General features: G+C 61.4%; 80 protein-coding genes and 2 tRNA genes (1 of these 82 only partly in view). 34 read left to right on the top strand and 48 right to left on the bottom strand.

Translation table 11 applies throughout. The features are described 5' to 3' along the window. Positions 1-62: 62 nt before the first annotated feature. The 6 genes from A4R35_RS22535 to ptsP all read right to left on the bottom strand — a co-directional run bounded on the left by A4R35_RS22535 (position 63) and on the right by ptsP (position 7,710). Positions 63-926 carry an RNase H family protein gene (locus tag A4R35_RS22535; RefSeq protein ID WP_112433478.1) on the bottom strand — a complete coding sequence of 288 codons (864 nt, stop codon included), beginning with the start codon at positions 924-926 and terminating at the stop codon, positions 63-65. Between the two features lie 302 nt (positions 927-1,228). Next, positions 1,229-1,819, bottom strand: coding sequence for a hypothetical protein (locus tag A4R35_RS22530; protein WP_112433476.1), 591 nt, complete (start codon positions 1,817-1,819; stop codon positions 1,229-1,231). A 127-nt stretch (positions 1,820-1,946) separates the two neighbouring features. Further along, a complete protein-coding gene (locus tag A4R35_RS22525) occupies positions 1,947-3,809 on the bottom strand; it encodes a transketolase (protein WP_112433474.1) in 1,863 nt (620 codons plus the stop codon). A 265-nt stretch (positions 3,810-4,074) separates the two neighbouring features. Next, complete coding sequence (locus A4R35_RS22520; RefSeq protein WP_189362196.1) at positions 4,075-5,175, bottom strand: zinc-dependent dehydrogenase; 1,101 nt, start codon at positions 5,173-5,175, stop codon at positions 4,075-4,077. 23 nt (positions 5,176-5,198) lie between these two features. After that, positions 5,199-5,579 (bottom strand): cupin domain-containing protein, encoded by a 381-nt coding sequence (locus A4R35_RS22515; protein WP_112433469.1) that lies wholly within the window; start codon positions 5,577-5,579, stop codon positions 5,199-5,201. A gap of 271 nt (positions 5,580-5,850) precedes the next feature. Next, a complete protein-coding gene (ptsP, locus tag A4R35_RS22510) occupies positions 5,851-7,710 on the bottom strand; it encodes a phosphoenolpyruvate--protein phosphotransferase (RefSeq protein WP_112433467.1) in 1,860 nt (619 codons plus the stop codon). Positions 7,711-8,031: 321 nt separating this feature from the next. Between ptsP and A4R35_RS22505 the strand changes: the two genes are divergently transcribed. Both A4R35_RS22505 and A4R35_RS22500 read left to right on the top strand, forming a co-directional pair. Next, positions 8,032-9,111, top strand: a complete 1,080-nt coding sequence (locus A4R35_RS22505) for a diacylglycerol/lipid kinase family protein (RefSeq protein ID WP_112433465.1) — start codon at positions 8,032-8,034, stop codon at positions 9,109-9,111. 254 nt (positions 9,112-9,365) lie between these two features. Next, a complete protein-coding gene (locus A4R35_RS22500; protein WP_112433463.1) occupies positions 9,366-10,322 on the top strand; it encodes a cobalamin-binding protein in 957 nt (318 codons plus the stop codon). Positions 10,323-10,584: 262 nt separating this feature from the next. On the opposite strand, the gene A4R35_RS22495 is transcribed toward A4R35_RS22500, so the two are convergent. From A4R35_RS22495 to A4R35_RS22460, 8 genes are all read right to left on the bottom strand, one after another. Beyond that, on the bottom strand, positions 10,585-10,845 hold the full coding sequence (locus A4R35_RS22495) for a hypothetical protein (RefSeq protein ID WP_112433461.1): 261 nt from the start codon (positions 10,843-10,845) through the stop codon (positions 10,585-10,587). Positions 10,846-11,135: 290 nt separating this feature from the next. Next, positions 11,136-11,342 (bottom strand): hypothetical protein, encoded by a 207-nt coding sequence (locus A4R35_RS22490; protein ID WP_112433459.1) that lies wholly within the window; start codon positions 11,340-11,342, stop codon positions 11,136-11,138. Between the two features lie 554 nt (positions 11,343-11,896). Continuing rightward, positions 11,897-13,576, bottom strand: coding sequence for a sensor histidine kinase (locus tag A4R35_RS22485; protein WP_112433457.1), 1,680 nt, complete (start codon positions 13,574-13,576; stop codon positions 11,897-11,899). After that, positions 13,573-14,301: a response regulator transcription factor gene (locus tag A4R35_RS22480; RefSeq protein ID WP_223258452.1), complete on the bottom strand. Its 729-nt coding sequence runs from the start codon at positions 14,299-14,301 to the stop codon at positions 13,573-13,575. The genes A4R35_RS22485 and A4R35_RS22480 overlap by 4 nt, the downstream gene beginning before the upstream one ends. A gap of 7 nt (positions 14,302-14,308) precedes the next feature. Beyond that, positions 14,309-14,890, bottom strand: coding sequence for a DUF4870 domain-containing protein (locus A4R35_RS22475; RefSeq protein WP_112433455.1), 582 nt, complete (start codon positions 14,888-14,890; stop codon positions 14,309-14,311). Between the two features lie 311 nt (positions 14,891-15,201). Next, positions 15,202-16,071, bottom strand: coding sequence for an LLM class flavin-dependent oxidoreductase (locus A4R35_RS22470; protein ID WP_112433453.1), 870 nt, complete (start codon positions 16,069-16,071; stop codon positions 15,202-15,204). An 87-nt stretch (positions 16,072-16,158) separates the two neighbouring features. Next, positions 16,159-16,231 (bottom strand) — tRNA-His (locus tag A4R35_RS22465). A gap of 201 nt (positions 16,232-16,432) precedes the next feature. Next, positions 16,433-17,902: an MFS transporter gene (locus A4R35_RS22460; protein ID WP_112433451.1), complete on the bottom strand. Its 1,470-nt coding sequence runs from the start codon at positions 17,900-17,902 to the stop codon at positions 16,433-16,435. Positions 17,903-18,282: 380 nt separating this feature from the next. On the opposite strand from A4R35_RS22460, the gene epsC reads away from it, so the two are divergent. Further along, positions 18,283-18,999, top strand: coding sequence for a serine O-acetyltransferase EpsC (epsC, locus tag A4R35_RS22455; RefSeq protein WP_223258451.1), 717 nt, complete (start codon positions 18,283-18,285; stop codon positions 18,997-18,999). 275 nt (positions 19,000-19,274) lie between these two features. Here epsC and A4R35_RS22450 read toward each other — a convergent pair whose 3' ends face one another. After that, positions 19,275-20,231, bottom strand: coding sequence for a nucleoside hydrolase (locus A4R35_RS22450; protein WP_112433449.1), 957 nt, complete (start codon positions 20,229-20,231; stop codon positions 19,275-19,277). A gap of 342 nt (positions 20,232-20,573) precedes the next feature. On the opposite strand from A4R35_RS22450, the gene A4R35_RS22445 reads away from it, so the two are divergent. From A4R35_RS22445 to manB, 4 genes are read left to right on the top strand one after another with little or no spacing between them, the layout of a single operon-like run. Further along, complete coding sequence (locus A4R35_RS22445) at positions 20,574-21,770, top strand: 6-phosphofructokinase (protein ID WP_112433447.1); 1,197 nt, start codon at positions 20,574-20,576, stop codon at positions 21,768-21,770. A gap of 10 nt (positions 21,771-21,780) precedes the next feature. Continuing rightward, a complete protein-coding gene (locus tag A4R35_RS22440; RefSeq protein ID WP_112433445.1) occupies positions 21,781-22,962 on the top strand; it encodes a phosphopentomutase in 1,182 nt (393 codons plus the stop codon). After that, positions 22,959-23,522 carry a GNAT family N-acetyltransferase gene (locus A4R35_RS22435; protein WP_112433443.1) on the top strand — a complete coding sequence of 188 codons (564 nt, stop codon included), beginning with the start codon at positions 22,959-22,961 and terminating at the stop codon, positions 23,520-23,522. Before A4R35_RS22440 ends, A4R35_RS22435 begins: the two co-directional genes overlap by 4 nt. After that, the gene (manB, locus tag A4R35_RS22430) at positions 23,519-24,889 is read left to right on the top strand and encodes a phosphohexomutase domain-containing protein (protein WP_112433441.1); all 1,371 of its coding nucleotides are present in this window, start codon (positions 23,519-23,521) and stop codon (positions 24,887-24,889) included. Before A4R35_RS22435 ends, manB begins: the two co-directional genes overlap by 4 nt. A gap of 207 nt (positions 24,890-25,096) precedes the next feature. Here the strand turns inward: manB and A4R35_RS22425 are convergent, their stop codons facing one another. Then, positions 25,097-26,158: a hypothetical protein gene (locus A4R35_RS22425; protein WP_112433439.1), complete on the bottom strand. Its 1,062-nt coding sequence runs from the start codon at positions 26,156-26,158 to the stop codon at positions 25,097-25,099. 567 nt (positions 26,159-26,725) lie between these two features. Here A4R35_RS22425 and sucC point away from each other — a divergent pair. The 4 genes from sucC (at position 26,726) to A4R35_RS22405 (ending at position 31,370) form a co-directional block, all read left to right on the top strand. Further along, positions 26,726-27,880 (top strand): ADP-forming succinate--CoA ligase subunit beta, encoded by a 1,155-nt coding sequence (gene sucC, locus A4R35_RS22420; protein ID WP_112433437.1) that lies wholly within the window; start codon positions 26,726-26,728, stop codon positions 27,878-27,880. Then, complete coding sequence (gene sucD, locus A4R35_RS22415) at positions 27,877-28,752, top strand: succinate--CoA ligase subunit alpha (RefSeq protein ID WP_112433435.1); 876 nt, start codon at positions 27,877-27,879, stop codon at positions 28,750-28,752. Before sucC ends, sucD begins: the two co-directional genes overlap by 4 nt. A gap of 270 nt (positions 28,753-29,022) precedes the next feature. Beyond that, positions 29,023-30,225, top strand: coding sequence for a histone deacetylase family protein (locus tag A4R35_RS22410; protein ID WP_112433433.1), 1,203 nt, complete (start codon positions 29,023-29,025; stop codon positions 30,223-30,225). A 263-nt stretch (positions 30,226-30,488) separates the two neighbouring features. Next, the gene (locus tag A4R35_RS22405; protein ID WP_112433431.1) at positions 30,489-31,370 is read left to right on the top strand and encodes a GNAT family N-acetyltransferase; all 882 of its coding nucleotides are present in this window, start codon (positions 30,489-30,491) and stop codon (positions 31,368-31,370) included. 173 nt (positions 31,371-31,543) lie between these two features. Here the strand turns inward: A4R35_RS22405 and A4R35_RS22400 are convergent, their stop codons facing one another. The 6 genes from A4R35_RS22400 to A4R35_RS22375 all read right to left on the bottom strand — a co-directional run bounded on the left by A4R35_RS22400 (position 31,544) and on the right by A4R35_RS22375 (position 40,339). Further along, positions 31,544-33,412, bottom strand: a complete 1,869-nt coding sequence (locus A4R35_RS22400) for an adenylate/guanylate cyclase domain-containing protein (protein WP_112433429.1) — start codon at positions 33,410-33,412, stop codon at positions 31,544-31,546. Positions 33,413-33,689: 277 nt separating this feature from the next. Continuing rightward, a complete protein-coding gene (locus tag A4R35_RS22395) occupies positions 33,690-34,598 on the bottom strand; it encodes a complex I NDUFA9 subunit family protein (RefSeq protein ID WP_112433427.1) in 909 nt (302 codons plus the stop codon). Positions 34,599-35,197: 599 nt separating this feature from the next. Beyond that, a complete protein-coding gene (locus A4R35_RS22390) occupies positions 35,198-35,410 on the bottom strand; it encodes a helix-turn-helix domain-containing protein (RefSeq protein ID WP_170293138.1) in 213 nt (70 codons plus the stop codon). A 329-nt stretch (positions 35,411-35,739) separates the two neighbouring features. Continuing rightward, entirely contained in the window at positions 35,740-38,139 is a 2,400-nt protein-coding gene (locus tag A4R35_RS22385; protein ID WP_112433423.1) for a sensor histidine kinase, read from the bottom strand. A 36-nt stretch (positions 38,140-38,175) separates the two neighbouring features. Then, positions 38,176-38,964, bottom strand: coding sequence for a response regulator transcription factor (locus tag A4R35_RS22380; RefSeq protein ID WP_112433421.1), 789 nt, complete (start codon positions 38,962-38,964; stop codon positions 38,176-38,178). Positions 38,965-39,499: 535 nt separating this feature from the next. Then, positions 39,500-40,339: an SGNH/GDSL hydrolase family protein gene (locus A4R35_RS22375; protein WP_112433419.1), complete on the bottom strand. Its 840-nt coding sequence runs from the start codon at positions 40,337-40,339 to the stop codon at positions 39,500-39,502. Between the two features lie 343 nt (positions 40,340-40,682). Between A4R35_RS22375 and A4R35_RS22370 the strand changes: the two genes are divergently transcribed. Then, positions 40,683-41,444 (top strand): type 1 glutamine amidotransferase, encoded by a 762-nt coding sequence (locus A4R35_RS22370; protein WP_112433417.1) that lies wholly within the window; start codon positions 40,683-40,685, stop codon positions 41,442-41,444. Positions 41,445-41,667: 223 nt separating this feature from the next. Here A4R35_RS22370 and A4R35_RS25060 read toward each other — a convergent pair whose 3' ends face one another. Next, positions 41,668-41,802, bottom strand: a complete 135-nt coding sequence (locus A4R35_RS25060; protein ID WP_262982350.1) for a hypothetical protein — start codon at positions 41,800-41,802, stop codon at positions 41,668-41,670. 86 nt (positions 41,803-41,888) lie between these two features. On the opposite strand from A4R35_RS25060, the gene A4R35_RS22365 reads away from it, so the two are divergent. Then, positions 41,889-42,818 carry a PP2C family protein-serine/threonine phosphatase gene (locus tag A4R35_RS22365; RefSeq protein ID WP_189362195.1) on the top strand — a complete coding sequence of 310 codons (930 nt, stop codon included), beginning with the start codon at positions 41,889-41,891 and terminating at the stop codon, positions 42,816-42,818. 162 nt (positions 42,819-42,980) lie between these two features. Further along, positions 42,981-43,700 (top strand): CAP domain-containing protein, encoded by a 720-nt coding sequence (locus tag A4R35_RS22360; protein ID WP_112433413.1) that lies wholly within the window; start codon positions 42,981-42,983, stop codon positions 43,698-43,700. A gap of 208 nt (positions 43,701-43,908) precedes the next feature. On the opposite strand, the gene A4R35_RS22355 is transcribed toward A4R35_RS22360, so the two are convergent. Next, positions 43,909-44,481 carry a YceI family protein gene (locus A4R35_RS22355; protein ID WP_112433411.1) on the bottom strand — a complete coding sequence of 191 codons (573 nt, stop codon included), beginning with the start codon at positions 44,479-44,481 and terminating at the stop codon, positions 43,909-43,911. A gap of 266 nt (positions 44,482-44,747) precedes the next feature. Here A4R35_RS22355 and A4R35_RS22350 point away from each other — a divergent pair, with 266 nt between their 5' ends. Continuing rightward, a complete protein-coding gene (locus tag A4R35_RS22350; RefSeq protein WP_112433409.1) occupies positions 44,748-47,069 on the top strand; it encodes an MGH1-like glycoside hydrolase domain-containing protein in 2,322 nt (773 codons plus the stop codon). A gap of 136 nt (positions 47,070-47,205) precedes the next feature. Here the strand turns inward: A4R35_RS22350 and ftsH are convergent, their stop codons facing one another. Continuing rightward, positions 47,206-49,554: an ATP-dependent zinc metalloprotease FtsH gene (gene ftsH / locus A4R35_RS25120; RefSeq protein ID WP_189362193.1), complete on the bottom strand. Its 2,349-nt coding sequence runs from the start codon at positions 49,552-49,554 to the stop codon at positions 47,206-47,208. A 774-nt stretch (positions 49,555-50,328) separates the two neighbouring features. Between ftsH and A4R35_RS22340 the strand changes: the two genes are divergently transcribed. Then, complete coding sequence (locus A4R35_RS22340) at positions 50,329-51,309, top strand: quinone oxidoreductase family protein (protein ID WP_112433407.1); 981 nt, start codon at positions 50,329-50,331, stop codon at positions 51,307-51,309. Between the two features lie 349 nt (positions 51,310-51,658). After that, a complete protein-coding gene (locus A4R35_RS22335) occupies positions 51,659-54,202 on the top strand; it encodes an AAA family ATPase (RefSeq protein ID WP_112433405.1) in 2,544 nt (847 codons plus the stop codon). 313 nt (positions 54,203-54,515) lie between these two features. Here A4R35_RS22335 and A4R35_RS22330 read toward each other — a convergent pair whose 3' ends face one another. Continuing rightward, the gene (locus A4R35_RS22330) at positions 54,516-56,828 is read right to left on the bottom strand and encodes a Tex family protein (RefSeq protein ID WP_112434387.1); all 2,313 of its coding nucleotides are present in this window, start codon (positions 56,826-56,828) and stop codon (positions 54,516-54,518) included. A 195-nt stretch (positions 56,829-57,023) separates the two neighbouring features. After that, complete coding sequence (locus A4R35_RS22325; protein ID WP_112433403.1) at positions 57,024-58,598, bottom strand: serine/threonine protein kinase; 1,575 nt, start codon at positions 58,596-58,598, stop codon at positions 57,024-57,026. A gap of 778 nt (positions 58,599-59,376) precedes the next feature. Here A4R35_RS22325 and A4R35_RS22320 point away from each other — a divergent pair. The 3 genes from A4R35_RS22320 (at position 59,377) to A4R35_RS22310 (ending at position 63,181) form a co-directional block, all read left to right on the top strand. Further along, positions 59,377-60,330, top strand: coding sequence for a sigma-70 family RNA polymerase sigma factor (locus A4R35_RS22320; RefSeq protein ID WP_223258449.1), 954 nt, complete (start codon positions 59,377-59,379; stop codon positions 60,328-60,330). A 696-nt stretch (positions 60,331-61,026) separates the two neighbouring features. After that, on the top strand, positions 61,027-62,292 hold the full coding sequence (locus A4R35_RS22315; protein ID WP_189362191.1) for a serine/threonine-protein kinase: 1,266 nt from the start codon (positions 61,027-61,029) through the stop codon (positions 62,290-62,292). Between the two features lie 166 nt (positions 62,293-62,458). After that, positions 62,459-63,181 (top strand): cytochrome c biogenesis CcdA family protein, encoded by a 723-nt coding sequence (locus A4R35_RS22310; RefSeq protein ID WP_112433397.1) that lies wholly within the window; start codon positions 62,459-62,461, stop codon positions 63,179-63,181. 390 nt (positions 63,182-63,571) lie between these two features. On the opposite strand, the gene rsrA is transcribed toward A4R35_RS22310, so the two are convergent. Next, entirely contained in the window at positions 63,572-63,874 is a 303-nt protein-coding gene (rsrA, locus tag A4R35_RS22305) for a mycothiol system anti-sigma-R factor (RefSeq protein ID WP_112433395.1), read from the bottom strand. A 791-nt stretch (positions 63,875-64,665) separates the two neighbouring features. On the opposite strand from rsrA, the gene A4R35_RS22295 reads away from it, so the two are divergent. After that, positions 64,666-65,457: a sigma-70 family RNA polymerase sigma factor gene (locus tag A4R35_RS22295; RefSeq protein ID WP_112433391.1), complete on the top strand. Its 792-nt coding sequence runs from the start codon at positions 64,666-64,668 to the stop codon at positions 65,455-65,457. Here the strand turns inward: A4R35_RS22295 and A4R35_RS22290 are convergent. The 4 genes from A4R35_RS22290 to A4R35_RS22275 all read right to left on the bottom strand — a co-directional run bounded on the left by A4R35_RS22290 (position 65,438) and on the right by A4R35_RS22275 (position 70,255). Further along, on the bottom strand, positions 65,438-65,713 hold the full coding sequence (locus A4R35_RS22290) for a MarR family transcriptional regulator (protein ID WP_189362189.1): 276 nt from the start codon (positions 65,711-65,713) through the stop codon (positions 65,438-65,440). The genes A4R35_RS22295 and A4R35_RS22290 overlap by 20 nt on opposite strands. Before the next feature lie 263 nt (positions 65,714-65,976). Then, positions 65,977-68,901: a sensor histidine kinase gene (locus A4R35_RS22285; RefSeq protein WP_112433387.1), complete on the bottom strand. Its 2,925-nt coding sequence runs from the start codon at positions 68,899-68,901 to the stop codon at positions 65,977-65,979. A 33-nt stretch (positions 68,902-68,934) separates the two neighbouring features. Continuing rightward, positions 68,935-69,978 carry a polyprenyl synthetase family protein gene (locus tag A4R35_RS22280; RefSeq protein WP_189362187.1) on the bottom strand — a complete coding sequence of 348 codons (1,044 nt, stop codon included), beginning with the start codon at positions 69,976-69,978 and terminating at the stop codon, positions 68,935-68,937. A gap of 76 nt (positions 69,979-70,054) precedes the next feature. Continuing rightward, positions 70,055-70,255, bottom strand: a complete 201-nt coding sequence (locus A4R35_RS22275; protein ID WP_112433383.1) for a hypothetical protein — start codon at positions 70,253-70,255, stop codon at positions 70,055-70,057. Between the two features lie 317 nt (positions 70,256-70,572). Between A4R35_RS22275 and A4R35_RS22270 the strand changes: the two genes are divergently transcribed. From A4R35_RS22270 to A4R35_RS22260, 3 genes are all read left to right on the top strand, one after another. Continuing rightward, positions 70,573-71,583: a queuosine 5'-phosphate N-glycosylase/hydrolase gene (locus tag A4R35_RS22270; RefSeq protein ID WP_112433381.1), complete on the top strand. Its 1,011-nt coding sequence runs from the start codon at positions 70,573-70,575 to the stop codon at positions 71,581-71,583. A 51-nt stretch (positions 71,584-71,634) separates the two neighbouring features. After that, on the top strand, positions 71,635-73,206 hold the full coding sequence (locus tag A4R35_RS22265; RefSeq protein WP_112433379.1) for a UDP-N-acetylmuramoyl-L-alanyl-D-glutamate--2,6-diaminopimelate ligase: 1,572 nt from the start codon (positions 71,635-71,637) through the stop codon (positions 73,204-73,206). A 221-nt stretch (positions 73,207-73,427) separates the two neighbouring features. Next, positions 73,428-75,527 (top strand): MraY family glycosyltransferase, encoded by a 2,100-nt coding sequence (locus A4R35_RS22260; protein WP_112433377.1) that lies wholly within the window; start codon positions 73,428-73,430, stop codon positions 75,525-75,527. 152 nt (positions 75,528-75,679) lie between these two features. On the opposite strand, the gene A4R35_RS22255 is transcribed toward A4R35_RS22260, so the two are convergent. From A4R35_RS22255 to A4R35_RS22230, 6 genes are all read right to left on the bottom strand, one after another. Next, positions 75,680-79,663 (bottom strand): tetratricopeptide repeat protein, encoded by a 3,984-nt coding sequence (locus A4R35_RS22255; RefSeq protein WP_112433375.1) that lies wholly within the window; start codon positions 79,661-79,663, stop codon positions 75,680-75,682. A gap of 415 nt (positions 79,664-80,078) precedes the next feature. Then, positions 80,079-81,377, bottom strand: coding sequence for a GTPase ObgE (obgE, locus tag A4R35_RS22250; protein WP_112433373.1), 1,299 nt, complete (start codon positions 81,375-81,377; stop codon positions 80,079-80,081). Between the two features lie 280 nt (positions 81,378-81,657). Continuing rightward, positions 81,658-82,260, bottom strand: a complete 603-nt coding sequence (locus A4R35_RS22245; protein WP_112433371.1) for a Dps family protein — start codon at positions 82,258-82,260, stop codon at positions 81,658-81,660. 308 nt (positions 82,261-82,568) lie between these two features. After that, a complete protein-coding gene (locus A4R35_RS22240; protein WP_112433369.1) occupies positions 82,569-83,945 on the bottom strand; it encodes an NAD(P)/FAD-dependent oxidoreductase in 1,377 nt (458 codons plus the stop codon). A gap of 298 nt (positions 83,946-84,243) precedes the next feature. After that, the gene (locus tag A4R35_RS22235) at positions 84,244-85,935 is read right to left on the bottom strand and encodes a family 20 glycosylhydrolase (protein ID WP_146747304.1); all 1,692 of its coding nucleotides are present in this window, start codon (positions 85,933-85,935) and stop codon (positions 84,244-84,246) included. A 252-nt stretch (positions 85,936-86,187) separates the two neighbouring features. Next, complete coding sequence (locus A4R35_RS22230; protein ID WP_112433365.1) at positions 86,188-86,820, bottom strand: mycothiol-dependent nitroreductase Rv2466c family protein; 633 nt, start codon at positions 86,818-86,820, stop codon at positions 86,188-86,190. Between the two features lie 306 nt (positions 86,821-87,126). Here A4R35_RS22230 and A4R35_RS22225 point away from each other — a divergent pair, with 306 nt between their 5' ends. Next, positions 87,127-88,341: a 6-phosphofructokinase gene (locus tag A4R35_RS22225; RefSeq protein ID WP_112433363.1), complete on the top strand. Its 1,215-nt coding sequence runs from the start codon at positions 87,127-87,129 to the stop codon at positions 88,339-88,341. An 826-nt stretch (positions 88,342-89,167) separates the two neighbouring features. Then, on the top strand, positions 89,168-91,420 hold the full coding sequence (locus tag A4R35_RS22220) for a sodium-translocating pyrophosphatase (RefSeq protein ID WP_112433361.1): 2,253 nt from the start codon (positions 89,168-89,170) through the stop codon (positions 91,418-91,420). Between the two features lie 424 nt (positions 91,421-91,844). Here the strand turns inward: A4R35_RS22220 and A4R35_RS22215 are convergent, their stop codons facing one another. Then, a complete protein-coding gene (locus tag A4R35_RS22215) occupies positions 91,845-95,201 on the bottom strand; it encodes a ribonucleotide reductase N-terminal alpha domain-containing protein (RefSeq protein WP_112433358.1) in 3,357 nt (1,118 codons plus the stop codon). Positions 95,202-95,694: 493 nt separating this feature from the next. On the opposite strand from A4R35_RS22215, the gene A4R35_RS22210 reads away from it, so the two are divergent. From A4R35_RS22210 to A4R35_RS22200, 3 genes are all read left to right on the top strand, one after another. Further along, on the top strand, positions 95,695-96,936 hold the full coding sequence (locus A4R35_RS22210) for a competence/damage-inducible protein A (protein ID WP_189362184.1): 1,242 nt from the start codon (positions 95,695-95,697) through the stop codon (positions 96,934-96,936). A 253-nt stretch (positions 96,937-97,189) separates the two neighbouring features. Next, on the top strand, positions 97,190-98,524 hold the full coding sequence (locus A4R35_RS22205; protein ID WP_112433354.1) for an Nramp family divalent metal transporter: 1,335 nt from the start codon (positions 97,190-97,192) through the stop codon (positions 98,522-98,524). 208 nt (positions 98,525-98,732) lie between these two features. After that, a complete protein-coding gene (locus A4R35_RS22200) occupies positions 98,733-99,791 on the top strand; it encodes a site-2 protease family protein (RefSeq protein WP_112433352.1) in 1,059 nt (352 codons plus the stop codon). Positions 99,792-99,851: 60 nt separating this feature from the next. Here A4R35_RS22200 and A4R35_RS22195 read toward each other — a convergent pair whose 3' ends face one another. From A4R35_RS22195 to A4R35_RS22160, 8 genes are all read right to left on the bottom strand, one after another. Next, complete coding sequence (locus tag A4R35_RS22195; RefSeq protein WP_146747303.1) at positions 99,852-100,067, bottom strand: hypothetical protein; 216 nt, start codon at positions 100,065-100,067, stop codon at positions 99,852-99,854. Positions 100,068-100,295: 228 nt separating this feature from the next. Continuing rightward, positions 100,296-101,237: an NAD(P)-dependent oxidoreductase gene (locus tag A4R35_RS22190; protein ID WP_189362181.1), complete on the bottom strand. Its 942-nt coding sequence runs from the start codon at positions 101,235-101,237 to the stop codon at positions 100,296-100,298. Positions 101,238-101,362: 125 nt separating this feature from the next. Beyond that, entirely contained in the window at positions 101,363-103,390 is a 2,028-nt protein-coding gene (locus A4R35_RS22185; RefSeq protein ID WP_112433346.1) for an acetyl/propionyl/methylcrotonyl-CoA carboxylase subunit alpha, read from the bottom strand. Position 103,391: 1 nt separating this feature from the next. Beyond that, positions 103,392-104,183, bottom strand: coding sequence for an enoyl-CoA hydratase-related protein (locus tag A4R35_RS22180; RefSeq protein ID WP_112433344.1), 792 nt, complete (start codon positions 104,181-104,183; stop codon positions 103,392-103,394). A 205-nt stretch (positions 104,184-104,388) separates the two neighbouring features. Next, a complete protein-coding gene (corA, locus tag A4R35_RS22175; RefSeq protein WP_112433342.1) occupies positions 104,389-105,360 on the bottom strand; it encodes a magnesium/cobalt transporter CorA in 972 nt (323 codons plus the stop codon). Between the two features lie 112 nt (positions 105,361-105,472). Continuing rightward, positions 105,473-107,080, bottom strand: coding sequence for a carboxyl transferase domain-containing protein (locus A4R35_RS22170; RefSeq protein WP_112433340.1), 1,608 nt, complete (start codon positions 107,078-107,080; stop codon positions 105,473-105,475). Between the two features lie 158 nt (positions 107,081-107,238). Beyond that, positions 107,239-107,718 (bottom strand): thioredoxin family protein, encoded by a 480-nt coding sequence (locus A4R35_RS22165; protein ID WP_112433338.1) that lies wholly within the window; start codon positions 107,716-107,718, stop codon positions 107,239-107,241. 31 nt (positions 107,719-107,749) lie between these two features. Further along, positions 107,750-108,235 carry a DUF4395 domain-containing protein gene (locus tag A4R35_RS22160; protein WP_112433336.1) on the bottom strand — a complete coding sequence of 162 codons (486 nt, stop codon included), beginning with the start codon at positions 108,233-108,235 and terminating at the stop codon, positions 107,750-107,752. Between the two features lie 406 nt (positions 108,236-108,641). Between A4R35_RS22160 and A4R35_RS22155 the strand changes: the two genes are divergently transcribed. The 5 genes from A4R35_RS22155 (at position 108,642) to A4R35_RS22135 (ending at position 113,704) form a co-directional block, all read left to right on the top strand. Beyond that, a tRNA-Gln gene (locus A4R35_RS22155) sits at positions 108,642-108,715 on the top strand. A gap of 246 nt (positions 108,716-108,961) precedes the next feature. After that, positions 108,962-110,428, top strand: coding sequence for a bifunctional UDP-N-acetylglucosamine diphosphorylase/glucosamine-1-phosphate N-acetyltransferase GlmU (glmU, locus tag A4R35_RS22150; RefSeq protein ID WP_223258448.1), 1,467 nt, complete (start codon positions 108,962-108,964; stop codon positions 110,426-110,428). 8 nt (positions 110,429-110,436) lie between these two features. Further along, positions 110,437-111,936, top strand: a complete 1,500-nt coding sequence (locus A4R35_RS22145) for a hemolysin family protein (RefSeq protein ID WP_112433331.1) — start codon at positions 110,437-110,439, stop codon at positions 111,934-111,936. Between the two features lie 203 nt (positions 111,937-112,139). Then, positions 112,140-113,081, top strand: coding sequence for a hydroxymethylglutaryl-CoA lyase (locus A4R35_RS22140; protein WP_112433329.1), 942 nt, complete (start codon positions 112,140-112,142; stop codon positions 113,079-113,081). A 95-nt stretch (positions 113,082-113,176) separates the two neighbouring features. After that, a complete protein-coding gene (locus A4R35_RS22135; RefSeq protein WP_112433327.1) occupies positions 113,177-113,704 on the top strand; it encodes a hypothetical protein in 528 nt (175 codons plus the stop codon). A gap of 623 nt (positions 113,705-114,327) precedes the next feature. Here A4R35_RS22135 and A4R35_RS22130 read toward each other — a convergent pair. After that, positions 114,328-115,343, bottom strand: partial view of a S41 family peptidase gene (locus A4R35_RS22130; RefSeq protein WP_112433325.1) — the 3' portion only. The gene runs 391 nt beyond the window's last position; the window shows 1,016 of its 1,407 coding nt (coding positions 392-1,407); its start codon lies off the right edge, out of view; the stop codon is at positions 114,328-114,330.

Raw genomic sequence — 115,343 nt, 5'->3', positions numbered from 1 at the left:
CCTGAGCTGCTCTGCTCATGCTCAGTGATCAGCGAACAGCCAGCCCCACCCAGGTCTTTCCCTCAAAGCGTTCGACGGGCACGGGCCGAGAGACCCTTGAGCCAATTGCGCTGGCCCGCCGTCGGCACAAAGTCCGGGTAGCGCAGGCGCTGGGCCATGTTGTAGAGAAACTGACGCTCGTTGTCTTTGAGCGCGATGCGTCCGCTCTCCAATAGCGTCAGCAGCTCCTGAACCTGATCGCGCATGAGGGCCAGCTCCGAGGCCGAGGGTCGCACCCCATCGTCCGCTGCTTGCCGTCCGCTCCTGCTCTGATCGGCTTCGCTCCTGGTAACGGCACCTGAACGGGCCTCCGGCTGCTGCGAGCGCAGCCACTGCTCATAGGCGGCACGATCATCCTGCCAGGCACCCAGGCCAGCCAGCTCATCGGCGCGCTCATTAAGAGCCTGCCCGGCATGGCCGCGTACCCAGCCAAAGGACAAAGGCGCTGTACGATGATTGACCAGCCAATGGAACAATTGCCAGAGGTCGGGGTTCATGCGCGCCTTGTAGTCACCCGTCGCCACCTTGATGGTGTACTGACTGTCGCTCCAGATTTTGAGCGGGCGATCCGGCGGGGCCAGGCTCAGGGCCGCCAGCAAGGCCGCAATCTCAGCCCGATTGTTGGTTGTTGTGGCCGCAGGCGGAATATGCCCGTGGGCCTCGATACGTTCAGCCGGGATCTCGCTCAGCGGCACATCAAGCCGCTCGACCGGCACCAGGATAGCACTCCAACCAGCGGGACCACCCGGGTTCTTGATGCAGGCTCCATCGGTATAGGCGACGACCGCCGGCCTTCGTCTGAGAGTCGAGCGAACCGCCTCAGCCGAAAAGCCAGCCAGTGCCTCTTTGACCGAACGCCACTCCAGCGATTCTGTCTCCTGACTCACTCACTGCACCATTCAACCTGATAATCAACAAGGCCGCGCCCACTCCATTTATCTCACTCTCAGGTCAGTCGCTCACCATCCAGGCCGGGCAGAAATCCAACCCTCCAAGTCCAGAGAGAGGAAGGGGCAACGGCTGCCACCAGACGATGGCTAACAGTATGGCCCCATGATACGGCCCCAGATGGTCCGTCGTCAAGCAGAGAGTCGCCGTAGAGAGCAAGCGAGCAGATCGATCGGCTGGCGCGCATCGCGACCGGACCAGGCAGGGCTGTCAAGCGATTGGCGATTCTTTCTCTCTGCGCTCAGCGATGAAGGGCCGCCAGAGCTTCCAGGAGGCCCAGTAGCAGCGCGGCGCCCAGCAAGGGCCAGGAGGGCGGCAGGCTGGCCCGACGCTGTCTCAGTCCTGGCGCCAGCTCCAGCGGCGGATGAAACCAGCGGCGCGTCACTGGCCGCTGCAAGCCCCAGGCAATTAAGGGCGACAGTCCGCCCAGCGTTAGCAGGGTCACCAGGGACCAGTAGTTTCCTACGCGTGCATCGAGCCAGAGCGTATAGATACTGGCCAGGCCCGCCAGGGCGAGCAGCGTATTGAGCGCCACCTGCACGGAGCGCGCCCAGGGAAGGCCACGGCGCACCCCCTCGCCGCACAGCACCAGCAGCAAGGCAAAGGGGAGAGCGGCGAGCAGGGAGAGCAGCGCATTGAGGGCAGGCGAGAGCCAGGGCAAGCGCAGCGAAGGAGAAAGCCCTAGCCAGCGCCCCAATAGCGGCATCGCCAGCAGTTGTACCAGCAGGCTCCAGTCGAAGAGCAGCGCCAGCGTTACCACGCGCGGAGGTCGCAGCGGCTCCTCTGGTCGACGGGAAACGGATTGCTGCGGGCCAGGAGATATCTCCTTCACCGGGTTTCCTCCTTCACCTCAGATCGATGCACTACTCGTCGATCTTATGCCCCAGCCCGGCGCAGGCAGTCCAGGCATGCTCGTCCTGCTCCAGGCAGGACGAGCATGCCAAAGCGGGCGGAGAGAGCTAGCGGTGAATCAGGGCCTTGACTGCCTGGGCAATATGGTGGGCATCGATGCCGGCCTCCTCCAGCTGCTCCATAGGCTTGGCGGAGCCGGGCATCTCCTGGACAGCCAGCTTGACCACACGCGGCAGCGGTCCAGCGCGCTGCGTAAAGGCCTCCAGCACCGCCTCACCCAGACCACCTTCCGGCCAGTGATCCTCGACTGTTACAATGCACTGCTTCGTCTCATCGGCAGCCTGGAAAAGCGTCTCCTCATCGATCGGCTTGATCGAATAGGCATCGATCACTCGCACCAGGATGCCCTCGGACTTCAGGTACTCATAGGCCTTGAGGGCCTCGTGAACCGTGATGCCAGCTGCCACGATCGTCGCCTGGTCGTTCTCCGAGCGGCGCAGCACCTTGCTGCCGCCGATGGGGAACTCCTCATCGGGGCTGTAGATCACGGGCGTCTTCTCGCGCGTTGTGCGCAGATAGACGATTCCGCCATGCTCCGCCATCTGAGCCACCAGCTTGGCTGTTTGATTGGCATCGCAGGGATAGAGTACCGTGCTGCCGAAGACGGCCCGCATCATGGCCAGGTCCTCCAGGCCCATCTGAGACGGTCCATCCTCGCCGATCGAGACCCCAGCATGCGAGCCACACAGACGGATATTGGCACGCGAGATGGCTCCCATGCGGATAAAGTCGTAGGCACGTGTCAGAAAGGCGGCGAAGGTCGACGCAAAGGGGATGCGCTGGCGAACACTCATAGCGATGGCTGCCGCGACCATCTGCTGCTCCGCAATGTACTGCTCAAAGTAGCGCTCGGGGTAAGCCTTGGCGAATTCCTCAGCGTAAGTCGAGTTGCTGACCTCACCATCGAGGGCTACCACCTCGGGATAGGCAGCGCCCAAAGCCTTGAGCGCATCGCCATAGGCCTTGCGTGTGGGTACTTCCTGGCCACTGGCGTAGCGCGGCAACTCTAGAGGCTTGCGCTCCGCGGCAGGCGGCTGCAGATTCTCAGGCTTCTGCACTGTAAAGATCTGGCTGCGCACATGGGGCAGCTCGGCCAGAGCCTTCTCCTCCTGTTCCTTGCTGAGGGCCTTGCCATGCCAGCCCTCGGCATTCTCCAGGAACGAAACCCCTTTGCCCTTCATGGTGCGGGCAATGATCAGCGTCGGCGCCCCTTCCGCCTTCATAGCCTGGGCATAGGCGCGATCGATCTCCTCGTAGTTATGCCCATCAATGACCAGAGCTCGCCAGCCGAAGGCTTCAGCCCGCTCAGCATAGGCCGCTGTATTCCAGCCCAGCATCGTTTCGCCGCGCTGGCCCAGGCGATTGCAGTCGAGGATACCAATCAGATTATCCAGCTTATAGTGAGCGGCGTGCTCGATGGCTTCCCAGATAGAGCCTTCGGCCATCTCGCTATCTCCCAGCAGCACCCAGACGCGATACGGCAGCTTATCCAGATACTTGCCGGCCAGCGCAACTCCTACACCGATCGGGAGACCCTGACCCAGGGAGCCAGTCGCCACCTCCACCCAGGGCAACACTGGCGTCGGATGTCCCTCCAGCCGGCTACCACGCTTGCGCAGAGTCAGCAACTCCTCGTCGGTAATGGCGCCCGCCGCCTTGTACATAGCGTAGAGCAGCGGCGCCGCATGGCCCTTGGAGAAAATCAGGTGGTCGTTGTTCGGATGGTGTGGATTGTCAAAGTCATAGCGCAGATAGCTGACCAGCAGGACTGCCATCAAATCGGCGGCAGAGAGCGAGGAGGTCGGATGCCCCGAACCCGCCGCGGTCGTACAGCGAATACTATCCACGCGCAATTGCTGAGCAAGGTTGGTCCATTGCTCAACCTGAGTCTGAGCCTGAGTTGTCGTCATCAGCCAATCCTCTTGCCTTCCTTATGTGTGTTTATCATTCTCTTCTTGCTACTCGACAGATACGGTTCTATTGTAGGACAACTGCCCCCCTCGGGCAAGCTGATGTTCCTTCGTTCGCTCACACTGCCGTGCCGCAGGAGACGCCCAGCCAGCTTTCGACGCCCTTGAGCTAAGCGCCCGCCTGGGCCTGCACTCTCTCCTGTGAAGAATTATAGTGCTTCCTTGCACTAGATCGCCTCACTGAGATGGGAGCCAGCCTGCTCGCTCAAGCCAGGCCCGCGCCCTCCCTCTCTGCCTGGTTGTCTGACCGGGCCATTGCTCTGGTCAGATCAGCGTCAGGAGCGGCGGCCATGATCACGACCTTGAGCGCCTCGCCTGGTTGGGCCACGAGACGGAAGGCCTGCGCCGCCTCATGCAGGGGGAAACGATGGGTGATCACGCTTTCGGCACGGATTCGACCAGTGGCCAGTAAATCAAGAGCCTGCCGCGTCTCATAGGGTCCAGCCGAGTAACTGGTACGCAGCGTGATCTCGCGGAAGAACAGTTCATTGGGCGTTACAGGGAGCTGCTCCTCCGGTGGAGGCGGAGCAAAGAGCAGCACCGTTCCGCCCGGTCCCACTAGCTCCAATCCCTGACGCATGGCCTGCACCTTCGACGGCGTCACGATGACCACATCGGGCTTGCGTCCGTCGTTGGCAGCAAGCACGCGTGGCAGCAGCGGCTCCCCTTCTGGATCAAAGGCCAGATCAGCCCCTGCCTCTAAGGCCCGCTCGCGCCGATAGGCAATCGGGTCGACAACCATTACACGGACAGCCCCCCGCAATCGCGCCAGCTGGGCAAGCATGATGCCGTTGCTGCCTGCCCCCAGAATCAGGACCCGATCACCGGCACGCATCATGGCGCGCTCAATGCCGCGAATACAGCAGGCCAGCGGCTCAATCAAAGTAGCCGCCTCGAACGAGAGCGACGCGGGCAACGGCAGAACATCACGCTCAACGTTGGCAGCGGGGACTCGAATGTATTCGGCCAGGCCACCGGGATCGAGACGCGTGGCGCGGAAGGTCGGACACTGCGAGAAGGCACCACGTTGACAATAGTGGCAGACCATGCATGGCACGTGATGATGCACAAAGACACGATCGCCAATCTTGAACTGCTCCACCCCCTCCCCCACAGCCTCGACTACGCCCACCGGCTCGTGACCAGGATAGAGCGGGGCCCGCGGGCGCATATACCACTCCATGACATCGCTGGCGCAGATGCCACAGGCCACAAGCCGCACCAGCAGCTCGCCGGGGCCGATGATCGGCTGCGGCAGCTCCACGACCCGCACATCCTGATTGCTGTGATATTCAACGGCACGCATAACGCTCGTTCGCCCCCGCCCGCTCATCTTTTGGCCGGGACGACACACAGGAAGCCGAAGGCTTCGTCGCCCAGAGCAAAGAATTGATGAACCTCGTTGCCCGGAATGTAGATGGCATCGCCCGCGCGCACCTCGTGCTCTTCATCGCCCAGGCGCAGACGTGCCCGCCCATGCAGCACATAGACGCCATGATCATGGGCATGCTGGTCCAGCGAGGTATGCCCGCCCGGCTGCACAGCAAAATAGCGCAGATGGAAGTTCTGCGCTCCTTCATCGTTACCGATCAGAATCTGGCGCGTCGCATCTTTGGCCCGGCTATTCTCTGGCCCATAGGCGCGCACCGGCACGCCTTCCCAGCGTAGCTCTCCATGCTCCTGAGACTGGAGACGATGGATCACACCCATGCAAATCTACTCCTCTTGCACAGCTTAACAGCTCATCACATGACCAGCAGCTCGCGGCTCTCATAGCACGACTCGCCCCCTACTCATGGGAGCAAGCCATCAGTCAGTCTGGCAGTCAGACAGCCAGACGGCCAGACCGAGGAAGAGGGCAGGCGGACCGCCCCGCCTGGCCCGGGCCTGCTTCATCGTCGGCGCCGGCGGGCACGAGACTCTGCTTATCTGTCTGCCCGCCTATCGGCTCGCCTTGCTCCGGTGCTGCCGCCTGCCCGGCCTACGCTATAGATTCTAGCATATGCTGCAGCTCGGCGGCGGTCTCAGCCTGCAGGAGGCGCTGAGCCTGCTCCTGCCAGTAGGCCAGGGGTTGACGCGCGAGCCGCTCCTTGACAGCCAGCAGCGCCGGCGGGTTCATGCTCAGCTCACGTACACCAAGGCCGACCAGGAGCGGACCGATCAGGGGATCGCCCGCCAGTTCGCCGCAGACGGCTACCAGGCGCCCGTGTTGCTGGCCAGCCCGCGCCACCTGGGCAATGGCACGCCAGACCGCTGGCTCTAAACGTCCGAAGAGCGAGGCCACGCGCCCATTGGTGCGATCGACCGCCATGACGTATTGATAGAGATCATTGGTGCCGATGCTAAAGAAATCCACCGCGCGCGCCAGCACATCAGCCATCAGCGCGGCAGCGGGTGTCTCCACCATGATGCCGACCGCCGGCCTCGGCGTGAGCCGTAGCCCCCGCCCCTCCAGCTCGGCGAGTACCTCCTCAGTGAGAGCACGCAGGCGTCGCACCTCTTCCAGAGTGGCAATCATAGGAAACATAATCTGCAGGGTAATGCCCGTAGCCTGAGCGGCACGCAGCAAGGCCCGCAGCTGCTGGCGCAGCAGCTCCTCATGACAGAGATGGATACGCGCCCCCCGCAGACCAAGGGCCGGATTGGCCTCTTGCAGAGAGCCAATGAGGGCCTCCAGCGCCGGGAAGGGCTTGTCGGCGCCAGCGTCCAGCGTACGGGCAATAATAGTCTTGCCCTGCGGCTGCCCGGCAGCGAAGGCGCGGAAGAGACGTCGATAGGCCGCTTCCTGCTCCTGCTCATCGGGGAACTGCTCCCGACCTCCAAAGAGAAACTCGGTGCGCAGCAGGCCGATGCCCTCAGCACCCTGTTCGGCTGCTTGCTTCGCCCCTTCCTCATCGCCAACGTTAGCAAAGATGGCCACTGGTACGCCATCAGCGGTAGCCCCTGGGCGCCCGCGCCAGCGCTCGCGTTGCTGCTGTTGCTCTGCTCGTTCTTTTTGTTGCAGTTGAATCCTTTGCAGTAGTTCCCGCTCCTGCTCAGGTGTCAGGTTGAGATAGAGCAGGCCACGCCCGCCATCCAGGGCAATACGCTGGCCGGGTGTCAGCCGGGCGAAGAGATCGGGGGATAGGCCGCTGACGGCGGGAATTTCCAGAGAGCGGGCGATAATGGCGGCGTGGGTTGTCGGGCCGCCGAACACCGTACAAATACCGGCCACAAGCCTGGGATCGAGCGTAGCAGTATCAGATGGTGTCAGATCATCGGCAACCAGGATCACTGGCTCGTGCACACTCTCGGCCTGGGGAAGCAGGGGAGTAGTAGAGGTGCCCGAGAGCAGGCGTAGCACTCGCCCGGTGGCGTCGCGCACATCGCTGGCGCGCGCCGCCAGCAGTTCATCATCGAGGGCAGCCAGGATCTGGGCATTCTCTTCAGCGACCTCGCGCAGAGCCTGCTCCGCTGGCAGGCCTTGCTGACTGATGCGTTCAATGGCGGCATCCAGGATTTCAGGGTCCTGCAGAATCAGCTGATGGGCCTCAAAAATAGCGGCCTCTTCCTTGCCCACCGTGCGCGCAACCTGAGCGGTCAAAGCCTGCAATTCGGCCACAGCCTGCTCGACTGCTACGCGCAGGCGCTGCTGCTCCTCGGCTACCTGCTCCGGCGTCAGCCTGCGGCCTTTGTCTGCAGCCGTCGGCTGAGATTGGGACTGCTGTTGCAGGGCCGGAGAGCGGTAGAGCCAGACCGGCCCAAGAGCAAGGCCGGGCGAGAGCGGAACAAGGCGAAGCGGAAGCGGGGCCGAAGATGGGGAAGGAGTGGGCGCCTGGAATGTCCGTTCATGCTCAGACACAGTGACTCAACCTCCTGAGAATCGCAGCCGCGGATGATGCTAACCCTACGGCGGGTAGGCGATGGGCGCGCCTGGCGCTGCGCGTGGGCATCGGTGCCAAACTGAAATGATGTTCCTATTATCCGGCAAAAATGCGGGGGCTGCAAGAGCAACGGCTGCCCCGCCTTCCCAATGGGGAAGAGCCGGCCCCAGGCAGGCCGGCGTCGCTGGCTCCAGAGTGCCTAACAGCTTTTCCGTCTGTTTACAGAACAGGCAGCAACGATATATACTCCTCAGCGAAGCCACCAGGAGGCGACTTCATACGAGAGTCGGGAGGAACCAATGCCGGGCAAACGCCGCGCCATCGTTATCCACAGTCCCCATTCGGGACGGGCACCGCAGCTTGAAGAAGCCCTGAAGCTGTTGCAAGAGGCGGACATCGAGCTAGTGAGAGTTGAGCCGATTACGAATTTAAATGAGTTACCATCGCAGGGGAGCACCTGGCTTGCTCAGGGGATCGACCTGGCCATTGCAGCAGGAGGTGACGGCCTGGTTGGAGGAATGATCAGGCATGTTATCAAAGAAGGGCCGCCGCTGGCCATTCTGCCACTGGGTACGGCCAACGACACAGCCCGTTCGCTAGCCATCCCCCAGGATCTGCCTGGTGCCGTCGAGGTAATCGTAGGCGGCCAGGAGGCGGCGATCGACGTCGGCATGGCCCTCCCGGCAGAGGCCTCCTCCCCGGCCTCTGGTCCCGGAGACGAGGAGGCCGCGAGCGACTACTTCTGTCACACTCTCACTATTGGGCTGAATGTCGAATTCGCGCGCCTTGCAACCAGCAGCGAGATGCGCGAGCGTTTCGGCGCCATGACCTACCCGCTGGCGGCGCTGGAGGCTCTGCGCGCGCACGAACCGCTAGAGGTGGTTCTCGACTTTGAGGAGCCTTCTGGATCTCTTGCTGCTCAACAGCAGTGCCAGGGTCAAGCTCAGGCGGTGGCGGAGCTGCGCTATCAGGTGCTGCAGGTCGCGGTGATCAATGCCCCCGTCTTTGGCGGCCCGCTCCAGTTGAGCATTCCAGGCGCCAGCGTTACCGATCACTTACTCGATATCGTCGTGGTCCAGGGACTGGACTGGAAGGAAATTGCGTCGGCCATCGGCCAGCTCTTCGCTGGCGGCGAGAGCGAGCAGAGCGAGGCGGGCGAAGGAGCGACTGGCCATCCTGCAGAGCTGACGGCCTTGCCGGGCTTGCATCACTGGCGGGCCTCCGGTGTCACTATCAGCACGCCGGCGGGACCCTGTGAGGCGACGCTGGATGGCGAGGTCAAAGGGAAAACCCCCATTACTGTACGCATCGCCCCCGAGCGGCTGCGGGTCCTGGTGCCCACAACCTGGCAGGCTCAGACTGCCGAGACCGGCACATGAGCGGGACGGACAGGCCGGGCAGGGCAGACGCGACGGTGAGGAAGGGCCGGTACACTGCCTGGCGATACCATGAAAAGAGCCCAGTACCTAGACTGGACAACGGAGGCTCTGGCACAGTTGACCAGATGGTAGCCGTGACCTGTTGTTGGTTGTGTCCGGCGGCGCCGGCTGCTCCCATCCACAAGGAAGACAACCGTCCAGGCGCAGGCAGGAGCAGAGAGGAGGCTGCCGGCAGAAGAAGGGAGTGAGCAACGATGCGTATCGTTTCCTTGCTTGCCAGCGCCACGGAAATGGTGGCCGCCCTTGGTTGCACCGAGCAACTGGTGGGGCGCTCCCACGAGTGCGATTATCCACCCGAAGTCCAGCACCTGCCAGCCCTGAGCCGTCCGGTGATTGACATCAATACCAACAGCGCCGGCATCGATGCCCAGGTCCGCCAGCTTGCCGGCACGCGTCGGACCGGCGACGAGGCGGCCCTCCAGGCGCTCAGCATTTATCAGATCGACATCGCCCGCCTCCAGGAGCTGCAACCAGACGTCATTTTGACACAAACTCAGTGCGAGGTCTGCGCCGTCAGCGAGCGCGATGTCAGCGAGGCCGTGCGGCAGCTTACCGGACTGCAGCCACGCATCGTCTCGCTGGCTCCTTATCGCCTCAGCGATGTCTGGGAGGATCTGCGGCGTGTCGGGGCCGCCCTCGGACGCCTGGCAGAGGCTGAAGCTCTGATCGCCAGCTATCAGCAACGCCTGGAGGAGCTGCGCCAGCGCTGCGCCCGCCTGAGCGCCGGGCGCGGCCAGGCTCCCCGCGTGGCTGTCCTGGAATGGCTCGACCCTCTGATGGGAGCCGGCAACTGGACCCCCGAGCTGATCGCTTATGCTGGCGGCGAGCCAGTCTTGAGCGCCAGCGGGCAACATGCACCCTGGATTAGCTGGGACGAGCTGCGCCAGGCCGATCCAGAGGTGCTGATCCTCTCACCGTGTGGCTTCGATGTGGAGCGCACGCGGCAAGACGCCGCTCTGCTTGAACAGCATTCCGCCTGGTCGGAGCTGCAGGCCGTGCGCGAGGGACGCGTGTATCTCATCGATGGGAACCATTACTTGAACCGCTCCGGGCCTCGCCTGGTCGAGTCGGCGGAACTGATTGCCCGAGCGCTATGGGGGGAGGACGCGGGAATACCGCTGCCGGCAGAGGGCTGGCAGCCTTTGCGTTAAGCGTCGCCCGTCAGCCGCCAGTGGAGCAAAGACACACAATTCAGGGCCGTCCTCCAGAGCTTGCCAGCCGTCCCAACAGAGCCTTCTTGATCGGGAAGCGGGTAACGTCCTCACCCGAGTGGCTTTGGATCAGCCCGCGCAGGGCAAGACAGAAGGCGACAAGCACCAGAGACGGCCCTTTGCTGTGTTCTCTTACCTCCTGTCGCTGGCGAGCGCACCAGAGGCAGGCGCAAGAGCCAGAGCGCCAGTTGACTGGCACGCGCTACGACTGCTCGCCCCGCCTGGGCGCGGAGGCCCAGAAGATAACGACGACAAAGAGGGCGAACAGCAGCACCAGGAACCCCATCAGACCGTCAACGATGGGGGCCAGGCTGAACTGGAAGAGGCCGGCGGCGGCAAAGAGCAGGACGACACAAATCCCCACAATGGGGAAGAGGAAGAGCCAATTGTAGCGCCGCGCCGGATCGGCAGCCCGCCGGCGCCGGCTCGGTAGCGGTGTATAATCAGACTCCAGTGGCTCCATGAAACGCCTTTCTACGGCTGCGAGCGCAGGCCGTACCACCAGGGACCGGCATCTTGTCCAGCCCGCGCCGTCGACTTGCGCCCGCAGCGGATGATTTCATCACTCAGCTCAGTTCCTGGTGAACCAGCGGCGCCAAATGGGCAGCCTCGTGCTGAGGCCTCGTCTCGTTCGGTTCACCGGCCCTTATTATAGTGTCTCCTGAGCAGGAAAGCAACTCTGCTGGCAGTCACCTGGCAGCAGGTGCAAAGGATTAATTCAGCATGACGCCTGTGACCCACCCCCAGCCCGGGCTAAGAAGAGGTACGGCCACGACCGGACTCGGGGGCGCAGCGAAGCGAATGCCTGACCGAAATAAAAGGCAGCGGGCGCAAACGGTTCAGATAGCGACGCAGATCCAAGGCATTGACATGATAGGTGGAATCTTTGACCGTAGCAGGGATTTGGCCTTCAGCAATGGCAGTACAGAGGTCGGCAATGGTCAGGACACGCTCTGGCATGAGGTACCTCCATAAAGACGTGTCGCCGGGGACCCCTGGATTCATCCAGGGGGAAAACGGCTCTCTGCTCGCGCCGTTGATATTTCAGTCTCCCCGTGGGAGAACACTCCTCGTGAGACCAAAGGCACTGACATGCGGTCAGCAACGGCTTCGTCTCACATGGCAGGGGGGCAGGTCAACCCAGCCGCAGTGCTTTCCTGTCCTGCGGGGCAGTGGGCTGCCGTCAACCAGCCCTGAAGCCCGGGCCGCTGCGGCTGCGGGCAAGCCCCTGGCCTGGCTGGAGCCGGGGCCGTTGACGAAAACTGTGCACTCGCAGCCGGCCAGTCCCACCCACTCCGTGCGCTGCTCATCCCCCCGACAGGCCCTCTTTCCTCCTCCTTCTTCGCGCGCGTCAGCGAGCCGGGCATAACCTACTCTCATCTAGCCACACGCACCATTACCGGCGTCGGTTTCAGTGCATTCACTCCATCTATTAAGAAAAACACGGCAAACGCACACTTTATTTCCATAACAAGGCGTTACATTGCAAAAGCAGGCTACAAGAAAAGCAGTAGCTACTGCTGCTCCACCCGCCCATGAAGAACAAGCTGGTCCTCACGCTCGCTCGTCTCCCCTATCTGTGTCCTCAGCCCATCCATCCGGGGCGGCTCCGGCTCAAGGGGGGCTGTTTCGCTTCGCTGGGAGGCGAGGCTGGCATCAACGGGAGCAGCGGGAAGATAGAGAGCGAAGCAACTACCTTCCGAGAGCACGCTGGTCGCCGCCACTCTGCCCTGCATGGCCTCTACCCACTCCTTCACCAGCGCCAGCCCCAGGCCGCTGCCGCTGCCATCGCGGCGCAGCTTGCTGGACGCCTGATAAAAGCGCTCCCAGATCCGCGGCAACTCCTCGGGGGGGATACCCTCGCCCGTATCGCGCACCTGGATCACCACCTCATGCTCCTCCTGAGAGACTGCCACGGCCACAATGCCCCCCGGCGGCGTATGGCGGATACCGTTGTGCAGCAGATTCTGCAGGGCCTGAGCGAGACGCTCGGGATCCACCAGAGCCAGTGGCCCCGCTGGCGGAGTCTCCGCCACCACCTGCACTCGTCCGCTCTGCCAGGCCAGTGGCGCGCGCGCCTCTACCAGGCGACGTACCAGCTCTCCCACATCGGTCGGCACGCAGCGCAAGGTCAGACGCCCAACCTCGGCGCAGGCCAACGCAAAGAGGTCCTCCACCAGCCGTTGCAGGCGCAGCACCTCAGCCTCCATCACCTCCAGATCTCGTGGCAGGGATTCCGGCAGCTCGCCGCGGTCCAGGCGCCGCAGCGCCGCCTCCAGATAGCCCCGCACGGTAGCGACGGGTGTACGCAGCTCATGAGAGACCGCGGCCACCAGCTCGCGCTGAGTCTTCAGCAGCCCGGCTACCGTGTCGCGCTCCTGCTTCAGCTCGCGCAGGGCCCGCTCGAGCTCGGCGGCCATTGCATTAAAATCGGCCTGGAGCTGGGCGACCTCGTCCTCGCCCTCGACAGGCACGCGCACCCCATAGTTGCCCAGGCGCAAGGCATGGGCGGCCTCGGCCAGCGCGCGCAGACGGGCCGTAGTCCGGCGGACCACCAGGTAGGAAAAGAAAGCTGTCGGAGGAATTACCGCCAGTAAGGCGATGAACGACACCAGCCCGAGCATCATCGTGACCGAGATGAGCAGGGCCAGATCTTTCACGTTGGAGAGGGCCAGCAGATCGAAGAGGAGAATGAGCAGCCCCGCCGCCAGCAGGACCATCACGGCGTGAGCGTGAGTCAAGGCCCACAAGAGTTGTTTGCGCCGCAGGCGGCTCCACAGAGAGAGCAGGCACAGGAAGCCACGCCAGACAATATAACCAACCAGAGCGACCAGCGCTATTCCCAACAAGAGCATAGGGAACGCGGCCAGTCTGGGGAAGAAGAACGTGGCCCCCAGCCGATGCTCCAGACTCAGCAGGAGAAAGGGCAGTCCACAGAGCAACAAGAGAAGCAGCAGCCCCCAGGCCAAATCGCGCGCCCAGCGCCGCCACCAGGGTGGGGGTCCGACCTCGGCGCGCAGGGCAAAGTAGCCCAGCCCGAAAGGCGCCAATAGCAGCAGGCTAAACTCACGTCCCGTCTCCGTAGCAGACGTCAGATGGATGAAGCCGCTCAGCAGCAAAGCAAACAAGACAGCTTCGAGCAGAGCGCGTCTGCGCCTGGTCCTCAACCAGAGGCTCGTCCATCTTTCTTTCATCGCTCTCCTCCCGCCCCCGAGGGGCTATGCGGACGCCAGCGATAGCCTACGCCCCAGACCGTTTCGATGGCTTCCCCCAACGCCCCCAGCTTCTTGCGCAGGCGCAAGACGGTATTATCCACCGAGCGATCGCCACCGACATAGCTCTCACCCCAGACCGTATCAAGGAGGTAAGCGCGGCTGAAGGCCCGTCCGGGACTGCGCAGGAAGAGATGAAGAAGTTCAAACTCAGTCGGACTGAGATCAAGCGGCTGACCGTCCAGGGTCACTAAATGGGCCTGGGCATCGAGGCAGAGTGGCCCATCGATAAGGGGTCGCTCTGCCCGCGCCAGGTCGCGTTGCAGCATCTGCTGAATCAGCTCGGCACGGCGCAGGAGCGCATGCACCCGCGCTAACAGCTCACGCATGCTAAAAGGCTTGGTCAGGTAATCGTCGGCCCCCAGCTCCAGACCTACCACGCGATCGGTCTCCTCACTCCGTGCCGTCAACATGAGCACGGGGGTGGGCGCTTGCTGGCGCAGGCGACGCAGCACCTCCAGACCATCCATGCGCGGCAGCATCCAGTCCAGAATGACCAGCGCAGGGCGTTGCTCCTCATGCAAGCGCAAAGCCTCGACTCCATCGGGAGCATAGAGGACCTCGTAGCCGTCCGCTTTCAGTTCGCGAATAATAAGCTGCGCCAGATCCTGCGCATCCTCAACAAGCAAGAGCTTCTTCATGGCCATTCTTCAATCACTTCAGTATGATCTCCTGCTTCTGGCCAACCAGGGCCAGAGCCAGACGGCCTACCACTGGTAGCAGGTAGAAGCGTCGGCGTGTTGCCTGAATCAGGCCAACGAGCCAGCCCGTGAGGGTCACCACCTGCAGCGTTCCAAACAGCAGCAGCCAGCAGCACACAGCAAGAGCATCCATCTCGGATGGGAGCCACCACAAGGAGAGGCGACTTACATAGATAGGCGTCATCATCATAAATATATCGATGATGGTCACCAGTCCAAAGAAGAACAAGGATTGGAGGGCATGGAAGCGCACCAGGCGACTCCTACCCCCGAAGAGCAGGACCAGCAGACCAGAGAGCCAGCCCCCCAGGCAACAGAGCAGGCCCAAGACGGAATCGGCGTTCGTCGAGGGTGATAGCTCGTCTGAAGCTTGCTCAGTCCCAGGATGGTAGCTTGTGAGAGGCAACCACTCAGCAACGGCGGCGTGCATGAGCAGCTCCTGCTGCTGAAGGCTTCCCTTTTCTTCATACAGGCCCTCGAAAGGAGGCCTGGTCTGCCAAACAGTGGCATAATCTTTTCTTTCGTCATCCAACACGAGAACGATGCTCCTTTCTCCTCTCTGCGTCACAGCGACATGGCCCCAGCCCGGTGGCTCAAAGCAATGAGCACACTCAGGCTGCTAGCTATTATCAGGAGAAAAGCTTAATCTTGAGTTGTCATCGCCATATCCGATCTTTGTCGCAATTCTGTCGCAACCGTCTGCCAGCCTGGCGACCAAAGCCAGGCGGCGCGCACCACGATGGCGCAGTGAGGGAGACAGGAGCTGAGCGTCAGCCAGCCCGGTCGGAGAGCGGACGAGAAAAGCACAGCAGGGAGTGCCGGGGGGAGACGAACAGCCGAGAGGCCCTAGCGGGGCGGCCCCTGGCGAATGCGGCGGCGCATTGCCTCCAGCGGCCACTGCTGCCAGGTGCCCCAGCGCTCTGGCACGATATTCTCGACCCACCATGTCACCCCGACGCGGGCGTAGGCGGCCACCAGTGCGCGATCGGCCTCGGGGTCCTCGCCGGAGCTAATCCCGAAATGCACCACCTCAAAGGGACCCGGCTGCGAGCGCCGCTGCTGCAGAGCGACCCCAATCTCGGCCATCGTCTCGGCTGAGAGCATCTCCGTCAGCCCTAGATCGCGCCCAATAGGAATGAAACCATCCCAGCGGACCGCCCGGCGTAGCGGGGCACGATTGGGCCACATCCCGGCCACCCAGATCGGAATACGCGGCTGCTGACGAGGTGGAGGGAGAAAGTGCGCCTCCTGGATGCGGTAGTAGCGCCCCTCGAAATGGAAAGGCTGACCACTCCACAGCCCGGTGAGAATCGCCAGGCCCTCGTCGAGCATGGCCCCCAGTACCTTCAGGTCCGATGGCTCCCCCAGGGCAGCGAAATCGAAATAGCCACCACCCAGGCCCACACCCAGCACCAGACGTCCGTCCGAAAGATGATCGAGCGTCACCGTCTGACGGGCCAGCTCCCAGGGACGGCGTCGCGGCAGCGGCGTCACCAGAGGGCCAAAGCGCAGACGCTGCGTATGCAGAGCAATCGCTGTCAGCGCTACCCAGACCTCCGCCAGGGGATCGTTGGTCGGCGCCAGGGTTGTGCGCGCAATCTGATCCCAGAGAAAAAAGCCGTCCCAGCCGGCAGCCTCCGCCTCCTGGGCCAACTCACACAGCAAACGCACATCAGCGAGGGGGCCAAAATTGGGGAGATGCAGACCGTAGAGCATCGTTCGTCAGGTAGAAGCGTTGTCTGAGGCGGCGCAGGCACGGGTCGCGCCCACGCCTGACAGCCAGCGCCAAGCCAATAAAAAAGGGGTGACCGATGGGGCTCGAACCCACAACCGCTGGAGCCACAATCCAGAGCTCTACCGATTGAGCTACGGCCACCGTGTTGCTTCTTTGATTACGTGCACAGCCAGTATAGCGGAGAGTTTGTCGGCTGTCAATAGGGCAGCGGCCAAAATCAGGCGCTGACCTGCAAATACTTATCCTTACAGGCCAGCGCAGCGTCGACCTATCTGCTTGTTTGCCAAGGAGAGCTTGACCCGAATAGAGCCAGGAGAGCAGCCCGGCCAGGCCACCAACGAGCTAAGGGGATACCTCATCAAGGCGGCGCAGACGCGTGGCCGTCCCGAACTGAGCGATCACCGCCGCCACAATCAGACAGCCCGCGATGATCAGAAAGGTACTCAGGGGACCCAATGTCGGAATCAACGGAGGGATGACCAGGAGACCAACACTCCCCCCGAGATGGCCAACGCCATCGACCAGCGCGAAGCCCGTGGCGCGCGCTCGCGTTGGATAGTGCTCGGTTGACCAGGTGTAGGTCATGGGCACCCAGAGATTGAAGCCGAAAAAGAGCACGATCGAGCCGAGCACCGCCACGGCGAAATTGCCAGCTCCGCCCAGGGCAATCAGCAGGCAGCCAATCAGGGTGAGCAGGGCCGCCACCGGTAGCCAGTACTTGCGCTCCAATAGCTCACCAAAGGCATAGTCGAAGATGGCCACCAGCACGAAGCCCACTGAGCCAATGGCCACGATCAGACCGGCCTCGGGCGGCGGAAATTTCAGGGCTGCCAGTAGCGAGGTCAGACCCGCCGCGATGGCATAGACCGTAATGTAGCCAATGAACCAGACGACGAAGAGAAAGAGCGTGCGCAGCAGATAGAGGCGATTGCCAAAGATCTCGACATAGGGTATCCGGCCCGGCTGCGTTTCGACCGGAATCTCGGAAGGCGTGGGTAGCTCGCCAACGCGGGCCCGCGCCTGCGCCTCCATTTGCGCGACCACGCCTTCCGCCGCCTCGACCCGCCCTTGCGAGATCAGCCAGCGCGGCGACTCATGAAGCTGGAAGCGCATCAGGATGCCAATCAGCGCCAGTAAGGCCCCGATACCGTACATCAGGCGCCAGCCGAAGGTGAAGCCAGGGCCTGCGAGAGCAAAGGGCAGTCCCAGCGGGAAAGCTTCCGGCTGAGTGGTGAGCAGCAGGCCCAGCCAGACCCCTAGAAAGGCGCCCAACGAGGACATGATAAAGATCAGCGAGGTATAGCGCGCCCGTCCCCCGCTCGGCGCCACCTCGTTAATATAGGTGTTCACAAGGGCCAGGTCCGCGCCAACGCCAATGCCCGTGATGGTGCGGGCAATAATAAAGTTCACATAATCACCGACAAGGGCATTGTAGAGCGAGCCTAGCCCGGTGATGACCATCGTGACCAGCAGCATATCGCGCCGTCCGAGGCGGTCCGCCAGGGGACTGAGGATGAGGGTGCCGATCACGTAGCCCACCAGGTTGAGCAGCACCGGCAGGCCCAGGTAGCTGGCCGCCGACTCGGGGCTACAGCCCGGCACGATCTGGACACAGGTCTGGATGAAGGAGACGTTGATGTCGAAAATGTCGAAGAAGGTGAAGAGGAAGCCAGCTCCGATGATACCAATGTACAGATAGGGCAAGGCCCAGATGGGGATACGGTCCAGGCGCGCTACCACAGCAGCGGCTGTGCTGCTCGGGCCACTCGCACCACTCACGGGCCGCGAGGGATTGCCCGCTTCGGAAGCCATACCTGCCTCCCTCCCTGGCGCAGGCGCGGCTGTCATTGTCAGCCAGCCCATCAGCCAGAATACATTGAGCAACGCTGCTATAATTCGTACATTCTGGCCCGATGAGGTATGTTCCGCCGGCCCGATGATCTATGAGCAAGCAGCCTGTTTTAGACAATTGTACCTGTGCTTCTCCCTCGCTGTCAAGGGAGGAAGCGACGAGCAGAGAGACAAGAGGCAGGCTGGTTGTCTTTTCCCCCCTTCCTGGGCATGCCTGGACACAGGCACCACTGGCAACAGGAGAAGACTTGACATCGGCCTGGTCGTGCCATACACTCCAAACAAAGGCGCTAGTAGAGCAAACAGGCCGGTTCTTTGTAGCAGAAAGGGCACGTGGCTACATGGTTCACCACACGTCAGAGGAGATCAAGAGCAACCAGGTCAGGGAGGGGGAAGCCGATCTCTCTCAGTTGCCGGAGGTTCCGCCTGGCATGCTGATTCCGGCGCCCAGCAGCACGCCGCGCAAGCGCACGCGCTGGCCGGACGCCATCGATGTGATCTTTGAGAAAGATCCTGCCTGTAACAATATTTTTGAGGCGTTGCTCTACCAGGGGCTGTGGGCCATCTTCTTTCACCGCATCGCGCATTTCCTCTATAATCTGCATATCCCCGTCATTCCTCGCCTGATCTCGCAGTTCGCACGCCTCGTCACCGGCGGCATCGAGATACATCCAGGCGCCAAGATCGGGAAGCGCTTCTTCATCGATCACGGCGCTGGCGTAGTGATCGGCGAGACTGCCGAGATCGGCAACAATGTCATGCTCTATCACCAGGTGACGCTCGGCGCCACCGGCTGGTGGCGTCCAGGTCCTGGGCGCAAGCAGAAGCGCCATCCAACCATCGAGGATGATGTAACGATCGGCGTGGGGGCCGCTATTCTGGGGCCAATTACGATCGGGCGTGGAAGCAAGATCGGCGCAATGGCCCTGGTACTCGAATCGGTGCCGCCCAATTCCGTGGTGGCAGCCAAGCCAGCTGAGCTGCTGGTGAAGAGTGGCGAGCCTCTGGCCAAGCACGAGGAACTGACCCAGGGTTGGGAGATGGATTATCAGATTTAAGTTCGACCGCGAGCAGTGCGCCTGGTCAGGTCTGGTCTGCCGCCTATTCGACCAATCGGCTGACCGTCCTGGCTCACTTGGCCAGACCGGCCAGGCAATCTCGCTACGAAAACAGGCTCTCTCTCCCTGTTGAAGCGGGCGGGCCTGGCCTGGCACCCACCGCCCGCCCGCGTTCTTTCTTTCTTCCTTCCTCCCTCTGCCACTTCCCGGGCCGGGTCGCTGCGACTGCCGAGCCTGGCACGCCGACCAGCCGTGGCCTCAACCACGCAGATCGTTCACCCTTCGCTGGCACTTTCCTCCCCATAGCTCGCCAGGGTTTCAATCAGCAGCTCCCAGAAACGGGGCGCATCGAGTCCGTAGCCAACGCAGGCGTTGGCCCGCCGGCCCAGCACCCCATAGACATCGCAGACGGTTCGCCCCAGGGTGTACTCGCCGCGCGTCTCGATCGCAACGTACATGCTGTGTTGGTTGACGAGGGTCGGATCGATCAGAGCCGCTACTGCACAGGGATCATGCACCGGCGGAGCCGTGAAACCAAAGACCTGACGATAGGTAGCGCCAAAGAATTCGAGCAACTGGCAGACGAAGGACGGCACAGGACGCCCAAGGCTGCGTAGGCGCTCAAGGATCGCCGGCGTGGCCAGAGCCTGATGGGTGACCTCCAGCGGGATCATAGTGATCGGGCAGCCGCTGTTAAAGACGATGGCCGCCGCCTCGGGATCGAAGTAGATGTTGAATTCGGCGGCAGGGGTGACATTTCCCAGGCCAATGGCGCCGCCCATCAAATAGAGACCTTTGAGGCGCGAGAGAATGGCAGGCTCGCGCGTGATGGCGCTGGCCACATTGGTGAGCGGTCCCGTGGCCACCAGCACCACATCGTCCGTGCTGCGCACGAGATCGATGATGAGATCGACGGCATGCTCGGGCACCGCTTCCCGCTCGGGCTGTGGCAGGGCCGGCCCATCAAGACCTGACTCGCCGTGAATATCTGAGGCATAACGCGCCTCCCGCACGAGCGGTTGCGCCATGCCCCTGGCTACCGGTACATCGCGAATGTGCGCCAGAGTGCAGACGCTGAGCGCGTTGCGCGTGGTCTTTTCCAGCGTCTGATTGCCAGCCACCGTGGTGACGGCCAGCAACTCCAGCCCCGGGTGACGCGCCGCCAGCAGCAAGGCGATCGCGTCGTCGTGCCCCGGGTCGCAGTCGAGTATGATCTTCTGCTTCTTCTCCATCGCAGTTCCCCTCTCTGTCCTATCGCAAGGGCGCGCTCTTCTTCGTCGACCGAGCACAGGAGAGTGGAAGAGTTCGGCCCGCTCAGCGCCACTCTCACCCAGAGGAGCGGCTCCAGGGCGTTGAGCGACTGCCGCTTCCTTCCTTCTTCCTGCTGCGGCAGACAGAACGATTGTACCACTTCCTCCAACAAAGGAGCGGAGTTAGACGGGAGCGAGTGGGGGCGGTCGCCGCGGCCTGCCTGTGCTCCAGCTCGTCGCCCACCTGGGGAGAGTATCTTTCGCGCGCTCCTCTTGCTATAATGGCCGCAGAACAACTCGTTTTGGGGGGTTTGCTTGACGAAGATGGCCCGCGCCAACCTGCTCATCGGCCAGTCGGGAGGCGCCACCGCTGTGATCAACGCCAGCCTGGTTGGAGCTGTGGAGGCCGCACTGGCGAGTGAGCGGGTGACCAATGTCTACGGCATGCTCCACGGCATCGAGGGTTTCCTCAAAGAGGAGCTGATCGACCTGAGCCGCCAACCGGCAGAGCTGTGGCCACGCCTGCGCGAGACGCCTTCTGCGGCCTTGGGAACCTGCCGCTATCGGCTGCGCGCTGAGGACCTGGAGCATGCTTTAGCGCTGCTGCGCCGCTATGAGATCCGCTATCTGCTCTACATCGGCGGCAACGATTCAGCCGACACGCTCCATCGCCTGGCTCTCGCCGCCCAAGATTGCGGCTACGAGCTGCAGGCGATCAGCATTCCCAAAACCATCGACAACGATTTGCCACTGACCGATCACTGTCCCGGCTACGGCAGCGCTGCCCGCTTCATTGCCCTGGCGACACTCGATTCCAGCCTCAACACGTCCTCTATCCCCTGGCACTATCCTGTCAAGATCATCGAGACAATGGGGCGCGATGCTGGCTGGCTGGCCGCAGCTTCGGCGCTGCTCAAGGAGGACGAGAGCGATCCGCCGCATCTGATCCTGGTGCCCGAGCGTCCTTTCCGTCAGAGCGAGTTTCTGGCTCGTGTCGAGGCCATCCAGCGCCGCCTGGGCTACGTCGTCATCGTGGTGGCCGAAACGGTCCGCGACGAGAGTGGGCGTCCGCTGGGTAGCCTGGGCGCTCTGGGAGTCGACGCCTTTGGCCATCCCTTGCTGAGCGGCGCAGCCCAATATCTGGTAGAATCAGTCAGAAGCCAGCTCGGTCTGCGGGCACGCTTCGATAAGCCCGGCGATTTGCAGCGCATGGCCAGCGCCTACGTCTCGCCGGTCGATCGCGCGGAGGCGCTGCTGGTCGGGCGCCAGGGCGTCCTGGCCGCGCTTGCCGGCTACAGCGATCAGATGGTAACCTTGCAGCGCGAGGAGGGACCTGTCTATCGCTGCACGACCAGCCTGGCCCCGCTGGCCTCTATCGCCAATGAGAAGCGCTGTCTGCCAGCCGAATATCTCGACGAAAGCGGTACGATGATCACAGAAGCATTTCGAGACTATGCGCTGCCATTGCTGGGTGAGCTTCCACCGCGCTATGCGCAGCTTGCGCCCATAAAGGTCAGGTGAAGGAAAGACAATGGGGTCACTGAAACGCGCAATTCTGGTCGTACTGGACGGCGTTGGAGCCGGCGCCAATCCCGATGCCGCGGCCTACGGCGATGAGGGCGCCAGTTCGTTAGAACACTGCGCCCAGGCCGTCGGCGGGCTGGAGCTACCCAACCTGGGTCGGGCCGGCCTCGGCAACATCACGCCGATCCTGGGCACGCCGCCACGGGCCGACGCTGATGGCTCGTGGGGCCGCATGAGCGAGCAGGGAGCCGGCAAGGACAGCACAACCGGCCACTGGGAAATCGCCGGGCTGATCCTGCGCCAGCCCTTCCCAACCTATCCACATGGTTTCCCGCCCGAGCTGATCGCTCGCTTCGAGTCAGCTATTGGGCGCAAGGTCCTGGGCAACAAGCCGGCCTCGGGCACCGAGATCATCAAGGAGCTGGGCGAGGAACATCTGCGCACCGGCTACCCAATCGTCTATACCTCAGCCGACAGCGTCTTCCAGATCGCCGCTCACCAGGATGTCATTCCCCTGGAAGAGCTGTATCGCCTCTGCCAGATTGCCCGCTCGTTGCTGGTAGGCGAGCACGCGGTGGGGCGCGTCATCGCTCGCCCCTTCACCGGTACGCCCGGCCACTTCGTGCGCACCGAGCACCGGCGCGACTTCTCGCTGCCTCCCACCGGCCCTACACTCCTCGACCATCTGCAGGCCCACGGCTATGCTGTCATTGGCCTCGGCAAGATCGAGGATCTCTTCGCCGGACAGGGTCTGACCGTCAGCGAGCACACCGAGACCAATCGCGCTGGCATGGAGGCCGCGCTGCGCTGGCTAGAGCGCGATTTTACTGGCCTGCTCTTTGTCAACCTGGTCGAATTCGACCAGCTCTGGGGCCACCGGCGCGATAGTCAGGGCTACGCCCAGGCGCTGCGCGAGGTCGACCGCTGGTTCGGCATCGTGCGCCAGCGCCTCCAGCCGGGCGACGCCATCTTCTTCACCGGTGACCACGGCGTTGATCCGACCTATCGCGGTACCGACCATACGCGCGAACAGGTACCGCTGCTGGCCTATGGACCAGCCGTGCGCCCCGGTCTCGACCTGGGGGTGCGCGCCACCTTCGCCGATTTAGGACAGACCATCGCTCAGGCCTTCGGCGTTGAGCCGCTGGCCGCTGGCACCAGCTTTGCACAGGAACTGGGACTGCTATGACCGACCGACAACTGCGTAACGATTCCTATCCGCTACTGCATGGGGAGCGCGTTTATCTGCGCCGCCCACAGCAGAGCGACGCTCCCCTGGTCTTCGCCTGGGAGCGCGATGACGAGGTGTGGCGCTACGACCCCCATCGGCCCTACTCGGAGACCCTGGAGGAGTTTCTGCCGATCTTCGAGCGCAATTACGTGATAGGCAATGGACGCCAGTTCTGGTTTATCATAGAGGACGAGCATCACGTTCCTATCGGCACCATCACCTACTTCAATCTGGACTATCGCCTGCGTCAGGCCGAGGTCGGTCTCGGCCTCGGCGAGAAGAGTCGCTGGGGCCAGGGCTACGGTCCGGAGGCTATTCGTACGCTGGTTCACTATCTCTTTGAGACACTCGGCCTGGTGCGCGTCTACGCCGAAACAGCCCAGGCCAATCAACCGGCCAGACGGGCCTTTGCTAAGGCTGGCTTCACGGAAGTCGGCCAGATCTTCGATCCGCGCAGCACCGGAGCCCCTTGGGTGCTGCTGGAAATTGTTAAAACAGAGGAAACCGCTGCCTCATGAGTACAACACCGACTTCTCAGAGACCAATAGATCCGGGCATCTTTAAAGCTTACGACGTGCGCGGGATCTATGGCCGCGACCTGACCGACGAGGCGGCCTACATCATCGGGCGAGCTGCCGCCCTCTATCTGGCGGTGCCGGAGATCGCCGTCGGTCGTGATATGCGCCTCTCGTCTCCGGCTCTGGCCGCGGCGCTGATCCGTGGCATTACCGACCAGGGCGTCAACGCCATCGAGCTGGGACTGACCACTACCGATGAACTCTACTTCGCCGTCGGAAAGTTCAACTATCCAGCGGGCGTGATGATCACGGCCTCTCATAACCCAGGCGAGTACAATGGCATGAAATTCTGTCGGGCCCAGGCGGCCCCGATCAGCCTGGATACCGGTCTGGCCGAGATCCGCGATCTGGCGCTGCGTGGCCAGTTCCCCGAGCCGGAGCGCAAGGGCCAGGTTATCCAGCGCGACGTGACCGATGACTACGTGGCGCATGCCCTCTCTTTCATCGACGTGAGCAAGATCAGGCCGCTGAAGGTGGTCATCGACGCTGGCAATGGCATGGCCGGTCTAATCATGCCGCGCGTCTTCCGGCATCTGCCCTGCGAGCTGATCCCGCTCTACTTCGAGCTGGATGGTCATTTCCCGAATCACCCGGCCAGCCCGATCGAGCCAGAGAATATGGTCGATGTGCAGCGCACGGTCCGCGAGGTAGGGGCCGATCTGGGCGCGGCCTTCGATGGCGATGCCGATCGCATGTTTCCCGTCGACGAGCAGGGTAACGTCATCGACGGCTCCATGGTGACTGCCCTGGTAGCTCAAAGTCTCCTGCGCAAGCATCCCGGGTCGACCATTCTCTACAACCTGATTGTCTCGCGCAGCGTGCCCGAGTTGATCGAACGCCTGGGAGGAAAAGCGGTGCGCACGCGCGTGGGGCATTCCTACATCAAGGCCCAGATGCGTGAGCTGAACGCCATCTTCGGCGGTGAGCACTCGGGCCATTTCTACTTCCGCGACAACTGGTTCGCCGATTCCGGCCTGATCGCCTTCCTGCTGCTGCTCGAACTGGTCTCAATCGAGAATAAGCCGCTCTCGGAGCTGATCCGGCCACTCAATACGCGCGTGCGCAGTGGGGAGATCAACAGCCGCGTCAGCGATGTCCAGGGGAAGCTAGAGGCCCTGGTCGAGCGCTATGGTCCACAAGCGCGCTCGGTCGATCGGCTCGACGGCATCACACTCGATTTCGGCGACTGGTGGTTCAATGTGCGTCCTTCAAATACGGAGCCGCTCCTGCGCTTGAATGTGGAGGCCAATACGCGCGAGCTGATGGAGGCCAAGCGCGATGAGCTGCTGACCTTTATCCGTTCCTAAAGGCTGCTGACGAGCCAGGGCCAGCCTGACAGAACAGTGGCAAAGAGGTCGGCGCGAACCGCTCCTTTCGGGCCAGAGCGAAGGGCCAGCTCAGGCAAGCCGCCCCCGCTTGATAGGGCGGCTTGCTCTTTAGCTGCAAACTCGGGCCGGGCCGGGCCGAACCGGGCCGGACGGGGGCGGGCGACGACTCTCGTTGAGCAGTTCCTGTCAGAGCTGCACGGTGTAATCGTTGCCGCCCTGGCCGTACTGGTAGAGAAAACGCAAGGTGAGGCTGTGCAGGCCCGCCGGGGCACTGAACATGACCCGGCCCCCTACCTGATGCGCACCCGGCTTGAAGCCTGTGGGCAAGGTGCTATCAAGCGGGGCCCGCACATTCCCAGCGAGGACCAGGCGCAAGTAGTCGAAGCCCGGCCCCGGATTGACAGCCACCCCATTGGGGTTGTCAACGCGGAAGTTAAAGACATAGTACTGCTGACCGGCTTTGACCTGGCCCCAGCCGCCATAAGCAAACTGGCGCTCCACGCTGACCAGGTGATAGGTCAGATAGAGACCAGGTTGGGCATTGTAGGTGTAGAAGATGGAGAGGTTTTGAGGATAGACCTTGCCACTATAGTTGGCCGGATCAAAGGGGCCGCTGAAAGGGATGACGACCAGCGACTCGTTGAGCGTGGTTGAGCCAAGCTGGAGTTTGAGTTGCTCCAGCCGTGTCCCCTGGGGCACAGGAAAATCCAGCCAGCCATCGGTGCTCTTGCCGGGCGCCAGCGCCACCGCTAGATTGACGTTGCTCGGTGCGATCGGCTTCTGGCCAGGGACCAGGAGACGAGCGGCCTCATAGTAGATGACGGAGACCTGGGTACTTCCCCCATTGACTACATGCAGGTGAAGGCGCACCAGGGCTGGCCCAGAGCGGATCAGGTCATCGCTAAAGGCGCTGGCATACTGGGCATCAACCACCTGGAAGGAGAGGCCAGCATAAGGCGCCCCCCGCGACACGCGCAGGGTGGTAATGGCCGAGGTTGGCGTCGCGCTGCCCGGCGAAAGTTCGAGACTGCGCAGCCAGCCCCAGACGAAGAGGCCCGTGCCGCCCAGGGCGAGGAGAGCCACAATTAAGACCAGAGCGAGCCAGAGACGCTGCCACGACGGTTTCTCTTCGCCAGGTCCCGGGCGCCGTTTGCTGCCCGGGCTGGCCTGCGAGCGCGCGGGACGCTCCGGCGCTGGCCAGCGGCCAGACTGTCCAGTCGGAGAAGCCAGAGAATGCAGATCAGACATAAGAAATTACTTTGCCCCCTTTTTGCTCCCTATAGAAAACGTCCTCATACTCTTTTTTTAGCTCCTGGGAGAGCCTTTCAGGTATTTCTACTATAGAAAAGTAGCCGAACCACTGGCATTGTAGCAGGTTTCCTCAGCGTTGACAGCTCTTTCGGGCGGTGATAGCATTGGAGTTGCTCCTCTCTTCACTGCCACGCCAGACAGCCCACAGTGAAAAGAGCGAGCCGAGCGCACCGCGCGCAAGAGAGGCTGGCCTTCTGTCACGTCAAGACACCTTCGAGCGCGGTGCCCAGCCATCTGATCCGCTCTGCCCTGCCGGCACGCTCCGTTCGCGCCGCGCGGCTTCCGCATGCATCCGCCTCCAGCCTGGCAGTCGCCAGCGGCGGGTCCGGGCAGGGTCCGGGCCAGGTCGGGCGCGACTGACCAGTACGGTTGCTGCGGCCACCACTCCGCGTAGCGCGATCACCATCCAGAGCGCCTGCTACTTATTAGAAGGGGGAGAGAGCAAGAAGGCAGAGGGACACCGCGCGCACGACGCAAAGGACAGACAGACAAAGGAGTACGTATTTGAAGATCCACGAGTATCAGGCCAAAGAGATCCTGGCGCGCTACGGCATCCCCATCCAGCCGGGGCGCGTAGCCTATACGCCAGAAGAAGCGGAAGCGATTGCCCGCGACCTTGGCGGACCAGTGGTCATCAAGGCTCAGGTCTATGTCGGCGGACGCGGCAAGGCAGGAGGCATTCAGTTTGGCAACACGCCCGAAGAGGCGCGCGCCGCCGCCGCCCGGGTCCTGGGCATGAATATCAAGGGGCTGACGGTCCAGAAAGTGCTGGTGGTCTCCAAGCTGGAGATTCAAGAGGAATACTATCTTGGCATCGTCCTGGACCGCAAGACTCAGGCTCCGGTCGTGATGGTCTCGACCGCCGGCGGCGTCGATATCGAAGAGGTCGCCGCCACCACCCCCGAGAAGATTATCAAGCAAGCAATCGACCTGCGCTGGGGGCTGCGCCCCTTTGAGGCACGCAACATTCTGGCACGTGCCGGTTTTCCCTCGGCGGTCATTGCCCGCGGCGGGGCGATTCTGACGGCGCTAGCGCAGGCTTTCATCGAGAGCGATGCCAACCTGGCCGAGATCAATCCGCTGGTCCTGACCCGCGATGGCCAGGTGCAGGCCGCCGATGCCAAGATTGTGCTCGACGATAATGCGCTCTACCGGCATCGCGACTACGCTGCCTGGGAGGAGCCGGAGGAGGCCAATCCGCTGGAATTCGAGGCCCACAAGGAGGGCCTGACCTATGTCAAGCTCAACGGCAACGTGGGCATCATCGGCAATGGGGCGGGCCTGGTCATGACAACCCTGGACATGGTCGCCGCCTGCGGTGGCAAGCCCGCCAATTTCCTCGATATCGGCGGCGGGGCCCGCGCCGAGGTGATGGCCAAGGCCCTGACCTTCGTCGCACGCGATCCCGACGTTAAGGGCATCCTGGTCAATATCTTCGGCGGCATCACGCGCGGTGAGGAGGTAGCCAGGGGCGTCATCATGGCCCAGCAACAGCTGCCCGCCGGCCTGCCAATTGTGGTGCGCCTGTCGGGCACCGGTGCCGAGGAGGGCCGCGCCATGCTCAAGGATGCGGGCCTCGATTGGGGCAAGGATATGCGCGATGCGGCGCAGAAGATCGTCGCCGCCATCCAGGCAAAGGAGAAGGGACAGCAGGCATGAGCATTCTACTCGATGAGCATACCCGTGTGATTGTCCAGGGCATTACCGGGCGCGAGGGAAGCTATCACACGACTCGCATGCTGGAGGCCGGCACAAAGGTAGTGGCCGGCGTGACGCCCGGCAAGGGCGGCCAGAGCGCTTGCGGCCTGCCGGTCTTCGATACGGTGGCCGAGGCCAAGGCGGCCACCGACGCCAACGCCAGCTGTATCTTTGTCCCGCCCGCCGGGGCCGCCGATGCCATCATGGAGGCAGCCAGCGCCGGCATCAAGCTGATTGTCTGCATTACGGAGTTTATTCCCGTACTGGACACCGCCCGCGCCATGCTGGTGGTGCGCGAGCACGGGGCGACCCTCATCGGCCCGAATTGCCCCGGCCTGTGCACTCCCGGCCAGGGGAAAATTGGGATCATGCCCTATCAGATCTTTACCCCCGGCCCCGTCGGCTTCATTTCGCGTTCAGGAACACTGACCTACGAGGTCGTGGCTCTGCTCACAGAGGCCGGTATCGGCCAGTCAACCTGCATCGGCATCGGCGGCGATCCGATCATCGGCTCGACCTTTGTCGATCACCTGAAGCTGTTCGAGCAGGACCCGCAAACACAGGCCGTGGTGCTCTGCGGTGAGATCGGAGGCAGCGATGAGGAGGATGCTGCCGAGTTTATTAAGACGATGAAGAAACCGGTGGTGGCCTTTATCTCGGGCCGTACCGCTCCGCCGGGCAAGCGCATGGGCCACGCGGGCGCCATTATCTCGGGCAATACGGGAACCGCTCAGGGCAAGGTGGCCGCTCTGCAGGCTGCCGGCGTGCCAGTGGCCGAGACCATCTTCGATATTCCTGACCTGGTCAAAGCAGCCCTGGCCAGGCAGGTCTAGTCCCGCCCCGGCTGAGTCAGGTTCTGCATTGTCCAGGAGGAACTGGATGGATCGCTCCTAACCAGCGCCGGGTCCGTAAGGTAAGTAAGACCGCACCGATCTCAGACCACGCTTCGCGGCCTGGTCCTGCCTGGGCTATGAGTGAGCCATCCAGAAGAAGCCAAGCCCAGAGACAAAGGCGCCGATGCGAGGAGTGGCTCCGGCTCCCGAATAGTCCCTTCGCCCAGGGCGAGGGGAGCCGGGCCAGTCCCCGCCTGGCGAAGAGGAGAGATGACAACAGCACTCGTCTACGATCCGATCTTTTTAGAGCATATTACACCACGACGGCATCCTGAACGTCCCGAGCGTCTGCAGCGGGCGATGGCCGTGCTGGAGGCCCTCGGCTGGCTCCAGCGCGAGGGGCTGGTTCTGCTTTCGCCACGCGAGGCCAGTGAGGACGAGCTGGCCCTGGCCCATGACCGCTTCTATATCCGCTCGGTGCGGGCCGCGGCAGAGCGCGCCGCCCGCGAGGCTGCCGCCGGCGGACGGGTCTCCCATTTCTTTGCCCCAGAGACCTTCATCTCCGCTCGCTCCTATGAGGCTGCGGCTAAGGCCGCCGGCGCCGGGCTAACTGCCATCGACGCCTTGTTCAAAGGCGAAATCGATAACGCCTACTGCCTGGTCCGCCCACCCGGCCACCACGCCGAGTACGACGAGGCCCTGGGCTTCTGCCTCTTCAATAACGTGGCCATCGCCGCCCGCTATGCTATCGAGCGCTACGGCCTCGAACGAGTGATGATCATCGATTTCGATGTACATCACGGCAATGGGACCCAGAACATCTTTTATCGCGATCCGCGCGTCCTTTACTTCTCAACCCATCAGGCCCCGTTTTATCCCGGCACAGGACGCTCGGACGAGCGCGGCGAGGGGGAAGGCCTGGGTACAACGATCAATGTGCCGCTGCCAGCCACAACCGGCTTCGAGACCTACGAGCCGGTCTTTCGCCAGGTGATGGCCCCCGCCGCTGACCGCTTTCAGCCGCAGCTGATTCTGGTATCGGCGGGCTTCGACGCCCACTGGAAAGATCCGCTGGCCAACATGTATCTCTCGACCGCCGGCTTCGCCCAGCTGATCATGATCATTATCAAGCTGGCGAAAGACCTCTGCGACGGTCGGCTGATCATGGTCCAGGAGGGTGGCTACGATCTGCAGGCTAACGCGGCCTGCGTCGCCACCAGCATCAACCTGCTGCTGGGCGACGACGCCGCTGTCGATAGCCTTGGGCCGCCACCGGAGAAGCCTTTTCGCATCAATACGGACGTGCTCATTGCCGAGCTGCGGCGTATCCATAAGCTGACAGGCTATCGTATGCGCAATGCCCCGCGGCCAGATATCGCGAAGCTGCGTCGCGAGGTCAAAGGACCGGAGACGGAGATCTCCAGCAGCGACCCCGCCAACAGCAACGGCAAGGGAACGGATGGCAGCCCCTGATAGCGCCAGACGCAGGCCTCGCCTGACCGGGCTGGGCTGCCTCCAGTTCGTCACTTCATACGTGCTCTCAAAGAGAAGGCTGTCAATAGTAGGAAGGAAACAGGAAGCAAGAAAGGCCCCCAAGGTGCACTGTTATCGGTCAAGCGGACCGCAGCGACGAGAGTGGCCAGGTAGCTACAGCCAGAGCCACCCAGACGAGACGAGGCAAAAAAACCAGAAGGAGCGAGCCAGGGCAATGATGCCCCTACTACCAAGGAGGCCCCATGCAGACAGGTTCGCAGCTCGTGCGTCCTCTGACCTCCTGTGATCTAGCCCACGTTCAGAAGCTCCTGCTGTTCTCAGATTACGTCTACCAGCGCTTCACTGCTCAGGAGCTGTCGCGCCTCCTGGAGCACTATCCCGCCTGTGGTCTCTTCCACGCTGAGCAGCTGCAGAGCTTTTTGCTCTCTCAGGCCCTCAATCCACCAGTGGCCTGGATCGGCGGCTTCGGCGTGAGCTGGGGCGAGCATCGACGCGCTTTTGAACATCTCGACCGCCTGCTGGCTTATCTGCAACCCAGCCTGCAGGCACGCGGCGTTACCCACCTCTATTACTCGGGCAACGACCTGGAACAAGACTGGCTGCGCACCCCACTGCTCAGGCGCGGCTTTGAGCCGCATGCTCTTCTCTACGCCTACGACAAGTTCGACTACCGCGTTCCCACGCACGGCAACCAGGAGGTCAGCGTACGCAGCGTGCGCAACAGCGACTTCGAGGCTCTCTGCGAGATCGAGCGGCTCTGCTTCGCGCCGCTGTGGCGCTACGATGCCCTGGCTTTCGCTGACATTGCCGCCACTCATCCCTACTTTGTGGTGGCGGAGCTGGCGGGACAGCTCGTCGGCTACCAGTTCAACACCGTCGACGAGGGCTACGGCTACCTGATCCGCATCGCCGTCCATCCGGCCTTCAGCGGGCAGGGAATCGGCGCCCGTCTGATGGCTGAGGCCATCAGCTTCTTTGCTCGTGCGGGCGTGCGCCGCATCATGCTTAATACCCAGGAGGATAACCAGCGGGCTCACCGCCTCTACGAGTGGTTCGGCTTCGTGCGGATGCCTCAGCGCGGCTTCATCCTACGCAAGGAGCTACCTACCGTGAGCACCGCCTGATCCCTCGCCCCACAAGCGAGGAGGGAGGAGTGAAAGAGCGGCAGCGGACGGAGAGGGAGTCAGCGGCACGCTGGCAGGGCATGAGGCAGGCCACTGGCTCCCTCTCCCGCTCTCCAGGCCAGCAAGGAAGGAAGGAATGGCCCGAACCTGACTGGCCTGGTCAGCTCAGTTGGTTAGAGACTATAGATCCCCGTCAGGCGCATGACCTCCAGCGGCTCGGAGCGATTCTTGACGGAAACCGTCCCAACGTGGTCGATCTGGACATGCTGGCGCACGCGGTAGAAGGTCGGAGCATTCAGGTAAATATTATTGTCGTCGGCCCGGGACTGGAGACGGGCCGCTACGTTGACGGTATCGCCAATGGCCGTATAATTCTGAATGCGACCGCGTGAGCCGATATTGCCTACGATCGCCAGGCCAGTATTGACCCCGATGCCGAACTTGACTGGCACCTCGTCGGGATGGCGACGACCGTAGTCGAGAATTGCCTGACGCATCTTCCAGGCCGCCCGCACCGCCCGCAAGGGATGATCATCTTGCTCCAAGGGGGCATTGAAAATAGCCATGAGTTCATCGCCCCAGAAGGCCGTTAGCGTCCCTCCCTCATCCCAGATGGCTTCTACCATCAGATCCAGATAGTTATTGAGCAGATTCATCATCTGCTCTGGCGGAAGACGCTCAGCCAGGCTGGTATACCCGCGGAGATCGGCGGAAATGACCGAGATTTCGCGTGTCTCGCCACCAAGCTTGAGCGAGCGGGGATCTTCAATCAGACGCTTGACCACGCTGGGATGGACATAGCGCCCGAAGAGCGATTTGATCTCACGCGCCTCGGCCTGCGCACGCTTCAGGTCGGTGCGATCGTCGATGACGAGGGCCGTGCCAATATGCTGACCGCGCTCATCGCGCAGGGCGGTCACATAGAAATTCATATTGACCCAGCCCAGCCCCGCAACCTCGCCCTCGAAGGCCACCGGCACACGTGTGCCATGTTCATGATGCAATAACGCCTCCTGTAGCAGATCAACCAGGCCCAGCTCCGGGAGCGCCCCCAACACCTCGCGGTAGTGCCTGCCCAACACCGCCCGCTGATCCAGCTTCAGGATCGTGCCCGCTGCCCGATTGAAGGTAGTGATCACCCCTTGAGGATCGGTGGTGATCACGCCGTTGGCAATCGAGGCAAAGATATTGTCCATGTACTGCTTATCTTCGTTGACCTGGCGCAGGGTGCGCTGCAGATCAGCGAAGAGGCGGGCGTTGTCAATAGCAATGGCCGCCTGATGGCAGAAGGCAAAGAGGAGGTCACGCTGCTGAGGGCCAAAAAGATTGGCGTTGATGCGACTGTCGACATAGACAGCCCCTATGCAGCGGTCGCGCACCACGAGCGGTGCACACATAATAGAGCGAATGCGGTTTTCAATGATACTGCGCTGATCTTTGAGATTCTGATCTTCCTGAGCATTGCTGGTCAGGATCGGCTGACGCGTCTGAATGACGCGATTGACCGTGCTCTGGCTGATGCCCAAATTAAAGGCATCGCGCTCCAGGCTGCGGGCGTCCTTGGTGCGCGCAATCTTAAACTCCAGCTCGCCCTGCTCGTTAAGCAAGACCAGAAAGCCGCGTTCGGCACCGACAAAGCTGATCACCTGATCCATGACCAGGCGCAGCACCTCGTTGAATTCCAGCGTCGAGTTCAAGGTACGCGCAATCTCATAGAGCGTTTCCAGCTCATGACGCTCGCGTTTGAGGACCGTGATACTACTGCGCAGCTTCTCCTGCTCGCGCTCGAGCGCCGCCGTCTCGTGGTGCTCCAGGCGCCGCTGCAGATTCAGTATGAGCTGGCTCAGGCGCGACAGTTCCAGATCGGCACGGCGACTGACCGCCAGCGTCTTACTGAGGAGCTGGACACGCGGATCACTCAGATGACTGGCATAGGTCCCCTCAACAGCGCGCTCCAGCTCACGTGTGTGCTCGTGCAACTGGCCAGAAATACGCTTCAGGGCCTCGCTCAGCGAGTGCAACTCCCCCAGGTCCGTCAACACTGTGCGTCCCTCCCTCCGAAGCAGCCAGAAGATGATGAAGATGAAGATGCCTCTCTTCGCAACGCTGCCTTATTATAGCACAGGGGCAGAGCAGACAAAGAGAGACTATCAACCTGCTGCGTGAGAGATACAGGGTAGACGGGATAGACCAGTCAGAGCGAGACTCAGCACGGCAACAGCGCCGCTAAGCCTCGCTCCAGACCCAGAGACCGCCCCGCCGGGGCGTGTGTACAGGAAGATCAACGGCGCGCTTCCTCAATGGCGCCATCAGTCATGACTAGAGGCCGTCCTTGCCCTTTTGAGCCAGGTAGCTGCGCAGCGAGAGGGGCTGAAAACCAAACTGGCGCTCGACCGCATCGAGGGCGGTGATGTTGTCGAAGGTAAAGAGAGTCAGGGCCGCCCGCGTAATCGGCGGTTTGGGCAGGACCAGCTCCATAGCTGTGGCCCCGATCCGTGCCAGGAAGAGGGGCAGAGGTAAGGCGGGACGTCGTACGTGCAGCGTCTCCATCAGCAGGTTGATAATTTGGGCAAACGTATAATACTCTGGGCCGCCGAGCACAAAGGTACGGTTGCGGCTGCCCACCGGATCGTCTAGCAGGTGCAGAACGACGCTGACCACATCCTCAACGTAGATCGGCTGGAAGCGCAGCGAGCCACCGCTGATCAGGGGCACGACCGGCGCGCTGCGGATCAGATCCGCCAGCCCTTTGAAGAAGGGGGCACCTCTCCCAAAGAGGACGGAGGGCTGCACAATGCTCCATTCAAGGGCGCTCTTTTTGAGGACCTCCTCGGCCAGATAGCGCCCTTGCATGTAGCTGCCGGGCCGGTCTGGCCTGGTTCCCAGGCCGCTAATCTCGATCATGCGCCGGACGCCGGCGGCCAGCGCCGCATTCACCAGATTGGTGGTGCCGGCAACATTGGTCCCCTCATAGGTATTACCTGCCGACTGCTTGCGATCGGCAGTCATAAAGGCCGCATGGATGACCGTGTCGACACCGTGCAGGGCCGGCTCCAGCGAGACCGGGCGCGTTGTCGCCCCTTCTACCAGCTCGACATGCTCCACTGGCAGGAGCTGAGCGGCGCGATGGCGGTCGCGTACCAGGCAGCGCGGTCGCTCGCCGCGCTCGACAAGCCGCTGCACCAGGTGTCTTCCGATAAAGCCAGTTGCACCCGTAATCAGGATCATAGCTTCTCTCCTCACTGCTGCCACCCCTGCGCTCTTTAAGCTGGCTGCCAGCCGGCGCCGTGTGGCAGACAGACATGCTTTCTTCGCCAGCGATGGCGAGATCCCCCAGAGAAGAAGACGTCACAGGAGCCTTTAATAGAGACCACCTTCTCCCGCCCGAGTAAGACCGAGCTTGCTTGCTGGCTCTCCAACGCAAAGCAGGAGAGCAGCAGGCCCAACCCTAGGGGGAACCAACCCGGCGCAAGCCGGGCGGGACGGATAGCCAGAATAAACCTCGCCTGCCACGGGCGGGACAGATAGCCAGAATAAACCTCGCCTGCCACGGGCGGGACAGATAGCCAGAATAAACCTCGCCTGCCAGGGACAGGCGAGGTGAAATAGCTGACCCACTCGTCGGTTGGCTGGCCCGTCCCGGCTCGCCCGCAGGGCCGCCCAACCAGGACAGCCGCCCCCGATCAGGGGGAGAAGTCAACTACCTGCTCCCCCCTAACCCGGCCCCCACCACTCAGGTCTCGCGAACAGCAATCTATCGACAGGTAACGCTACCCACGACAGCCGGTACAACATCAGGTACACCTCTCCTTGGACAAGCCTGGCCGCTATTTCGTGATATTGAGACCGTCCACATGTTCGATCTCGATGCGCCGGCCCAAATGACGTTCCAGGACTTTGAGAATCTTATTCACAGTGACGCGCGTTGTCGGGCCACCGTGGCTAATGCGGGTGATTGTGGCTGGCGCAATGCCCGTCTCGCGGGCCAGCTCCGTCTTGCGGAGGGCTGCTTCAGCGATCAGGTCGTCCAGTGTTGGCATCTCACTCTCTCCTTCGCTCTCTTTATAGAGCAATATTGTAATTATAGTATATAACACGGATAACATATTTTCTGGAGAAAGTCAATAAAGAGAAGCAGAGAGAGGTTTCATTATGGATATCTTTTGGCAGCAAAAGGAAAGCTTGTCTTCACATTATATAGAACCGCCTGGCCTGAAGATTTAGAGGAAGGTAGAAGAGGAAAGCCTGGGCGAATAAGAACAATGTCGGTGAACATAAGCACAGCCATAAAAAGGAGAGCAGCAGCGGGTTCGCGGGCAAGAACGGCCTCCAGGGGAGGCCAGGGCGCGCCATCGTTAAGTGAAGGCCCTCAGAGCAGGGCCTCAGCCGGCAGATAGATGCGCACCGTCACGCCCTCATCTGGGGCGCTCTTAATCGTCAGGCTGCCGCCGGCAATAGCCAGGAGGGCACTGTGGGTCAGCAGGCCGCCGCCGGTACCACTCGTAGCTGCGTCGGCAGCTGCGATTCCCACGCCATCGTCGGCCACCACCACCTCCAGATCGGGGTCACAGCGCGCCTGCAGCGTCAGGCGCAGACGGCGATGGACATCGCTGCCGCGGGCATGGCGAGCCGCATTACGCAATGCCTCCTGCACAGCGGCAAAGATCAGCTCAGCAATTGCCGGTGGGGTTACCTCATCGATATGGGCGGCAGTCTCGTCATCCACCTGCCAGCAGATCTCATCGAAGGCATCACGAAAATCCTGCTCCAGCATCGTCCGAATGGCCTGCACCAGCCCCTCGCGCTCCAGGCGATAGGGCGCTCCGGGCGTCGTCGCGCGCATCAGGGCCGCTAACTGACGATGAGCGGTGCTCACCAGCTCGACCGCCTCCTCAAGCGCCATGCGAGCCGCTTCCTGGCCCTCCTGGCGCGTTACCGTACGCAGCGTCTCCAGGTGCAGCAGCGCCAGATGCATCTGGGGCAGAATCTCATCGTGCAAAATCCGCCGTTGCTGAGCGCCCAGCAACTTGACATCGACGATGCGGCGGCGTAGCAAAGCGGCGACGGCCTGCATTGCCTCATGATCGCCGATGGTATCGAGAATGCGCTGCCCACAGGCCTGGGCCAGATTCATATCCTCCTTCGTGAAGGTCCCACCATCCTCACGCGGCCCCAGAAAGAGGGTTGCCACCAGTCCGCGCTCATCGTAGAGAGGCATCACCCAGCAGACCAGCGGCTCACCGCTCGCCAGGCGCAGGCGCAAGCGATAGGCCAGCGGCGTCCCGGCGCCGCGTCCTCCAGGCGGGCGCCGCGGCACCAATCTCACCAGAGCATCCGTCTCACCGGAGACCATCCCTTCGCCGCGGCGCGGTAGCTCTGTCCCATTGAAGCGGGCGTCAGCCGGCCAGCGATAGCTAAAGGTGCGTCGCATCGGGCCGGCCAGAATCACCAGGCGAGCACAGCGCACCGCCAGCACACTCTGGCAGAGGGAGAAAAAGAGATCCTCCAGCTCGCGCTCGCTCTTCTCCGCGCTCGTATTCAGCCAGTGGCGCAGACTGGTACTACTCAAAAAGCGGCCCAGCAAGGCAATGTAGCGATCATGGGCCCGATAGCTGCTCCAGGTAAAGAGGGCATAGGCCACCGTCGCCAGGCAGGTAATGCAGAGTAGCCCGCCCAGACTACTATGTGTCAGCGAGACCAGGAGGGCGATGAAGAGCGCCACCGCCGTCGCCACAATGACGATGCCACGCCACTGCTCAAAGAAGCCCCGCCGCGCCAGCGGGCGCTCAATCAGGATGCCATGACGGACAATCGAGTAGCCGATGACCAGAATAATCAAGGCTACTACCAGGTTGGCAATCAGATCAAGCAAGAGCAAGCCCGAGGGAATGCTGTCTAAAGGTGGCAGGGCCAGCAGCGGCGCCCCACGTCCCAGCCAGCGCAGCATCGACCACAGCCCGGCCAGGCCCAGGCCAATGGTCAGGGCCACCATCAGGAGGGCAGCCAGCAGCAAGGCCGGGCGCGCCAGGTGCCAGGAGAGCTGTGGCTCCTCTAGCAATTCTACCTCCGTGGGATCATCCCAGAAGGCTTCCAACAGCACCCGCCGCAACGCAGGCCGGCTTCCTCCTCTGTTCCTTGCCCGCAGGCTCATCCCCAAAGCCCGCCAGCCGGCCACCACCACCTGCTGAATGCGACTGGAAGTAAACCAGGGACCAATGGCACAGAAGGCCACATAGACCAGGAAAAGCAGCGGCAACAGGAAGAGGGGAGAAATCCAGGCGCGGCCTGCGCTGGGCGGTGGCGTGCTATAGGCCAGCAGCTGCAACGTCTCAACAAAGGTGAAGGTCCGGCGATTGAGCAACAGCAACAAAAGCAACGCCGTACCGAGCACGGCCCCCAGAGCCAGCAGCCAGGGAATGCGCCGTCGCCAGCCGGCGTTGATCAGCGAGGCATAGTGCAGGCCGATGGCGAACCAGATGTAGGGGACCCAGAGCGCTGGAAACCAGGCCGCCTGCCAGAGAATGTTGAGCAGAGGACGCAGAGCCGGCTGATCCAGCGGCAACGTAATCAGCAGCGCATGCACAAAGAAAAAGAGGGCACTCAGCGCCAGACCCACCACCCCCCAGAGCGTGATGCGCGCCCGGTGGTCGCCGTTCAGCCAGACCGTACTCGCCAGCCAGAGAAAGGTCACCAGGTTAAAGATCGAGACCGCCAGCGTCAGCGTGCGCAACAAGGTGACCGGAGCAAGCAGTGTCTCAAGAGCCATCATTTCCCTCAATACAGGCAGACAGGCCGGCCAGCCCGGCTAAGAAGAGGCTTCCTCTCCCTCACTGGTATAGAAGGGCACCCACTCGCCCTTGCGATTCTGCACGTAGGCCACCCCCTGCTCATCCCAGACAATCATGCGATTGAGCGTATAGATCAGCGTCGCCCGCGCGCGCGCCACCTTCTCATCGACCGCCGATTCGCTCAAGCCCCAGGCGGCATAAATGCGACCATTCGTGCGGCTCACCGCGCGCTTATCGTGCAGATTCAGGCGAACAGCAATTTGCTCATTGGTCATGCCCTGAGCCAGCAGCTCGGCCACTCGCAATTCGTTCGGCTCCAGCAAGGCACGCGGGGACTGCTCATCCAGACTGCGCACCTCCTGCACGCGATCCTCAATCTCGGGGTCAACAAAGCTGCGGCCACTGATAGCATCACGCAATAACGGTATCAGCATACCTGGCAACAGATAGTTACTTTTGCGGACATAAGCGTAGTGCGTCAGAATGCCAGAAGCTCGGAACTCGCGATAATACTCGTCGTCATCCTGAATCGAATAGAAGACCACCGGCATCCGGGGACGCTCGCGGCGAATAGCGACCGCCGCAGCCACCCCACTCATGGCCTTGCGTCCCAGGGTAGGATCACGCAGCTGGACGTCCATGAGGATCACATCCATATCCAGCTCGAAGGCGCGCGCCACGGCCTCACGTCCCGTGGCTGCCTCGCCAACCACCTGGACAGCACCCGTCGCCTCCAGGCCCTCACGCAGGGCCTTGCGCAAGGGGCCGTGATCATCGACCAGCAGCAACTTCATCGGAGCATCCATAGCCGGAACGGGAACAGCCCTCCTTTTGATCCGATCCGATCCGTTGGGAGCGCCAGAGCAAGAACACCTTGCAGATCAGCTCAGGCGCCAGGTAAGGGCAGCGTCTTGACAGCCTTCCTGCAGACTAGAACGTCCCTGTGCGACGCCAGGGAACAGTGCGCGCCTTTATTATACATCGCTGCCAGCCCAAGAGGATGGGCCAGGGTTTAGACCAACCAGGTCAGACCTCGCCCGGCCCGAGAGTGCATCAATCCAGGGAGGCACCAGAGAAGAGGGAAAGAGGCGAGCGCCAACGGAGGAGAAAACGGGGGGCCGACAGCCGGGGGTGCCTTTCCTCGCAGGGAACGTCAACAGGCTGCCGACCCACTCGCCAGCGAGGCGCGGAGAGCGTAAACTCTACCGCGATCCCGCCAGGCTTCTCCTCAGCAGATCAACAGCGGAGAAGCCAACGGAGATAGGAGAACAGAGTTGAGGCCGCATTGCCTCACCGCCTGGCTCATTTTCACTCGACTGACCAGCGAGCGCCCCGCCAGCTCTAGTAGCCAGCGGTCTGCTCAAAGGCCTGGGCAATCACCTGGTAGCCCTTGTCCGTTGCATGGATATCGTGGAACACGCTACACATCCAGGTATAGCTGCAAATGTTGTTATTGGGAACGGCAGCCCCTCCAAAGGCAGAAAAAACATCGACGAGCACCCCAAATCCCTGAACATCGCTCGCCAGATGTTCATTGATCTGCTGGCTATAGGGCACCGTATTGGGACAGATGTTCTGGTAGGGATCGTAATAGTTCATCACGAGCAGATCGCCCGTCACCTGCCCGTTCACAGTAAGGGCCGCCCGCAACTGGGGCAGAATCACCTGGCGCAGATTGTAGTCCAGCGTCTGCAGGGCGCTGGCGCTGCCAGTAGTATCGATGGCACAGGTCTGGGAGTTGAGATAGGGGAGGACATCATTAGCCCCGATATCAAGCGTCACAGGACTGACCTGGCCCGGATGGGCACGCAGGAAATTGAGCGCGGCATTCAGCTGCGAACCAAGGTAGGGATACTTGCGCAGGAAGGGGTAGGGACACTTGCCGTTGAGGAAGGTTACGCTGGTCTCGCCCGGACAGGCCAGGTTGACCATGTTGGTAGTGCCGTGAGCCTTCAGGTCCTGGAAAAAGTAGTCGCTGTAGCCGTGCGTGAAGTCAAGGTCGGGCTGGAAGCCAAAAGCGAGGGAGTTTCCCAGGACAAGGTAGTACTTCTTTGGACCGACCAGCTTCAAGCCCTGGGCATGAGCTACACGCACATCAGGGGCAAGAACAAGGAGGAGGAGTAGCAAAGTCAGGACGAAGGGTAGCACCAGGCGACAGCAGGAAGGTATGCGTTTACCCATACATGACCCCCTTTGGTGTCAGGGCTAACGTTGCAGCAAGCAGTGAGGAAAAGCACACACCCCTGTTACATAGTATACATTCTGAAACAAAATAATACAAGACATTACATAGCAAAACAACCGTTTGCCCCCTCGCAGGCAGCGACGGCGACAGCCGGGGGGTGAGGCACGGGCGGCCCGGCCAAGCCTTGACCCCGGGCCTCCTTCTCAGCTATAGTCTTCAGAGAAGCAACCGACTGGTTACGGCGAGGCCCACCTGGGTCGGAGCCAGGCAGACGGTCGCTCTGTTTTTCTTCCCCGGTCGATCGGGAGAGCTTGAGGTAATGAGGCAGGTCAAGCGGGTATGGAGCAGACAGCACAGTCAGACCAGCAGCGGCGCCGCCCGCGGCGCATTTTAGCTATTCAACAGATCGCGGATGATCCCCCCGGCTACCTTGGTGAGATCCTCACGGAGTACGGCATCGCCTGCGATACTGTGCAAGCCGGGCAGAGACCCCTGCCGGATCACCTGGACAACTACGGCGCTTTGCTGGTGTTGGGCGGCCCCCAGCACGTGGGCGAGGAGGAGCGCTATCCCTACCTCCGCCAGGAGCAGGCCCTGATTCGCCAGGCAGTCGAGCAGGACATTCCGTACCTCGGTATTTGTCTGGGAGGACAATTGCTCGCAAATGTTCTGGGAGCGGATGTCAAACGACACGATTTTGTGGAACTGGGTTTCTACCAGGTACAATTGACCGAGGCCGGGCAGCGCGACCCGCTCTTTGAGGGGTTGCCAGGCTATCAGCAGGTAATTCACTGGCATGAGGATGTCTTCGGGTTGCCCGCCGGCGCCGTTTTGCTGGCCACCAGCCCAAGCACACCTCATCAGGCTTTCCGCTATGGGCGCTGTGCCTATGGGCTGCAATATCACATCGAGCTGACGCCCGCGATGCTGGACATGTGGCTCTATACTCCCGACTACCGCGAGGAGATTATCTCGCTCCTGGGACCTGACGCTATCGGGCGCCTGGAAGAGGAACGGGCTCGCTTCTATCCACTCTATCGCCAGCACGCCCGTCTGGTTTTCGAAAACTTCCTGCGCCTGGCCGGACTCCTGGCGGGGTGATCCCAGCCGTGAACCTGGCTGGACTGGTAGCGAGCGTGCAAGCCGGGTTTGCTCATTGCTCTCCTGCCGGCATGCCTGTCAGCAGGTTGGGGAGTTGTCGCCTGGCATGCGCTGGTGGCCGTGTCCTCACCACGCTTCTGTCTCGTATTTGCGTAAGCAGTTGACCAGACAGGGATGGCATACTATAATTAGCGTAAGCGCGATCAAGGGACAATTTCCCTCGCTATCCCTCGCCTGGCGAGGTCTGACGCTTTCCTCGCCCACTGCGAGGGATCGGTCTCCGGCCATCGGCACGGTGCTCCAGGTCCAGAGTATGTGCCAGGCGGCGACGCAAGCGCCCGGCCAAACGCGCTACCATATCTGCACCAGACTCGTCTTGTCCTGATCTATATCGCTATGTCGAGACCAAGCCGTGGAGTGGAGCTGAAGGAGTCATTGATTACGATGCCGCATGCAAGAGGCCGCCGGCGTCAGGCCAGCGTCGCCTCTGAGTCGTCTCGCTTTGTTTTCTCTGCTTGTAGCATCCCCTGTGAGAGGCACCCCGAACATAACGAGGACAGTTTTATCTCTGATGCCTCAACCGGCCTGGCCGCTGTCTTCGATGGCGTCGGCGGCAGCGCCGCCGGAGAAATTGCCGCTCGCATCGCCGCTCGCTGCACACACCAGGGCTGGAAAACAGTAATGCGCCGCCTGCAGCAGCACTATCCCAGCGGTCTCTTGCTGGATCAGCAGGGAGACCACCATCAGGAACTTGGCCGCTACTTGCGCGAGGTGCTGGAGGAGGCCGACGAGCTGATCCGCACAGAAGGCGCGCAGCTCGCCGGGACCGACGATCTGGCCACCACGGTCGCGCTCGGCGTCTTCTGCCCTCTCTCTAACGCCCCCGGGGCCTTGCTCCTCTATGCCCACGTCGGCGATAGCCGCATCTATTTGCTCCGACCCGGCGAGCCGCTGCGCCGTCTGACCACCGACGATGGCCTGCTGGGAAAGCTGGTGGAAAATAAGGTGCTCAAGGATAGCGATGCCCTGCGCATCGATCAGGCCATGCGTTTCGAGGACCTCTCGGACCTGGAGCTGAACTACTTCCGCTGGCGCGGCGGCATTACCCAGGCTCTCGGTGGCCCCTTGGCCCCGACGATTCATGTGGACCAGACAACGATCGCCCCCGGCGACCGCGTGCTCTTTTGCACCGACGGCATCCACGATAATTTGACCGATGAGGAGATCGCGGCTTTGCTGAAAGCTGGCCCGCGCTCTTCGGTGGCCCGCCTCCTGGTTGAACGCTCGCTACAGCGCTCGCGCGAGGAGCGCCATATGACGATTCGCGCCAAGCCCGATGATATCACCGCCGTCGTTGTGACCTGCCGCTTCTAAATCTTCTCCTGAAAGGACAGCCACCTCTCCTCTCGCTGTGCACGCATAGCCTTCCCCCAAAAGTACCAGACACAGTTGTCGATATGTCTATGGTCCGTGACGGTATGTTACACTGTTTCCTGCTTAAAGGCTTTCCAGTAAGGTAGAGAGCTGCTGCTCAGCATGAGAAGAGATCGGCTGGCTTTCACGGTGATCAGCCTCTTTGTGCTGCTGTTGTTGCTGCCCGCCTGCGCAAGCGGAGGGAGCGGCAGCGGTCGCTCGCAGCCCGGACGCGATGCGGCCCACGCCCCCCTCGGCAGCGGGGCCTTAACCAACCTGGAGCGGCTGGCAACGCCTACTCCTACGGTGCTGATCCCCAGTCAGCATACCACTCCCACGCCTTCCCCCCAGGCCAAGGCGACGAGCGGCGCACAGGCGACCCCTGCGGCGAATGCCGCCGCCCCTTATGGCCCTCCGCCCCCGCTGACAGCCCTGGAGCAATACCTGACCCAGAAGCTCTTTGAGCAGATCAACAGCGATCGAGCAGCTCAGGGCCTCTATCCCTATGTCTGGAACGCTACCTTAGCCGCCGGTGCTCGCCTGCATAGCTGGAATATGTACCATTGCGGCTTTAGCCATACCTGCCCCGACGGCCTGCCCCAGTGCACGCGCATCGCCAATGAGGGCTTCAGCTTCAGCGATTGCGGCGAGAATATTGGTCTGGCCGGCCCCTCCAGTCCCGCCTGGACCAATGTCTATCAGGTCCAGGAAAGCATGGCCAATGAGCCGGCTACAGGCTGGCACCATATCCATCTCTTCAGTACAACGCTGCACCGCGTGGGCATCGGGGTCTATGTCGATCCTTCAGGTTGGGTCTGGTTCACGGAGGATTTTATCAGCTAGGCCGGCCCGGGCCAGCTCTGCAGGGCTGGCAGCCAGCGTTGCGTAGGACTGACCGAACCGCGCCGGGACCGCGGTCTGGGTCTGTCTCCTTTTCACTTCTGCCCCCGATGACTGAGGAGAAGCAGACTGAGAAGCGGCCTCTTGCCAGTTGCTGGCCATTGCGCACTTGAGGGCACGCTTTGCTGTCCGCTCTTTGAGGCGCACGCCTCTATCCCTGTGTGCCAGCAGCCTGAGTCTGGCTTTCCTGACTGGCCGCGCTCTCTTCTTCGATCAGTTGGGCCTCTATATGGACGTCGATGCGTTCGCTGACCAACCAGCCACCAGCTTCGAGAGCCACATTCCAGTTCAGTCCCCAGTCTTTGCGGTTGAGCGAGGTGGTGGCAGTGAAGCCCAGGCGCCTCTTGCCTTGCCAGTCACGCGAGCGGCCTTCCAGGGAGACATCGAGGACAACAGGCCGGGTGACTCCACGAATGGTGAGGTCCCCGTAGAGCTTGCCCGTGGTGGCACTGAGCGGTTCAGCGCGCGTGCTGCTAAAGGTGATGGTGGGGTAATGTTCAATATCGAGGAAATCGGCAGATTTGAGATGGGCGTCGCGTTGCGGCTGGTCACTATCAAGGCTGGCAGCATCAATTTCGACGGCGACCCGCGTTGCTTCAGGATGGGCCTCGTCGAACTCGATGGTTCCCGACCATTGCTTGAAGCGCCCCCGCACGGTGGTGATCATCATGTGCTTGGCACTGAATTCAATGCTGCTGTGCGCCGGGTCGAAGCGCCAGGACATGGTTGGCCTCCCCTTCTAAAATAAGAATAGCCAACAACTGAACAATAGTTACTAATATTAATATAGTAACAAAAGAAAGTATAGAATGGAGGGCGGTATTTGTCAAGGCGTGCTGCCGTGGTGGGTGGTAGGAGCTGGCAAGAGAAAAGAGGGCATTGGCCAGGGCTTGCGGGGCAGCTGTTGGCAGGCTATCATTGGGGAGCAGGACAGATAGAACAGGCTGAGTCTTCAGCCGGCGAGCATGAGAAGGAAAGGGCCGGGCGCCGATGGTTCCCCGCGATGATTTTACGCCGCATGGTTATCTAGACAACCCCTTCCATAGCTGGAAGCTGAATCCGAGCGGTGTACTCCGCAGTCGTCCCCCGCTTGGCATGGGCTGGCATGTCCCTAACCTGGGCAGCTATGTGCGCAACCAGTTTCAATACACTGCCCACCTGAATATCGGGCTACGCCTCGACGATGGTCTCCTGCTGATTACGCCGGAAGATTTCCAGCGCTGGGGCTGCGCTCTCAACAGCCCTCTCCATACCAGGAATCGTTTCGCCTACAATTGTATTGTTCCCTCACACAATCTGCTGGTGCGCGCCGTGTACTTTCTGGTCGAGGAGCACGTGCTGGGCTGTCTGCTCTCGCTGACGTCTACGCGCGAGTCCGGGCTGCGCGTGACCTGCTATATTCAGCACGAGCGCATCCACAATCCCTTCACGAGCCGCCTGTGGGAGCATGGTCTCTATGGACGTGCTCTACCTGCGGGCAACCTGGCCATGCTTGGCATCGCCAGTGAGGGCGACGTCTTCATTCACGGCTGGGTGGCTGTCGATGGTGGTCCCGCACCGCAGCCAGGGGAGGTGATCTATACCGTCTCGCAGGCCGAGCTGGCTGCTCGACTACGCGGGGCCGCCGTGGCCTCACCGACGGTGACGCAGGCGGACCCCGAGACCGGCTGGCAGGTGCGCACGCTGACGCTGCCTTGCACTGTGGAACTGACGGAGGATGGCGAGGAGCGCCGTCTGCTCCTCTTGCTGGCGCGTGGAGTCTCGCTTGACCAGAGCTATCGCCGCTGGCGCGAGGCCCAGGCAGGCTTTCAGACAGCCTTGCACCAGCGTGAGCAAGAGGACGAGGCCTTCTGGGAGCGAGCGCCCCAGCTTTCGGGCGACTGGCCCGCGACCTGGCGCCGAGGCTTCGTCTACGATCAGGAGACCCTGCGCATGGTGATTCGCCCTCCCTGCGGTCTGCTGAAGGGGCCGTGGGACGGCATGCAGCTTCAGGCGCCGCGCCTGGTACTGGCGGAGGCAGCTCTAGATGCACTCTTTCTTAGCTATGCCGCCCCCGAGTTGGCTGAGGAGGTGCTCTTGACCCATTTTACGGAGGCCCCTCACCCCAATCTCCCCTGTATGCGCGAGGATGGCAGCTACAATATGGTGGCCGACGATGGGCAGATCTGTGGCACTGCCCCAGAGTGGGGTTATCCCCTCTATTGCTGCGATCTGCTCTTCCAGCGCAGCGGTAACCGCGCCTGGCTCCGGCGCCTCTATCCAGCTGCCGCCGCCTATCTGCGCTGGTGGCTGGAGCACCGCCGCGATGGCGAGGGCTGGCTGGTCTATGCCTGCTCATGGGAGAGCGGCCAGGATGTATCAAGCCGCTTTGGACCGCAGCAAACCGGAGGGACGCTTATCCAGCATGTGCGCCCGGTGGATCTGCAGGCCAGCATGGCTCAGGGAGCGGCGATTGTGGCACGCTGGGCGACCATTCTGGCCCAAGAGGAGGGGGTAGAGGAAGAGTCGGGCCGCCCCCCCGTCGGCCTGGTTCTCAGCCGCGAGGACTGGCTGGCTGAGGCCACCTGGTGGCAAGGTATCGCCGACGAATTCACCGTCAAGACGCGGCGCATGTGGCAGCGTGGTTGGTTTCGAGACTACGATTCTCAGCGCCAGCAATGGTCGAGCGAACGGGATGCCATGCACCTGGCCCCTCTCTTTTGTGGAGTGGCTGGCTGGGGTCACAGCGAGCAGCTGCAGGAAGCGCTGCGCCACCCTCCGACTCATAGTGGAGGCTGGGCCCCACTCTGCTGGCCCCCAGTGGCCTTGACCGTCATCGGAGCCGCCGACGCTGCCGGCTTGCCCGAGGTGGCCGCCGAACTTGCCGCCCAGTTCATCAGCGATGGCTACCGCCATCTCGACCGGCGCTCCTTCACCGCCGAAGAAGGTTTACCCGGGGTGACCCGCGAATATCGCCAGGCGCGCTGGCACGGTGCCGTACCGGAATACGTCACCGCTGGTATTGAAGGCTACGGCTGGGGTGCCTTGGGTCTTCATCTCTTACTACGCTACCTGCTCGGCCTGCGCGAAGAAGAGGCCGGCAAGCTCACGGTGCGCCCCATGCTGCCCCGCGCCCTGCGGCGACCCGGCAGCCGCTACCACGCAGGTCCGATCCAGTGGGGCGCCTTCGCGCTGCAGGCCACCTGCACAGTAGAGGCTGGCGATCAGTACCACTTTCACCTGGCAGCGAGCGAGCGCAACGGTCCTACTGCGCACTGGGAGTGGGAAGGACGCTGGGGAGAGGGACGCCTCATCCAGCTCAGCTCTTCCTGACTCCCTTGCCTTGCCTTGTCGCTTGCCGAGCGAGATCCTGTGCGAGCTGCCGAACGGCGCAGCCCCTCTCTTGCCTCGTCGCTGACCAGCCAGCCAGTCCTGGGCCTGTCAGTACGAGAGAGAAGGGGCGCCGCAACTAGGCCTCTGCCTCCTGCAGGAGGGCCTCAAACTCAGCGCGATTGAGGTGTTCTCGCTCCAGTAGCGCTGCAGCCAGCCGATGCAGCTGATCACAATGCGTGCTCAAGATCGAGCGAGCCAGCTCGCGGCCCTCGCTCAGAATCCGCTGCACCTCGGCATCGATGAGAGCGGCCAGTGAGGTACTGATCGCGCCGAAGCTGCGACCCAGGCCAGTTGCTGAGGCTTGCATACGCGCCAGGGTCGCCGTTGCCGCCTGGGTCGGCAATAAGCGAGCGCTTGCCGAAGCCGGTCCCAGCGGAGAAGCCTCCAGCGCCAGCGCCGCCCCTGTTGCCCGCGAGGAGGCCGCTGACAGGACGGGGCTGGCCTCCTCGGCGCCGTAATCGGCGAAAATCACCCCGACCTGCTCGCTCATCCCCCAACGAGTCACCATGCGGCGCGCCAGATCCGTCACCACCTGCAGATCGTTCTCAGCCCCCGTCGTCACCCGTTCGGGACCAAAGATCAGCTCCTCAGCAACCCGTCCACCCAGGCCAACGGCAATGCGTGCCATCAGCCGTTCACGGCTATAGTTATAGCGATCCTCCTCAGAGACAAACTGAGTCACGCCTAGACTCTGACCCCGCGGCAGAATCGTCACCCAATTCACGCGGTCCGCCTCTGGCAGATGGTAGGCCACCAGGGCATGGCCTCCTTCGTGGTAGGCGATTACGCGCCGTTCCTGCTCGCTCATCACCAGCGGTCGCAGAACGCCGAGCTGTACCCGCGCCAGCGCTTCTTCAAAACAGGCCTGCGTCACCGTCTCCAGGTCGCGACGCGCTGCGATCAGCGCCGCCTCGTTGACCAGGTTAGCCAGATCAGCCCCACTCATGCCCGTCGTCAGGCGCGCCAGGCGCTCCAGATCGACATCTTCATGCAGCGGAGTCTGGCGAGTGTGGACCGCCAGAATGGCCTGCCGGCCCGCCCGATCGGGCAGAGAAACGGTGATTGTACGGTCGAAGCGCCCCGGACGCAGCAAGGCCCGATCCAGGATATCGACACGATTGGTAGCCGCCAGTACAATTACCGCTTCGCGCTCGTTAAAACCGTCCAGCTCGACCAGTAGCTGATTGAGGGTCTGATCACGCTCCTCATTGCTGAAGACACGCGCCCCACGCTTGCGACCGACAGCATCGATCTCATCGATGAAGATGACACACGGGGCCGACTTGCGGGCCTCGGCAAAGAGATCGCGCACGCGACTGGCGCCGACACCGACGAACATCTCCACAAATTCCGAGGCGCTGATGCTGAAGAAAGGAACACCAGCCTCGCCCGCGACCGCCTTCGCCAGTAGGGTCTTGCCTGTCCCCGGTGGCCCTACCAGCAAAGCGCCCCGCGGGATACGCGCCCCCAGACGCTTGAAACGCTCCGGTGAGCGCAGGAACTCAACAATCTCTTCCAGCTCGGCACGCACCTCATCGATGCCAGCCACATCGGCAAAGGTCACCGGCGGAGCCGTTTTCACTCGCGCCTGCCCCATGCGCCCCGCCAGACCATTGCTCCCCCCACCGCTGACCTCGGCCAGCGAGCCACCATTGTTACTCCGGGCTGACCCCTCCGCCTTGCGTTCCGTCGCACCCGACTGCTTCTCAAAGCGACGAGCCCGGCTCCGACTCATACGCGCGATGCGCTCATCCAGGGCACGCAGCGGACGTGGATTGCGCAGCGAGAAGGCCATCAGAGTGACAATCAGGCCAATGACCACGACGGGAAGCAGGCGCCAGAGCAACTGCAGCCACAAAGGATTAGAGGCCGGGGGCAATATCGTCACAAACACATGCTTTTCACTCAAAAGAGGCATTAGCTGTGGATCTCCCTCAGCAGGCAGGCGCGTATAGATCTGCCGGGCTGGATCGAAGGTCTGCACCTGCGACTGTGCACTGGCCCAGCCCGAATAATTAGCATTAGCGCTAATCGAGCGACTCCAGGCCCTGATCTCAGTGGTCGACGCCTGCGAGGAAGGTGGCTGCCCGGCAGGCGTCGAAGAAGAGGTCAGCAGACCATACATCGAGCGATCCTGTAACACCACCGCCAGGACCTTGCCCGCCTTCACCTGATCCACAAAAGCGCTATAGCTCAGCGCTGTCACGCCGCTCGGCGCCGTGCCGGTCAGCGGCGGCTGGAGCTGGCTGAATAAACCAAAGAGCAGCAGGACTAAAGCCAGCAAAAGGGCGCCCGTCAACAGCCCGCTGCGCCGCGCCTGTATCCATGACAGCCATTTCAGCCGATTGCTTCTCCTACTCCTCACACCATTGCGCCGCCATGCCCGTTGCCACCAGCGGGCATGGCGACCACCCTTTTCTTCCATTCCTTCACCTCACCTGAGAAAGGCCCGCAAGCAATCACACGAGGATCTTTTGCCGAAGATGCTCGCAGCCTTCCGTGTCCTTCATAGTTCATTGCATGTCTGTCAATGTTTCAATCGCTATGTTATGCCTTTTTCTTCCTGCCATGAGCATAACGCAGGGAAGAGGCCAAACCGTCCAGGAGATGAAGACCGTATGAGTGCACTCGCCCTATGTCGGACACGTGAAGATTGTACTGCTTCTCCCCGCCTTCCTCAGAGAGGTGGTGGATCTTTAGTACTTTCTTCTTAGTGAATATTATAGCAAATCGTTTCTCACCTTGCTATTACGTACCAGGAGATCTCTTCGTAGCGCCATTCCCTCTGGAAGCGCCAATGTCTGAGCCAAGGAGATGAGCAACCTTCATCAAGGAAGGTTCCCGCATTCCCCATCAGGATGTGGTAGCCAGGTCAGTTGAATAAACGAGCAGACAAGATTCTTTTCTGGCCCAGGCTGCTCCCTCCCTGCGGTCCAGCGAGGAGCATAGTTCCAGCCACTCCAGGCTACCCTACTGTGCTTTGTTCGCCTCCTGGCGCGGCGTCTCCTTGCATAGGATAGAATCAGAAGCGCCGTTCCCTTGTGCGAGCCGGATTGATCTGCTTATCCTGTCGGTCGGGCCAGCCAGCCAAAGCGGCCAGAGCGACCAGGAGCGCAGACGCACAAGAGAGCAGGCACCCTGTCTGGCGATGACAGACAGGCATTCGATCGATCAGCACAGAGAAGGAGATAGCTGGACCATGAAAGCGATCCGCATCTACGAAACTGGCGGACCGGAGGTCATGCGCCTGGAAGAGATTGAGACGCCGCAGCCGCGGCAGGGTGAAGTGTTGATCAAGGTGGCGGCTGCCGGGGTGAATTATGCCGACCTGGCCCAGCGCCAGGGCACCTATCTGACGCGCACACGTACACCAACGACGCTCGGCTTCGAGGTAGCCGGAACGATTGTAGCGCTGGGTGAGGGTGTCAACACCCTCACCCCGGGTACACGCGTGGCCGCCTTTGCCACTGGCGGCTATGCCGAATACGCCACTGCCAGGGCCGAGACGGTCTTCCCTATCCCGGAAACCCTCGACTTCGTGCGGGCCGCCGCCCTGCCAGTCCAGGGGGTGACCGCCTATCAGCTCCTGCACGATTCAGCCCGTCTGCAAGCGGGTGAAAGTGTGCTGGTGCATGCCGCCGCTGGAGGCGTGGGAAGCTTCGCTGTGCAGCTTGCCCGCCTGTTGGGAGCCGGCCAGGTCATTGGCACGGCAAGCAGCGAGGCTAAACTGGAGTATATCCGGCGACTGGGAGCCGATTGGGCCATTAACTACAGCCAGGAGGACTGGACGGAGCAGGTCAAGCAGGCCACCAGCGGGCGAGGGGCCGATGTGCTGCTTGAGATGGTCGGCGGATCAATTGCCGAGCAGAGCCTGCGCTGTCTGGCCCCCTTTGGCCGGATGGTCGTCTATGGAGCCGCCAGCGGACAGATCGTTCAGTTTAGCGGCATCCAGCTGATGTACAAAAACCAGGCCATCATCGGCTACTGGCTCAGCGCCTGGCTCAGTCGTCCGCAGCAGGTTGCTTTCGCCATGCAGGAGCTGGCTCGTTATCTGGCCGCCGGCCAGTTGACCATCTTTGTCGGGCAGACATTCCCTCTCGTAGAGGCGGCTAACGCTCATCGGGCCATTGCGGAGCGCCGCACCACTGGGAAAGTTGTCCTGATAGTAGAACCCCTGTAACCCTTCAGCGAATCCTCTCTACGGAGGAACGCTTTCTACTTGAAGAGCTGCGGCCCTGGCTTTGGAGACCTTCTTTCCCGTTTGCCACCAGGGCCGCTCGGGCCAGTCTTTGCAACACTGGAGCCTGCCAGCCGTTTCTACTAATGGTAGCCTGAGCAGCTCGCGCTGAGCACTGGCTCTCGCCCAGCAAGCAACCCGGCCCCGGCTGCCGCCAGTGGGACTCGGCCAGACTAGATTAACCGGCAAGGAGACAGGCTCCCTCCCTATCCAGGCAACGGTGGCAGCTGGAGGCCCTAACCAGGCTTGCTATCCACTTCATCACTTGGAAGCAGGAACAGAGGTCTAGAGGATGGACGCCTTCCAGTTCGGCCAATGGTTCAGCAAACGACGGCGCATCTACGGCTGGCACAGCCAGCGGGCTCTGATCGAGACAATCCGCAAGGACCCGGCGCTGCGCGCCCTCGGTATCTCTGAAGACTTCCTGGCGCGGCTGGAAGCCGGCCATCTCCACTACCCTTTCCGCGGGAAAACCCGACAGCGCGTTCTCGCTCTGGCCGCCCTGCTCTGCCGCACGCCGCGCGATGTGCAGCTCTATCAGCGGGCCGCCGGCCTGCACGATCTCAGTCCCCAGGAAACAGAGCTGCTCGCCACCCTCACCGAGCAACTGGGAGGACCTTCTTCACCAAGCCCTGTTTTGCTCCCTCCCCGTCCCACCCACCTGATCGGTCGCAATCGCGAGCTTCAGCACCTTCTCCATGCCCTGCGCGAAGAGGGGCCAGGCATCTATATCATCAGTGGCATGCCCGGCGTTGGGAAAAGTGCCCTCGCCGCCGAGCTGGTCCATTTATTGGCCACCGATGGCAACCGTTACCGGCGCTGTTTCCCCGATGGCATCGTGGCCCTCAGCGCGCGAGGCTGTCAGGGATTGCCTGGTCTTTGCGCCCTGCTTCAGCGCTTGCTTGCTCTCCTCAGTGTGGGCCAGCATCAGTCTGAGCAGACCAAGGGGACACTTATGCTCTCCTCGATGCTGGTGTCGGGCCAGACCAGCTGTTCCGAGGCCGAGATGACCACCTTGCTCGACCAGGTGCGCACACGGCTCGCCGGGCAACGCACTTTGCTGTTGCTGGACGATCTGGAATCGCCTTTTCCATTGCGCCAGGCCGCCGAGGTCCTGCTGACCTGCGGCAGCTACCAGGGAGAGCGCCTGAGTGAGAGCTGCGAGTATCTTACCGGCAGCAGTATGCTGGTGATCAGTCGCATCGTGCCGTCTGCTACCGCTCTGCCTACCCATCACTACCATCTAGAGCCGCTGGCTCCTGCGGACGCTCTCGCGCTCTTCCTGACCCTCCTGGGTCGGAGCGCCCCCACCTTGAGCGCCAGAGAGCGGCAGGCAGCAGAGCGTATCTGCAGCGCCGTCGGCGGCCTCCCGCGAGCCATCGAGCTGGCCGCCACGGCGGTCGATGCCGGTATCTCCTGCGAGCTGCTGGCGGAGCGCCTTTCGCTCCATCCACTCGATGCCTTGCTGGATAGTGAGGGCGAGTTACGCCGCCTGCTCGCCGAGGCGCTGAGCACGCTTCCCCCGGAGACGAGAGAGCTACTGTTGCAGCTCGCTCCCCTGACGGCCAGGCCCTTTAGCCTGGCTGAGGCGGCTGACTGGCAACAGCGTTGCACTGGCATAGGCCCTGCTGGTCCTCAGTCTGGTCAGGCATTCATTGCCGAGTCTTCCAGTTCCCCACAACGCACGCTGGCCAGCACCGCCGCCCACCTGGCGCGCCTGGTACGCAGCTCCCTGCTCGATCTCCATCCAGAGATGGATGGCGCGGCAGACGGCGATGGCAGCGCCCAAGAACGACGCTACCAGGTTCATCCGCTGCTGCGCGCCTACGTCCAGGAAGAATGGCAACGTCGGCAGGCCGCCCTGCTGGCCTTCGCCACCGAGCAGCAACACGACATTCCGGCCCTGAAGAGCCGCCAGGCGGAGCTATTGCTGACCCTTGCTCAGGCTTACCAGAGCGGTCAAGACGCATTTTTTCTCCAGCTTCTGCAGTCCCTGCTCGGACTGTTAGCTCATCTGCCTCTGAGCGAGAGTGAGCCACTCTTGCTGCGTGGCCTTGAGGTGAGCCAGCGCTCAGGAGCCCCGTTCTTCCTCGCCTGCTTTCTCCAACGTCTTGGGGCGCTCTACTTCTACCACGGCCATTTTCAGCAGGCCCATCAGCGCTTCGAGGAGAGCCTCCAGGCGGCCCAGCAAGCGCTGCAGCCGGGGCAGCCACTACCCGCACTCAACCAGGGCCGCCATCCCCGCAGCTATCTCGCACGCTCCCGATTTTATCAGGCCGCGCTGGCCAGCAGCCAGGGAGATCTGGCGCTGGCGCAGCGCTATATTAATATTTTTCTCCGCATCTGCCAGGAGTGTGGCGATGTGCGCGGCACCATCGAAGCGCTGAAGCTGCAGGGACGCTACGCTTATCGCCAGTGCCGTCAGGAAGAGGCCAGCCAGGCTCTGCGCCACGCCGAGCACCTCCTGATCTCCCAGGAGCGGCAGCTTACCCTCCCCTACGACCAGGCGCTGCGCCTGGAGATTCAGCTGTTGCTCTGCCATACGCGCGACGATCAGGTTGGGGCGCGAGCCACGCTTGAGCAGCTGATCGCTCTGGCCAGCGACTATCTTGATCCTTACTTCGTTCCGGCGCTGGTCCTCGATGAGGCTGACTTTGCCTGGCGGCAGGGAGCCTGGGAGCTGGCCCATCTCTATGCCCTGCGCGCCATTCGCGAGGCTGATCGCCTCGGAGCCAGCTTCCTTCATCAGAAGGGCCTGACTCTTCTCCAACGCCTCACCGGCGACGAACCACGGCTGGCTACCAGGCCAACGCGCCCGCTCCAACAGGGCGACTAAAGTCAGACGAGACCTGGACAGAGACCAAAAACGCAGTCGGCTGCTAAGGAGCATGGCCCTCGCTGGTGCCTGCGAAGGGTTGCGCTCCTCAGCAGCCGACTCCAGGTTCTACTATAGGCTATGCAGGTGCAGCCTGCAGCAGAAATGCCGCTCGCGAACGCGGAAAGAGCGCGTAATTTCACCACCCCGCCGGTCAGCTCCGCCCGCTTCACAGGCCCCACGATGAAGCTGGGCCATAGCGCGGAAGAGCACTCTCCCATAGCCAGGCTAGCTGCCGTTGCTGAGCAGCGGCGGTGGCTCGCCAGAGGGTCAGCTAGCGCGCAGTCGTGCGCAGGCCGCGCATGCTGAGCTGGATCTGCTCGCGCTGGAGGTCGACGGCCAGGACACGCACCTGGACCACCTGCCCGACAGCCACCACGGCCAGGGGATCGCGCACATAGTGGTCGGCCAGCTCCGAAATATGGACCAGCCCATCGCGCTTGACCCCGATATCGACAAAGGCGCCGAAGTCAACTACATTGCGCACTGTCCCCTGGAGCACCATGCCAGGCTTGAGGTCCTCCAGCTTCAGGACATCATGGCGCAGAATAGGAGGAGGGAGCTCATCACGCGGATCAAGGCCCGGTTTCTCTAGATTCTCCAAGATATCAAGCAGCGTCGGCAGCCCTACGCCGATCTTGCGCGCAATGTCGGCCCAGGCGGCTTGCTCGCCATCGATGGCGACGCCATCCTGACTCTGTCGACGCCGACCGCGGCCCAGCGTGCTTTGCAGCTTGACCAGGCGTCGGAATTGGGCAACGCGCTCCGCCGGCTTGAGTGCCCCCTCCGCGCCGTCGGGGAGCATCGCCAGCAAAGCGCGGGCCGCCGCATAGCTCTCGGGATGGATAAAGGTATTGTCGAGCATTTCGACCCCATTAGCGATCTTCAGGAAACCGGCGGCCTGGGTAAAGGTAGCCGGTCCCAGGCCAGGAACCTTCAGCAACTCCTCACGCGAGCGGAACGGGCCGTGCTCCTCGCGATATTTGACAATCGCAGTGGCGACACGGCTGTTAATGCCAGCAACATGCCTGAGCAGAGCAGCCGATGCCGAATTCAGCTCGACGCCCGCAAAGTTGACGCAGGAGACAACCACTCGCTCCAGCATCTCGGCCAGGGCCTTTTGGTCAACATCGTGTTGATAGAGACCAACACCCAGCGCGCGTGGATCGATCTTGACCAGCTCCGCCAGAGGGTCCTGGAGGCGGCGGGCGATCGAAATGGTACCACGTTGCGTGGCGTCCAGCGTTGGGAATTCCTGGCGGGCAATCTCGGAGGCTGAATAGACCGAGGCGCCAGCCTCATTGACGATCACATAGCCGATCTCGCCGCGGCGACCTGTCTCTGCCTCCAGCTCGCGAATCAATCCCGCCACCAGCTGCTCGGTCTCGCGCGAGGCTGTGCCATTGCCTATGGCGATGACCTTCAGATCGTACTCGCCAATCAGGCGGCGCAGCGTCTGCCTGGCTTTCTCCTCCTGATGAAGGTAGATGGTATCCGAGGTCAGGTATTTGCCGGTCTCGTCGACCACGGCCAGCTTGCAACCGGTGCGATAGCCAGGGTCGATACCCAGCACCTTGTAACCGCGCAGCGGCGGCTGTAGCAGCAGATGGCGCAGGTTGGCTGCGAAGATCCCGATGGCATGCTCTTCAGCTTTGCGCGTCAGCTCAACACGCACCTCGCGCTCCATCGCCGGGGCCAGTAGACGCTTGTAGCCGTCTTCGATGGCCTGGGCAAGCTGAGCGGCAAAAGGCGAGGTCTCCTTGATGGGGTAGTGAGCCGTGATAGCAGGCCGCGCCTGCTCGTAGTCGAGCGTCACGCTGACGCGCAGCACCTCCTCGCGCTCGGCGCGGTTGAGAGCAAGAACGCGATGCGGGACCATACGTTCGACGCTCTCGTGAAAGTCATAGTAGATACGGTAGGTGCCTTTGGGATCTTTCTCAGCCAGGGCTTCGGGATCGACGGGTCGGGCGCTGACCGTGGCCTGCTGGAAGAAGAGGGCGCGCACAGCACCGCGCACACTGGCATCTTCGGCGACGATCTCAGCGACAATATCGCGCGCTCCCGCATAGGCCTCCAGGGCCGTCTCGACGCCCTTCTCGGGATCAAGCAAGGGACGCGCCTGCTCCTCCAGCACCGTGGCCGGATCACCTGGTAGCTCGGGTTGCTGTAGAATCAGCTCCGCTAGCGGGAGCAGCCCCTTCTCGCGCGCCACACTGGCACGGGTTTTGCGCTTGGGCCGGTAGGGAAGATAGAGGTCCTCTACCTCCTGCAGGGTGCGAGCCGCCATGATGGCCGCTTCCAGCTCCGGCGTGAGCTTACCCTGGGCGGCGATCAAACGGCGCACATCAGCCTTGCGCTCAAAAAGGGCGCGTAGGGCCGCGGCGCGGTCGGCAATGGCCTGAATCTGAACCTCATCGAGGCTGCCCGTTACCTCTTTGCGATAGCGGGCAATAAAGGGGATGGTGTTGCCTTCATCCAGCAAGGTGAGGGTGCGCGCAATCTGCTCACTGGACAGCTGCAGCTCGCCGCTCAGCAGGCGCGCTAATTCGGAAACGGGGAGAATCTCCTCGTCTGCGCTCTGTGTCATGCTTGTTGCATCATTCACATTCACCAGAATACGTGCCACCTTCTGTCTGTGCTCGTGTTGGTCTAATCAGGATGGGTTGGCCAGTTCAGGCAGGAGCAACCCGCGCCTATGATACCATAGCCACAGCGCCAGGCCAGCCTCTCCAGGCCCTTTGTCCAGTCCCCTGGAGGCTGCCGATGCGTGGCCTGGCAGGCACTACACACTCCCGCTTGCCCAGCGACGACTGAGGAAAGCGCGTCTCCCGAGCAGACCACCCAGCCAGCCAAGCGTCATCGCCAGCAGCAGACCGCCACCAAGATAGAGAAGAGGGGCAGGAACATTAGAGCTGTTCCCCGCCGAAGGGAGCGAGAAGAGCCAGGGCGCGACCTGGTGGATAATGCGCGTCAGCTCGCGCCCAATCTGAAGAGGAAGCCCCGTCTGATTAGCGTGTTGCAGCTCTCCCTGGAGACGCTGAGTAACGATGACCAGCAGCCCACAGCTGAAGACGAGCCAGAACATCACCGTACTGCAGATTCCCGCCCAGAAGCCGGCCCGGGCCCCACGCAGTGAACTGCCGCCGCGACGAGTGCTCATAAAGCCAGCCAGTAGATAGCACGACCAGCCCAGAACCAGTGACAAGAAGAGGGCCTCTTGCGTACGCAGCAGTAGCACCAGAAGCGCCGAACCAAGGCCCTGCAACAGTCCCCAGAGGCAGCCCTGCCCTAATGGACTGGGCAATGGGCGCAGCGGCTGCGGGGCCACCATGACCGCCTGTCTCCCCTGGCCAGCAGGCACAGGCACCGACTGCCGCCCCGGCCCAGCTGGAGGAGCCGGCGAGAGCGGATAAGACGAGGAGCGTGGTACGGGTGCTCCCTTGACCACCACTGCTGGGCCTGCTCCCGCTCGCGCTCCCAGCCCAGATCCGGCCAGCGGCCCACCGATCACGCGCACCGTTGGGTCAGCATGGCCCAGAAAGACGTTTCTTCCTTGAAGAGCTTCGGCAAACTCGCGCATAGAATGAAAACGCCCCTCTGGATTGAGAGCCAGGCCCTTCAACAACGCCTGCTCAACACGAGGCGAGATCTGCGGATTAAGCAGGCGCGGTGGCTGCAGCGTTTCTCGCAAACTGCGGCTGATAGCCGAAGGAGGCTTCGTTGCCGTCAACAGATAATACATCGTCGCCGCCAGGGCATAGATATCCGACTGGGGCGTTGTCGTACCCGTATACTGCTCTAGCGGACTGAAACCCTCCGTCACCGCTTTGATCATGGTCTGGCTGGCACTGGCAGGATCATAGAGCTTGGTTACGCCGAAATCGACCAGAACCGCATAGCCCTGGAGCGTCAGAATAATATTAGCTGGCTTGATATCACGATGGACCACCGCCGGTGTGCGACTGTGCAGCTCCTGCAGTACTTGCATAATAGGCAGAAACCAGGCCAGCACCTCTTGCTCAGAGCACGGGGTCCCGCGCGCCTGCATCAGCTGGAGCAGGTTCTGGCCCTCGATCAGCTGCATCACCAGGTAGAAGCGGCCACCCTCCTCGAAGGCATCGTAGACCTGCGGGAGATGTTTGCTCTTGATCGTAAAAAGAATGCCCGCCTCCATCAGCGCCTGGCGTCGCGCTGCCGGGGTGACATCGTAGGTCTCCTTGATAGCACAAGGACGATCGCCCTCGCTGGTATCAATGCCGCGGTAGACCGAGCCGAAGCCGCCGCGGTTGATTAGACCGTCGATAATATAGTGGCCTCCGACGACCGTCCCAGATTTCAAAGGCAGGGGAAAAGTCATCTCGTAGTCCTTCTCCCGGGCAACACTTGGCAGCAGATGTTTGACAGGATCAGCTCAGGCAGCGGGCCAGCTTCCCGTTCTTTTCCGTTCCGTTGTGTGCTGCTGTGTGCTGCCCCACCCAGCGCCGGTAGCAGTCCGGAACGAGCCGCACCGGCTGGCCAGTAACTTCAGATTCCCCATTTTATTGTACACCAGCAGCCGCAGAGCAAGGGCCACCTACCCGTCAAGATAAGCAGGAAGGGATGCCGGGGCGGCGCGGTTCCTCTAGCCTCCTCGGGCCTTCCTCCCCCTCCACAGAACAGCGGTCAAAGTTCTCCCCTGTTCATTTATCTTCTCAAGGGCATTTCATCTGCGTGGCCCTCGTGCTATACTGGAGAGAATAACGCTCCACGGAGCGATGTTATAAATAGACAGAGGTCGCAAGCAAGGGTCCGGCTTGCAATCGTGTGCCAGTATGGTACAATGAGGCCATGCTCAACCGATCTGGCAAGAAAGGGAGCCTGCTCCGGGGCCGGGCTGAGGGGGCAAGAGAGCCAGCGCGTGGCTCCAGGAGCGAGTGGACAAGGTGGTAGCCTGGGAAAGAAGGCGGAGCAGGCAGATGGTTCACCAGATGCGGTGAGGGTTCGTACAATAAGAACAGAGTAGATAGAGTTGCGGCACGTTTACTTCCTTTCCTGGAGGAAGGGACTGTCTGTCACTCTTGCGGCGATCCAGCAGGCCGACCACAAGAGAGGATTATATCGCTCCCTGCCCCGGGTGGGGAGACAAGAGCAGGTACTTGGAACGAAAAGTGATGTTCGACGCCGATAAGCCGACCGAGCCAGAACGCGAACTCATACCAGAGCCGGAGCCGGAACCGGAGCCGGAGCCAGAGCAGGATGAGGATGCGGACCTGACCTCGCTAGCGCAGAGCGATAGCCTGCGCCTCTACCTCCGTGAGATCTCTCGCATCCCCCTGCTGACCCCAGCGCGCGAGGCCGAACTGGCCGAGCGGGCTGAACAGGGAGATAGCGATGCGCGCAACCAGCTCATTATGGCCAACCTCCGTCTGGTGGTCAGCATCGCTAAGAAGTACGTAGGCCAGGGGCTCTCCCTGGAGGACCTGATCGGCGAGGGCAATATCGGCCTTATTCGCGCTGTCACCAAGTTCGACTACAAGAAGGGCTTCCGTTTTTCAACGTACGCCACCTGGTGGATTAAGCAGGCGATTACGCGAGCAATTCTGGAGGGGACGCGCGTGGTTCGCCTTCCAGTCTACATCATGGAGGAAGTCATGCGCGTCAAGCGCATCATGCGCCAGCTCTACCAGGAGATGGGAAGGGAGCCTTCACCCGAGAGTATCGGGGAGCGGCTCGGCATGAGTCCAGAGCGCGTCAACGAGCTTCTGATCTGGGCAGAAAAGGTCTTCTCGCTGGATGCGCCTCTCTCCGACGAGGAGGAGAACACGCTGGGCGATATCATCGAGGATGCTCGCGAGCGGGGGCCAATGGAGGTCACCAACCAGCAGCTGCTGCGTGAAGAGATTCGCAAGGTGCTGAACCAGCTCACGACCCGCGAGCGCCAGGTGATCGAGCTCCGCTTCGGCCTCATTGACGACCACGACCACACGCTTGAAGAGGTGGGTCGCAAGCTGAAAGTCACTCGCGAGCGCGTGCGCCAGATCGAGGAGCGAGCGATCCGCAAGCTGCGCCATCCCCAGGCCAGCCGTTACTTGAAGGACTACCTTGACTGAGCGCGACGGCGCTGGCTGGATCGCCACAGGCCCCAGGTCAGGACAAGGCTCGCAGCGAGGCCAGTCTCCGACAGACAGATCGGCTCCGCGCCGACCGCCAGCGGCCAGCCTCGCCCCCTTCTCCCCGCGAAGCGAACCGCGAGCAGAACAGGCCAGGGCAGGACAGGAGGGGGCCAAGCGCCCCTGCTGCATGAGCACGATGGCTGCCTGTCCTGCCTCCGCGCCCTCCTCACTGCGCCCTCGCTCCCTCGTCGCCAGGTCTCCCCTGAGACAAGAAGAAAGATAGGTGAATAGAAACAATTCTTATGTTACACAACCAAACAGTGAGGACATGACTTTTGGGGCAAATTCCCGCCTCTCTGTAGATGCCCCCCCGTCGAAGAACGTAAATAATTACGTCGGCACCGCTGCCATGTTATTATGGAGAAAGCAGGGAAGAGCGCCCGGCTGGTCAGGTCAGCTAGCTGGCAAGCGCTTTTCTCTCGCTGGGCTGATGAGACAGGCCCCTTCTCTCCTGACAGAGCACCTGGCGGCCTGGCAGCAGGCCAGCCGGATCAGTCCTTGCAAGCTGGGGTCACCAGGCAGGCAATCAGCGAGAAGATGAGGGGCCTTTGCAGGAACGCAGAAATGGAGGGGGCACTGGGCTCCCTACTTTGCACAGCGTCGCACAAGCGGGGAGCCAGTGCGTTCACGCACATGAATGAATTGGCAGGACAGAGTCTGGGTGGCTACCTGTTGGAAGAAGAAATAGGGCGTGGTTCGATGGGGATGGTGTACCGCGGCAAACAATTCGCGCTTGGCCGCGATGTCGCCATTAAGATTCTGCCTCATGCCCTGGCCAAAGACACATCTTACGTTGCGCGCTTTATCCGCGAGGCCCGCATTATCGCCGGGCTGAACCACCCCAACATCGTTCAGATCTACGATGCCGGTGAGCAAAAAGGCGTGCTCTACTTTGTGATGGAGTATGTCCAGGGGCCGACGCTGGGTAGCCTGCTGCGCCTGGATGGCCAAATCCCCCAGCATCTGGCCGCCGAGTATGCGGCCCAGATTGCCGACGCGCTCGATTGCGCCTACAGCGAGCGCAATGTGATCCATCGCGACATCAAGCCGGAAAACTTGATGCTGGACCGCTGGGGGAAGATCAAGGTAATGGATTTCGGGTTGGCGCGCGCGCCGGGGCTGCAACGCATTACGGTGGCCCGGACGCTGGTCGGCAGTATCTACTACGCCTCCCCAGAGCAGATCTGGGGTCAGCCGCTCGATAACCGCAGCGATATTTATGCCCTCGGCGTGGTTCTCTACGAGATGGTGACCGGGCAACGTCCGTTCAACGGGCGCACCCTGCCAGAGGTGACGCAGGCCATCACAAGCGGCCAGCTGCGCCCGCCGTCCTGGCTGAATCCTCAGCTGGCCCCGGGCCTGGAGCAGATTATTCTGAAGGCGCTGGCCCGCGATCGGACGCTGCGCTACGAGCAGGCACGGCAGATGGCCGAGGAGCTGCGCGCCCTGAATCTGAGAGTCGAGGAGCCTCGGGCGCCCACAAGCGGGGGACCACTCTCCCCTTTACCTCCGACCAATCCACGGGCCTTCGCCGTGCAGCCGCCGCGTCGACCGCGCCTGGCCGAGCAGCGACCCTCGTTCGCCGAGTGGCGGGCCCAGCGCTCAGCCACGCAGTTTCCGCCCGAGCTTCCTCATGGTCGGCCAGGTCCGGCAGAGCCAGCCGGGCTGGGAGAATGGCATAGTAGTCCTGGCTACGCCTCCCTGTTGGAACAGCTCCCCCAGCAGGGACCAGCACCAGGCAGAGGAGCGAGTGAGACGGAGCTGGTGCCCCCAGACGATCCGTCAGAAAAGGCCGGTCTCTGGCAGCACCTTCAGCGTTTGCTCGGGCGCTCAGGCAAAGGAGATCAGGAGCCAGGTCCGGCGATGCCCTCTGGCGATGGCTACACCCGCAGCGGCTAGCGGCTAGATGGGCTGGCTGCACCAGCAGGCTTGCCTTCCCGCCACCAGGCAGAGGTCATCTTGCAGGGCTGGCCAATCTTCGCTATACTACGAGCGATCGTTAAACGATCACCCATCGGACCCTGTCCGAATCCAGCGCTTTGTTGCTTGAGGAGAAGACGCATCTATGGGATCGCAAGTGAGCGTGGGCATCGCTTTTCTGGCAGGGCTTGCATCCTTTCTCTCGCCTTGCGTCCTGCCCCTGGTTCCAATCTACCTGGCGCAGTTAGTGGGCGAGAGTGTCTATCAAGCGACCCGCGGAGGTGGTAGCCTAACAGCACGTTTGACGACCTTCCTGCATGCTGCGCTCTTCGTGCTGGGCTTCACCTGTGCCTTTGTCGCTCTTGGAGCCACAGCAAGCACGCTCGGCTCCTTCCTGCGAGCCAATCAGCTCCTGCTGCGTGAGATCGGCGGCGTTCTACTCGTTATCATCGGTCTTCATCTTACGGGTCTGTTTCAGATTCCGCTGCTCTCGCGCCAGAAACGCTTTGAGTTCCGCCCGGCTCGCCCTGGCCCGCTGGCCTCGTTCGTGATCGGGCTGGTTTTCGCCATCGGCTGGACTCCCTGCGTCGGGCTGATTCTCGGCAGCATTCTCGGCCTGGCCGCCAACGCCGCCACGCTGCGCGAAGGCGTTCTGTTGTTGCTCAGCTACTCGCTGGGTCTGGGCCTACCCTTCCTCCTGCTCGGCTTGGGCCTCAACCAGGTCAGTGCAGCCCTCAAACTCCTCAAGCCACACCTGGGGAAGATCGAGGTGGCCACAGGAATCGTTATGGCCCTGGCCGGGCTGGCGATCTTTTTCAACCTGCTGCCTGCGCTCAACCACTATTTCAATTGGGGCCTGAGCCTCTGAGCCACGCCTGAGTGGGAGAACGCCAACCGCATCTGGAAACAGCAAGGTCACTCTCACCAAGGCTCACAGAAGCTGCCTGGCTCGCTCCACATTCCTTGCTTGAGGAAGAAACGAAGCCGGTGAGGAGACAACTGCCTCCTTCTGGACACTCAGGACAGAAACAGAGACTGGGGATGTCTCCGCGCCGGCTTGCTTTCCTGCGTCAGGGCCAGGCCCCTTACTGCGAGCACTGGTCACACACGCGGAGAAGACATAAGATCGAAACACTGACAGGCAGGCAGACAAAAAGGTCAGCAGGAAAGACAAGGGAACAGGGCACTGCCACTGTCTGTGAGGATCATGGTCTGGCTCGCCTGTGCGCCAGCGAACCGAACCAACCAGCCAGCCAGCTCACTCGACAAACTCTTCCAGAGCGATATCCGCTCTCAGCTCCATCTCAAGCTCGGGATCAAGCTCCAGTGGCTCACCGGGGGGCGTCTGAGCAATGCGCATCACTGCCTCGCGTAGACGAGCAGGGGCGCGCTCAATCGTACAGCGTTCATGAATCAGCCTTCTAAGACGCTCATCAAAGCGAAAACGGCTCTCACACTGCGAGCAGCGAGCCAGATGCTGCTGGACCGTGATAACTTCCTCGGCGCTGAGTTCCCGGTCGATATACAGATGGAGACGAGCTATCGCTTCAACGCAATTCATGGTTGTTCACTCGCTCTCTCTCCTCAAGTATCGAGGCTGGTTTTCTTATCTGTTCATTTTAACAGAGGGCGAGGTGATTTTCATTCCCCGGGGAAGTGTTTCCTCGCTTTTCCCCTGGCAGGTCCCACTTGAGCACAGGCTCGCTCAGTATATCAGGCTGTTCCACCTTGCAACCAGCAGCTACCTGGTTGACCAGTCTCTTCTTTTCTGGTATGTTGTCCCCAGGAAGCCGAGAAAAATGCTGGGTTGAAGAGAGCGAGCTGGCTGCTATTGTAGCGTCCAGCCGCCGAACAAGGAAGAGCCAGGCAAAGCGGGTCCAGGCAAAGCGGGTCCAGGCAAAGCGGGTCAGAGAACGAAAAAGAGGACCTGAGCTGTGTATCGAGTAAAGAAACATCGGTAGCCCGCAGTCAGCCATGAGCCGACTCGCTCCCGCCATCTTGCTCGATCAGAAGGGACTAGTTTGAGCAGCGATCTATCAGCTATACTAGAAACAGCCTATTGTCTGGTGAGGTACCGCACACTGCGGTTCCGTGCAGGAGAATGTACGCGAAAGGCAGGTTTTGCTCGGAAAAGAGCCTCTGCAGAGCTGAGACCACAATGAATACAGTCACCGATGATACGCCCTACCGCTGCACGGAGCAGCCTCCTAGACTCCCAGGAGACAGCCACAGCAGCGATCGGCCCGGCTGGTACGGACTGATCCTGCCCCTGTCCCTATTGCAGACTCCATCGCAGCCGCGAGACAACGCAACAGTGGTCGTCCGGTTGAGAGAGGATAGAGGGAGATTTGCATGTCTGAACAGCCTATCACTTCTGTCAATACTCCAGTGACTACCGGAAGCGATGCAGCTGGGAAGAGGCCAGCCCTCCCGCGAGAGGACTTCACGGCAGGGGTCCTGGCCCAGCTTGACAGCCTCTATCGCACGGCGCTACGGATGACCAACAATCCCCAGGAGGCCGAGGATCTGGTACAGGAGACCATGCTTAAAGCTTTTCGCTTTGCTCACACCTACCATCCCGGCACCAACCTGCGGGCCTGGCTGTTTCGCATTTTGAACACCACGGCCATCAACCACTACCGCCGCCAGTCAACCCATCCGGCGACCACCTCGCTGCCCGAGGGAGAAGAGTTTTACCTGTACAATCGTATCAAGGATCTGGCTGGCAACGAAGTCACTGCCGGGGCTGAGGAGGAGGTACTTCAGCGCTATCTTGATGAGGACGTCTACAATGCGCTGATGGAGCTGCCGCCTAATTTCCGAATGCCGGTCATTCTGGCAGACATCGAGGGACTCTCTTACAAGGAGATCGCCGAGGCGCTGCAGATCCCTATCGGTACGGTCATGAGCCGCATCTCACGGGCACGTCGCCAGCTGCAGAAATCGCTCTGGCGCTATGCCCAGGAGCGCGGCTATCTCAAAGCGGCCAGGACACCCAACGCTGCTGAGGATAACGGCACCTCGACCAGAGCCAGCCGCGCCAACGCTGCGGACGCAGCAGCGGCAGCGTCCGACCCAGCGTCAGCTCCTCAGTCAAGTCCAGAGTCAGCCCAAGCAGACCAGGCTACGGATTCTCATCCGTAGCCTCCGCCTGCAATAACGCGAGCGCCGCGCGAGTAACCGTGATGTCTGCGCAGCGCCGGTCGAGAGCATTCAAGGTGCGCGTGATCAGGCCCTTGCGCTCCAGACGGGCCAGGACTTTGGTAGCCGCTGCCGAACTGACCCCCAGTAGGGCAGCTACCTCGCCTACTGACCAGTGATCTCGCTGAGCCAGATAGGTCAGCACCTCTCGCTGACGCGCGGTGATGGTGCTAGCAGCTGCTCGCCGTAGTGCGTTCATGAGGATAGCGCTCCCTCTACGAGTAGAAGCAAGACTCCACGTCAGGGCAACAGGCGAGTGGGGAATACCCACAAGCTCTTTCCTCATAAGAGACGCTGCGGCGGAGCTATTCAGGTACAGCTTGTAGTTAGCACGCTGCCCCTCTCTCCCGCTCAACCCGGTCGCTGCCCCCGCTGCTGCCTGCTCTGTTGTTCCCTGGCCGCCGGCCGCGCCGGCCTCTTGACCCGAGCCAGCTTTCCCTTCGCTCAGTGCAGCGTGGCAGTTCAACAGGCCATCTCGCGACGTACGCTGCGCGGTGCCTCACGCCTGGGCCGAGGCGCAGTGACATGCTGCAGAGTGAAAGAAAAGGTACTCCCCTCGCCCGGCACACCGCTACTCTCCACCCAAATTCGCCCGCCCATCGCCTGCACGAGCTGTTCGCTGATGTAGAGTCCCAGCCCGGCGCCGCGCACTGGACTATTCATATCGCGATCAAGGCGCACAAAACGCTCAAAAAGATGCTTCTGCGCCTCGCGCGGTACCCCCAGCCCATAGTCGCGCACCGAAATAGTTACCCAGCGCTCTTCGATCCGACAAAAGACATCGACATCTGTGCCGGGTGGAGAATACTTGAGGGCATTACTGAGCAGATTGAGGAGGACCTGGCGCAGGCGCAGCTCATCGGCCAGCACATAGATCCCTACTGGCACATGGACACGCAAGGAATGCCGCTCACGCGTGCTGAGGGCATCCAGAATATCAACGACATGCTGGACAGACTTGCGCAGCTCGACGGCCTCTAGCTTCAGGCGCTCCGCATCCATATGCACGCGGCTCGCATCCATAATGTTGCTGACCAACAGCACCAGTTCATCGCAGCCACGATGAGCACGGGCGATGAAGTCCTCTCGCACCTCTGGCGAAAGATGCATATGATACTCTTTCAGCAATTCGATATAACCGAGCACAGCCGTCAGAGGAGTGCGCAGCTCATGGGAGGCCGTCATAATGAACTGGTCCTTGAGGCGATCGAGTTCCTTCTGCTGCTCATAAGCAGCGCGCAGCTCCAAAGTGATTTTGGCATTTTCCAGCATTGTCGCGCATTGCGAAGAGAACATCTCCAGCATATGTTTCTCCTCGCAAGAGAAGACATGAGCGCGGGCATAGGTCAGGACCAGAACACCGAGACGGTGATGAGCGCGTCTGAGAGGGAGCCAGGCGAAAGGGAAGGAGGGCGTTTGAGGCAGGCAGGGAGGAATATGAGGAGAGAGCGCGTGGTCGCGGGCTGGCTCTGGTCCCATATCGCTCCCCTCATAGAACCAGGGGCGCCAGTCATCCTCTTGAAGCGAGCTAAGCTGCTGGGCGGCTGAGAGCGGTGGCCCCCCGGGCAGGTAGGCGACGCGGCGCAGACAGGCCCCCTGCTCATCGTAGAGCCAGACCTCAGCCCCCGCCGAGCCAGCGCGCGCGGCCACTTCTGCATAGTTGACTGCCACATCCTCGATTGTTTCGATGGCACTCACTGGCAAGGCATTGACACTATAGAGCGCATTGAGCATAGCTGCATGGCGGCTGGCGCGCGCCGAGAGGCGGGCTGTCTCCAACAGAGGCGTAAAGCGAGCCAGCATCAGCTCAATGGCTTCGAAATCGGGGCCGGCATAGGGCTGATGATCGCCGCGCTCGCCCAGCACCAGGACCCCGATCAGGCGCCCCTGGGCCCGCACAGGGGCCAGCAAGGGGTCCAGCTCCTGATCAGCAACAGTGACTTGAAGGTAGCGCCCCAGACCAATGGGACTACGTCCAAAGGACTGCTGCAGCTCGCTGAGACGCAGCGGGAAGCGAGCTTGAGTCAAGCGCTCAACCAGCGGCGGAGTCAGGGTCAGCCAGCCATCATCGCCGAGGGCCTCCTCCGGCTCCATTGGCAACAGCCAGCGCAGCAGGCGCAGGCGCGCCTCATCGCCCGGCTCGGCGTAGGAAAGGGCTGGGCAGAGGCGATAGTAGCCGCTCTCATCATCGAGCACAAAGAGACAGACCTCACGGGTCTCAAAGACATTGACCACCGCCGCGCTCATCAACTGCGCCACCTCATCGAGGGTCGCACCTTCGCTCTCCAACGGGTGAGGGGTCTCCAGCAAGCGTCGATAATGGCACAACTCGCTAAAGAAGAGCCGCTCCGTCAGGATACGGGCCAGCCACCAGACAAGCGGCGCCAGGACGGCCATCAGCGCCACCGTCAACAGCGTGCGCGCCGGCAGATCCGGCAGGGGAAGAATCAAAGCCAAAACCGCCACCGCATAGGCCAGCATCACCAGGCAGACCAGGCCCACAATCCAGGCCACGACGCGGCGAATATAGCGATCCAGCACCAGGATCTGATAGCGTAAGATCGAATAGCCCAGTAGCGGCGGCAGGAGAGCCAGGGGAAGGGTGCTAAAGCGAGGATCGACACGGAGGGGGATATGCAACCACCAGGGCAGAACATTCAGGAGCAGAAAGGGAGCAAAAGCCAGGATCACAGCCCCCATAAAGAGACGGCGCTGCTGCTGCTCACGCAGGGTGGCCGTGCGTCGATAGAGATTGGCGATCGAGGTCAGAATGCCGGTCAGGGTCAAGAGGTAGTAAGTGTAGTCAACAAAATTGAGCCAGGCCAGGCGTGGACTGGTCCCCCAATCATAGAAAGCCAGATGGCAGGTGACGAGCAAGCTCAAGAGGACCACCAGACCAAGATAGGCAGGAGCCAGCAACGAGAGCAAAAGCAAACGTAACAGACGCCCGAAGGAGCGACAGGCCTGGACAGAGGAGGCCGCCAAAGGCGGAGGAGCCAGCATATTCTGTGGGAAGAGGAGAAGCAGAGTAGTGAAGAGGAGCAGCGAGAGGGCACTGCTGACTCCTCCCATGACCGAGAGCAGCAGATCACCCGCGGCAGCGCCGGTTTGCACCAGGAAAGTCACCATCATGCAGGCGCAGAAGCAGAGCAAGAGCAACGCCACCCCACGGCGATAAGCATAGAGCCAGACCAGGGTCCCAACCGCTAGAAAGAGGAGGGCAGCAAGAGCTGAGACACCGAACTGGAGCAAAGCGTACGGTAGATAGACACTGTGCGGGAAAAAGACCCAGGCGTCACTCCCCAGGAGCACAACATAGGCTAGAGCCAGCACCAAAATCGCCACCAGACGCCCGACCCTCGGAAACGAGCGCGTCGTCCTCGTCATACACTCCCTCTTGAACACCTGAGATCCTCTCAATCATAATCCGAGCAGTTGATGCAATTCGGGCGGAAGAGGCTGGCACGCCTCAATAGCCTGCAGGCAGAGGCGAGCGCGTTCGCGATAGAGCAGGCAGATGCTCCAGGCGGCAGTGATCGCCTCTGCAAGGCGAGCGGAGAGAGCGCTACCTACAGGAGCACCGTGCTGCAAGGCGAACAGCTCTTCGGGAGAGCAGCCGGTGGAGGCAGCAAGCACCAGCGGGAGCGTCTTTTTCCCGCGACGGAGATCGGACTTTGGCTGGGAGAGCGCCGGGGGGGGCGCCAGCGAGGCATGCAGATCGTGACAATCGTTGTCGAGCTGGCCGGCGATTCCCAGCAGCTCTCCCAGATGGGAGAACAGTTCGCAGAGGGGAGGAGAGGCGCCAGCAACCAGGGCCCCGAGACGGCAGGCCAGGCGCATGAGAGAGCCGGCCTTCGCCGCGGCCAGCGCCAGACAGTCCTCACGACCATAAGCGCTGAGCGGCTGCGCCTCAGCGAGCAGGTCGCGCTGCTGACCAGCAAGGCAGGCCAGGCTCGCCGCCTGCAGCTCTCCCAAGAGCGCCAGCGGCTCGGCGGCGGGTGCCCTAGCCCCAGGAGCGACCGTCAGAATGGCTTGCTGAGCCAGGGCCAACAAGGCGGCAGCCGCATTGATGGCACGTGCCTCGCCCACAGACTGCAGCAACGGTGTCTGATCATCATCGACCAGATCGTCAAAGATATCAATGGCGCAGACCAAACACTCCACCGCCAAAGCAGCCCCAGCGGCATAATCCAGGGCGACGGCAGGACCCAGAGAACGCGCAATCAAGAAAGTCAGCAAGGGCCACCTGCCCGCCAGCGGCTCGCTCAGTCTCCCCACCTGAGCTTCAGCGCTTGACGCCGCCCGCCAGGCGAGCAGCTTACCCTCCTGACGCAGAGCCAGAGCTACATCCTCGCGCAACGGCGCAGGTACCTCAGCCAGCAGACGCTCCAGGCGCCCGCCGAGGAAAGCCCGCGCCTCCCCAAAGACCTCTTCCCTGGCCCTCGCCTCCCCGTCTGCGCTCATGTTGCCCGACTCACCTCGCTCCCTCACAGCTCTCCCCGCCTCCCTCCACATCCTCCTCCCGTCACTCGCTCACCCATCACGGATGCCACCACCACATGGGAGGACCCAGCGACGTCCCAAGAGCAAGATGCGGGATCAGCTTCTTGAGCACATCCAGCACCAGAGGCTCCATACGCTCGGAGGCGGCAACGCTCTCCAGATCGTTGAAACACGCCTGGCGGAAACTTTCATCGTGATAGAGGCGATGGACGAGCTTACATAGCTGCTGTTCTTCCACAGTACACTCCTTCCCTCTCTTCACTCTAGAGAGACTTCCCATGAGAGCATGCCTTTGCATGCTCTGGGTGAGAGCATACCACATATCTAAAAGAAATGCAAGAGCATAGAATATATATATTTAGATGTATCTATTAACTGGGCGAGGAGGGAGGGCAGGCGCGAAGCGGCAGTATAAGGTCCCAACGCAATTGACGAACGGGGGCCTTGCCGCTAGAATCGGGAAGAGATCGCACCCAGAATCTGACGCTTGAGCGAGGGCCCCACAACCCGAAGCGAAAGAAGATGCACAGTTGGAACCAAAGCGGGGACCAAGCAATGCTCCCGGCTGTCGAGATAGACCCACTAGGGGTGCTCAGCAGCACCCGCGGCGTGGTAGAGGAAGGTGAGCATGTCTGGATGAACAGCGAGCAGATCCAGGCTCTGAGCGAGCGTTGGCCGGAGCTGATCGGCCCGGCAGGAGTCAGCGCCTCCGGGCTGGCAGCCGGCTATGACCGCTACCATTTCTTCGACGGTAGCGAGCGCAGCGTTAACTGGATTCTCTTGCTTGATGCGCTCAACTTCTGCTTCTGGCCCGAGAAAGATCAGCCGCGCTGGGGTATCACCTACCAGGGGGAGCTCCTCAACGGCTACTGGGCAGAGGCCGCCGCCCTGACACGCGCGGTAGAAGAGGGTCGACCCATATGGGATGCCGCTTACTTACGTGATATGAGCCGTGAGGAGCTGGCTCTGATCTTCCGCAGCGAGCAGGAGCAGCAGATCCCCCTTTTTGAGGAGCGCCTGACCCACGTTCACGAAGTCGGGCGCGTTCTTTTGGAGCGCTTCGATGGGCAATTCTCTCAGGCTGTTGCTCAGGCTGCGGGCAGTGCTGTGCGTCTGGTGCAGCTGCTCGTCGAGGCTTTCCCATCCTTCCGCGATGTAGCCCGCTATCGTCAGCGCGAGGTGCGCTTCTTTAAGCGTGCCCAGATCTGCGTCGCCGATCTTCATGCGCTCTTCCGCGGCCAGAACTGGGGCGCCTTCTACGATCTCGACCAGCTGACGATCTTCGCTGACTACAAGCTCCCCCAGGTGCTGCGCCATTTCGGGGTGCTGGAGTATCATCCCACCCTGGCCAAGCGGATCGACCAGCAGGAGCCTCTCCCTGCCGGTAGCGAGGAAGAGATCGAAATCCGGGCCGCCACGGTCTGGGCCTGCGAGCTGCTTCGCCAGGCATTGGCCGCCCGCGGTCTGCCCATGAAGGCGATCGAGATCGATCAGCAGCTCTGGCTGCTCAGTCAGCGCATACCCGATATGCGACCTTATCACCGGACTCGTACTATCTATTACTAGAAGAACCGTTAATTACAGGTCTACACAGAGTCTGTTTATCCCTGGAGTAAGATGATTCTGAAGACGCTGTTGGCCGCCTTGCCATCGCCACCGCGGGCTATCTACCCCGGTGGCTCTCTAGCTGAGACGGCTGCCGTGGAGCAGCTGACCATCTCTCAGCTGGCCTATGACTCGCGCCGCGTTGAGCCAGGCACGCTCTTTATTGCTGTGCCCGGTGTCCATACCGATGGCCGCCGCTTTCTGGCCGAGGCCGCCGCTCGCGGTGCGGTGGCCGCCCTCGGCGAGTCTCTGGAGGGCTTCGCTCCCTCTCCTCTGCCTTTGCCCTATATCGAGGTCGCCGAGGTGCGCAGCGCTCTCGCCGATTTGGCCGCCGCCTTCTATGGTTATCCGGCTCGCCAGCTCTGGACCATCGGCGTCACTGGCACCGATGGCAAGACAACAACCTGTAATCTCATCTGTACAATTCTGGAGACCGCCGGCCTGGCCACCGGCTTGATGACGACGGCCAATTTTAAAATCAAGGGAGAAGAGTGGGAGAATACCACTCGCCAGAGTACGCTGGAGGCCCTGGAGATTCAGGCTCTGCTCCGACGCATGCTCGATGCCGGCGTCACCCACGCTGTGATCGAGGCTACCTCCCATGGGCTGGAGCTGGCTCGCGTACGCGGCTGCGAGTTCGATGTGGGCGTGGTGACCAATATTACTTCGGAGCATCTGGATTTCCACGGCACTGTCGAGAACTATCGCCGGGCCAAGGCGCGCCTCTTCGAGATGCTCGATCCAGATCGCCGGAAGGCGCTGCCAACCCGCCCGGCAGCAGTGCTCAACCGCGACGATAGTAGCTTTGCTTTCTTGCGGCCCTTCTGCCGCGCCCCAATCCTGGACTACGGCATCGATACGCCCGCTAGTTTCCAGGCGACGGAGTTGGAGCTGGGGGCTGCCGGTACACGCTTTGCTGTGCTCTTTCCACATGAGTCCCAGCCTGTTCCTATGGCAACGCGTCTGATAGGCCGCTTTAATGTGAGCAATTGCCTGGCCGCTATCGCGGTGACCTACCATCTGGGGCTGAGCCCGACGCAGATCGCCGAGGGCCTGGCCCGCGCTCGTAGCGTGAACGGACGCATGGAGCATATCACCGCTGGCCAGCCCTTCTCTGTGATCGTGGACTACGCCCATACGCCCGATAGCCTGCAGAAGGTCTTGACAACGCTCCGCCCCCTGACTCCAGGCCGCTTGCTGCTGGTCTTCGGCTCCGCCGGCGAGCGCGATGTCCAAAAGCGCCCAGCGATGGGCACCGTGGCCGCCCAAATGACAGATTTCTTCGTTATTACTGATGAAGATCCACGGGAAGAAGATCGCCTGAAAATCCTGCGAGAGATCGCCGAAGGAGCAATAGCTGCAGGAAAGCAGGAGGGCCGCGATTTTCTGTGTATCGCCGACCGCCGCATGGCGATCGCCACAGCGCTGGCCACCGCTCGCCCCGGCGATACGGTACTGCTGGCCGGTAAGGGCCATGAACAGAGCATTATCGTTGGCCGCGAGAAGTTGCCCTGGAATGAGCGCCAGGTGGCTCTCGAAGAGCTGCAACGGCTTGGCTATGACAGCAGTACCTCGACTCTCTAGGGGCTTTTCGCCTTTTCCAGTCGCGAAGAGCGTTTGTGTTTGCTATCAATGGGCCAGTCCATTGAATATGGTATGTTTTTACTTTCTACTTCTTTTACCAGGTAGAGAGCTAATTACTGCAGAAAAATCATGCGGGTGGAGAGAGATCAGCAGGCCTCGCTTGAGCCAAGACTAGCCAGCATGGTGTCCGGGCCTCTTTTCGCCCCGGGGGAGTAAATCGTATGGGACTACCAGCTATTCCTGATGCCTATCTGGTGCCGGTTATTCTGATTTTGACGTTCGTGGTCTCGGCACTGCTCAGCCTGATTTTCTGCGGTATCGCCAGACTGCTCTTTCCAAAGTTCCGCAGCGGCGAGCATAAACCTGGCCACCACCGTTCCGACCTGCGCTCGGACCTGCCCGCCAGCGGACGCGAGATTAAAACTATTGAGCTGCCTCTGGTCGGCGGGCCTTCGTTTACACTGGCCATGTTGATCACGGGGCTGGTTGCTGGCTATCTGCTCTTCCATACTGGCGAGCAGTGGACGCTCCTGCTGATCGGCCTGGGCGCAACGCTCGGTTTTATGCTGATCGGCCTGGTCGATGACTGGCACAAGGTCTATAGCAAGGAGGGCCTGTCGGAACGCGCGAAGTTCAGTAGCTTGTTTGTGCTGTCGGTGGCCGCCGGCGCATGCTATTTCTTTCTGACGCCAAAGGGGCCTGAGTCCTACAGTCCGTATATTGGACTCCCTATCATCGGCCATTTGATCTGTCCAAACGCCAGCCCCGAGATGAGCGCCTGCCCTCTGCATCCAGGCGAGCTGGCTTACTATGCCTGGCTGGTGTTTCTGGTACTGATGACGGGCGTGACTGGCAGTGTGACCTCGCTGGCGGTGGATTTTAGCGATGGACTCGATGGGCTGGCCGGCGGCCTGGTCTTCAGTGCAGCGCTGGCCTTTGGCATCGTCACCACGGGTATTATTGACCGTCCCGAGGGCCAGGTGGTCGAGGTGCTTTCGCTGCTCTGCGCCGGCAGTACACTCGGCTATCTTCCCTGGAACTGGCCGTCAGCCTGGGCCGCGCGCGGACGGCGTAGCAGCGCTAAACGCCTGGCTCAGATCTATATGGGCGATAGTGGAGCGCTGGCTCTGGGCGGCTTACTGGCGATGATCGCCATTTTCGATCGTCAGGAGACACTGCTCTTCCTGGTGGGCGCCGCTTTCGTTCTGGAGGGCCTGTCAGCTCTTTCGGCACGTCTGATTACGCGCTTTTACCGCCGACAGCTGCATATACTGCGCTTCGCGAGTACACGCGAGTTCATTCCCCATACAGAGTTCCCCCGGCCTTTCCTGGCGACTCCGCTGCACCACCATTTCGATCTGCTGGGCTGGGACCGGCGCCGCCTGGTCTATGGGGCCTGGGCCTTGGGCGCTTGCTTTGCAGTCCTCGGGGTGATGGTTGGTCTAGCCCCCGAAACCTGGCAGCGCTATCTGGGCCGTATTCTGGTCCTGCTCCTGGCCTGGATCGTCTGGTCCAGTGGCTCGTGGACCCGGCGCTACTTTGTTGGGAAGCACCCCCCCGAGCGTTCGCGCCGCCGACGTCTGGCGCTCTACTATGGCTTCCCCTATCGCATTATGGGTATTCCGCTCTATCACCTGGTGGAGGTGATCGAGGCCAGTGAGGATGTCATCGAGACACCGGCTGAGGAGTTGGCGCTCTGGCAACGAATGACCATCTTCGATGCTCGGGCTATGCTTGGTCTCTATTGCTACCGCGCCGGCTATTATCCAGCGGCCCTGGCGCAATGGACCAGGATTCCAGCTGGCAACCGGGCCTTGCGCCCAGCTATTGCTCGCCTGCTGGAGGAGCTGGATAGTCGCCTGGCCCTGGAGAAGCAGGAGACGCAGCCGATTAAGCGGGAGGAGCTGCTCAGACATCAGGAGCCACCGCTGATTACGGGGAATCTTGGCCCGGCGGATGTCCCCAATCCACACGAGCCGGTGAGTGGGACGGAGGCGGAGGCAGTGCAGGAGTCCTGGCCTTTGCCAGTGACCAAGACCGTTGAGGAGACCGCGGAGCGCCAGTCGACCTCGGGTGGTGACAGGCTGCCGCCGGAGGCACTCCCGCGCGACACTCGCCTGGAAGCCTCTCACAATGGCCACAGTGCACCAGATGCACGACACCTGGCCGCGACGACAGGCATGGGAGAGCGGGAACCGACGTCGACAGGGAGCAGCCAGGCTGCGCGAACACGGGGACGCTCGCACTCTCCCTTGAGCTGGCTACAGCGTTTCTTGCACCGCGGCACACGCTCCAGTCATCCTTCGCAGCAACAGCTCTAGCAGAACCAGACTGAAGCAGTCTGGTTCTGCCGTGCTCATTCAGGCTGGCTCTACCCATCGCCGAGGAATGGCGCCCCAGGCCCAGGCTCTTGCTGGATCTCGGCGATGGGCTGTTCGAGCGCACTTGATGGGCTGGTTCTGTCTTCTTTTGCTCAGGAGGCCTCCGAGGCGGCGTCAGTTCGCTCTTCGAGGGCGATCAAGGTTGCTGTGGCTGTACCAGTCAGCGCTTCTGTCTGATCTCCGTCCTCAGAGAGGAGGCTTTCAAGGCGCTGCTGAAGGGCACGCCGGGCCGGATGCTCAAGGCGCTGATCCAGCAGCAGGGCCTGAGCCCAGTGTTTCTGCGCCTGGGCGCGCTGATCCTGAGCCCAGGCCAGCTCACCCAGTCCCACGTGAATAGCGCTGATTTCCAGCGAGGTTCCTAGCTCGGTCGCCAGTGCCAGCGCCTCCTCGTAGCGGGCTCGGGCCTCGCTGAAAGCCCTTAACAAGCGCGCCGTATCGCCCAGACCACGCAATGCCTGGGCTGTGAGCGGACGCGCCTCTTGTTCCTGAGCCAGGGAGAGGGCTTGCTCGAAATATTCGCCGGCTTCGTGAAGAGCGCCCTCAGCAAGGACCAGGCTACCCAGAGCGGTGAGAACCTGCGCCTGGTCAACGCGATTGCCCAGGCTGGTGAAGATGGTCAGCGCTTTCTCGTAAAAGCTGCGAGCCGCTCCCCAATCGCCGAGGGCCCGGTGTACTTCCCCCCGGACGCAGAGGGCCAATCCTTCCCCCGGACGCATACTTTGCTCCTGGAAGATCTCCAGGGCCAGTGCGCTGGCTTGCTCGGCTTCATCGAGACGCGCATGCTCCAGAGCGAGCTGGGCCTGCTGCACCAGCGTCCAGGCGCTCCCTGTCCGCAGTCCCAAAGAGGCAAAGAGGCGTTGTGCTTCTTCGCAGGCAGTCAGAGCCTCGCTATAGTTGGCGAGGGCCAGCCAGATGCGACTGCACTCCAGCGAGGCCCAGGCAACTCCCTCCTGGTCGCCATTGATCTTCAACTCTGTCAGGGCCAGGCGAGAGCGGGAAAGGGCTTCCCGGTAGCGACCGGAGCGGCGCAGGATTACGCCTTGAACCAGGGAGGCCCAGGCCCGCCCTCTAGGATTGCCTCCTTGCTCGAAGCTCGCCAGCGCTTGCTCTGCATAGTCGGCTGCCTGGCTAAGGTTGCCTTCGTCGCAGGCCAGCATGGCCAGCTCGTAGAAGGACCAGGCAGCCTCTTCCTGCTGATTTTGCTCCTGATACAGCTGCAGACTGCGCTTCAGACAGGCCACGGCTTCAGTATAGTTGCCGAGCTGACGGAGAATAGCTCCCAGGCAACACTGAATCTGGCCCTCGCCCGCTTTATCTTCGAGGCGCACGGCATAGGAGCCTGCGCGACGCAGGATCGCCAGCAACTGGAAAGCGTAGCCGCGCCCACACAAGGCCCAGGAGGCCCGCACTGCTGTGCGTACCGCTTCTCCCAGCTCCTCAGCCCCTACCAGGTGCTCAAAGGCGGCAAACCATTCCTCGGGACTGAGATGGGGCAACCCCAGGTAATAGGCGGCCACCACCCGATGCACGCGGCGGCGTTCCTCGGCTGGCAGGTAGGAGAGGGCAAAGTTGCGTACCTGCGGGTGAATGCTGTAAACACGTCCATCGAAACCCATAAATGAGGCGCGCACCAACTCATCGCGAGCCGATCGCCAGTTGGCGGCCAGCTCCCCGGGAACGATAGTGCCGGGGCTGCAAGTCTCTCCTTCGGCCACATCCCTCCCTTGCTCGGCCAACGACTCGGCAGGCGGGACCTGGGGGGCCGAGGAGGGATTGTCGGCTCTCTCTGAGCTATGGGGAGCCACCAGCATGATGATCTGATTGGTGCTGAAGGGGAGGCGAAAGGCCGAGAGATACGAGAGGAGCAGTCGCGCCGCAGGCGAGAGACGCAGATAGGCAACCTCCAGGGCGGCCCAGATTCCCGCCAGTGGTGTCTCACGCAGCTCATCACGGATCTCTTCGAGCGAGCGGGTGGCAGCTTCAGGCGTAAAGACTTTGCCGCCGATGGAGCGGGCTGCGCCGAAGATCAGCTCCGCCCCCAGAGGATAGCCATCCAGGAGCGTACAGATCTCGCGCAGAATCTCTTGTTGGACTGGATCGTCCAGATGAATGCGCTTGTCTAGACCGCTCTGGGCCGCCAGCTCGCTAAAGAGGCGGAGCAGATCCTGGTCAGTCATCTTGCCGATAGGATACTCATACCAGCGCCAGGCCGCCCCTTCCTGCAGACCAAGCGTGGCCGGATGAGAGCGCGAGGTCAAAAGTACCACAACCCGCTCAGGCAGCTCGCCAAGGAAGCGCAGCCAGAGCTTTGACTCAGTCGGATCGGTCACTTCCTCAAAGCCATCGATGAGCAGCAGGCAGGGCAGTTCACGATCAGTGCGCGCATGTAAGGCATTGAGCAGATGGCGCGCCCGCTGACGCAGATCTGGGGTCAACATCAAGCGATTGGCCAGACCGGGGAAGGCATGAGCCATTTCGACGACGGCCTCAGCGAAGGTCTTTCCTCCCTGCAGCGTAATGCCAATGAGACCCCCCGTGCCCGGGAATTTGTCGCGGTTACGCCGCGCCACTTCAAAAGCCAGGGCACTTTTGCCGATGCCGACCGGACCAGTCAGCACAATCTGACGCAGATTCGAACGCGGCTGCTGCCTGCGCAGACCGGAAAGCTCCTCCTCGGCCTGGACCGCTGCGGTAATAAGCTGCGTCAGATCTTTAATCTCGCGCTCGCGCCCTACAAAGCAGGTCGGGATGGGGAAGTTGGTCAGGGCTAGCTCATGCTCTTCAGTCTCTTCCTCCTGCGCCAGCAGAGGGACTGGCTCCTCACAGCCAGGGCTGGCATGCCGATAGAGGACGGGGATAAACCAGCCATTGTGGTGGGGAGAGAGCAACGCATGGCGGGCCCGGGAAAGGGCCTCCTCAAGGGTGCGCCCACTGGCCAGGGCCTCGTAGAAATGGTAGATAAAGACCGGGCTGAGGTTGTCCTGGAGCGAGAAGGGCATGGCCACAACCGCCGGGATCTGGGCCGTCACAAGGGCCGTGGCCAGCGAGCTGTCCAGGGCTACCTGCCGCTGACGGGAGTGCTCGCGTTCCAAACGCGCCGTTTCGCAGGCTGCCAACACTACCAGACGCACATCGCTGGTAACGAGCAGTTCACGCAGAGAGTGAGTATCGATGTAGCAGCGCTTCCCTTGCTCATCGCAGAAACAGAGGTAGGTCTGGGCGCTGACACGCGCCAGCGAGGCCCCGCAGGCGTGACAGCGTCGCTCGTCAGGCTCGTTGAAGGCTCCGCATTCTTCGCGTGGACAGACTCGCCCATAGTCGCCGTGGCCGTCAAAATGGACAACGTAGCAGGGAGTCTGCACTTCGCTATCGTCCAGGATGCCGGCGCCGCCATAGGCATTGAGATAACGCACCAGCTCGCTAAAGGTGCACGGCTCTAGACGGTCAAGAATCAATTGGCCACTCTCGACGAGACGCGCCAGACCACGGCGCAAGGCATCGTAGCTGCGTTCGGTCTCCAGCGGCTCGCCGTCAGGAGGGGCCGCCCCGATGTAGAGGATGCGCAAAGGTGGATGCACAGGCAGTTCGCAGCCTCCCGGCTCATCGGGACGCAGCAGGATGCGGGTCAGCGTAAAGACGCCAGTGGCCACCAGGAAATAGTCCCCGTTGTGCAACAGCTCCCAGGGATAAGGAATGAATTCATCGCAACCGGGGGTAAAGCTCAGCGTGAGCGCCACCGTACCACGACGGCGCAGGGTGCGCTGAATCACGGTGTGCAGCAGGCCGCCGACGGCTTCCGCCTGCTCACGAGCATAAGCGGGGCGAGCGCTCGCCCGCCCTGACGTACCAGGTTGCCTGCCACAGAGGGCCGCAAAGAGCCGTTCGCCAATTTCGCGTTGACCCTGACCATCAATCTCTTGACGATCGAGACGCTTGAGCAGCGTGGTGAGGGAGCGCGGAGTAAACGGGGGAATGAAGTCGCCATTGACACTCTTCCCGGACCAGCTATCTCGGACCTCCACGGAAAAGCCGCCCTCAGCGCGGGTGCGAAAGAGTATGTTTAGTGTCTCACCCATCTGTGCGGTCACTCTTCTCTTCCATAATGGCAGCGCGCTTTGCTACGCGGACTTTTTCGGAGAAAGACTTCAGCCATTATAAAAGTTCTCTGCTTCAATGTTAAAGTATAGCACAGAAAGCAGTATATGAGGGGCGAAATCGATTGCACCAGGGTTGCACCTGAGACGCCCTGTAGCAGGCACCAGCCCGCGCCTGGCAAGGATAGGCGCAGGTTGCGGCCACCCGTTTTCTCGCCTCTCGCTCATGCTCTTCAGGCCCCCACGCAGGGACAGGCCGGGGACAGTTTAGCCCCCACCTTTCGCCTGTCCCATCGCCATCCCGCAACACCTCACCATCCCTCAGCGTCAAGGCATCGGCGCCAGCCACACCTTGCAGCAGGCCGGGAGACCTGGTGCGTCCGGGCCTACGCGGCCACTATTCGCCCCACAGGAGTTCAACCTTGCCGAAGCGCACTACGTCGCCTACCTGTACGCCTGCCTCTTCTAGAGCGCGAGTCACTCCCATCTTCTCCAGGGTCACCTGCAGACGATCCATGCTTTCTCTGCTATCGAGACGCGTCATGCTGACCACCCGTTCGACTCGCTTGCCTCGCACAACGAAGACCCCGTTTTCTTTGCTGATGGTAAAGGCATCTTCGGGGATCGGTCGCAAGACAGGACCCTGCGCGGGAGGTTCAGCGGCCAGGGCCTGCCGCTGCTCCTCGCGCTTGATCTCTTCCAGGCGCCGAGCCACGGCTTGCATCAGCTCGGTCGTCCCCTGATGGGCCACCGCCGAGATAGCAAAGGCCGGGTAGCCGGCTTCTTCAAGTCGCCTCTTGAGGGCCGGCCAGCGATCTCGCGCCTGGGGCAGATCCATCTTATTGAGCACCACAATCTGCGGACGGCGCGCCAGCCGACGATCATAGCTCTCCAGTTCGCGATTAATGGCCAGAAAATTCTCCCAGGGATCGTTTTCAGCGGCGCCATCAAGCAGATGGATGAGCAGGCGCGTACGCTGGATATGGCGCAGGAACTCCAGCCCCAGGCCCGCCCCCTGGGCCGCCCCCTCGATCAGTCCCGGGATATCGGCCAGCACAAAGCTCAGCAGGTCAGCACTGCCAGCCTGACCCAGCTGGACTACACCCAGATTCGGCGTCAGGGTGGTAAAGGGATAGTCGGCGATTTTGGGCCGGGCCGCCGTCACAACTGAAAGCAGGGTCGACTTGCCCGCATTCGGGTAACCAACCAGCCCTACATCGGCGATCAACCGCAGCTCCAGCACAAGCCAACGCTCTTCACCCGGCTCGCCGTTCTGGGCCTCGCGCGGCGCCTGATTGGTCGGGGTGGCAAAATGAACGTTGCCCAGACCCCCACGCCCGCCACGCGCCACCATCACCCGCTGCCCATCCTCTACCAGGTCAGCCAGCAGCTCCCGGCTCTCAGCGTCCCTGACCAGTGTGCCACAGGGCACGATCAGCTCGATATCTTCACCACTGGCACCGTGCATACGCTGCCCCCTGCCAGGCTGCCCGTTGCCAGCCTTGAAATGCTGATGATAACGATATTCAATTAAGGTATTGACCGCCGCACTGGCCCGTAGATAGACGCTCCCTCCTCGCCCACCATCACCCCCGTCTGGTCCTCCGCGCGGCACATACTTCTCACGGCGAAAATGGATTGCTCCGCTGCCTCCATCCCCGGCTTTGACGAAGATCTTGACTTGATCGTAGAACATAGAGGTAATCCTGCCACAGTACAGGCAATGTCTTGCATGCCTTAGCCTTGGGTTATAACGCAGTGTTATACTATAGCACAAAGTGCGTTGGGGGGAAAGGGGGGCCAGGTGGCCAGCGGGTAGAGGCAGAATAAGCCAGGAGAGCGTACAGTCGACCTGCTTCGTTAGATCCGTCCAGGAAAAAGTCAGCGCCAGACCCGAGATGACTTCGGGTCTGGCGCCTCCCGTATCTATCGCCCTACATCCACGGTGTTGGGAGCTACCTTCCACCGCTCCAGAATCAGGCCATACCGTCTTCGCCTACTAGTGGAGTATCAACCAGGTGCTGTGAGATAAACCAGACATGCATTTCATGCATGCGCAGGATATCAGACATCAGCATGTCGTTGGTGCCATAGTCCTTGGATTGCTCTGTCAGCTGGATTCCCTGGCGCAGGTCCTTAATCACCGTGCGATGCGCTTCCAACAGACGGGCCAGCATCGAGGGGACACTTTCAGCACCGCTGGGTGGTCGTTCGATCCGGGTGCGCTCAACCACATCAAAAGGCATGCCGAGAGCCACCCCTCCCAGCATCTGGATACGCTCCCCGATCAGATCGACGGTCTGCAGGATCTCCTCGGCATGCTTATCGAAGAGCAGATGAAGCTGATAGAAAGTAGGGCCAGCTACCTGCCAGTGATGTTTCTTGTACAGATGATAGAGCGTGATCGAGTCAGCCAGTACCTGGTTGAGCATCTCGATGCTCTGCTTGCGCGCCTCCTCGGGCAGTTCAATCGGGAGCTGACGCACCTGCTGGGGCGTCTGAATCTCGTACATGCGCTGCTTCAGGCGCGGCTGACCCTCAAACGTTGTCTTGCCACCAGTATGCGTACGCGTCGTCATATGCCCACCCTTTCCTTTCCTGATCCTCAAGCTCAGGTATTCGTTTGCGAAGCCAGTAATTACTCTCCAGAGAGGATACGCGCCAGCAGCTCACCGGGTTTCAGCTGTTGGCTGCGAGCGGCAAGGTTCCTTTCTCTCAACGCAAGACGCCCGCCATCAGGGGAGCGGGTACAGAAGGAGCCAGAGCGCTAGTCTGTTCTGGCTATCGCCTTTCCTACGCTACAGGTAACTCTCCCCCGATGGCGGGCGCCTCCAGCCAGTCCAGCACGTCTGTGGGCTGAGCAGCAAGGAGCGCCTGGCCTGCTTCCTCAGTCAAGGGCCGCCAGCGGTACCGCCTCGCGACTGTCAGCTCGCTCAGGATAGAGGATCAGGCGAGCTCCACGCTGGAAGGTGAGGTAGGCCCAGGCCCACTGAAAGAGGACCAGGACCCGATTGCGGAAGCCAATCAGATAGAAAATGTGGACGGTCAGCCATAATATCCAGGCCAGGAAGCCTGCCAGACGCAATTTGCCGATCTGCAGCAGGCCCCAGGCCCGTCCCACAGTGGCCAGGTTCCCCTTGTTGACGTAGTGGAAGGGCGCCGGCTCTTGACCAGCCAGGCGCTGGAGGATGGCCCGCGCTACATAGCGGCCCTCTTGCATGGCAACAGGCGCGAGACCGGGCAGCGGTTGTCCCTTCTCTTCGACACAGGCCGTATCGCCGATGACAAAGATGTCAGGGTGGCCCGGCACGCTGAGATCGGGATTAACCTTGACGCGCCCGGCCCGATCAACCTCGGCCCCAAGCCAGCGTCCTGCCGGTGAGGCCTTCACCCCGGCAGTCCAGATGACGGTCTTTGCCGGCAGATATTCCCCCGCGATCAGAACGCCGTTCTCATCGACGGCCTCCACCGGCGTGGAGGTACGCACTTCAACGCCCAAGCGGTTGAGGGCACGACGCGCCTTCTCCGCCAGCTCAGGCGGGAAGGAGAGCAAGATGCGCGGAGCCGCCTCAACCAGGATGATGCGCGCCGAGTGGGGATTGATGTTGCGAAAGTCGGCAGCCAGGGCTTTATGGGCCAGCTCGGCAATGGCTCCCGCCATTTCCACGCCGGTGGGACCAGCCCCTACCAGCACAAAGGTCAGCAGGGCGCGTTGCCGATCGGGGTCGCTCTCCATCTCGGCGGCTTCAAAGGCGAGCAGGATCTGCCGGCGTAGACGTGTGGCATCCTCTAGCGTCTTCAGACCCGGAGCGTAGCGGGCCCACTCAGGATGACCAAAGTAATTCTGGCCGGCCCCGGTGGCAATGACCAGGTAATCGTAAGGAACACTTTGCTCTCCATGCTCGCCCAGGAGCACCCGCTTGCCTTCCGTGTCAACGCCAGTTACCTCGGCCAGCAGCACGCGCGTATTTTTGTTGCGCCTGAGCACATGCCGGATTGGAGCGCTGATATCGGCAGGCGAGAGAGCTGCTGTGGCCACCTGATAGAGCAAAGGCTGAAAGAGATGGTGATTCGTGCGATCAATGACGGTGACCCTTACAGGAGCCTTTCCCAACGCCCGCGCCGCCTGCAGTCCGCCGAAGCCTCCACCGATAATGACGACGTGCGGGAGAGGCGTCTGCTTTGTATGAGAACCACGCCGGCTGTCCTCTGCCAGAACAGAAGGGTATACCGGCGAGATGGGACTGTTTGTGCGCTTCGACATGACCGTTCTCCTTTTTCTCCCCCAGGAGAACAGAACGACGATGGCAGGCTCTACGCGCCATCGTCGTTCCCTAACGCTGTCTGGTATCTCTAGAGGGCAGACATACTTGCCCCGCTTTTCAATAACCGACCATCATCAGTAGAGAGCCTCTTTGCCTCTCTACAGAGGAAAACACGATGCCCCCCTATCTGCATTCCAGGAGCTACTGGCAAGCAGCAAGTGTACCAGAGGCACGCTCGACCCGCTGGGTGCGCTGCTTTGGCTCTCCGTCTGAGCCAGGCGAGACCCCGAGCGGCACCTAGAGGCGGCGTCTCCAGACCGTGACCAGCGCCAGCGGCTCCGACCAACTGAGGGAGCGGCCTCCCTCGCCCTGCTGGTGCGGAGTGAATTCAAAAGGCTGGGGCAGCTCGGGCAAATGGGCGCCCGGGACGCTGCTGAGCTGGAGCGCCAGCTGCTCGAATTGACCATAGGAGAGCGGCGTGGCGTCACTCCAAAGCTTCTGGCTCAGCACACGCACCGCCGGCTCGATGCGGTCGTCAATTTGGGCATCGCTGACAACGTTGAGCTTGTCATTCCACAGAGCAAACATGGCCCCCAATAGATGCGGATCGTTCGGCGCCAGGTTCAAACGCGGATTGGATAGATCAAAGATGAAAGGTTGCCAGCGCGTGTAGAGCGTTTTGGTGTCCAGGTAGTCGTGATAGTAGCCGGCGCGCGGCACGATGTAGAGCAGGTTATCATTCATGTTGACTATCTGAAAACCCTCGCGTACCATCTGCACCGGATTGGCCCAGCGATTGTTCCAGATGTCCAGCACAATATTGCGCGCAACCGCTACGTGGCTCTTCATCAGCGAGAGGCTGCCCCAGATGCGCACCGTCTTGCCCTTGCCACTGAGGAAGGCCGCCAGGCGATTGACGAAAGTGCGATAGCGATCGGCATCATTGAGAGCATACTCATCCGCTCCGATATGCACCTGACTGCTGGAGAACCAGGGGAGGAACTCGCTCCAGAGATCTTCAACGAAGCGCATGGTAGCAGGATTAGCGAGATTGAGGAATTCCTTGGAAGCGTGTGGACTGGCCAGATCGGGGCGATATTGGGTCAGGGCCAGATCGTGGGCTGGAGTATCAATTTCGGGCAGAATGGTTACGGCATGCGTCCGGGCCAGCGCCTGTAAGGAGGCCATATCTGCCCGACTATAGGCTCCATCGCGCGCTGCCAGACCGGGAAAACGTGCGCTCTGGAGTCGGAAGGCCGCATATTGTCGTCGCCAGTCAGTGCGCTCACCAGCTCCCGGGGCGTTGTCGTTAAGGTGCAGCTGGAATTCGTTCATCTTAAACCAGGAGAGGAGCCGCACGTAGTCCTCCAGCAGAGCCGGAGTAAAGTAGCGTCGGCCCACGTCCAGCATGAAACCGCGCACGGCGTAGCGGGGATAGTCGCGCGCTACGCCTCGCGCCAGATGACTCTTCAAGGGGTCCTGCATGAGCATCTGGAGCACTGTGCGCGAGCCATAGAAGACCCCCATCTCGCTGTGAGCACTGATAGTCAGGCTATCGGCAATCGACAGCACATAGCCTTCGCTTCCGATTCCTGAATCATTGTTCTTCAATGTAAGTAAGAGATCACCGTTGCTGGGAGTTTCCTGTGTAATGATAGGCAAACGCAGAGCGGCAACGGCCTGCAAATCCTGCTGAAAGACCCTCGCCGTTGCCTGCAGGCGGGACGCTGATGAAGGATCAAGCACGATACGCGCGTCGGAGGTCAAGGTAAAGGTCCCTACCCCCCCATGCCACTCGCGCAAGGTTGGGATCACCAGGGGAGGAGTATTGACAGCGGTCGGCAAGGAGGCCAGAAAAATTGCTAAGCGGGCTCCCACCAGGAAGAGACCCAGCAAGGCCAGCAGCAAGGCGCCGGCAAGGCGCCAGTTCATGCGCCAGCAAACTGGAGGCCATCCTTTCTTAAAGAAGGCTAACTGTGAAAAAATCACGAGCAAGCTCTCCGTGCAGTCACCATGATCGTTCGTGTTCCATTGTAGTACCTGGCATCCTCTTTTACCAGTACGGCGAGCTGATTAGCAGAATCGTACCATATTATGCCTTTTCCTGATGATAGCTGAGGGCAGAATCAGAAAGGAGAAGAGGGGGAAGGACTGGTCCGAGAGGAAGGCCTCTGCGAATAGCAACCGGGCAGGGTCTTTTCCTCTGGGACCAGTATCAACACCGTGCGGAGAGGGATCAACCTACTCAGCGATCGGCTCCAGCTTGACGCCGACGCGCTCGCGCTTCAGCTCATAGAGATTCGGCTGGCGCAAGGCCCAGTAGAAATGGTCCCAGTACTCGCCAGCCTCGGCGCCCCGCGGGACCTCGATAATGACCGGGCCATAGAATCCCACGTGCGAGCCTTCCAGAGCAATGGTAGGCACCCCAAAGGCATGGTAGCGCTCAACTGCTTCCTGATGATCGGCCTGGACTTCGTGGATCGTTGACTCGTCAGCCAGCGCCTCATCGACCAGGCCCACATTCAAGCCGGCCCGCTGCAGGGCAGCGCGCACGCCAGCCGCATCGGCGATGCTCTCACGGCGACCATGCTGGGCAGCACCCAGCGCCAGGTAATAGCGTTCCACTCCTTCATTGCCTTCGCGACGCCGCACCAGTGCCAGCGTGCGCAGGCCAGTCCAACCGTGATCTTCATAGTTCGGCTGCACCCCCTCCTTGCGATTGACCAGTTCCAGGCTGAAGAAGCGCCAGGTCACGGCCACCGGACGAACCTGGCGCACTTCACGCATCCAGAGTGCGGTGCGCCAGGCCAGGGGGCAAAGCGGATCAAAATGGAAGTTCACCTTAATGGGAGTGGCAGATTCTTGCTGAGTCATAGGGTGACACAGACTCCTCTAGTCGATGGATAACAGAGTGGTGTTGCAGGAGGCCCCAGTGAACGAAGTGACCGTTATCACCATACAATCTGGAGCACAGACCTGTCAAGGCAAGCAAGAGGGAGCGTAACGTTCTCCCCCAGCGAGCGCCAGAGACAGGGTCGGGCTCCCCGACTCTGATCCCTCTGTCCCGCCGCCCCCGTTTGCCAATGGTCAGTCACCTATTTACCAGAACCGTTGTTTATGAGATACTGGCAAAGGCAAACATCCCTAGCATCCCTAGGAACTCAGGAGGGACAGGAAATCATGCCAGGACAGATCAAAAGCCCCGTCCGCACGCTCGGCGTCCTGACCGGCGGGGGCGATGTGCCGGGGCTGAACGCCGCCATCAAAGCACTGGTCTACCGGGCGGAGACGCTGGGGATCAGCGTCATCGGTCTCCGCTACGGGTGGAGAGGCATCACTTTCCTCAACCGCAATCGACCGCGCGAAGAGCAGATCTTTCGCGCCGACGATCCCCAGACCTGGGACGATCACTATCTGCTGCCACTCAACCGGCAGAATACGCGCACGATCGATCGCCAGGGTGGGACGATCTTGCTCTCGACGCGCACTAATCCTGCGCGTGTGCGCGTGAGCGAGCTACCCGAGCATCTCAAGCATCGCGGCGAGGGACGCGACGCGCAGGAGTACCTGGATCTGACCGATGAGGTTCTGGCCAATATTGAGTTTCTAGGCCTGGACGGCCTGGTCGTCATCGGCGGCGATGACACGCTGAGCTACGGGGCTGTGCTTGGGGCAAAGGGAGTCCCCGTTTGGGGTATCCCGAAGACGATGGACAACGACGTTCCTGGCACTGATTACTGCATTGGCTTCCAGACGGCGATCAACCGCGCCAGTGAGTTCATCGGACGCCTGCGCTCGACCCTCGGCTCCCACAGCGAGACGGCGCTCTTCCGCCTCTTTGGGCGCGATGCCGGTTTTACCGCTCTGGAAACGGCTATCGTGACCTGGGCCGACCGCCTGCTGATCCCCGAGGTGCCAGCCAATATCGATCAGCTGGCCGAGTTGGTCGCCAGCGACCGGCGCAATAATCCCAACCACTATTCGATCGTGGTCCTTTCAGAGGGGGCGAATCTGGGTATGCCAGTGCCAGAGGTCGGCCCGGAGGATGCCTACGGCCATCGCAAGAAGGCTAACGTGGCCGAGTTCCTGGCCGAGCAGCTGAGCAAGCGCCTGCCCGGGGTGCGCTTCCTGCCGATCGATCTGACCTATATTCTGCGCAGTGGCGAGCCAGATGTCTACGATCGCCACATGGCTATCTATTTTGCCAACATGGCAATGAGCCTGGTAGAGCAGGGCATTCACGGGGCGATGGCCGGCTACCGCGAGGGCAAAATCATTTATACTGACCTGCCCGGAAAAGACAAGCCACCACGGCGCGTCAATCCGGATGACTACCACCCAACTCGTTACCGCCCACGCTTTGAGCGCATCAGTGGTCCGTATATGCCGCTGTGAGGCCAGCAGCACCTTCACCCTGGTCGGGTCCAGCCCCGGCGCACACCGCGTGGCAGCCGTGACCCAATCACCGGGGAGAGGCAGGGTGCTTTCGTGTCAGCCATAAAGTAGGGGATCGGTGAGGTGCAGGCAGGCGCACAGCGTCGGCGTTGCCGCAGACAACAGCAAAGAGGCGGCTTCGCCGATCCCTCTTCGCGAATCCACCAGTTTCGTTTCGGCCAGTTTCGTTCCGTCTTAGATCACTTCACTGACAGGCTAATAGTGGGCATAGGGAGGCTACCAACTCCTAAGCCAGGTAGCTTGCTCTGTTGTTCGGTTCGGTGGTAAGGGCCGTTTCCAGTCTCTTCTTTCCCCACCTGCCGACATGGCGACAGGCACTCCCCCATTTTTGCCCGACCCCAGCAGGGTCGAGGCCCGGTCTGTAAACAGTCGGCTGATAGAGGCTACCCTCTGTGCAGGCCCAGGGCGTCCTGGACAGAGGGGGACGCATTGATTATGGCTGCATCTTTTGCTATTTAATTACAGGGGTTAGCTATCGACTATAGATGTTAGCAGCAGAGGGATAGGGAAGGGGGAAGCCAGCGGCGTTCTGCAGGCCCAGTACGGGTCTTTCAGAGCCGGCCTAGAGGCAGCTTTAGCTATTTTTCAAACTTGACGAAAGACAGGATAATATGATAAATAAGAATAATGTTCTACTGCTAGCATCGTCAGTCCGCCCGCACCAGGGCCTTGCTACTTCCTACTGTCACGGCCATCGCCAGATTGTTCTGGCCTCACTTTGAGCTGGGTGTTCGTTTTGACACTATCTGCCTTCCAAGGAGGTTGAATGGTCTATTACATCTTGGTCCCCATCGGTGTGGGACTCCTCGCCGTGCTGTTTGCGGCCTTTTTGATCAATGACGTGCTGCGGAGAGATACAGGTACGCCTTCAATGCAGAAGATCGCGAATGCCATCTTCTCCGGCGCAACCGCCTTTCTCAATCGGCAGTATCGCACCATCGCATTGCTGGCGGTCGGTGCAGCTGTGCTGGTGGCAGCCGCCCTGGCGCTCCTTGGCCAGGGTACGCTGGCTGCACGGTTCAATCTGGCCTGGCACACCGCTCTCGCTTTCCTGGTGGGAGCGCTCTGCTCTGGTATCTCGGGCTATACAGGCATGTACGTTGCCGTGAAGTCCAATAGTCGCACCGCCAGCGCAGCGCGCCGCAGCCTGGGCGAAGCCCTGGTCGTGGCCCTGCGTGGGGGAGCCGTTTCTGGCTTCCTGGTGGTGGCGCTTTCGATACTGGGTGTCTCTCTGCTCTTCACCATCTTTGGCGGCCTCTCCAGCCCGGCCACGACGCCGTCGTTGATCGTTGGCTTTGGCTTCGGTGCCAGCTTCGTGGCCCTCTTCGCCCAGCTCGGCGGCGGTATCTATACCAAGGCCGCCGATATGGGGGCGGATCTGGTCGGCAAGGTTGAGGCGAACATTCCCGAGGATGATCCTCGCAATCCGGCAGTGGTGGCGGATCTGGTGGGTGACAATGTGGGCGACTGCGCTGGGCGTGGTGCCGACCTCTTCGAGTCGACGGCGGCTGAAAATATCGGTACCATGATCCTGGGCGCCACCCTCTATCAGGCCACCGGCAACATCGGCTGGATGCTCTTCCCGCTGGTGCTGGGCGCCTTCGGGCTGATCGCCTCAGCTATCGGTGTGCTCTCGGTCCGAGCTTCGGCTGTGATTGAACCCGAGAAGGCGGCTGGCCGCGACCCCGGCCAGATTGCTATGCAGCGCCTGAATATCGGCTACTATATTACCTGTGCTCTCTCGCTCATCGGGATGTTCCTGGGCTGCTATTTGCTGCTCGGACAGAGTTCGGTCTCGGCGAACTATGGCTTGCCCGCCTGGCTCTGGTTCGCTCTGGCTGGCACGGTCGGTATTGCTCTGAGCATCGCCTTCGTCTTTATCACGCAGTATTACACCTCCGGGACCTGGCGACCGGTGCGTGAGATCGCGGCGGCAACGCTGACCGGCCCGGCTACTACGATTATCAGCGGCATTACGGTGGGCTTCGAGTGCATCGTCCCACCCGTGTTGGCGATCAGCGCCGCCCTGGGCCTGTCTTACTTTTTCGGCAGCCAGGTTCAGATCCCGCTGCCCTCCCTGGGGTCCATCAATGTCAGCGGGATCTTCGGTACGGCTGTGGCCACCGTCGGTATGCTGATGAGCTGCGCCTATATTCTGACGATGGATACCTTCGGTCCGATTACAGACAACGCCGGCGGCATCAGCGAGATGAGTGGTCAGGCAGAGTCGGTGCGCGCTATCACGGATGCACTCGATAGCGTCGGCAATACGACCAAGGCTCTGACGAAGGGCTACGGCCTCGGGTCCGCGGCCCTGGCCGCTTTCCTGCTCTTCAGTGCCTATCTGGATGTGCTCTATAGCTTCCGCCATGATGCGACGGTCTACCGCGTCGATCTGGCCAATCTGAGCACGTTCATCGCGGGTTTGCTTGGCCTCTCCTTGATCTTCTTCTTCAGCTCGCTGGCTATCCGAGCCGTAGGGGAGGCCGCCGGGCGTATGATCGAGGAGGTGCGCCGCCAGTTCCGCGAGAATCCGCGTATTATGGCGGAGAATCCCGAGGAACGTGTCGATCCAGATTATGCACGCTGCGTGGACATCAGTACGTCGGGCGCTCTGCGCGCGATGGTGCTGCCCGGCACGATCGCGGTCTTGACCCCGATCGCTGTGGGTGTGATTCTCGGCCCCCAGGCGGCTGCCGGCCTGTTGATGGTGGCAACAATGGGTGGCATCGTGGTAGCTCTCTTCTTGAACAACGGCGGTGGTGCCTGGGATAACGCCAAGAAATATATTGAGGCTGGCTATCTACGTGTGAATGTGAAAGGGGAGATCGTCCCGCCCGACGATCCCGAGGGGATCGTTCTGGGGAAGAAGAGCGAACCTCATAAGGCAAGCGTGATCGGCGATACAGTGGGCGACCCCTTCAAGGATACTGCCGGCCCATCGCTGCACGTGCTCATTAAGCTGCTCAGCACAATCACACTGGTGCTGGCTCCTCTCTTCTACTTCCTGCATGTCTAGCTCCTGGCGAGCAAGCAGGCAGGGATAGGTAAAGTGGAGGTCGGTTACGGATAGGCTCGTCCAGCCCAATCAGGGAGAAGAGGAGAGTGACGGGCCAGGTATAACCTCGTCAGGGTTGTCACCAGGCCCGCTCTGGTACCTGGGCGCTGCTTTGCCCGGGTGCTCCCTCTGCGCTCGCCATGCATCATGTGGGGAGCATGTTCGGAAGGCAGACATGGCCTGGCGAGCTTGCTCCGCGCCGATATTCCGCTGGCTGCGGACCGCAAGCAGCGCCTGAGATGAGATAAACAGAGGGACGGAGGAAGCTTCCTACGCGGAGTTCCTCCGTCCCTCTGTTTGGCTCTGCTACCTTCTTTTCGCTGCCTACCTTCTTTTCGCTGCTCCGCCGGCCCGGCTAAAAGCAAGGCAATTCCCAGGCCTCAGCTTAGCATTCGCTGTGGCCGCAGCTATAGCACTTGCGACAGCCTTCTTCGTAGACCATCGTGTTGCAGCCGCATTGCGGGCAAAGGTTACCGGTGACGTTGAGGTAACCGACATGCAAGGCTGCGCCAGCACTGTTGCTGTGGCTCTCGCTCTCCGGCTGATGATGGAGCGAGGCCGGGGTGTTCGAGCCACTTTCGAGCATCTCTAGATGCAGCTCCAGCGCTCGGGCCACGGCGTCCGGCAGCGAGCGAATCTGCTGCGGACCGAAGCCAACAGAGCGGCTGCCGGCAATGCCCCGCAGCTGCTCAGCCACTTCGCGCATCCGATCAACCTGCGAAAGCGGGCTGGGAATGCGCAGGATGAGCGAGATGAGCCGTCCCAGGGCCTCGGCCAGAGCCAGAATGTCGCTGCCGGCTTTGCCGACGTTGACGAAGACCTCCAGCGGGCCGTGCTCATCGCTGTTGATGGTGACGTTGACTTTGCCCTCGGGAGCGCGAATCTTGCGGGTGTAGCCATGCAAGACCTCGGGCGGGGGCTTGATCATCGGTCCGTGGCTCGCCCCTTGCTCAGACCTGCTCTCGCTCTGGGGCAGCTGCTGATCCTGGGCGGCCTGAGCCACCTGTGTCTGCTGCTGTTGTTCCGCTTTCTTGTCTTCGATATGGGAGAGTACTCCAACTCGTGATCCGTCGCGCATATAGGTAATGCCTTTACAGCCCAGTTCATAGGCCAGCGTGTAGAGCTTTTTGACGTCTTCGACCGTGTGGCTGTTGGGAGCGTTGACGGTCTTGCTGATGCTGGCGTCGGTATATTTCTGAATGGTGGCCTGGACACGCACGTGCTGCTCTGGTGTGAGGTCGTTGGCGGCGACGAAGTAATCAGGAGTCGGTTCGCCCGGATGTTCATCACGCCAGGCTTTGAAGAGCGGATGGTAAAGCACATGCTCGCCAGTGCGATCGCGGCGCACCATAGCGAAGTCGTAGACCGGCTCAATGCCGGAGCTGACGCCGGCAAAGAGGCTGGTGGTGCCGGTCGGCGCCTGGGTTAGCAGGACGGCATTACGGATGCCTTGCTTGCGAATCTTCTCCTGGATGGCTTTGGGCAGACGCTGGATAAAGCGCCCCTGCATGTATTTCTCGCGGTCAAAGCGCGGGAATGGCCCTTTTTCTGCAGCGATGTCCGCCGAGGCATCGTAGGCCGCATCACGAATGGTGCGATAGATGCGCTCAATGACTGGGATAGAGCGGTCGCTGCCGTAGGGGATCTTCATTTTGATGAGGGCGTCGGCCAGGCCCATCGTGCCCAGGCCGGTGCGCCGCGTAGCCATTTGCGCCTGACGGTTCTCTTCGATAAAGTACTCGTTGGCATCGATGACGTTGTCCAGGAAGCGCATGGCCACGCGAGCAGTCTCGGCGAGCTGCTGATAGTCCATTTCGCCGTCTTTGACAAAGGCGGCCAGGTTGAGGGCTCCCAGGTTGCAGACACCCCAGGGCGGCAGGGGCTGCTCTCCACAGTTATGCACAACGAGGCCATTGGCGATGAAGAGATGCCTCTGCGGCTCGACAAGATCATAGACCAGCTCTTCGCCATCCGGCTCCAGGCACTCAAAGGTCGCCAGGTAGCTGGCTGGTTCCTCGGAGGCCACGCTCTGGGAAAGTGCAGCGTTCAGGAGGCGCTGGCGGCTGGCAGGCAAGAGGCCAATCTGGTCGCTGAAGCGTCGCAGCTGGCTGCCGCTGATGCAGAGTTCGTCACCCGCCTCTCCTCCTGGCTGGCTCAGCCGCCCGGGCTGAATCTCGGAGAGAATGGCAAAGTTCAGGAGGAGGCGCTGGACATCTTCGAGCAGTGTATGCGGGCATCCGCTGAGGCACAGGGCGTAGCCGTCCTGGCCATCGCAGGTGAGGCTTCCAGCCAGCGAGAAGAGCATGGCCAGGAAACCTTGCTGCATGGCGCGATTGCCACGCAGGACGGCGGCGGGCAGACGCTGACCCAGTGTTGACTCTTCGACGGCGCTGAACGCCTGGGCCTGAGCCAGGGCGTCCCCGGTGAGCGCCGGGGCGGGAGCTGGTAGACCGTTAACACTGACGCTCAGCCAGGCCAGGGCCTGACCTACCTCGGCGCTGCCCTCTCTCCCAAAGGCTCCGCCATGCTGTAGCAGATGGAGCTGCTCGCCCGGACGGAGGTCAGCAGCAGCTTTCCAGCCGTTCGTGGTAAGAACCCGGTGATCAGCGGTGAGGCGCAGGCTGTAACCTTCGCGCGTGCGCAGCCGGTAGACGGGCTTGATCCCCGTGGGAAAGACAGGGCTGGCCAGGCACAGCCGACTGCTGCCTCCTGCTGCTCCCTGCTTGCTCCTACTGGCACGGGGAGCACTACCGACAAGCGCCTCCACTGGCAGGCCCACATCTTCTGAGACAATCTCTACGGGCAACCCACTCTGGGCCAGCTCGCGCGCTGGAATAAGGCCCGCGCTGGTGTAGATGAGCGTCTCACCGGTGACGCAGGGGTTAACACAGTTGATTTTTTCGTAATACCAGGTATTGGCCTCTTTGTTGCAGCGGTCCATGAAGACGACCCCTGGCTCAGCGGACTCCCAGGCTGACTTGCAGATCAGGTCCCAGAGGTCGCGTGCGCGGACCGTCTTCTTGACTTCACCCTGCCAGATAAGATTCCACGGCTCGTCGTTCTTGACGGCCTGCATGAAGCGATCAGAGATGCAGACCGAGAGATTGGCATGCTCAATCTTGCCTTCGGTGCGCTTGACCGTGATGAACTCTTCGACGTCAGGATGAGTGTCGTCCAGCATGAGCATGAGGGCGCCGCGCCGTGAGCCTCCTTGCTGGATGACATCGCCCGTGGCCACCGAGTAGAGCTGCGCCCAGGAGCAAGGGCCAGAGGCTGTGCCGTTGACGGTCTTGATGTAAGAGCCACGGGGCCGCAGGGTCGAGAGGTTGATGCCTACACCACCGCCACGAGCCATGATCTCGGTCATGATCTTGAGGTTGTCAAGAATACCCTGGCGGCTGTCCTCCGGACTGGGAATGACGTAGCAGTTGTAAAAGGTCACCTGATGGCCGGAGCCAGCTCCCGCCAGAATGCGCCCACCAGGCACAAATTTGAAGTCAGCCATCGCCTCATAGAAGCGCTTCTCCCAGTAGGCACGCAGCTCCTCCGTCTTCTCCACTGCCGCGATTCCCCGCGCCACACGCGCCCATAGCTCTTCGGGATAGTGCTCCAGAGGCTGGCCGTTGGCATCCTTGAGCGAATAGCGATCCAGAAAGACTTTGAGACGAATACCTTCTAGCTGTGTCCGCTTCGGTGTATCGCCAGGCGCTTTGGGAGTCTTCGACTCCTGCTGCTCTAACATGCTGCCTTACTCCTCTCTTAAATTACAGCTCGTCAGTCGCCGCCCGCCTACCACACACCACTCACACCATTCACACCATGCGCTTGATGTGCCGCGTCTCCCGGTGCCGGACGAACGACAAAGAAAGGGCAGGTAGGAAATAGGACTCACTTCTAGAGAACTTGTCCTGCAGGCAAGTTATCGGCTATGATTTCCCCGGTCGACCTTCCTCGGGACAGTATACTAGGAAACCTCCCCGATTACAAGCCTTTGCCCACAAGATATTGAGATTTTCTCATCTCCAGGCACAACATATTGAGAGATATTGAGACGTGGTATGATAAGGGGGAGTGGTCAGGTGAGCCAGCGAGCGCAGAGCGGGTGGAAAGAAAGGCCACGGCGAGAGGAAGGGGGAGCCTGGCCAGATGGGAAAGCTTCCAGGCAGACTGCGGCTCGCTGGCTGGCTGGCCGGGCTGGACCATGTATCGCTTGCTCTGGAGGATTTGACAGCGTTATGCGGGCAGAGATTATTTCTTGTGGGACCGAGCTGCTGCTCGGCCAGATCACCGATACCAATGCCACCTACCTGGCGCAGAACTTGAGCAGTTTAGGGATCGACCTCTATTTTGTCTCCCAGGTCGGGGATAACTTAGAGCGTATCGTCGAGACGCTGCGCCGTGCCTGGGAACGCTCTGAATTGATTATCATAACTGGCGGCCTGGGACCAACCGAGGACGATCTGACGCGCGAGGCTATTAGCACGCTTTTGGGCGAGCGCATGCAGGTTGACCCAACCTTAGAGGCCGAGCTGCGCGCCTGGTTTGCCGCCCGCAATGTCCAGATGCCCGAGCGCAACGTCAAGCAGGCCACCCTCATTCCCTCGGCGCGCCCCCTGCCGAATCCCCTGGGCACGGCGCCCGGCTGGTGGGTTGAGAAAGAGGGCCGCATCATCGTTGCCATGCCAGGGGTACCGCGCGAGATGTATCGCATGTGGGAGGCCGAAGTAATTCCGCGTCTCAGCCCCTATACAGGAGGCCTGATCTTCACGCGCATCCTCCGAGTAACCGGCCTGGGGGAGTCGACGGTTGAGCAACGGCTGGAAGCCTTCATTCATGCCAGCAATCCGACGGTAGCCACCTATGCCAAGAGCGATGCCGTGGATGTGCGCATAACGGCCAAGGCGGCCAGTCGCGAGGAGGCCGAGCGCCTGGTCCGCGAAACTGAGGCGCGCATTCGCGAGGTGCTGGGCGACTACATTTTTGGGGTCGACAAGGAGACGCTCCCGAGCGTGGTCGGTACCATGTTGGCCCAACGCGGTCAGACCCTGGCGGTCATGGAGAGCTTTACCGGGGGGCTGCTCTCCAGCCTGATTACCGATGTACCTGGCAGCTCGCGCTACTTCCGCGGCGGTCTGGTAGTCTACAGCCGCGCTGTAGCCCTGGAGATGGGTCTCCCCACCGAGCTAGTCGCAGAGGCCGGCCTGGTCAGCGAGGAGACGGCGCGTGTCATGGCCCAGCTCGCCCGGCAGCGGCTGGGAGCCGACTACGGCATCGGGATTACCGGCGTAGCAGGTCCTGAGCCGTTCGAGCAGAAACCTGCTGGCACCCTGGTCCTGGCCATCGCCGGACCTGCAGGTCTGGTGACTTCCAGCGGCAGCGGCTGGCGCGGCAGCCGCGAGGACCAGAAGTACCGCTCGGCCCTCGCCGCCCTGAATCTGCTCCGCCTTCACCTGCTGGGCATTAAGAAGGCACAATAGCAACGCCTGGCTGGGAGACTGGCCACTTCGTCATCACCAGCCGGCAGTCTGCTTTTGCTGTCTGCCCCTTGCCAGAAGACCAGCCTGAGTGCTATCATTACCACGCCCTGCAAGCGCGCTCAAATAGTAGGCCCGCTCCAGCCTGTAGGTAGAGGGCGCAAGCGATCGCAGGTGACACGACACATCGACGACTCCCTCCGGCTTGGGGCCAAGACGGATGGCACCTTGCTAGCTGAATTGATGCTGGTGCGCTATGGAGAGATCTGGCCAGAAGACAACGGAGCTGCAGAGAAAGGACCGCGCCACCCGCAGGAAACCGGCGCGGTCCCGTTTTCCTTTTCGTCTGAGCCGCTCATCGCCTCTGATCCGGCTGCTGGCGGTCCTCGGTCCAGGTTTGATTGCGGCCAACGCGGGCAATGACGCTGGGGGCATCGCGACCTACTCGTCTGCTGGGGCCAACTATGGCTATAGCCTGCTGTGGGCCCTCTTCATCAGCAGCTTTTTTGTAGCCGTGATTCAGGAGATGTGCGCCCGCATGGGAGCGGTCACTGGCAAGGGGCTGGCCGATCTGATCCGCGAGGAGTTTGGGGTACGCTGGACGGCGCTGGCTATGCTGGCTCTGCTGATCGCCAACACCGGCATTACGATTTCAGAGTTCCTTGGCATCGGCGCCAGCGTGCAGGTGCTGGCGCAGGACGTGCATACACCCTGGCTCTATGTGACTGTCCCTGTCTGCGGCCTGTCACTCTGGTGGCTGGTGATCAAAGGGTCCTACCGGCGCGTCGAGAAGGTCTTTATTGCCATGTCCCTCGGCTTCCTCTCCTACATTCCCGCCGCCTTCGTCGCTCATCCTGACTGGGGAGCAATTGCCCATCAGAGCGTCCTCCCCACCTGGAGCTGGGATAGCGGCTATCTGCTGATGGCAGCGGCCCTGGTGGGGACGACCATCAGCCCCTACATGCTCTTTTATGTGCAGTCCGCTGTTGCTGACAAGGGCATCCATGCCGGCGAGTATATCTATGAGCAGATCGACGTCTATAGCGGGACGCTCTTTGCGACGATCATTTCTTTCTTCATCGTTGTGGCCACGGGGGCGACGCTCTTCGTCTCCCATCACCCGGTAAGCACGGCTCTGGATGCGGCTTTCGCTCTGCGCAACCTGGCCGGCCCCTACGCCTCGCTCCTCTTCGGCATCGGCCTCTTTGGCGCTTCGCTGCTGGCGGCGGCGGTCTTGCCCCTCTCGACGGCTTACGCTATCTGTGAAGCTTTCGGGTTTGAGCGCAGCCTCTCGCGCAGCTTCCGTGAGGCACCAGTCTTCCAGGGTCTTTTTACGGCGCTGATCGCGCTTGGTGTTCTGGTAACCTTGATCCCCGGCTTGCCCATCTTCCAGGTGCTGATCATACTCCAGGATATTAATACGGCTATGCTGCCGATTATCCTGGTCTTTATTATTCTCCTGGTCAATAATCGCCGCCTGATGGGTAAGCACAGGAATTCGCTGCTGTTCAATATCTTCGGCTGGGCAACCGTCCTGTTCGTCTCCGTTCTGACCCTGATCTTGCTGATCGTCAACCTCCTGCCTCACTGACTGAGGCCTGGGCAGGGAAGCAAGGCCGGGTCCCTCTCTCCCTTGCCCCCTCACCAGCTCACTCAGGCGCTTGATCTGACCCACCGCAGGCCCTCCCTACGATCTCGAAAAGCGTTCACCCCTCCTGGCGAACAAGCTTTTTTGGCCAACGTGTGCTAGAATAGTATTACATTAGTACAGCAAGAAAAGGAGGAGAGAGGCTAGCAGCATGGAGCGAGATCCAGGCCAGGCCTACAGCTACGCAGCCCAGGGCGATCGCAATGAGCCGACTGCCTCGCTCGAAGGGACCTTTGACTATACCCATCCCGACTTTTACCGCCTCTCATCTGGCTGGCACCCTAGCCCGGCCCCCGCTGCAACAGCCGGTCAGGCAGAGCTGCAGCCTTATCGTAGCCCGGCGGATGTGGTGCACTATACCTCCGACGAGGCTCAAGGTCAGGTTGAGAGCACCCCGGCAGAGACGGCGGAAAAAGGTCCATCCACTCCGGGGATCAAAGGGAAGAAAGGACTGGCTGGCCTGGGCGGCAGCCTCGCAGCGTTGCTGGCTCTGCTCCTGAAGTTCCAATGGCTCGGCTGGCTGCTGAAATTTGGCTGGGCCGGCATCTCAGCGCTGATCTCACTGGCTTTCTACGCGATGATCTTCGGCTGGGCTTTCGGCCTGGGGATTGTGGTGCTGCTCTTCGTGCACGAGCTGGGGCACGCCATCGTCATTAAGGCCAAAGGTATCCCCCTCGGCGGCATGATCTTCATTCCTCTGCTGGGGGCTGCAGTGCTGATGAAGCGCCATCCCCAGAATGCCCGCGACGATGCAGAGATCGGTATCGCCGGACCAGTGGCCGGAGCGCTAGGCTCCGCCGTTTGTCTGCTGCTGGCCTGGTTCCACCCGGCGGGCGTCTGGGCGCCTCTCGCCTACTTTGGCTTCTTTATCAACCTGTTGAATTTGATCCCTGCCCCGATGCTTGATGGCGGGCGCATTATAGGAGCAATCGATCGCCGCCTCTGCCTGGTTGGCCTGTTGCTCTTGCTGGCTTACCAGATCTGGCTCTGGATCAATGGCGACTTCTCTCCCTGGCTCTTCTTCTTGCTGGCCATCGGCGCCGCCGCCCTCTGGACACAGCGTAGCGAAGATGCCTTTCGCCCGCGCCACTACTACGATGTCCCCCTGCGCTTCCGCATTGCCATAGCTGTGGCCTACTTCGGGCTGATTATCTTACTCTCCCTCGCTATGACGCTCGCACGCAGCCTGATCATCCCCTATAGCCTCTAACCAACCTCCTTCACCACAACCATCATCCAGAAGACCCTTTCTTCCCAAAAGCGGCGCTCTCTAGCGCTTCGAAGAACGCGGTGGCAGGGGTCGCGGGATCTTCGGCCCCGTGGGGACAGAAATGTCAGCGGCACCCAGGCTGGTAACAAGGGAGAAGGAAGGAGACAGACAGGCATCGCCGCTGCGGCGGGCCTTCGCTTGCTGCTCTTTCTTAAGCCGGCGCTCCAGCGCTACGATCCTCTCGCTGGCCTGCTCGTGAGAAAGCTGTTCCATCATGATTCCTCCTTTTCGATCCTGCCCGGCCATCGTGCCTGCGCCCGGCTTCCCAGAACTGAGAGCAGATCGCGATGGAACAGGCTGCGGCAATAAAAAATTATATACATTTCAAGCGATGCGCCTGCGACTTCTTTCCAGGGAGACTGCAAGCCTGACCTGCTGGCCGTCCGTCGTGCCGGGTGAGGGTGATCCGCGCTTGACCTGGACGGCCTGGCACCCATTACTTTTTTATTTAGCTTGCTCCTGGTTGAGAGCTGCGCGGCTGCGCACTGCAACGCCGGCCAGGCGCTCTAAGACCTTGAGCAAAGCGGTATAGTCTTCGCGGCCATAGCCCTGGGCACGGGCCATCTCATAGAGCTGGCGAGTCAGCCCCGTCAATGGCAGAGGCGTCTGATACTGCGCCCCCAGTTCGAGCGCAAGGTTGAGATCCTTCTGCAAGAGATCGGTCATGAAACCGGGCTGGAAGCTGCCAGTAAAGGCGCGCATGGGGAATTGGTTGGCAAGCTGCCAGTTGGCGCCGGTGCTGACGCTGATAATGCTAGCCATCAGCTCCACATCGGCGCCAGCCTTGACTCCTAGCACGAGGGCCTCAGCGGTGGCCGCCGCAATCACTCCGGCCAGCATATTGTTGACCAGCTTGACAACCTCTCCTGCCCCCGAGGGACCCACATAGAAGATGCGCTCGGCTTGGCCCATCGCTTCTAGCAAGGGACGGACCCGTTCGAAGATGTCGCGCTCGCCGCCGACCATAATGGCCAGCGTACCCGCGATCGCCCCCTGCGAGCCGCCACTCACTGGCGCATCCAGAAAATAGACTCCACGCTCATTGGCGAGCTGTGCCAGACGTCGGCTCGTTGCCGGTGCAATGGTGCTCATATCGATGATGATCAGCCCCTGCCGCGCCCCTTCCAGAATGCCATCGGGACCAGTGACCAGTTGTTCAACATCCTGCGAGGTGGGGACCATCGTGATGACGACCTCGACTTCAGCGGCCAGCTCGCGCGGCGAAGGGACTAGCCTGGCCCCCGCCCCGAGCACTTCCCGAACTCCGGGCTTCTCAGGATGACGAGCATATACCGCGACTTCATGCCCGGCCTTGAGCAGATTGAGCGTCATCGGACGCCCCATTGTCCCGATCCCAATGAAGCCGACCTTCATTGTAACTATCACGTCCTTTCTTCGCCAATCGATACAGCTCTGGCTGCGCCCTCTGGCATTCTCTTCCAACCCACCCCGATCGACCCACGTCACGTCATTCGTTGCCCCGAGGGCTGCCTGCCTTCCTTCTTTTCGCCTCATTCTTGCGAGGTCGGGGCAAGGGTCGCCTCGCTCTGGCCCATCTCGACCTCGACAACGACAGCTCCACCCTGGACAACATCGCCCTCACGATAATAGATGCGCCGTACGACGCCATCGTAGGGAGCAGCGATGACGTGCTCCATCTTCATAGCGCTCAGAATGACCAGCACCTGGCGCTGCCTGACAGGCTCGCCCTCGCTGACCTGCACTTTGACAATAGTCCCCGCCATTGGGGCCGTCAGGCTCTGGCCTCCGCGCTGGCCGCGTCCGCGCAGGCTGCTCTCAATAGCCGGCGGCAGAGGTCGTAGCAGGCGATAGAGCCTTCCCCGTAGCATGACCTGCGTCTCACCAGACAGGCGGAAAAACTGGACGCGCTCACGCCGCGCCCCACGCTGCAAGCAGAGCGCCCCATCCGGCGCCAGCTGCGGCAGCACTTCCTCTGGCTCGCCCCCGTCAATCTCGATCCTCCAGCTTCCACCGCTGCCGGGCAGGCGCTCAAGACAAACCTGATGCTCTTCTCCCTCATAGAGGTAGCGCAGCAGTTGCCCAGTCCCCCCCAGACGCCAGGGACCAAGCCGTCGCCAGGGATTGCGCTCACCTCGCTCCTCGTTTAGCACTTCGGCCAGGGCCGCCGCGCCTAACACCGACGGCAGCGCCTCCTGCTCCCGTAAGGCCCCCGGCGCAAGCAGTCCCTGCTCTTCCAAAAAGCTGGTGAAGGTCAGGCCCTCACGAAAGGCCGCGTTCTCAGTAATGGCGTGCAGCAAGGCGCTGTTCGTCTTGACGCCGAAGACCGCCAGCTCTTCCAGTAAGGTTCGCATGCGCGCGATGCTGGCAGCGCGATCTTCACCATAGGTAATCAGCTTGGCCAGCATCGGATCGTAGAATTGACTGACTTCAGAGCCGCTTTCCACGCCGCTATCAATGCGCACACCAGGCCGCTGCGGGGCGAAAAAACGGAATACTTTGCCGGTAGAGGGGAGAAACTGCTGCTCGGGATCTTCAGCATAGAGGCGCATTTCAAGGGCGTGACCACGCGCTACCAGCTCCTCTTGACGCAGACGCAACGGCTCGCCAGCGGCGATGAGAATCTGCTGACGCACCAGATCGAGGCCCATCACTAGCTCAGTGATCGGGTGCTCGACCTGCAAGCGCGTGTTCATCTCCAGAAAATAAAAGTGCTGATCGCGGTCAAGCAAAAACTCAAGCGTGCCAGCATTGACATAGCCTGCAGCGCGGGCAATACGTACGGCAGCCTCACCCATGCGGGTGCGCAGGGCCGCTGTCAGGGCCGGCGACGGGCTTTCCTCGACGATTTTCTGATGGCGGCGCTGAATCGAACATTCGCGCTCACCCAGATGGACAACCTGACCGTAGGCATCGGCCAGTATCTGGAACTCAATGTGACGAGGCTGCTCCAGCAAGCGTTCTAGAAAGACCGTGCCATCGCCAAAGGCCGCCAGGGCCTCGCGCTGCGCCCCCTCCAGCTGAGCCGGGAAGTCTTCCAGCGAGCGCACCACGCGCATCCCCTTGCCCCCACCTCCAGCCGCCGCCTTGATCAAGAGCGGCACCCCGATGCGCTCCGCTTCCTGCAGCAAACGCTGCGGGTCCTGTTGAGGACCATCATACCCCGGGACAGTCGGCACACCTACTTGCTGCGCCACCTGGCGCGCGGCAATTTTCGACCCCATGAGGCGCATAGCTGAGGCAGGGGGACCGATGAAGACCAGGCCGGCCTCGTGGCAGGCTTCGGCAAAGGCCGGGTTCTCCGAGAGGAAGCCATAGCCGGGATGAATTGCTTCCGCACCGGCCTGGCGAGCCGCCGCAATGATGGCCTCAATGCGCAGGTAGCTCTCGCCGGCAGGCGCAGGACCGATCGGATAGGCTTCATCGGCCTCGTAGACATGTGGAGCCTGACAATCAGCCTCTGAGTAGACGGCGACGGTACGAATGCCCATTTCCCGGCAGGTGGCCATGATGCGGCGCGCAATCTCTCCTCGATTGGCGATCAAAATCTTCTTGAACATCTTAGCTGACCACCCAGTTGGCTTTGCGCTTCTCCAGGAAGGCCCGCAGGCCCTCCTGCCCCTCGGGACTGGCCCGCAAGTCGGCAATCAGATTGGCGCTATAGTCACGCGCCGCCTCGCGGCTCAGCGCGCCGATCTGCAGAGCCAACGCTTTGCAGGCCCGTAAGGCCCGTGGCCCACCGCGCAGCAGGTTGTGCAGCGCCAGCTCCACTGCCGTATCCAGTTCCTGAGCAGCCACTACTACATGCACCAGCCCCAGCTCGCGCGCTCGCGCAGCTGTAAACTGCTCCCCCGTCACAAAGAGCGCCCGCGCCTGACCCTCGCCGATCTTGCGCACCACGTAGGGGGCAATCACCGCCGGAGCGATGCCTAGACGCACCTCGCTAAAAGCAAAGCGCGCCGTCTCGACCGCAATCACCAGATCGCAGGCCGCAATCAGCCCCAAACCGCCACCCATCGCCGTCCCATTGACGCGGGCCACTACCGGACAGGGGAACGTATTGATGGCCTCAAAGAGGTCAGCTAACCGCAAAGCCTCGGCCACATTCTCCTCACGACTCACATTCACCGCCTGCTGCATCATCTTGATATCAGCTCCAGCGCTAAAAGAGGCACCCGCGCCGGTCAGGACGACAGCATGTAGCCGCTCATCGTCACGCAAAGCGGTGAAGGCCGTTTGTAGTTCCTCGATCAACTGCGCATTAAAAGCATTGTGGACTTCGGGGCGCCGCAGCGTCACCGTCGCGACCCGATTCTGAAAGCTGCGTTCAACACTGAGTAGGGTGTACTCCATTGTGACTATCCCTGACAAAGGCTCAGCTGCACACCAGGCGAAACCGCTCAGGCGGCCCACCCGCCAGCACCCGGCCCCCCAAGAGCAGGGAGCCTATAGCCGCCGCAGCTTCTCATTTGCTCATTGCTTTTTATTATACCATCCTCTTGCCAACGTACAGCCAGGATTTCTCGTGTTGACCAGGTCCGCATCCCTGGCCCTAGAGCTAGCGCAGCCGACGGAAGATCAGCAGCAGGAGCAGTGAGATCACGGCCATCACAGTCAGAGCCAGCGCATAGCCATAGGTCCAATGCAACTCGGGCATATACTCGAAGTTCATCCCCCAGATACCTGCCAGCAAGGCGTCGACCACCAAAACAATCGAGGCCGCCGTCAGCGTGCGCATCGTCTTATTGAGGTCATTGGAGACGATCGAGAGGTTCGCATCCATCGTCGAACTCAGCTGATCGCGGTAGAGATCAACGGTATCGGCAACGCGCATAATGTGATCGTAGACATCGCGGAAATAGAGCAAGGCATGCTCATTGAAGAGAGGGTTATCGCGATTCGTGAGCACATTGAGCACATCGCGCTCGGGACCAGCGATACGGCGTAGCGTCAGGAAGCGCTTCTTGAGGGCCAGCAGGTCCTGAGTAAAGGAGCGCTGACGCAACTCACCGCTGAAGAGACGATCCTCCAGGGCCTCGGCCTGCTCGACCATTGCATCCAGCACCGGGAAATACTGATCGACGATCGTGTCGAGGAGGGAATAGAGCAGGACAATCACTCCGCCCTCAAGCTGGCGTACATTGCGCGTCCAGCGCTGCTCGGTCTCCTCCAGCTCGGGAATAGGCTCACTATGCACCGTGATCAAATAGCGCTCCCCCAGAAAGATCGACAACTCACAGACTCGCAGGCGCTCTGGAGATGGCTCGGCCTGCACCGTATAAAAGACGAGCAGGTAGAAGCTATCATACTCCTCGATTTTGGGACGCTGATGCTTATGACTGGCATCCTCTACGGCCAGCGGATGCAAATGGAAGGCCGCACCAACATCCTGCAGCTCCTCCTGACTCGGATTGAAAAGATCAAGCCAGAGAATGGTCTGCGGTTCGGCCAGGGCCTGCCTGGCCTCGGCCAGCGAGGTGACGCGCTGAAAGCAACGCTCCAGGGAATTGCAACGCAGCGCTTTCAACATAAGCGTGGGCCCTTCCTTATTACCTCAGAAGCTGCCAGCCAGCGCGTCGCCTGCTCCGCCTGCGAGCCATATCTCGCTCTGCCAGCGCCAGAGGCCGCTCTCCATACTCATGCTACATGCGGAAGACCCCGAAAGGCGTCTCAGGCATGGGCGCATTGAGCGAGGCAGCGATCCCCAGGGCCAGCACTGTACGCGTCTCACAGGGATCGATGATCCCATCGTCCCACAGGCGAGCCGTACTGTAGTAGGGGTTGCCTTCGCGTTCATATTTCTCCAGAATTGGCTGCTTAAAGGCTGCTTCCTCTTCCTCGCTCATCGTCCCTCCGCGCGCCGCCAGGTTCTCCTTGCGGATCGTTGCCAGAACGCTGGCCGCCTGTTCACCTCCCATTACCGAGATGCGGGCATTGGGCCACATCCAGAGCTGACGCGGCGAGTAGGCGCGCCCGCACATCGCATAATTGCCCGCCCCGAAGGAGCCGCCGATAATCACCGTAAAGCGAGGGACCGGTGCGTTGGCCACCGCCATCACCATCTTCGCCCCATCCTTGGCAATGCCGCCGCTCTCGTACTGACGTCCCACCATAAAGCCGGTAATATTCTGCAGAAAGACCAGCGGGATCTGACGCTGGGCGCACAGCTCAATAAAATGCGTTGCCTTGAGGGCGCTTTCCGAGAAGAGCACTCCATTATTGGCAATAATGCCCACGGGATAGCCCATCAGGCGGGCAAAGCCGCAGACAATCGTCGTGCCATACAGCTCCTTGAACTCGTGGAAGCGGCTGCCATCGACCAGACGAGCAATCACCTCGCGCACATCGTAGCTCTTGCGATAGTCGCGCGGCACAATGCCATAGATCTCCTCGGGATCATAGCGCGGCGGCTCGGGTTCAGCGATCTCCCAGGGAATGTACTTGCGCCGCTGCAGATTGGCCACGATGCTGCGGCAGATAGCCAGGGCATGCTCATCATTGAGGGCATAGTGATCAGCCACTCCCGAGATGCGACAGTGGACATCGGCCCCACCCAGCTCCTCAGCGCTCACCTCCTCGCCGGTCGCCGCCTTCACCAGTGGCGGTCCACCGAGAAAAATCGTCCCCGTGCCGCGTACAATGATAGTCTCATCGCTCATCGCCGGCACGTAAGCACCGCCCGCCGTACACGAACCCATCACTACGGCAATCTGCGGAATACGCTGGCTCGACATCCGCGCCTGATTGTAGAAGATGCGCCCAAAGTGATCGCGGTCAGGAAAGACCTCGGCCTGCAGCGGCAAAAAGGCTCCGCCCGAGTCGACAAGATAGATACAGGGGAGACGGTTCTGTTCGGCAATCTCCTGGGCGCGCAAATGCTTCTTCACCGTCATCGGGTAGTAGGTCCCGCCCTTGACGGTGGCATCGTTCGCAATAATCATGCACTCCTGGCCCTCTACCACCCCAATACCGGTCACGATGCCCGCCGAGGGGGCCTCGTTCTCGTACATATCCCAGGCAGCCAGCGGACTCAGCTCCAAAAACGGGGTGTCGGGGTCACAGAGTAAACGAATGCGCTCGCGCGCAAGCAGCTTGTTGCGCTTCCGATGGCGAGCCACGGCTTCGGCGCCTCCGCCCTGCTGCACCTGCTGCAGACGCTCCTTCAGCTCGGCCACAAGCTGACGGAAATAACGCGCATTCTCCTGAAATTCAGGACTGCTGCGGTCAACATGCGTTTCAAGGACTCGCATGGGCGTTTCTTCTCTTCCTCTCTGAAGAAATCACTGCCATTGTGGCATGAGGCGCTCCTCTTCGTCAAGATGTTCCGCCTTGACGAAGACCGCCCTCTACACGAGCAGAGAGACACCTCATGCTACAGAAAGGCCAACTGAGGAGGAAGAGAAGTAACTCAGGCCAGAGGCGCTGCTCGCTCAATGTGTTGTTGCGCCAGTACGTCATCGATCTGGGCCAGCAGTCGCCCGGCGGGAGCAAAGCCATAGTTGACCGCCTGGGCTTTGCCCTGGCCATCGAGTACAACCGTCGTCGGAAGGGTCAGCACTCGATAGCGAGCTGTCAAGTGGGGCTCAGTCGGCGCGTCTACCTCGATCACCCTGACGAGATCGCCGCGGGCCGCCTGCACCTGGCGCAGCGCCGGCTTCTGCAAACGATGGCACTGCTGACACTCAGCGCTGCTAAAGAGCAAGATGCGTACCGGCGGGTTGGAATTGGAAGCCCCCGCGCCACCCTGGAGACCGGTAGCCAGAGCCGGCGCCGCCAGGGCCGCCCGGCGTTGCCGTTCGACAAAGCGCCGTCCGAGCACAACGAAACCCCAGAGGAGAGCGGCCAGCAGGATCAGCAAGGCCGCCCGCCAGAGCATCACGTTTAGCATCTCTCAGCTCTCTCCGTCTGCCAGCATTCTCCTACCTCACGCCGCGCCAGTGGAAGCCCCCCTCATAGCGCACGCGGGGGACGAGGCCGAGCTTCCCCAGATAGTAGTAGACCAGACAGCCAGCGCAGAAGCCAACCGTGAGATTAACAAAGGAGAGCACAAACACAAGCAGGTCCAGGACCCAGCCGACCGTCGTCGCCGCTGTCAACAGGAGCACCAGCCCGGCCACCAGCAGCAAGGTAGCACCTACCCCCTGGGCGAAACGATGCGGGGCTGGATCATCCTCGACCAGGCGTGGCTTCAACAGACCGCTCGGTACGAGCACATGCCGATAGAGCAAGGTAAACGGACCAACCGTCGGCCAGAGAGCACTCCAGGCCAGGAGCAGCCCGGTGATCAGCACGAGCGGCGGCCAACTCAACAGAAAGGCCAGGGCCGTCAGCACAACCACACTGCCCTGCGAAAACTTCGCCAGGTGCGTATCGACGCGTAAATCAGTTGCAGAAGCGGCTTCCACAGCAGTTCCTCCTCCAGTTCAGATCAGGCTACGTGAGGGACGAGTGCCCACCTCAATCCAAGGAGATGAGCACCTCTGGAACCGAGCCTTCACGAGGGTGATGATAACATAGTGTATCTATTAAGTAAACAACCATTTCACCGTCTAGCGTATTCCCCGCCGCACAGGAGACCCCAACGACAGTCAGCTCCGCCATCCCCCCTTGACAGGGCTGGCAAGAAAAGGTATCCTGTTCTCGGACAGCGACAGACAAGGTGTCGCGTCTCGGCTTTGTGCTATCGTCAGAGCGTGCAACAGCGGCCAGGCAGGCAGGCAGAAGGGCAGCAGGCCAGCCAGCCAGCTGCCTGGAGCCGGCGAGGATGAGCCAGGCGAGACGTGACCGGACCGGCTGAGCGTGTCATCACTTTCGGGTGTGGCCAAGCGGTAAGGCAGCGGACTTTGGATCCGCGATCCCAGGTTCGAATCCTGGCACCCGAACCATCTGGCTTCTGCTCTCCGCCGGCGAGAGCAGGGACTGGTCCTTTGTGACCAGGCTCAAAGGTTGATCGATAGGCTCTATCGCGCTTGCGCAGGAAGCAAGCAAGAAAAAGGGGGACCTTCTTTCTTTCTGGCGCCCGAGCAGCAGGGTGATCAACTCCCCTGCCTAGGCTCAGCGCAGCGTAGCCCGGCGATTCGTGGCGCAGGGGCACGAATCGCTGAGGAGACAGCAATGAAACAAGAGGTTTTGTGAATTCAACAATGAAGACCTATGCGACCGTGGTCCTTGCAGCGGGCAAGGGCACGCGGATGCGTTCCGCCATTCCCAAGGTGCTCCATCCGCTGGCCGGGCTGCCGATGTTAGGCCATGTGCTCAACGCCGTGGAAGCGATTCCTCTCACCTCTGCCTTTACTCCACTGGCAGCCACCTTTACCGCTCACCGCCCCATTGTTGTCGTCGGCTGCGAGGCCGCCCAGGTCCAGGCCGCCTTCGGTGAGCGCTGCTACTACGCCCTGCAGGCCGAGCAATTGGGCACCGGCCACGCTGTCCTGGCCGCCCGCGAGACCGTCGAGGCCCTGACTCCTCCCCCAGAGACGGTGCTCGTCTGCTACGGCGATACTCCGCTCATCAGCGCCGAGATGCTGGCCCGCGTCCTTGTTCAGCATGTGGAGAGCCAGGCCACCGTCACCTTCTTAACGGCTATCACCGAGCAGCCCTCCGACTTTGGGCGCGTGATCCGCGATAGCTCAGGCGCCGTGGTGGAGATCATCGAGGTCAAGCGCGCTACCGAAGAGCAGAAGCGCATTAAAGAGGTGAATTCGGGTGTCTACTGCTTCGAGCGTCGCTGGCTCTGGGAGACCTTGCCCCGCCTCGCGCGCAATCCTTTCAGTGGCGAGTACTATCTCACCGATCTGGTAGCCATCGTGCGCTCGCAAGGGCGTACCGTCGCGACGGTAACCGGCGCTCTAGAGGAGACTGTGGGCGTGAACGATCGCGTGCAGCTGGCAGCGGCGGAGCAGATCCTGCGGCGCCGCATCCTGGAGCGCCACATGTACGCGGGCGTGACGATCGTCGATCCCGCGGCCACCTACATCGACGCCGAGGTCTCCATCGGACCCGACACGGTTATCCTGCCCGGCACTATGATCACTGGCCGAACGCAAATCGGCTCCGGCTGCCGCATCGGCCCTGGAACTACCATCGAGTCGTCGATTATCGGGAATCGCTGTATCATTCGAAATTCAGCTCTTGAAGAGGCTATTCTCGAAGATGATGTACGAATCGGCCCCTTCAGCCACTGTCGCCCTGGCGCCCATCTGGCTCGTGGCGTGCGCATGGGCAACTTTGGCGAGGTGAAGAACTCGTATATCGGTGCGGAAACAGACATGCATCACTTTAGCTATATCGGTGATGCCACTGTCGGGGCACATGTCAACATCGGTGCGGGTACAGTAACTTCCAACTATAACGGGATCACACGCCAGAAGTACCGTACGGTCATTGAGGACGGGGCCTTCATCGGCTGCGATACGATCATCGTACCGCCCGTGACCATCGGTGAGGGAGCCATGACGGGCGCCAACGCAGTGGTGAACCGTGACGTGCCTCCTCATGCGCTGGTAGTTGGTGTGCCCGCCCGTCTGCTGCGTATGCTCGATCCCGCGGCAGCAGCAGAACAGGCCTCCTCAGAAGCGGAAGGAGGCAAAAAGGAGTAACTACAACTATGGACGCCGATGGCATACCCCTTGTCAGGATCGCCGCCGCTCTCAGCCTCTCTCTCCCCCAGTTCGACGGCGTGGCCTGGCTGCAGCTGATCATCTTGGTCATTGCGCTGATTCTGTGCGCCACAGCCTCCGCCGCCGAAACCGCGCTGACTTCGGTCAGCCGCATCAAGCTGAAAAACCTCGTCGAGGAGGGCGACCCACAGGCCGCTGAGCTGGAGCGCCTGCTGGCTCACCCGAATACGTTCCTCTCGACGATCCTGGTGGTCAATAGCATCGCCGTCATCGTGGCCTCCAGCATGGCTACGGTCCTGGCCCTGCGCTTCTCGGCCACCTGGGGCGAGCTGATCGCCACGGTGCTCATCTCGCTGATCGTGCTGATCTTCTGTGAGATCACGCCGAAAACCGCCGCTGTGCAGAACCCCCTGCGCTGGGCGCGCGCCCTCAGCGGCTTCGTACGCCTGGCCGCCTGGCTGTTGCGACCGCTGGTCTGGTTGCTCGGGGTAGTCACCTCTTCCCTGGCGAGCTTGCTCGGCGGCGAGCTAAAGCATGCAGGCCCCTTCGTAACAGAGGAGGAGCTGCGCCTGCTGGTCTCGGTCGGCGAGCAAGAGGGCGTACTCGAAGAAGAAGAGAAGGAGATGATCCATAGCATCTTCGAGTTCGCCGATACGCCGGTGCGCGAGGTAATGGTGCCCCGCATCGACATGATTACGCTGGAGGCCGATACTACCGTCGATCAGGCCGTCGATGTGGCCTTGCAGGGCGGCCTCTCCCGTATCCCTGTCTATGAGGAGTCTCTAGATAATATTCTGGGCATCCTCTATACCAAGGATCTGCTCAAGGAGCTGCGCCAGGGTCATCATACGCGCCTGGTGCGCGAGCTGGTGCGTCCGGCCTACTTTGTGCCAGAAACGAAGAAGCTCGACGACCTGTTGCGCGAGATCCGTCAGCGGCGCACCCATATGGCCATCGTGGTCGATGAGTATGGCTCGGTCGCCGGCCTGGTGACCATCGAGGACCTGATGGAAGAGATCGTCGGCGATATTAAGGATGAATATGATCGTGAGGAGAATCTCTACGAGCGCATTAGCGATACGGAGTATATCGTCGACGCCAAGATGAATATCGACGACTTCAACGAGCTGATGGGCACGAAGCTTGATAACGAGGACTACGAGACGCTCGGCGGCTTCCTCTATGCTCAGCTCGACAAGATCCCCGTGGCTGGTGATACGATTACCTACGGGGATTTGAATCTGACGGTGCTGGCAACACGTGGGCGACGCATCACGAAGGTGCGAGTGCTACGCCTGAGCGGCCGGAGCGACCCAGGTGTCGAGGAGTCGTCGGCGGCCCCTGCCGAGCGTCTCAGGCTGCCGGCCCCACCGCCTTCAACGTCAACGCCTGCGTTGGATAGCCCTGAGAAGCAACGGGCACCCGCCCCAGCCCGGCAGGCAATGGCTCAGTCCCCCCTGATGAGGGAGACGACTAACCTCTTCTGATGCAGTCAGCAGAACACAGAGCCTGGGCGACCTGGCATACACACAGGTCGCCCGCTACCCATACTTCGGCCAGCTGAGTCTAGACTCCCCGTTGGAGAAAGGAGCGAGCGGCTGCAGTTCCGAGCCGCCTCACACCCTCAGCCAGCAGCAGCGCGCGCTGTCGGGTCACCGGCGGCCCGGGTCAGATTGGGCCGCAGAGAGCGATGAAGCTTGATCTCTCTACTTTACCGCGCCAGGTGCGCGTGGTCGAGGTCGGACCGCGCGATGGTCTGCAGAACGAGAAAGTGCGCGTTTCCACGGAGCAGAAGATCCATTTCATTCGTCTGCTCGCCGAGGCAGGCTACTCTGAGATCGAGGTGACCTCTTTTGTCAGTCCGCGAGCTATCCCACAGCTGAGCGACGCCAGCGAGGTTATGGCGGGCCTGCGCGACCTGCCAGCGACACTGCGCCTGACGGCCCTGGTGCCGAATCTCAAGGGCATGGAGCGGGCTTTAGCGGCAGGGCTGCGCTCAGTAGCCGTCTTTACAGCGGCCAGCGACAGCTTCACGCGCCACAATATCAATGCCACGGTTGCCGAAAGCCTGGCCCAGTTCCGACCTGTGCTGGCGCTGGCCCAGCGCGAAGGAGTGCGTGTGCGGGGCTATATCTCGACGGTCTTCGGCTGCCCCTACGAGGGACGAGTCGATCCCCGGCGTGTGCTGGCAGTGGCCCTGGAACTGCTGGAGATGGGCGTCGCTGAGCTATCGCTGGGCGATACCATTGGTGTGGCCACGCCCAATCAGGTGGTTGAGGTTCTGGATTTGCTGTTGAACGAAGGGGGTATTCCTCTCGAGCGGTTGGCTGTGCACTTCCACGACACGCGCGGCACAGCTCTGGCCAATGTGCTGGCCGCCCTCCAGATGGGCGTGAGCTGCGTGGACTCTTCCGCCGGGGGCCTGGGTGGCTGTCCGTATGCCCCTGGGGCCAGCGGCAATCTGGCCACCGAAGATCTCCTCTATTTGCTCCACGGCATGGGCATCGAGACCGGGATCTCGCTGGAGCAGGTGGTCAGAGCTACACGCTTCATCGCCACGATACTCGATCATCCACCGACGAGCAAATATTACCTTGCTGCTACTGCTCAGGCTCAGTGCAGCGAGAGCTAGTTGACTGCTCCTTCCTCACTTTCTAAAATAGACACCTGTATCGATGGCTGATCCCATCGACCGGTTGCTGTCTTGTTCTGAGGAAGGAGAAGTTGATGATCCGATTGTTCTACTGGCTCTACCGCTTTCTATCCAAGAGGGAGAAGCCGCTGTTGCAGCTTCTCTTGGGAGTCCTCTTGATTCCCGTGGGGGCTGCGGTCGCTTATGCTGCCTGTAGCGGTGAATATATCTATCCCTATTGGGTGATTCTAGGGGGTGGCCTGGCCTTTTTCGGCCTTGTCCTGCTTCTCAAAGGGCTGATCCTCCTGCTAAACCGGAAGCGGAGTCCGGCAGCAGCTGCTGCCTCGTCAGCCAGGCGCGAGCCGGTCGCTGGGCAAGATGTGCAGGCGAGCCAGGCAAGTCAAGCCTTCTCTACGGCTCGCTCGCCCTCGGCTCGATCAGGAGGACCTCGTCAGATGCCAGCAGGGTCGGCTGCTACAGCTGTTCCTGCGGTAATGGCCAGGGCCGGACAGCCGCCAGTGGCTCCCCCCACACAGTTGTCCTGGTGGGGAGGCACCCCCTGGCCAGCGGAACCGATGGACTATCCAGGCTACCAGCCGCCGTCTCCACCTCAGCGGCGCTGATCAGCAGAGGCCCTCTTGTGCCCGGAGGAAGGGCGACCTCGCCTATCGAGCACACTCCCAGTAATTCGGACCACAGAGTCGTCGCCTCTGGATTGCTCTGGCGATCTGTCTGCCGCCTGATAAAGTAGGTTCACATCGGCCTGCCGCTCTCTAGCAGGATGCGAGAACGAACGGCGCGCAAGGGACGTCTGGCTCTTCACCGATCCGCCGCCAGAAGCTGCAGCACTTTCCCTTCGATCCGGCGCTGGTTCTGGCGTAGGAAGTGCTAGCCATCGCCAAGGCGGCCCTACAGGATAGTGGCCACCCGAGAGGAGGCTGCCAGCCAGGACAAGGCTGTCTTCGCCTGGCCGTCCCGCTCTGCCCTTGCTCGCTGGCTATCCTGGCTTCTGCCTTAACCATCTCGCCTCTCTCTCCTCCACCAACTCCCCTGGCGGGACGGCGGACCAGGCTAACTCAGACTGCCGCTCACCTTGCTTCAATTTGCCTCTCTCAGCTCGCTGGACGCACTTGAGTCATCTGCTGGATCGCTCTTTACCGCTATTCTACACTGTTGTCCCACGCTCAGCTATGCTGAATGAACGGATCTGGAGCGCGCTGGCAGTCTCAGGTTGAGGACACGTCGTCTAGTGCTGCCCCTGTAGATACTGGAGCGCGCGAATCAGCTGGCTATCGCCGCTTTGCAGAATCTGCTGATAGGTCATGTGGTCGCGATTCTCTGTCGCTGGGGTCAGGGGACTTTGCCCCGCCTTCAGAGAGACCACAATATTGGGCTGGATGCCATTCTGGCGAATAAAGTGGCCATCGGGCGTCAGCCACTCAGCCGTGCCGAGCAGCAATTCGGAGCCATCGGAGAGCGGGAATTGCTCCAGCACCGTCCCTGTACCATAGGTGCGCGTCCCGATAATTATCGCTCGATGGTTGTCTTGAAAAGCGCCCGAGACGATCTCGGCAGCGCTGGCTGTTCCGTTATCAACGAGCACCACCAGAGGGATCTTCCCATCGACCACGTGGCCTGTCACCTGATACGGCGTGCGCCTCCCCGAACTATCTTGCTCCAGAAAGACGGTGCCGCTGGCCTGGAACTCGCTGACCGTATTGATCGCCTCCTCGACCAGGCCGCCAGGATTGCCGCGTAGATCCAGGATAATGGCTTTGGCTCCGAGCTTTTTGGCCTGCTCAATGCTGCTGCGGAGCTGATCGCTGACCCCATCGGCGAACTGAACGATCTGAATATGAGCGATATGGACCTCGGGGATATAATGCAAAATGACGTTCGGAACAGTAATCTTGGCCCGCTTCAGGTGGAAAGTCAGAGTCTGATTCGTGCTGGGACGACGCACCGTCACCGAGACCGAGGTACCCTCTGGCCCCCGCAGCAAGGAGCTGATCGTCTCCAGATCCTTGCCCTGCACACTCTGCCCATTGACCGAGAGGAGAATGTCGCCAGGCTTCAGACCAGCCTTCTCCGCCGGGGCCCCCGGGACTGTGTCGCTGATGACTACCTGCTTCGTAGTTGGATCTTGCTGGATGTAAACGCCGATGCCAACCAGGGTCGGGCTGAGCGACTGGTTAAAGGCCTGGACCTGATCGGGCGTGAGAAAGCGCGTGTGACCTTTGTCGCCGAGGGTGTCGAGCATGG

Source organism: Thermogemmatispora tikiterensis (genome assembly GCF_003268475.1).
Classification (GTDB): domain Bacteria; phylum Chloroflexota; class Ktedonobacteria; order Ktedonobacterales; family Ktedonobacteraceae; genus Thermogemmatispora; species Thermogemmatispora tikiterensis.
Note: the sequence above shows the minus strand (reverse complement) of the source record. Positions and strands in the feature narration are given on the sequence as shown.

Coding starts and splice junctions, on each gene's coding strand:
- A4R35_RS25060 (WP_262982350.1), bottom strand. CDS start 41,802: ATGGTAGCGCGTTTGGCCGGGCGCTTGCGTCGCCGCCTGGCACATACT.
- A4R35_RS22335 (WP_112433405.1), top strand. CDS start 51,659: ATGGACGCCTTCCAGTTCGGCCAATGGTTCAGCAAACGACGGCGCATC.
- A4R35_RS22255 (WP_112433375.1), bottom strand. CDS start 79,663: ATGGGTGAGACACTAAACATACTCTTTCGCACCCGCGCTGAGGGCGGC.
- A4R35_RS22295 (WP_112433391.1), top strand. CDS start 64,666: ATGTCTGAACAGCCTATCACTTCTGTCAATACTCCAGTGACTACCGGA.
- A4R35_RS22285 (WP_112433387.1), bottom strand. CDS start 68,901: ATGACGAGGACGACGCGCTCGTTTCCGAGGGTCGGGCGTCTGGTGGCG.
- A4R35_RS22315 (WP_189362191.1), top strand. CDS start 61,027: ATGAATGAATTGGCAGGACAGAGTCTGGGTGGCTACCTGTTGGAAGAA.
- ftsH (WP_189362193.1), bottom strand. CDS start 49,554: ATGGAAGAAAAGGGTGGTCGCCATGCCCGCTGGTGGCAACGGGCATGG.
- A4R35_RS22330 (WP_112434387.1), bottom strand. CDS start 56,828: ATGACACAGAGCGCAGACGAGGAGATTCTCCCCGTTTCCGAATTAGCG.
- A4R35_RS22440 (WP_112433445.1), top strand. CDS start 21,781: ATGGGGTCACTGAAACGCGCAATTCTGGTCGTACTGGACGGCGTTGGA.
- A4R35_RS22185 (WP_112433346.1), bottom strand. CDS start 103,390: ATGTTCAAGAAGATTTTGATCGCCAATCGAGGAGAGATTGCGCGCCGC.
- A4R35_RS22490 (WP_112433459.1), bottom strand. CDS start 11,342: ATGCCAGAGCGTGTCCTGACCATTGCCGACCTCTGTACTGCCATTGCT.
- A4R35_RS22265 (WP_112433379.1), top strand. CDS start 71,635: ATGATTCTGAAGACGCTGTTGGCCGCCTTGCCATCGCCACCGCGGGCT.
- A4R35_RS22270 (WP_112433381.1), top strand. CDS start 70,573: ATGCTCCCGGCTGTCGAGATAGACCCACTAGGGGTGCTCAGCAGCACC.
- A4R35_RS22145 (WP_112433331.1), top strand. CDS start 110,437: ATGGACGCCGATGGCATACCCCTTGTCAGGATCGCCGCCGCTCTCAGC.
- epsC (WP_223258451.1), top strand. CDS start 18,283: ATGGTTCACCACACGTCAGAGGAGATCAAGAGCAACCAGGTCAGGGAG.
- A4R35_RS22515 (WP_112433469.1), bottom strand. CDS start 5,579: ATGGGTGTGATCCATCGTCTCCAGTCTCAGGAGCATGGAGAGCTACGC.
- A4R35_RS22390 (WP_170293138.1), bottom strand. CDS start 35,410: ATGCCAACACTGGACGACCTGATCGCTGAAGCAGCCCTCCGCAAGACG.
- A4R35_RS22375 (WP_112433419.1), bottom strand. CDS start 40,339: ATGGGTAAACGCATACCTTCCTGCTGTCGCCTGGTGCTACCCTTCGTC.
- A4R35_RS22380 (WP_112433421.1), bottom strand. CDS start 38,964: ATGGATGCTCCGATGAAGTTGCTGCTGGTCGATGATCACGGCCCCTTG.
- A4R35_RS22435 (WP_112433443.1), top strand. CDS start 22,959: ATGACCGACCGACAACTGCGTAACGATTCCTATCCGCTACTGCATGGG.
- A4R35_RS22135 (WP_112433327.1), top strand. CDS start 113,177: ATGATCCGATTGTTCTACTGGCTCTACCGCTTTCTATCCAAGAGGGAG.
- A4R35_RS22485 (WP_112433457.1), bottom strand. CDS start 13,576: ATGAAAGAAAGATGGACGAGCCTCTGGTTGAGGACCAGGCGCAGACGC.
- A4R35_RS22445 (WP_112433447.1), top strand. CDS start 20,574: ATGGCCCGCGCCAACCTGCTCATCGGCCAGTCGGGAGGCGCCACCGCT.
- A4R35_RS22360 (WP_112433413.1), top strand. CDS start 42,981: ATGAGAAGAGATCGGCTGGCTTTCACGGTGATCAGCCTCTTTGTGCTG.
- A4R35_RS22195 (WP_146747303.1), bottom strand. CDS start 100,067: ATGATGGAACAGCTTTCTCACGAGCAGGCCAGCGAGAGGATCGTAGCG.
- A4R35_RS22280 (WP_189362187.1), bottom strand. CDS start 69,978: ATGAGCGCAGACGGGGAGGCGAGGGCCAGGGAAGAGGTCTTTGGGGAG.
- A4R35_RS22325 (WP_112433403.1), bottom strand. CDS start 58,598: ATGACTTTTCCCCTGCCTTTGAAATCTGGGACGGTCGTCGGAGGCCAC.
- A4R35_RS22210 (WP_189362184.1), top strand. CDS start 95,695: ATGCGGGCAGAGATTATTTCTTGTGGGACCGAGCTGCTGCTCGGCCAG.
- manB (WP_112433441.1), top strand. CDS start 23,519: ATGAGTACAACACCGACTTCTCAGAGACCAATAGATCCGGGCATCTTT.
- A4R35_RS22395 (WP_112433427.1), bottom strand. CDS start 34,598: ATGATCCTGATTACGGGTGCAACTGGCTTTATCGGAAGACACCTGGTG.
- A4R35_RS22370 (WP_112433417.1), top strand. CDS start 40,683: ATGGAGCAGACAGCACAGTCAGACCAGCAGCGGCGCCGCCCGCGGCGC.
- A4R35_RS22470 (WP_112433453.1), bottom strand. CDS start 16,071: ATGCTCTACGGTCTGCATCTCCCCAATTTTGGCCCCCTCGCTGATGTG.
- A4R35_RS22220 (WP_112433361.1), top strand. CDS start 89,168: ATGGTCTATTACATCTTGGTCCCCATCGGTGTGGGACTCCTCGCCGTG.
- A4R35_RS22520 (WP_189362196.1), bottom strand. CDS start 5,175: ATGCGTGCCGTTGAATATCACAGCAATCAGGATGTGCGGGTCGTGGAG.
- A4R35_RS22225 (WP_112433363.1), top strand. CDS start 87,127: ATGCCAGGACAGATCAAAAGCCCCGTCCGCACGCTCGGCGTCCTGACC.
- A4R35_RS22205 (WP_112433354.1), top strand. CDS start 97,190: ATGGAGAGATCTGGCCAGAAGACAACGGAGCTGCAGAGAAAGGACCGC.
- A4R35_RS22460 (WP_112433451.1), bottom strand. CDS start 17,902: ATGGCTTCCGAAGCGGGCAATCCCTCGCGGCCCGTGAGTGGTGCGAGT.
- A4R35_RS22350 (WP_112433409.1), top strand. CDS start 44,748: ATGGTTCCCCGCGATGATTTTACGCCGCATGGTTATCTAGACAACCCC.
- A4R35_RS22500 (WP_112433463.1), top strand. CDS start 9,366: ATGCGTATCGTTTCCTTGCTTGCCAGCGCCACGGAAATGGTGGCCGCC.
- A4R35_RS22495 (WP_112433461.1), bottom strand. CDS start 10,845: ATGGAGCCACTGGAGTCTGATTATACACCGCTACCGAGCCGGCGCCGG.
- A4R35_RS22355 (WP_112433411.1), bottom strand. CDS start 44,481: ATGTCCTGGCGCTTCGACCCGGCGCACAGCAGCATTGAATTCAGTGCC.
- A4R35_RS22290 (WP_189362189.1), bottom strand. CDS start 65,713: ATGAACGCACTACGGCGAGCAGCTGCTAGCACCATCACCGCGCGTCAG.
- A4R35_RS22480 (WP_223258452.1), bottom strand. CDS start 14,301: ATGGCCATGAAGAAGCTCTTGCTTGTTGAGGATGCGCAGGATCTGGCG.
- A4R35_RS22260 (WP_112433377.1), top strand. CDS start 73,428: ATGGGACTACCAGCTATTCCTGATGCCTATCTGGTGCCGGTTATTCTG.
- A4R35_RS22230 (WP_112433365.1), bottom strand. CDS start 86,820: ATGACTCAGCAAGAATCTGCCACTCCCATTAAGGTGAACTTCCATTTT.
- A4R35_RS22245 (WP_112433371.1), bottom strand. CDS start 82,260: ATGACGACGCGTACGCATACTGGTGGCAAGACAACGTTTGAGGGTCAG.
- A4R35_RS22385 (WP_112433423.1), bottom strand. CDS start 38,139: ATGATGGCTCTTGAGACACTGCTTGCTCCGGTCACCTTGTTGCGCACG.
- A4R35_RS22170 (WP_112433340.1), bottom strand. CDS start 107,080: ATGCGAGTCCTTGAAACGCATGTTGACCGCAGCAGTCCTGAATTTCAG.
- corA (WP_112433342.1), bottom strand. CDS start 105,360: ATGTTGAAAGCGCTGCGTTGCAATTCCCTGGAGCGTTGCTTTCAGCGC.
- A4R35_RS22165 (WP_112433338.1), bottom strand. CDS start 107,718: ATGCTAAACGTGATGCTCTGGCGGGCGGCCTTGCTGATCCTGCTGGCC.
- A4R35_RS22365 (WP_189362195.1), top strand. CDS start 41,889: ATGCCGCATGCAAGAGGCCGCCGGCGTCAGGCCAGCGTCGCCTCTGAG.
- A4R35_RS22215 (WP_112433358.1), bottom strand. CDS start 95,201: ATGTTAGAGCAGCAGGAGTCGAAGACTCCCAAAGCGCCTGGCGATACA.
- A4R35_RS22340 (WP_112433407.1), top strand. CDS start 50,329: ATGAAAGCGATCCGCATCTACGAAACTGGCGGACCGGAGGTCATGCGC.
- A4R35_RS22180 (WP_112433344.1), bottom strand. CDS start 104,183: ATGGAGTACACCCTACTCAGTGTTGAACGCAGCTTTCAGAATCGGGTC.
- A4R35_RS22525 (WP_112433474.1), bottom strand. CDS start 3,809: ATGACGACAACTCAGGCTCAGACTCAGGTTGAGCAATGGACCAACCTT.
- A4R35_RS22450 (WP_112433449.1), bottom strand. CDS start 20,231: ATGGAGAAGAAGCAGAAGATCATACTCGACTGCGACCCGGGGCACGAC.
- A4R35_RS22425 (WP_112433439.1), bottom strand. CDS start 26,158: ATGTCTGATCTGCATTCTCTGGCTTCTCCGACTGGACAGTCTGGCCGC.
- A4R35_RS22410 (WP_112433433.1), top strand. CDS start 29,023: ATGACAACAGCACTCGTCTACGATCCGATCTTTTTAGAGCATATTACA.
- A4R35_RS22240 (WP_112433369.1), bottom strand. CDS start 83,945: ATGTCGAAGCGCACAAACAGTCCCATCTCGCCGGTATACCCTTCTGTT.
- rsrA (WP_112433395.1), bottom strand. CDS start 63,874: ATGAATTGCGTTGAAGCGATAGCTCGTCTCCATCTGTATATCGACCGG.
- obgE (WP_112433373.1), bottom strand. CDS start 81,377: ATGTTCTACGATCAAGTCAAGATCTTCGTCAAAGCCGGGGATGGAGGC.
- A4R35_RS22505 (WP_112433465.1), top strand. CDS start 8,032: ATGCCGGGCAAACGCCGCGCCATCGTTATCCACAGTCCCCATTCGGGA.
- A4R35_RS22405 (WP_112433431.1), top strand. CDS start 30,489: ATGCAGACAGGTTCGCAGCTCGTGCGTCCTCTGACCTCCTGTGATCTA.
- sucD (WP_112433435.1), top strand. CDS start 27,877: ATGAGCATTCTACTCGATGAGCATACCCGTGTGATTGTCCAGGGCATT.
- A4R35_RS22310 (WP_112433397.1), top strand. CDS start 62,459: ATGGGATCGCAAGTGAGCGTGGGCATCGCTTTTCTGGCAGGGCTTGCA.
- A4R35_RS22140 (WP_112433329.1), top strand. CDS start 112,140: ATGAAGCTTGATCTCTCTACTTTACCGCGCCAGGTGCGCGTGGTCGAG.
- A4R35_RS22200 (WP_112433352.1), top strand. CDS start 98,733: ATGGAGCGAGATCCAGGCCAGGCCTACAGCTACGCAGCCCAGGGCGAT.